The organism is Planotetraspora silvatica (genome assembly GCF_016863315.1).
GTDB classification, from domain to species: Bacteria; Actinomycetota; Actinomycetes; order Streptosporangiales; family Streptosporangiaceae; genus Planotetraspora; species Planotetraspora silvatica.
The window spans coordinates 1-101897 of sequence record NZ_BOOQ01000051.1 but is presented as its reverse complement, the minus strand read 5'-3'; the positions used below and the strand labels follow the sequence as shown (position 1 = coordinate 101897).

Below are 101897 nucleotides of genomic sequence, written 5' to 3'. Positions count from 1 at the left end.
GGGCGAACGGACCACCGCCATGGTGCGGACATCCTGACGCGTCAGGCGCTCAGGATGATCTGCGGCACCGCATCGCCCGGCGCACGCGAATGTGCCGGGCACGGGGCGGGTGCACCCGTTTCGACGAGGAGATGAACACTGCCCGCAAGCGTTGATCAGCCAGGTTTCTCTGCGCGATTCTTCCTGTCGTCAGGGCCGTATACGAAGGGATGGCCCATGAAGGTCTTCAGGAAGTTCACGCACGCCGCGATTCTCGGCTGTGCGCTGGTCTTGGCCACGGCTTGCGGAGGCGGCGGCGACGCGGGTGGTTCCAACCAGGTCGGTCTTCCCAGTGCGGTGGGTCTTCCCGGTGCGGACCCCGCTGGGGAGGGCTCGGGCAGTAGCGACAGCTGCAAGTTCCTCACCGAGGAGGAGGTCGCCGAGGCGATCGGCCCGAATGACGGCGGCCAGCAGGACTTCACGTTCGGCGGATGCGTCTGGACGGCGCCGACCCCCAAGGACGGCATCAATGAGGCGATTTTCGCGGCGGTGCTGCCCAAGGCCCAGTATGAGTCCGTGGCCGAGATCGGGGAGCCGCTGAGCGGATTCGTCGACGGCGCCACCTACGCCGAACTGCACGGCGAGCTGTGGTTCCCCTGCCGCGCCGGGGACTACTGCGGGATCAAGGTGCGAACCGCCAGCTCGGACGGCCGCCAGGAGACCGCGCTGCGGCTGGCCAAGGTCCTTCAGGGCCGCGTCTAGGGGGTCGGCCCGTCACCTCGACGGGCCGGCCGCCGGCTGTCGCGTTCGATCCGCACCGATCGCGGGCGGGCCTCACGTGATCCCGAACGTCACCCGATAGTCGCAGCGGCCCTTGCACGGCATCGTCGCCGAGTCGTCGAAGGCGTACGAATACGCGTACGGCGCGGCCTTCTTGAACACCTGGGTGTAGTCCGTAGGCCATTTCGACGGGATGCAGTTCTCCCGCCCGGCCCACTTGCCGCGGCAGCAGTAGGTGTCGCCGCCGAACGCGGTGCACGGGTTCTTGCAGGCCACCATCTGGCCGCCGACCTTGAGCTGCATCTTGCCCGGGCAGCTGACCGCCTTGGTGCAGGCGCCCTTGTAACAGCCGGAGGGACTGACGGGATCCTTGGTGCCGCCGCCCGAGATGTTGATGTACATCGGCAGGTTGTAGCCGTCGACCATGCTGACGTCGTAGAAGTCCATCCCGCCCCAGGCCGCGAGGGAGAACTCGCCGAGCGTGGTCGCGGAGCCCGTGCTGCCGACGCACTGGAAGACGCCCCCGCAGTCGCCGGTCTGGCAGTGCCCACGCCCGGCCGAGTTGAAGGAGCAGCCGGTGCGGCCCCAGAACCTGCCGCCCCACTTGTTCGGGACCTGCACCGAGACGGTCTGACCGGGGCGGAGCACCCACCCGGTCGCGGAGAGCGGATACTTGTCGCTCTTGTTGGAGGCGAGCCAGACCGTCTGGCTCAGGTTGTTGACGAACGTGAACAGGCGCTTGCCGCCCGCGGCCTTCGCGGTGACGGGCGACTTGGTCCCGCTCTTGTTCGCCGTCGCGGAGCGCGAGACCGACGGCCGCGGCGAGCTGCTCGGCTTGTGACTGGGGCGGACGGTGCGCGACGGAGAGGCCGAGGGGTTCGCGGCCTCGTCCGCGGGGGCGGTCACCGGGGCGGACGACAGGCCGGCCGCCGACGCGGTCGTGTCGCTCTCACGCGGGGAGGAGGGCCAGACCAGGGCCACCACCGTCGCCACCACCACCGCCAGGACGAGGGCGTACGGCTGCCACGACCGGGCCATCCCCCTCCTCTTCCTCGTCGCCATGGTCCCGCGCCCTTCCCTGTTCTCCGTGCCCTCCGATGAGGCCGGCAGCACCGGGCCTCTGAACCGGAGACCGAGGGGTGCGGACCCTGACAACGGAAACCGGCGAAGAAGTGCGGCGAATTTTCGTTATCCGCCGTCCGTCCGCCCGTCTCCTGTATAGAGAGAATGTCCTGGCTGTAGAGGATTGTCCCGGCCCGACGCACACGGGCGGCGCGGGGACGATGGACTGAGAGCGGAGTGCGATGCCCGGAACCGGCAGGGGCGGACCCGACACGGCGATGGTGGAGGCCGCGCGAGGCGGAGACCAGCGGGCGCTCGACGCTCTGGTCGCGGACTCCCTTCCGCTCGTCTACAACATCGTCGGCCGCGCGCTCAACGGGCACAACGACGTCGACGACGTCGTGCAGGAGACACTGTTGCGGGTCGTCCGCGGACTGCCCACCCTGCGCGACCCGGAGGCGTTCCGGTCCTGGCTGGTGGCCATCGCCGTCCGGCAGGTGCGCGACCGCGAGCAGGACCGGTCGGCCACCCAGAAGCGCCGGGCGGACCTCGACACCGCGGACGAGATGCCCGATCCGGCCTCGGACTTCGCGGCCCTCACCATCCTCAGGCTCGGTCTCACCGACCAGCGCCGCGAGGTCGCCGAGGCGACGCGCTGGCTGGACGCCGACGACCGGGGCCTGCTCGCCCTGTGGTGGCTCGAGGAGACGGGAGAGCTCCGGCGCACCGACCTCGCGGGCGCCCTCGGCCTGTCCGGCCGGCACGCGGCCGTCCGCGTCCAGCGCATGAAGGAGCAGATGCAGCTCGCCCGCACCATCGTGCGGGCGCTGGGTTCCGGCTCCGGGTGCGCCGAACTGCGCGCGATGACGTGGAACTGGGACGGCGTGCCCAGCCCGCTCTGGCGCAAGCGTTTCGCCCGGCACGTGCGCGACTGCGCGGACTGCGGGCGGAGCGGTCAGGGCATGCTGCCCATCGACCGGCTGCTCGCCGGTATGCCGCTGCTGCCCGTGCCCGCGGGCTTCGTCCTGCAGCACTTCCAAGCCATCCCCCCAGCCGCCTCCGAGGCGGCCGCGCACGCCGCTTCGCACCTTCCCCCCGGGCGGAGCGGCGTGCACCGGGCCTCCCAGGCCTTACGGCAGGAGCGGCCCCGCGGCGTGTTCTCCGCCCTGTCGCACGGCCCCGTCGCCGGTACGGCCGCCGTCGGAGCGGCCGCGATCGTCGCGGTGGGCGTACTGGTGGCCGCCAACCTCTCCCCGCAGAAGCCGGCGGCCCAGGGTGTGGCGCCCCAGGCGGCCGCGACGGCGCTCCCGCCGAAGTCGCCGTCGCCTTCGGCGTCCGTCAAGGCTTCGCGCAAGCCGTCTCCCAAGCCCAGCAAGAAGGCCTCGCCCAAGGCGACCAAGCCGGCTCCGCCTCCTCCGGTCGTCGTGGCGAAGTCCGCGAAGAAGGGCGTGGGCGTGTGGGGCATGCCCGGCGTCAGCGCGGCTCTCAAGAAATCGGGCGCGAGCTGGTACTACACCTGGTCCACGACCCATGACGGGATCGCGACCCCCGCGTCGGCCACGTTCGTGCCGATGATCTGGGGGACCGACAGCGTCACCAGCCAGAACCTCGCCAAGGCCAAGGCGGCCGGGCCGTACCTGCTGGGGTTCAACGAGCCCGACATGGGTGCGCAGTCGAACATGACGCCGGAGAAGGCGCTGTCCCTCTGGCCGAAGCTCATGTCGGCGGGCAAGGTGCTCGGCAGCCCCGCCGTGGCGTACGGCGGGGACCGCGCGGGCGGCTGGCTCGACAAGTTCATGTCGGGGGCGAAGGCGAAGGGCTACCGCGTCGACTTCATCACGCTGCACTGGTACGGCGGCGACTTCAACACCGCGAACGCCACCAACCAGCTCAAGTCGTACATCCAGGCGGTGTACAAGCGCTACCACAAGCCGATCTGGCTGACGGAGTTCGCGCTGATCGACTTCTCGAACGGCACCCGGTTCCCGACGGACTCACAGCAGGCGGCCTTCGTCACCTCGTCCACGAAGATGCTGGCCGGCCTGCCGTACGTGCAGCGCTACGCGTGGTTCGGCCTGCCGGCGGACAAGAAGCCCGGCACCGGGCTGTTCACGACCGCGGGTGCGGCCACGCCGGCCGGCCGCGCGTTCCAGGCGGCCCGCTGACGTCGTCGCCCCCCGAGCAGGCGTGACCCGGATTCCGATCGAGGTTTCCGGGTCACGCCGATGGATCCGCGTGGATCCGCGTGGATTCCCGAGGGATCTCCGCCGGGGCCGTCCGGCCCGGGCCCGCTCCCGTGCGGTCAGGCGAAGGCCTCGGGAGTGAACGTCTTGGGCTCCACGAGGACCAGCCAGTTGCCTGTGTTGTCACGCATGACGGCCTCCACCCCGTACGGCCGGTCGGAGGGCTCCTGGAGGAAGGTGACTCCCTTGGCGCTGAGCTCCTCGTAGGTCTTGCGGCAGTCGTCGACGGTCAGGCCGACGGCGTGCATCTGGCCCTTTCCGAGCTCCTCCCGGACGAAGGCGGCGGCCTCCGGGTCGAGGGGAGGGCCGGGGATCATCAGCGTGATCTCGAGTTCGGGCTGGTTCGGGTGCCCGATGGTGACCCAGCGGAAGCCCTCGCCCATGGTGATGTCGGTGCGGGCCTCGAAGCCGAGGTTGTCGACGTAGAAGTCGCGCGTCTTGTCCTGGTCGAGGCAGTAGATGGTGATGAGTGAGATGTTCGTTACCATGCGGCCAACGTAAGAGCCGCAGGTCGCCGAGGGCTTCTCTCAAATTGCGCGATCCGGTCCGCCGCCGGGCGGTCCCGCCGTGCCGCGGGGGTCCATCGGCCCGCGCATGAACAGGAAGCACCCGGGGATGTGCGGCCCGCCCCGGGCCGCCCATCGGTCGCGGTAGGCCGTGGGACTCTCGCCGACGAGTTGGCTGAAGCGGGAGGAGAAGGACCCGAGGCTGGCGAATCCCACCATCATGCACACCTCGGTCACCGTCAGGTTGGCCGAGCGCAGCAGGTCCTGGGCCCGCTCGATGCGGCGGCGGGTGAGGTAGCGGATCGGGGTCTCCCCGTAGGCGGCCTCGAAGCAGCGGACCAGGTGGAACTTCGACACCCCGGCGACCCGGGCGAGTTCGCTGAGATCGAGCGGCGCCTGGTAGTGCCGGTCCATGTGATCGCGTGCCCGGCGAAGATGCGGCAGCAGGTCCATTCCCGGCTTCCCGGCCTTGGGCCTGCTCGCGCCTGTCACGTGGACGAGCGTATGCGACCGCCGGCGACGGCGTCCCGCCTGTCTCGCAGGTCCCTTACCGAGGTCGCTCGAAGCGGCCGGATCGCCGGGGCGTCGGCTCCACCGCAGGTCAGCCGTCGTATCGTTGGAGTTCCAAGTGTCTCGGGAAGGGAATGGCGGTCGTGGGAGAGCTCTCCGTCTGGCACTGGCTGATCGTCGCCCTCGTGTTCGTGATGTTGTTCGGCGCCAAGAGGCTCCCCGACACCGCCCGGTCGCTGGGCCAGGCCCTCCGCCTGTTCAAGCGGGAGACCAGCCGGCTGGGGGACGACGACGACCCGGAGGTCCCGGCCGATCGGCCCCAGGACGTGCTTCCTCAGCAGGCGCAGCCCCAGGTCGCGTCTGCTCAGGACGCGTCGTCTCATGATCCGCGTACCGGATACGGCGCTTCGGGGCCGTCCTCCTCTGGAGAGCCGGAGGATCGGCGGCGGCCGGACGGCACCGGGTGACGCCGAGCCTCCACGACGAGCTCCTGTAACGAGATCCTCACCTGCGGGCCCCGGCCTGTTCGCCGGGGCCCGGACGCGGCTGTCCGGCGTCGGCGCAGGCCCGCGGTGACCGCTCCCGGGTCGTCGGCGATCCCCACTGAATCAGGCTGATTGACATAAGCAAACCCTGATATTTCAGGATCTGTCAGATTTCGCGACCTTCCTTCTGTCGAGCGGCTTCGTCCGAGACCAGGACCCCCCCTCCTGGCCGGGGCCGCAGGCAGAAAGGCCAGGCTCGTAAAACGAGTCTTCGCCGGCATCGCCGCCGTCCTGTCCCTCATCGTCCTCAGCGTCACCCTCACCGCCGGGCCCGCGAGCGCCACCCCGCCCAACATCCCGTCCGCGAGCACGGCCGCCTCCCGGCTGGCCTCGCTCACCGTCGCCGCCGAATCCCACCAGTCGACCTACAACCGGGATCTGTTCCCGCACTGGATCACCGTTTCCGGGGCCTGCAACACCCGCGAGCAGGTGCTCAAGCGCGACGGCTCCGGCGTCGTGACCAACTCGAGTTGCGCCGCGACCTCCGGCACGTGGTACAGCCCGTACGACGGGGCGACCTGGCACGCGGCGGCGGACGTGGACATCGACCACATGGTCCCGCTGGCGGAGGCGTGGCGGTCGGGCGCCTGGGCGTGGACCACCGCGCAGCGCCAGGCGTACGCCAACGACCTGGGCGGCCCCGAGCTCTGGGCCGTCACCGACAACGTCAACCAGTCCAAGGGCGACCAGGACCCCACGACGTGGAAGCCGTCGCTGACCTCGTTCTGGTGCACCTACTCGCGCGCCTGGATCCAGGTGAAGTACTACTACGGCCTGAGCGTGCAGAGCAGTGAGAAGACCGCTCTGACCACCATGCTCGGCTACTGCTGATCTCTGGTCACGGCTCGTACGGCTCCCGCGACGCGGGGCCGTACGAGCTCCGTAAGGCCGCCGGCGCAGGAGGTTCGGGGCTCGCGCGCCGGAGTGAGGCAGCGGCCAGGTCGCCTGGCGACCGGTCTGACCGTGTTTGGACCGGTCCTTACCCACCTGCCGGTAGCGTAGCTGCTGTTGTGAGAAAGGGGGCCTCGCGATGTCGGAGGCCTGTGACGTCGTACGCCGCCTGGTCGCCGCGATAAATGATCACGATCTCGACGCGGTGTTGCGCTGTTACAGCCCCACGGCCGCCGCCGTGGGGCCGCAGGGTGTGGCGGACGGCGTCGAGGAGATCGGGTTCTACCATTCACACGTCTGGGAGGGGTTTCCGGATCTCCGCCTCACCGTGTGGGAGGTGGTCCAGTCCGGGGATCTCGTAGTGCTGGAATCGACGGTAACGGGCACGAACCTGGGGTTCTTCCTCCTGCCGGGTGGCGGGGTGGCGGACTCCACCGGCAAGGGGATCAGCGTCCGATATTGCTGGGTCTTCACCGTCGAATCCGCCGCGATCGTCGCCCAGCGGGTCTACTACGACCAACTGGAGATGTACGCCCAACTCGGCGCGCGTCTCGTCCTCGACGATCCGCCCCCGTACGACGCCGTGTGACGACCCCGTGCATGATCCCCGACCGACTTCCCCGCCCCCGGCGAACCCCATGATCCACAGACCTCGTCCTTTGCGTGACTTATGTTCCGACTGTGGTGTTACCGGATGAAAGTGACGATGGGGCCGGGGGTGCCGCAGTAACATCGGCCGATGCGATTCAGGCAGGGCGCGGTCATCCTCGTCACACTTCTCCTGGTGATCGGCGTGTGGGGCTGGGTGGCACTGAAGCCGGGCTCGTCCGCCGCCACGCAGGCGGTCGCGGCCGGCGCCCCGAGCTCAGGCCCGAGCGCGACCCCGACCCGCAGGGCCTACCTGGATCCACGGCCGACCCTCACGCGGGTCAAGCCCCGTCAGCCGCCGCTGAAGGCGGGGAATCCCGGTGGACGGGCCGCCGTGCCGGCCGAGGCGAGGGCGGTCGACAGTTCCCATCCGACGCGGGTCATCGGGAACGGCACCCCGGCGAGCTGTACGTCGAAGGCCGTCGTCGCGGCGGTCGCCGCGGGTGGTGTGATCACCTTCTCCTGTGGACCCGATCCCGTGACCATCACGATGAGCGCCACGGCGAAGGTCCGCAACTCCAGCGCCCGGGTGGTTCTCGACGGGGGCGGCCTGGTGACGCTCAGTGGCGGAGGCGCGAGGCGGATCCTCTACATGAACACCTGCGACCAGGCGCAGCAGTGGACGACGTCGCACTGCGACGACCAGGAACAGCCGCAGCTCACCGTCCAGAACCTGACGCTGGCCGACGGCAACGCCACGGGGCAGACGGCCGACGGGGGAGGAGGCGGGGCCCTGTTCGTGCGCGGCGGCCGGGTCAAGGTGGTGAACTCCCGGTTCGTCCGCAACCGGTGCGACGCCACGGGACCCGACCTCGGCGGTGCCGCCATCCGGGTGCTGGACCAGTCGCACGATCTGCCGGTCTACATCGTGGGCAGCACCTTCGGCGGGGCCTCGGGCCAGGGCGGGGTCTGCTCCAACGGAGGCGCGCTGAGCAGCATCGGGGTGTCGTGGGTCGTGCTCAACAGCGTCATGACGTACAACAGGGCGATCGGCACCGGCGCCAATCCCGCGCGCGGTGGCACTCCCGGCGGCGGCAGCGGCGGAGCCGTCTACACCGACGGCAACCGTTTCACAGTGCGGATCGCGGGCTCGGTCGTGGAGAACAACCAGGCGAGGGAGGGAGGCGGAGCCGTCTTCTTCGTCAGCAACGACCGCACCGGAACGATGAGCATCGAGAGCTCGATCCTGCGTGACAATCCCAGTGCGGGGTTCGAGACCGCGGGCTTCCCCGGCATCTTCTTCCTGGGCGCCCGCAACCCGGCGGTGTCGTCCTCCACCCTCAAATGATTGGGCGGCTTCATCCCCATATAGGCGTGTATCGGAAAAGCGGCATTTGTCGTTCTGGAGGTACCGATCCCCATGTTTGACGGGACATTGATCTCCGGAACGTGATGACCGCGGCTGGTCACATCTAGCGTCGTCCTCGAACCGTCCATGACCTCGGGGGAGACAAATGCCGATCTGTACCGCCGTCCTCACCGCCGCGCTCCTGGCCGGACCCGCGGCCTCGCCCGCTGACCCGGTGCCTGCGGCGCACAAGAGCATCGCGAACAAGACCGTCAAACAGTTGCAGACGCCCGAAAGGAACTCCGGCAAGAAGGTGGCCCGCCATCCGGGGCACGAGCTTGCGGCCCCGCCTGCGCAGGTGGACGACGACCCGGTCCAGGAGTCGAGCGAGTCGTCCGACTCGGGCGACTCGGACTCCGGGAGTGACGAGGGGTCCTTCCAGAAGTCGGAGTCCTGGTCCAGCGATCCCCACGCCGGTGGGGACTCGCAGGTCAGGGAGACGAGGAAGGTGCGGAAGTCCGGGCACGGCCACCACAGGAAGAACGGCAAGAGGTCGTCGAGGGCCGCCGAGGGCCCCGAACCGAAGAACGCGGTGGACGCTCCGGTGGCGCCGGCCGCCGGACCCGCAAAGGCTCCGGTGATCAAGCCTGCCCTCGCTCCGGCCGCCAAGCCCGCGGTGGTCCCCGCGGTCAAGCATGCTCCGGAGGTGAAGCAGGCTCCGGTGGCGAAGAATGCCTCGGCGGTCAAGCATGCTCCGGAGCCGAGGCCGGCGAGCGCACCGGCCGTCGAGACGCCGAAGGCGGCCGAGGTGCCGCTCATGAAGAAGGAGACCACCGGGGCGTCGAAGGACACGAAGGAAACCGAGCCCGAGGCCGACTTCAAGGAGGCCAAGGAGGCCAAGGAGGCCAAGGAGGCCAAGGAGGCCAAGGAGGCCAAGGAGGTCCCTGCGGCCGACGCCGCCACGCTCGACATGCCGACGGCAGGCTCCAACCCGCGGGACGTCGTGATCAATCCCGCCGGGGCGCCCCTGCCCGTGAACCCGTACGTCCTGCCGGCCATGCCCGGCCTGCAGCGTGCGGTCGCCAGGTCGTTCGGGTACCACGGGCACCACGGGCACCAGGGCCGCAATGTCGGCCTGCGTCACCCGGGCCACAAGCGGGGCCACGGCGACGCGTGATCCTCGCCGCTGAGGGGGTGGGCCGGTACCCGGCTCACCCCCTTCGTGTGTCCCCGGACGCCGGCCAGCGGTCCAGGCGCGTGGTGGAGACGACCTGGGTGCGGTCGCCGGGGAGGGCGACCTCCGCGACCTCGACCACGCGCCCCGTGGTGTCGATCGAGGTCTTGTGCACCACCAGCAGCGGCGTTCCCGGCGTGAGGTCGAACAGGCGGGTCTCCGCGCGGCTGGGCCGCCGCACCGTGACCTCGTCGACGACGCGATCGATCTCCACGCCGATCGTGGACAACTGGTGGTGCGTCCCTCCCGGCCAGGGCTCGTTCTCTGCGGACAGGAGGGCCGGGTTGGCGGCGACGAGGTCGTACGGCAGCCAGGAGCGGATCAGGCTGAGCGGCGCCGCGTCCCCCCGGCGCCACGTCTTGTAGGTCCGGCGGAGCAGTCGCGTGCCCTCCGCGACGCCGAGGCGCGTCGCCAGGCCGGCCGTGGCGCGGGCGGTGTCGAACTCGATCTGGAACTCCAGATCCTCTCTGGTCAGGCCGGTGTCACGCTCGGTCGCGCCGCTGTCGCGCCGCTCGTGCTCGGGCAGGAGGGCACGATCCTTCTCCCACTGGTATCGGTCCGATACCCGCCGAAGTTGTTGATGAGATTCCCCCATAAATCACCTTTTCCCCACATATCTCCGCGCATGTACGGCCAGGCTGGATCGTGCGCTGTCGGCGAAGCCGGCCGGTCGGCCCTGCTGAACACCGCGATGGCGGGTAAAACCGACAAAGAGGCCAAAATCGGCTCGTCGGGGGGCGGAGTCATGGATGGATGGTCGTTCCATGGGCAGCCGACGGCGATCGGCTCCGGAGACATGACGCTGGTCGCCGGCGGCTCGTTCTCCGTGTCCACCCGGAACGGAGACATCGTCCCGGGCGGCGCGCAGGGCGTCTACTACGCCGACACCCGGCTGCTGTCCCGGTGGGAGCTGCGCATCGACGACGCCCCGGTCGAGGAGCTGCGAGTCCTGCCGTCCGAGCCGCACCACGCGACGTTCGTCGGCCGGGCCAGGCCGCGCCCGGGACAGACCGAGAGCACCCTCCTGGTCATCAGGGACCGCTATGTCGGCGGCGGCCTGTGCGAGGACATCGTCGTGCGGAACCTGTCCGAGGAGCCCGCGGGGTGCGTCGTCTCCCTCAACCTGCACTCCGACGTCTGCGACCTGTTCGAGGTCAAGACCGGCCGCGTCCGCTTTCCCGCCGACGTCGAGACCACGCTCGGAGGACGGGGCCTGCGCATCCTCTCGGTGAGCAAGGGGAGAGGCGTCCACGTTCAGGCCGTCGACGGTGACATCCCGGTCATCGCCGCCCCCGGAATGCTGATCTTCCGCGTGGTCGTGCCCGCCAGGGGCGAGACCCGCCTCACCGTGCAGGTGAGCCCGATCATCGACGGAGTGGAGTCCGAGCCCTGGTTCTCGGCCACGTGCATTCCGGAGCAGGGGGAGGCGGCGCGGCTCCTGTCGGAGTACGAGGTGCACATCCCCGTCGTGCGTGCCTCGAACGCGGCCCTCGCCGACATCCTCGACCGATCGAGGATCGACCTGGGCTCGCTCCGGTTGTTCGAGGTGGAACGCCCGGACGAGCCGCCGAGCATCGCCGCGGGCGCGCCCTGGTTCATGACCCTGTTCGGGCGCGACTCGCTGCTCACGTCGTGGCTCGCCCTGCCGCTCGACCCCAACCTCGCGCTCGGCACGCTGTACCGCCTGGCCCGGCTCCAGGGCGTGAAGACCGACCCGCTCACCGAGGAGGAGCCCGGGAAGATCATGCACGAGTTGCGGTACGGCGTGCGCACCGCGGCGGAATCGGGGGCACAGGCCTACTACGGCTCCGTGGACGCCACCCCGCTGTTCGTCGTCCTGCTCGGGGAACTGCGCCGCTGGGGCCTGCATCACGAGGCCGTGGAGGGGTTGATCCCGCACGCCGACGCGGCGCTCGGCTGGATCGAGCGGCACGGCATGCGCGACGGCTTCCTGTGGTACCAGCGCAAGACCGACCAGGGCCTGGTCAACCAGGGCTGGAAGGACTCCTTCGACGGGATCAACTTCGCCGACGGGTCGCTCGCCCGGGCGCCCATCGCCCTGGCCGAGGTGCAGGGATACGCCTACGCCGCCTACGTCGCCCGCCATCACTTCGCCAGGGAGTCCGGCGACGACGAGACCGCGAACCGGTGCATGGCCAGGGCCGTCGAGTTGCGTGAGGCCTTCAACCAGAGGTTCTGGCTGCCCGGCAAGGGCTACTTCGCCACGGGACTCGACCGGGACGGCCGGCTCATCGACGGCCTCGGCTCCAACATGGGGCACTGCCTCTGGTCCGGCATCGTGGAGGAGGACAAGGCCGTCTCCGTGGCCGCCCACCTGCTGTCGCCCCGCATGTTCACCGGGTTCGGCATCAGGACGCTCGCCTCCGACATGGGCGCCTACAACCCGATGAGCTACCACAACGGCTCGGTGTGGCCCCACGACAACGCCCTCATGGTGGCCGGTCTCATGCGGTACGGCTTCGTCGAGGAGGCCCAGCGGGTGGCCACCGGCCTGCTCGACGCGGCCGGATCGTTCGGCGGACGGCTGCCGGAGCTGTTCTGCGGGTTCGACCGGGCGGAGTTCCCCGTGCCCGTGCCGTACCCGACCTCGTGTTCGCCGCAGGCGTGGGCCTCGGCCACGCCGGTCCAGCTCGTGCGGGCCCTGCTGCGCCTGGATCCACGCGCGCCGCACGGCAGACTCTGGCTCTCCCCCGTCCTGCCCGAGGGCTTCGGGTGGTTGCGGATCTCCGGCATCTGGTTCGCGGGCGGCCGGATCACCGTGGAGGCGGCCGAGGGTAACACCACGCCCATCGTGACCGGACTGCCGGAGGGGACGGAGCTGGTCGTGGGACCCCGTCCGCCCCTCGCGGCGTTCGTCGCCCCGGCGCGCCCGGGCGCCTGACCGGCGTCGCGGCCTCCCCGGCCGCGCTGCCCGCGCCGGGTCACGGACGCCTCCAGCGGGATCGACGGCTTGTTCAACCGTGTCCCAAGGATCCGGTGCGGGCCTTTCCGTAGGAAAGTGCGGGGATAGATGCTGATTGTGTCGTTTTGCGAACTTCGCGGAGCGGGTATGGCATTTTGCCTGATCGTGGAAGCGATATGGAGCCGTCCGGTCACCGTCTGATGCGAGGAGGGGTGGATGACCGACGTCGAGGTGAGCATCACGATTCCGGCCGGGGGTGTCGTCCTGGAGGCGGACGTCGTCGTTCCCCGCTCCGCTCATGCCGTGGTGCTGTTCGCCCACGGTAGCGGCAGCAGCAGGCGCAGCCCCCGCAACCGCCATGTGGCACGGGAACTGCAACGGGCGGGGCTCGCCACGGTCCTCGCCGACCTGCTCACCCCCGAAGAGGACCGGATCGACGCCGCGACCGGCCGCATGAGGTTCGACATCGGCCTGCTCTCCGAACGCGTCTCGGCGCTGGTCGAGCGGCTTCCGGAGGACGAACTGATCGGTGGCCTCGGTCTCGGCCTCTTCGGAGCGAGCACCGGCGCGGCGGCCGCCCTCGTGGCCGCCGCCGCGCACCCGGACACCGTCAAGGCGGTGGTCTCCCGGGGCGGGCGGCCCGACCTCGCCGGCGACGCCCTCCGCCTGGTCCGCCAACCGGTCCTGCTGATCGTGGGGGAGCGGGACCCGATCGTCATCGAGCTCAACCGCGAGGCGATGGACGAGATCGTGGGCGAGACCCGCCTGGAGATCGTGCCGCGCGCCTCTCATCTGTTCGAGGAGCAGGGAGCGCTGGAGGCCGTGGCCGAGACGGCCCGCGACTGGTTCCTGCGGCACCTGGCGGGCGCGACGGCGGGCTGAGCCGCCGAGGGCCGCTGGACCCGTTCCTCCCGGGCACGACTACGATCGGGCGCCATGGAACAGCGGTTAATGAGCAGGTTCGGCCGGCAGGTGGGCGTCGTCGGCTTGGGGGCATGGCAGCTCGGAGCCGACTGGGGCGACGTCAGCGAGGCTGACGCCCTCGAGACGCTGAACGCCGCGGTCGACGCGGGGGTGAACTTCGTCGACACGGCCGACGTCTACGGCGACGGGCGCAGCGAGACCATCGTCAGCCGCCTGATCAAGGAACGGCCCGGCCTCACCGTGGCCACGAAGATGGGCCGCCGGGTGCCCCAGACGCCCGAGGCGTACACGCTGGAGAACTTCCGCGCCTGGAACGACCGGTCGCGCGCCAACCTGGGCGTGGACCGGATCGACCTGGTCCAGCTGCACTGCCCGCCCACCCCCGTCTACTCCGACGACCGGGTGTTCGACGCGCTCGACACCCTGGTGGCGGAGGGCCGGATCGGGGCGTACGGCGTCAGCGTCGAGACCGTCGGCGAGGCGCTCACCGCAATCGAGCGGCCCGGCGTGGCCAGCGTCCAGATCATCCTCAACGCCTTCCGGTTCAAGCCGGTGGACGAGGTCCTGCCCGCGGCCGAGAAGGCGGGTGTCGGGATCATCGCCCGCGTTCCGCTGGCCAGCGGCCTGCTGTCCGGCAAGTACGGCCCGGGCACCGTCTTCGCCGAGGACGACCACCGGAACTACAACCGGCAGGGCGAGGCGTTCGACGTCGGGGAGACCTTCTCCGGCGTCGAGTACGGCGTCGGCCTCCAGGCCGTGGACAGGCTCAGGGAACTGGTGCCGGACGGCGCCACCCTCGCCCAGTTCGCGCTGCGGTGGATCCTCGACCAGCCCGGTGTGAGCGTCGTCATCCCCGGCGCCCGCAACCCCGCCCAGGCCAGGGCGAACGCGGCGGCCGCGAGCCTGCCGCCCCTCTCCGCGGACGTGCACGCGGCCGTCAGGGAGGTCTACGACACCTTGATCCGGCCCCAGGTGCACCACCGCTGGTAGAAGCCTCCCGCTGGTAGAGACCGCCCGACGGGCGCCGCTCCGCGCGATTCGAACGCGCGGGCAGGCGCCCGTCCGCGTCACCGGGGCCTCTCCGACGGTCGCGGATGCATCTGATCGCGGGGGCCCGTCCGAATGACCTTGTGTGGCGGGCGCACAGCGGAAGACGACGGGGCGAGTGCGCCCCGAAGGACGAGGGCGTCGCGATGGATGAGGGCACGCCGGGGGCCGGCCGTACGCCGATCTCCGGTGACGAACCGGGATACGGGATCGGAGCCGTCGCCCGGAGGCTGGGCGTGCCCGCGCCCACGCTCCGCACCTGGAACCTGCGGTACGGCATCGGCCCCAGTCGCAGGAGCCCCGGCGGTCACCGGCGTTACGACGCGGGAGACCTGCGGTGCCTCGAGGAGATGAACCGGCTCATCCACGCGGGAGTCGCGCCGGCCGACGCCGCCAGGCAGGCGCTGAAGGTGCGGCGTCCCGGCGGCGGGTCACCGGAGGCGGACTGCGACGAGCAGGTGCCCGGACCTCCCGCGCGGGAGGGAGAGATCCTCTCTCCGGCCATGCTCGCCCGAGCGGCGATCGCCCTGGACGCGAGGACGGTCGGCGACGCGGTGGAAGCGGCTCTGGACCGGCACGGCGTCGTGCCGACGTGGGAGCGGCTGGTGTTGCCCACCTTCGAGGTGATCACCCGGAGGCAGGACGAGACGGGCCTCGGCATCGAGATCGAGCACATGTTCTCCGACCGCCTGCTGTACGCGCTCAACTCGGTCGCCGGACGGCTGTCGCAGCCGATTCATCCACGGCCGGTCCTGGTGGCCTGCGCCGAGGAGGAGCAGCACAGCCTGCCGGCCCACGCGCTGGCGGCCGCTCTCGCCGAGCGCCGGGTGGAGACGCGGGTGCTCGGGGCGCGAACGCCCTACTCCGCGCTCGCCGAAGCGATGCGCAGGATCGGCCCGGCCGTGGTGTTCGTCTGGTCGCAGCAGGCGGAGACGGGTGATCCCGCCCCGCTGGGCAGGCTGCCGAGGCTCCGCCCCGCCAGCAGGATCCTCGTGGGCGGCCCGGGCTGGCGGGAGGGCCTCCCGCCGGCAGTGGCCCGGGTCACCTCGATGCCCGCCGCGATTTCGGCGGTCATGTCCGCCCTGAGATGAGCCTTTGTGAAACCTCGTCGCTGACGAGGTTGCGTCCCTTACGCACGAGCGGCTATGAATAGGTTTTGAAGAAGTTTCTCGGGCAGGGGACAACTCATGGACGACAGTCTCGAGTCCCGCCTCGCCGCCGGGGACGCCGGAGCGGTGGGGGAGTGCTACCGCGCGCACGCCCCGGCGGTCCGCTCGTTCCTGCGGCGGCTGGTCCCGCACGAGGACGTCGACGATGTGCTCCAGGTCGTGTTCACCGAGGTGTGGCGGTCACGGCACCGCTTCGACCCCACGAGGAGCCTGCCCGCCTGGCTCTTCGGGATCGCCCGCAAACGGGCGGTGGACCATTTGCGGGCCCGCAGGCCGCAGACGTTGCCGCTGGACGCCGTGGCGGACCCGGCGGGAGCGGACGGGCGCGTGGCGGGGGAGGAACTGGCCGACCGCGACCGGATCCGCAGGGCGCTGGACGAGCTCCCGGCGGTCCAGCGCCAGGCCATCGAGCTCGCCTATTACGGCGATCTGACCCAGCGGGAGATCGCCGACAGGCTGCGGGTGCCGCTCGGCACGGTCAAGGCCCGCACGGCACGCGGGCTCCACCGGCTCGCCGCGCTGCTCCCGCGCGTGGCCGCGTGACCGGACCCGCCCGCGGCGGTCCGGTCCGGAGACAGGGGGTGTGATCATGGGCGACGTCAGGCCGCGGCTCGCGGTCTCCAGTTGCCTGCTGGGCGAGCCGGTCCGGTTCAACGGGGGCCACAGCCGCGACAGGTTCGTCACCGGCCCCCTGTCCGAACACGTGGATCGGGTGCCCGTCTGCCCGGAGATGGAGATCGGCCTCGGCGCCCCGCGCGAGACGCTCCGCCTCGAACGCTCCGCACGCGGACCACGCTTGATGACCCGCTCGTCCCGGACCGACCTCACCGACCGCATGACGGCCCACGCGGAGTCCCGCGCGGCGGGTCTCGACGTGGACGGCTACGTCTTCAAGGCCAAGAGCCCCAGTTGCGGGCTCCACGGCATCCCGATCCACGCGGGCGGAGCCGGCACTCCGGGCGCGGGGGGCGCGAGAGTGGACGCCGACCGGCGCGACCGCGGCCTGTTCGCGGGCATCGTGGTCGGCGTCCACCCGTTGCTCGCGGTCGAGGACGAGGGCCGGCTGCACGACGCCGTGCTCCGCGAGGCGTTCGTCGAGCGGATCTTCGCGGTCGCGCGGCTCCGTGAGTTCCTGGCCGGCGACTGGCGGGCGCGCGACCTGGTGGCCTTCCACGCCGCCCACAAGATGCAACTCCTCGCGCACGCCCCCGCCGTCTACCGCGAGCTCGGCCGGCTGGTCGCCGAGGCGGGCTCACGCCCGCGCGACGACCTGGCGGCCGCATATGGCCACGCGTTCCGCACGGCCATGGCCGTACGCGCGTCCGTCGGCCGTAACGCCAACGTCCTGGAGCACTGTCTCGGGATGGTCGGCGACCGTCTCGGGCGGGTCCGCCGGGCCGACGTGCTCGACGTGATCGGCGCCTACCGGGCCCGGCAGGTCGCTCTGAACGTGCCCGTGACCCTGCTCCGCCACCACGCGAGGGGCGAAGGGGTCACGTACGTCTCCGGCCAGACCTACTTCCGGCCCTACCCGGACGATCTCGGGCTGCGCAACCACATCGCCGCCTGACCCCGGGCCGCCGAGGTCAGGCGGACTGCGCGGCGTCTCCGGAACGGCCCGCGCCGGACGGCGCGCGGCCGGCCTGTCCACCGTGGCCCGGTTCCGCCGCGGACTCCGCGGGCCTGCCGGATTCCCCGCTCTCCTCGGGTTTCCCGCTGTGCCCGCTCTCCTCGGGTTCCCCGCCCTCCTCGACCGACTCGAGGCCGGCGAGGATCGTGGCCAGGATGTCGTGGAACTGCCGTATCTGGTCCCGTGAGAGCGGGTCGAACACGCGGCGCCGCACCTCGTCGACGTGGCCGGGGGCGGCCTTCTCGAGTGCGGCGAAGCCCTCGGCGGTCAGCCTCGCCACGGTGGTGCGCCGATCCTCGTCGTGCTTGATCCGCCGCACCCAGCCCTTCTCCTCCAGGCGTGCCATGGCATGCGAGAGCCTGCTGGCGGAGAACTGGGTCACCGAGGCGAGCTGCGTCATGGTCATCGTGCGGTCGGGCGACTCCGAGAGGCAGACGAGCATGATGTAGTACGCGTGAGGGATGCCCGAGTCCTGCTGCAGTTGCCGTTCGAGGGCTTCCCAGAGCAGGTGGTTGGTCCAGATGTAGGCGCGCCACGCCCCCTGTTCGTCCTCGTCGAGCCAACGCGTCTCCGGCATGCGCTCAAGCGTACCGACGAGGTTGAGATTTCAACCGTCTTCCGGTGATCCGATCCCTCCGCTTCCGCCGGCCGGTCCGGTCGCCTCCGCCGCTCGATCCCTCCGCCTCCCGCGGCCCGTTGCTGCGCCGTCCGGTCCGGCCGCGTAAGACGGGATGGCGGCCGCGCGGTTTGAAACCGTCACGCGAGGAACTGTCGAAGCATGGACGCACTCGCGAAAGTCGACGCCTACTGGCGAGCCGCCAACTACCTGTCCGTCGGTCAGATCTACCTCATGGACAACCCGCTGCTCGCCGAGCCGCTCCGGCCCGAGCACGTCAAGCCCAGGCTCCTCGGCCACTGGGGGACCACCCCAGGCCTGAACTTCTGCTTCGCGCACCTCAACCGGGTCATCCGGGAGCGCGACCAGAACATGATCTACATCTGCGGGCCGGGCCACGGCGGCCCTGCCGCGGTCGCGCACGCCTGGCTGGAGGGCTCCTACAGCGAGCGGTACCCCGACGTCTCCCGGGACGCGCAGGGCATGCGACGGCTGTTCCGGCAGTTCTCCTTCCCCGGCGGCATCCCCAGTCACGTCGCCCCCGAGACGCCCGGGTCGATCCACGAGGGCGGCGAGCTGGGCTACTCGCTCGCCCACGCGTACGGCGCCGCCTTCGACAACCCCGATCTCGTCGTCGCGTGCGTCATCGGCGACGGGGAGGCCGAGACCGGCCCCTTGGCCGCCAGCTGGCACTCCAACAAGTTCCTCGACCGGGGCAGGGACGGCGTCGTCCTGCCGATCCTGCACCTCAACGGATACAAGATCGCCAACCCGGCCGTGCTCGCCAGGATCCCCGAGGACGACCTGGTCAAGCTCATGGAGGGCTACGGCTACCGCCCCCACATCGTGTCGGGGGACGACCCGGGGGCCGTTCACGAGGAGATGGCGGAGACGCTGGAGTCGGTCTTCGACGAACTCGCCGACGGCGGACGGCTCCCCATGATCGTCCTCCGTACGCCGAAGGGCTGGACCGGCCCTCGCGAGGTCGACGGGCTGCCCGTCGAGGGCACCTGGCGGGCCCACCAGGTGCCGCTGCAGGGGGTCAGGGAGCGGCCGGAGCACCTCGCGATGCTGGAGGAGTGGATGCGCTCCTACCGGCCGCAGGAGCTTTTCGACGCCGCCGGCGGCCCGGTCGAGGAGATCCTCCGTACGGTGCCGGACGGCCCGCGCAGGATGAGCGCCAACCCGCACGCCAACGGCGGGGAACTGCTGCGCCCGCTGGTGCTGCCCGATTTCCGCGACTACGCGGTCGAGGTGAAGTCGCACGCGTCCTCGCCCACCGAGCCGACCCGGGTGCTCGGCGGCTTCCTGCGGGACGTGTTCGCCGCGAACCCCGGGAACTTCCGGCTGATGGGCCCGGACGAGACGGCGTCCAACCGGCTGTCGGCGGTGTTCGAGGCCACTCCCAAGGCGTGGGACGCCGAGATCCTCCCCACCGACGAGCACCTGGCTCCCGACGGCCGGGTGATGGAGGTGCTGAGCGAGCACCTGTGCCAGGGGTGGCTGGAGGGATACCTGCTGACCGGCCGGCACGGCCTGTTCAACTGCTACGAGGCGTTCATCCACATCGTCGACGCGATGTTCAACCAGCACGCCAAATGGCTGGAGTCGACCCGGAGGATCGGGTGGCGGCGCCCGGTGGCCTCGCTGAACTACCTGCTGTCCTCGCACGTCTGGCGGCAGGACCACAACGGCTTCAGCCACCAGGACCCCGGATTCCTCGACGTCGTGATGAACAAGAAGTCGTCCGTCGTCCGGGTCTACCTGCCGCCGGACGCCAACACCCTGCTGTCGGTCGCCGACCACTGCCTGCGCTCACGGGACTACGTCAACGTGGTCGTGGCCGGGAAGCACCCCGTGCTCGATCTCATGAGCATGGACGAGGCCGTCGGCCACTGCACCCGCGGCGTGGGCGTCCTCGACTGGGCGAGCAACGACGACGGGGTCGAGCCCGACGTCGTGCTGGCCTGCGCCGGCGACGTGCCGACCCTGGAGACTCTCGCCGCCGCGGCGCTGCTCCGCGCCCACCTGCCCGAGCTCAGGATCCGGGTCGTCAACGTGGTCGACCTCATGCGCCTGCAGCCGCCGTCCGAGCATCCGCACGGCATGAGCGACGCCGAGTTCGACACGGTCTTCACCGCGGACAAGCCCGTCATCTTCAACTTCCACGGCTATCCGTGGCTGATCCACCGGCTCACCTACCGGCGCAACGGCCACGACAACCTCCACGTCCGGGGGTACCGGGAGGAGGGCACCACCACGACGCCGTTCGACATGGCGATGATGAACGACATCGACCGCTACCACCTGGTGATGGACGTCATCGACCGGGTGCCCGCGCTCGGCGGCAGGCAGGCGCACCTGCGCCAGCACATGGCGGACACCCGCCTCCACTGCAAGCTCCACACGCGGGAGCACGGTGAGGACCCCGTCGAGATCCGCGAATGGGTGTGGCCCTACTGACCGCGCGTTCCCGGGCGTCGTTCCCGGGCGTCGTTTCCGGGAAAGGACTCGCAGCCCGATCATCGCGTCATTAGGGTCATACGGTGATCGAGGGCATCGATGTGTCCGATTGGCTGCCGTCCGTGGAGTGGGACGGCGCCCTGTTCGGCTTCGCCAGGGCCACCGAGGGCGATCGGGGCACCGACGCGGCGTACGCGGGCCATCGAGCCGCCATGAACGCGGCGGGCGTGCTGGCGGGGGCGTACCACGTGGCCAGGCCGGGGGGCGATCCGCTCGCCCAGGCCACGCACTTCCTCAGCCACTCGGACGCCGGCCTGCTCGCCGTCGATCTCCGCGTCTCCGACGGGCTCGCGCCCGCCGAGGTGGCCGCCTTCGCCCGGCGGTGGTGCGACGAGGTGCGTCGCCTCGCGGGAGTGCGGCCCATCGTCCGGACGATGCGCCACTTCGCCGCCGAAGGGAACTGTGCGGGCCTGGAAGACCTCCCGCTGTGGATCACCGCCCCCGACCGGCCCAGGGGGCAGCCGGCCGTCCCCCCGCCCTGGACGTCCTGGACGCTGCACCAATACGCCAACAGCCCGGTGAACCGCGACACCTTCGCCGGATCACTGGAGGAACTCTCGACCCTCGCCACGCGGGAGTAACCAAGCGAAATAGGGGTGGTGGCACCGGTAGCATCGGATGCGGAAGGCATCCGCCCGGGCCGTCGAGGCATGGTCCGGCTCGCGGGGCCTCCGTCACATCAGTCCCGCAGCATCCGTACGCAAGGAGCCACCGTGTCTGCCGTCCTCGAAATACGCATCACCCTCGCCGGAGCCGAGCGTGTGGTCGCGGCGGGGACGACGGCGGGGGAGGCCCTGGGCGCCGACGGCAGAACGGTCATCGCGGCGAGGATCAACGGCGACCTGCGCGACCTGGCCGCCGAGGTGTCCGAAGGCGACGTCGTCGAGCCGGTCGCGATCGACAGTGCCGACGGCCGGGCGATCCTGCGCCACTCGACCGCGCACGTCATGGCCCAGGCCGTCCAGGAGATCTTCCCGGAGGCCCGGCTCGGCATCGGCCCGCCCGTGGAGAACGGCTTCTACTACGACTTCGACGTCAAGGACCCGTTCACCCCCGACGACCTCAAGCGCATCGAGAAGCGCATGCGCGAGATCGTCAAGCAGGGGCAGACCTTCAGCCGGCGGCCGGTCTCCGACGACGACGCACGCCAGGAACTCGCGGCCGAGCCGTACAAGCTGGAGCTCATCGGGCTCAAGGGCGGCGCGGCCGGCTCCGACGACGGCGCGGACGTCGAGGTGGGCGGCGCGGAGCTGACCATCTACGACAACCTCGACCCCAAGGCGGGCGAGTTGTGCTGGAAGGACCTGTGCCGCGGGCCGCACCTGCCGACCACCCGGGTCATCCCGGCGTTCAAGCTGATGCGGTCCGGCGGCGCCTACTGGCGGGGCAGCGAGAAGAACCCGCAGCTTCAGCGCATCTACGGCACCGCGTGGGAGTCCCGGGACAAGCAGGACGAATACCTCCGCCTGCTGGAGGAGGCCGAGAAGCGCGACCATCGCAAGCTGGGCGCCGAGCTGGACCTGTTCTCCTTCCCCGACGAGCTCGGTTCGGGGCTGCCGGTGTTCCACCCCAAGGGGGGTGTGATCCGCCGCGTCATGGAGGATTACTCGCGCCGCAGGCACGAGGAGGCGGGCTACTCCTTCGTGAACACGCCGCACATCACCAAGGAGCACCTCTACAAGGTCTCCGGCCACCTCGACTGGTACGCCGACGGCATGTTCCCGCCCATGGAGCTCGAGGGCGCGCGGTACTACCTGAAGCCGATGAACTGCCCCATGCACAACCTGATCTTCAGGGCGCGCGGGCGGTCCTACCGCGAGCTGCCGCTGCGGTTGTTCGAGTTCGGCACCGTGTACCGGTACGAGAAGTCAGGCGTGATCCACGGGCTGACCCGGGTCCGCGGCCTCACCCAGGACGACGCGCACATCTACTGCACCCGTGAGCAGATGCGCGACGAGCTGAAGTCGCTGCTGCGGTTCGTGCTCGACCTGCTCCGCGACTACGGCCTCGAAGACTTCTACCTGGAGCTGTCCACCAAGGACCCGGTGAAGTACGTCGGCTCCGACGACGCGTGGGAGGAGGCCACCGAGACCCTGCGCGAGGTGGCCGAGTCGGAGAACCTCGATCTGGTGCTCGACCCGGGTGGCGCGGCCTTCTACGGCCCCAAGATCTCCGTGCAGGTGCGGGACGCCATCGGCCGGTCATGGCAGATGTCGACCATCCAGCTCGACTTCAACCTGCCGGAGCTCTTCGAGCTGGAATACCAGTCGGGTGACGGATCGCGGCAGCAGCCGGTGATGATCCACCGGGCGCTGTTCGGGTCGATCGAGCGGTTCTTCGGCGTGCTGGTCGAGCACTACGCGGGCGCCTTCCCGCCCTGGCTCGCCCCGGTGCAGGTCGTCGGCATCCCGATCGCCGACGCCCACGCCCCTTACCTGCTGGACGTCGCCAAGCGGCTGCGGGAGCACGGCATCAGGGTCGAGGTCGACGTGGCCGACGACCGGATGCAGAAGAAGATCCGCAACGCGCAGAAGGCCAAGGTGCCGTTCATGTTGCTCGCGGGCGACGAGGACGTCGCGGCCGGCGCGGTGTCGTTCCGGTACCGGAACGGTGAGCAGAAGAACGGGGTGCCGATCGACGAGGCGATCGCCGAGATCGTCGACGCCGTCGAGCGGCGCGTCCAGGTCTGACGAAAACGGCTACGGCCTGTGCCCCACTTGGTGGGACGCAGGCCGTAGCCGTTTCAAGACCCGCGGAGGGCCGTCCTAGAAGCTTCCGTCCTCGGGCTCGGCGGGCTTGTCGCTACCCTCGCCGGGCAGACGCACGTCGTCCACGGTGACGTTGACCTCGGTGACCCGCATGCCGAGCATGTGGCTGACCGACCGAGCCACGTTGGCCCGCACGTCGGTGGCCACCTCCATCACGATGTAGCCGTACTCGATCACGATGGTGATGTCGACGGTCACCTGCTGGTTGATGATCTGGGCTCGGACGCCCTGGTTGGCGCGCTTGGCGCCGAGCCCGATGCGGTCACGGACGCTCTCGAACGCGCGCTCGAGGTCGCCGCCGAGGTCCGCCACACCGGCGATCTCCAAAGCGGCGAGGGCCGCGACCTTCTCGACGACCTCGTCCGCCACCTTGATCCTGCCCTGGACGGCCACAGAGAAGCCGTCGGAGACCACGGAGACGCTCCCCGGCTCCGGCAGGGTGAACCCACCCTGGCTGGGGGCCTCGGCGGGCGTGGCCTCCGCCGCCTCCCCGCCCTCGTGGTCGAACTCGTCATGCTGATCGTCAGCGTGATCCTGGCCCTGCTCGACTGCGACGTCGGTCATTGTCCAACTCCTCGGCGATTACGGCCCCGCGTGCTCCGCGCAGCAGGAGAAGTCTGCCCGAAGATCGAATGGTTTGTCCCGAACAATGCCCAGCACGCGTAGGAGAGATCCGCGAGTCATATGCTGCTTCACATGCGGCAGGCACGGCGGAACGAGGGGAGAGGGCGGCTGTGAGTTCAGAGCCCATCGAGCAGGCCGGCGCGGGGACGCCGGACAACTTCCAACGCCTCTGGACCCCGCATCGCATGGCGTACATCAAGGGCGAGAACAAGCCGAGCGGGACGGGGGAGGACGACGGGTGCCCGTTCTGTGAGATCCCCAAGATGCCTGACGAGGACGGCCTGATCGTCGCCCGGGGCTCCACCGTCTACGCCGTCCTGAACCTGTACCCGTACAACTCCGGCCACCTGATGGTCGTGCCGTACCGGCACGTGGCCGACTACGCGGACCTGGACGAGGCGGAGACCGCCGAACTGGCCGAGTTCACCAAGCGCTCCACGCTCGCCCTCAGGAAGGCCAGCGGCGCCCAGGGGTTCAACATCGGCATGAACCTCGGCGGCGTCGCGGGCGCCGGCATCGCCGCCCACCTGCACCAGCACGTGGTTCCCCGGTGGGGCGGCGACACCAACTTCATGCCCGTCGTCGGGCACACCAAGGTCCTGCCGCAGCTTCTGCGGGACACCCGCACGCTGCTCGCGGACGCCTGGCCCGCATCCTAGGCGGGCTGCTCCGCGGGGCTGCTGTTGCTCCGCAGGGCTAGGCGGGTTGCTCCGCGGGGCTGGGCTCGAGCGACGGGACGGTGCCCGGCACCTGCTCGCCGAGTTCCAGTGCGCGGATGCCCGCGCTGAGCACGAGCGGGACGGCGAGGGCGAGGGCCATCGACAGGACGGCGGCCCCCGAGTCGTTGACCAGCATGCCCACCACGCCGCTGACGAGCGCACCGAGCAGGCCCGCCTTGAGCGTCGGCGCCCGTTCGAACGCGAGCGGCAACACGCCCGCGCTCGCCTTGCCGGGGCGGAGCAGCGCGAAGACGAGGAACGCGAACGCGGCGATCACCACGGGCATCAGGTTCGGGCTGATCAGCGTGTGCAACATCGCGCCGAGCTTGCGTGAGATCACGGGAAGGAAGGTGCCGTCGAAGACCTGCCCGACGAACCGCCCCAGGTGTGTCTGGTCGGCGGCCGGGCGGAGGTAGTCGAGGTAGGCGATGCCCATGACGAGCACCCCGCCCGCCACGCAGAAGGCGCCGAGCTTGATGATCGACACCCGCTTGCCCGCCACGATCAGCGCCGCCACGGCGATGCCCGGAACGAAGGCGATGACGCCGCCGAAGTCGCTGCCGACGCCCGGCCAGCCGTCCAGCAACATCGCGAAGCCGCCCAGACCGGCCACCAGGCTCACGGCGACCGTCTTGCGGCCGGAGCGGACCAGCCTGTCGGCGATCGCCGTCGTGACGAGCAGAACGGCCGTCGCGAGAAGGGCGAACGGGATGTTGCCGAGGCCGTAGTAGCGGGCGCCGACCACTCCCGTGTAGCCCATCATGCTGTTGAGCTGGAGCGGCGTCCCCGTCAGCAGGTCGCCGAGCAGCACGACCGCCGTCACGCCCGCGACCACGGTCGGCGGTCCGAGCAGGCTGCGGCGCCATGGTCCGAGGAGGGCGACCGCGCTCAGCAGCACGGCCGTCACCAGGATCGCGCTGAAGAGAGTGACCGTCGGCAGCGGCGAACGGGCCCAGGGGAGGAGGTTGACGAGGTAGGTCGAGGCGGGGATCGAGGCGAGGGTGATGGCCGCGAGCCGGACGCCGCGCAGGCCGCTGCGGCGGCGCATCAGCAGGAACGCCGTGATGTAGAAGGCCACCTGCAGCACGGCCACAGTGGTGAAGAACACCCCGGTCCAGTCGCGGACCGTCTGCCCGGCCACGTCGGCCACCTTCAGGGAGTCGACCTGCTCGCCGACGTTCCGTCCGGTCGCGTGGCTCTCCATCGTCGTCCCCACCACGGTCGCCGGAGGCGTGACGGCCAGGCCGGCGAGGATCGTGGACGTGAAGTCGGGAAGGATCACCATGTCGTCCCGATGGGTCGACCGGCTGCCGAGCGTGAGTCGCTCCGCGGGGCCGGCCGTACCGGGCGTGTACTGCATGGCCGCCCGCAGGTGGGGGACCGTCCCGTGGTCGGAGAGCCCGGCGACGAGGATCGTGCTGGTCCCGAGATTGAGAAGCACCGGTCCCAGCGTCGCGTCCGCCGCCTTGACCGCCGCGCGGCGGGCCTCGGGGGTGAGCTTCTCGACGGTCGTGGTGACCTTGTCGTTCTCGATGTACGGCGTGATCAGGTCGCCGGCGTCGACCGCGACGACCTTGCAGCGGGTCCAGTCGGTCACCTGCGCCGGGGTGTCGGCGTACACGTCGACCTTGCCCTGCCGGTCGGCCAGGGCGAGCGCGGCCCCGGGGCCGACCGCCATCGTGCACTGCCGCGCGTCGTGGACGGCCTGGCCGAGCGTGCCCGCGTACTGCTGGTCGCGGACGTCCCAGAGCCAGTTGAACTCCGGCACGACGGCGCTCTCGCCCTGCTTCTCCGGGGTGGGCGGCAGGCCGCATTTGGCCCCCACCGCCGACCTGACTCCGGCCGAGACCGTGAGCCAGCCGTCATAGGGGCAGGTGATGTTGCCGACGGTCCGTACGGACAGGGAGCCGAGGGCGCTCGACCCGGCCAGCTTCCACAGGTTCGGGGTGTCGGTCTGGTTGATGTCGCTCCACATCAGACCGGGCACCCCGATGAGGACCACCTGTCGGCCTTGAGCGGCGTCGGTGGTCGCCTGTGGGGCCTGGACTTGGGCCATGGCCGCGCCTGCGGGGGCGAGCACGCAGAACAGCGCCCCCACCACTAGCGCGATCAGCCGACGCCTCACGGTTGACCTCCTGGATCATGCACTGGATCATGCGCAAGTTCGCGCCCACGCTATCGGACCAGCCCACCCCTTGTGCGTGATCATGCTCAAGTTCGGCGGAAGGCCTTCCGACCTGCGCCGACACCGTTCGTGATCATGCACAGGTTCGGGTGGAGGCGCCGCGACCTGCGCGAACTCCAAGCGTGATCATGCACAGATTCGTGAAGTTCCCCTGCGATCTGCGAAGACTTCGACCGTGATCATGCACGGGTTCGTGAATTGCCGATGCACCAGCGGGAAGCCCGGTCGTGATCATGCACGAGTTCGCCTGGAGGATCGATGAGCAGGAGGAAGGTTGTTCGTGATCATGCGCGGCCGGACTCGGCTGTCTCAGGCCATCCGGTCGGGCGCCCGTTCGCGATCCGGCGATTGCTTGATCACGGAGCGCATCGGGCCAGGTCCAGGACCATTTCGTCGAAGGCGTGCATGATCGCAACCGGGGTTCCCGCTGGTCGCGGCGCCTCCACCCGAACCTGTGCACGATCACGAACGGTGTTGGGGCAGGTCGGGCGGCTACTTTACGAACTTGTGCATGATCACGCTTTGGGTTCGAGCAGGTCGGAAGGCCTCCGCCCGAACCCGTGCATGATCACGCCTGAGGGTGGGTCGAGCGGTGTCCCGAGGGGTGGGTCAGCGGATGGTCAGGCGGGTGGGGAGGCTTTCGTTGCCGAGACGGTCGAGGGCGGTCACGTAGTACGTGCCGGCGGCCTTGCCCGCGTAGGTGGGAGCGGACGTGGCCGGGACGACGGCGATGAGATTCCGGCCGTCGGCCGTGGCGCACGTGCCGGCACTGTCGACCAGGTAGATCCCGAAGGCGCGGGCGCCGGGCTGGGCGGTCCACGCGAGCGTCCGGCCGCCGTGCTTCAGCCCGCTCGGGGCGGCGGGAGCCTTGGTGCTCATCCCCTTGATCAGGGGGATGAGCGCGGGCCTGGTGTAGTACTCCTTCGCGAGCCGGTCCATGACCGAGAGCGGGTTCGTGCGGAGCTGGGAAGCGTTGAAGAACACGTCGCCCTTGACCTCGGGATACTTCTGGTTGACCGCCAGGTGCGAGGGCAGTTCGTCAGGCTTGGCCCAGGCCGGGATCGTCTTGGTGCCCACCTGATAGAGCGCCTGGCCGATGTAGAGGTCGACGCCGGTGCCCTTGACCGCGTTCGCCCACCAGGGGACCAGGACGTTGTAGTCGGCGATCGCGTATCCCCGCGGCCAGTAGATCTGGGGGATCAGGTAATCCACCGAACGCGCCTTGATCCACGCCTTCGCGTCCGCATAAATCGAGCTATAAGCGGACATGCCCTTTGTATTTGAGCCCGATGAAACTTCGGATTTGTTTCGCCAGATGCCGAAGGGGCTGACGCCGAACTTCACGTACGGCTTCTCCGTGTGAACGGCCTTCGACACCTGGGCGATCAGCTTGTTGACGTTGTCGCGCCGCCAGTCGGCCAGCTTCATGCCCTTGCCGTACGTTTTGAAGGCGGCCGAGTCGGCGAACTGCGTCCCCTGCCCCGGATAGGGATAGAAGTAGTCGTCGAAGTGGATGCCGTCCACGTCGTAGCGCCGGGTCACGTCCTTAACGACCTTGGTGACCCAGTCGCGGACCTGGGGGAGCCCGGGGTTGTAGTAGAGCTTGCCCTCGTGCTTCACGACCCAATTGGGGTGAAGGCGGGCGGGGTGGTTCGCGGGCAGTTTCGACAGGTCCGTGGTGTCACCGGCGCGGTAGGGGTTGAACCATGCGTGGAACTCCATGCCGCGCTTGTGCGCCTCCTGGATGAGGAAGGGCAGCGGATCCCAGCCGGGGCTCTTGCCCGCCGTGCCGGTCAGGTACTGGGACCAGGGCTCGAGCGAGGAGCTGTATAGAGCGTCCGAGGCCGGCCGTACCTGCAGGAACACCGCGTTGAACCGGCGCTTGGCCGCGAGGTCGAGGAGCTTGACGTACTCGGCCCGCTGCTGGGCGGGAGTCAGGCCGGCGCGGGAGGGCCAGTCCAGGTTGTGCACCGTGGCGATCCAGATGCCGCGCAGTTGCCGCTTGGCGTAGCGGGCGCTGGTCGTGCACGACGCCGTGTTCGCGGGTTCGGCCATCGTCGCTCCAGATCCCGCCGCGGGGGAGCGGGGGGTCGCGGGGCGTGCCACGGCACGCGCCTCACCCGCTCGCGCCGACAGTTGCGTCCGCGCGGCGGCGGCCTGCTCGACCTGGTCGGCCCGGGCACCCGGTCCGTAGGCGTACGCGACGCCCATGGCGGCAGCCGCGGCCAGGATGCCGGCGAGCAGCGGCCGGCTCACCCGTCTCCGCTCAGTCACGTGATGACCTCCCCGATTCCCGATGCATACCGCCATCAGTCTGGCATCGGCAAATCGATGGTTTCCCCGAAGAAAAGAAAGTCATCTCATGTTGCTGATGTGATAAAGCGAGACGCACGTCATGGAGTTCCCCGGGCGCCGGCCGTACGAAACTCCGGCGCCCGGGAACACCTGATGACCGCTAGGCGGAGTCCGAGGCGAGCTTGTCCGCGAGGTGCGAGGGGAGCGGCTCGTACCGCAGGAAGGTGCGGTGGAACGTCCCCGTGCCGTGGGACATCGACCGCAGATCGATGGCGTACCGGGTGATCTCCAGTTCCGGCACCTCCGCCTTGACCAGCGTGCGCCCGGTGCCCACGGGCTCGGTGCCGAGGACCCTGCCGCGCCGCGAGGACAGGTCCGACATGACGGCCCCGACGAACTCGTCGGCCACCAGGATGGACACCTGGTCGACCGGCTCGAGCAGCAACGTCGGCACCTTCGCCGCGGCCTCCTTCAGCGCCAGCTGGCCCGCGATCTGGAAGGCCATGTCCGAGGAGTCGACCGAGTGCGCCTTGCCGTCGTAGAGGGTGACGCGGATGTCGACCATCGGATATCCGGCGACGACCCCGCGCTCCATCTGCGCCCGCACTCCCTTCTCCACCGACGGGATGAACTGGCGTGGCACCACGCCGCCGACGATCTTGTCGACGAACTCCAGCCCGCCACCCGACGGCAGCGGCTCGATCTCGAGATGGCAGACGGCGTACTGCCCGTGGCCTCCGGTCTGCTTGACGTTGCGCCCGGTGCCCTGGACCTTCCCGCCGAACGTCTCCCGCAGCGGCACCCGCAGCTCGACCTTCTCCACCTCCACGCCGTGCCGCTTGGACAGCCGGTCGAGCAGGACGTCGGCATGGGCCTCGCCCATGCACCAGAGCACGAGCTGGCGGGTCTCGGCGTTGTTCTCCAGCCGCAACGTCGGATCTTCGGCGACGAGACGGGCGAGCGCCTGACTCAGCTTGTCCTCGTCGGCCTTCGACTTGGCCTGGATCGCGACGGGCAGCAGCGGGTCGGGCATGTCCCACGCCCTCATGAGCAGCGGGTTGTCCTTGTCCGACAGGGTGTCGCCGGTCTCCGCGCGCGTCAGCTTCGCGATCGCGCAGATGTCGCCGGCCACGCACTTGCCGAACGGCCGCTGGGTCTTGCCCAGGGGCGAGGACAGGCTGCCGACGCGTTCGTCCACGTCATGGTCCTCGTGCCCCCGATCGGCCATTCCGTGCCCGGAGACGTGGACGACCATGTCGGGGTGGAGGGTCCCGGAGAAGACCCGCACCAGACTGATCCGCCCGACGTACGGATCGCTCGTCGTCTTGACTACTTCGGCCACCAAAGGCCCGGCCGGATCGGCGGTGATGTTGGTCACCGGCTTGCCGTCGGTCGTCGTGATCTCGGGAAGCGGGTGCTCGATCGGCGAGGGGAAACCCTGGGTGACGATCTCCAGGATCTCCAGCATGCCGACGCCCGGCGCCGCGGCCAGGACCGGGTGGAAGGTGCCCCGCGCGACGGCCTTCTCCAGGTCGTCGATGAGGACCTTGGTGTCGATCTCCTCACCGGAGAGGTAACGGTCCATGAGGGACTCGTCCTCGCTCTCCTGGATGATCCCCTCGATCAGGTCGCCCCGGTACTGCTCGATCAAATCGAGCTGGCCGGAGTCCGGTTCCCGCTCCGTACGGCCGCCGGCGCCGTACTCGAAGAACCTCTGGGACAGCAGGCCGAGCAGCCCGATGCCGTCCACGGGAAGATAGAGGGGAGCGACGCCGTCTCCGAAGGACTCCTGGCAACTCGCGAGGACCTCGTCGAAGTTGGCACGCGGATGGTCGATCTTCGTGATGATCACCGCACGGGGCATGCCGACCAGCCCGCACTCTTCCCAGAGCATCCGGGTCAGGCCGTCGACGCCCTCGGCGGCCGAGACGACGAACAGCGCCGCGTCCGCCGCGCGCAGTCCCGCGCGCAGGTCGCCGACGAAGTCCGCGTAACCGGGGGTGTCGAGAAAATTGATCTTGATTCCGTTGTGCACGACGGGGGCGACGCAGAGGTTGACCGAGCGTTGCTGGCGAACCTCCACCTCGTCGAAGTCGCACACCGTGGTGCCGTCCTCGACCCTGCCTGTGCGCGGTACGGTGCCCGTCGCCACGAGCAACGCCTCGATCAGGGTGGTCTTGCCGGCTCCGGAATGGCCGACCAGCACGACATTGCGCACCATGTCCGGCCGATCGGCCGCGGGTGCTCTGCCCGCGGCTCCTGTTGTAGCGCCGGTAGATCTTTCGGCCACGTCGCCTCCCGCGTCTCAGAGCGGTCGGGATGGGCACGTCGCACGCTCCCCGCGCCGGCCGCTCGTGCCGTCGCTGTCCGCGCCCATGGCCCCGCCCTCGCGGAGCGCGCGTGGGAGTCAACGTGGCGTTTCACTGCACGTCATCTCCACGCGGCCTGTCAGGCGCGTGTTCTTCACCCTTTACCCATGTGGCGAGGATCACAAGACTTTTCGACGGAATGTCCTCGCGAGCTCGCCGTGCTGTTCATGGCCTACGATCGGACGGCCATGTTGAGCATCCTGCGCCCTGCCGTCACCCGAGTCATGACGCCGCTGGGCAGAACCCTCGCCCGGCTGGGCATCTCGCCCGACGCCATCACCCTGGTCGGAACGCTGGGCGTGGTGGCCTCGGCGCTCTTCTTCTTTCCCCGCGGACAACTGTTCCTCGGAACCGTCGTGATCACCGTCTTCGTGTTCGCGGACGCGCTGGACGGCGTGCTCGCCAGAATGACGGGGAAGGGCAGCGTGTGGGGGGCCTTCCTGGACTCCACCCTGGACCGGCTGGCGGACGCCTCGGTCTTCTCAGGTCTCATCCTTTACTTCGTCCTCAAGGACGACCCGGAGATCATCCTCGCGGGTGTCGCCTTGTTCTGCCTCGTCGCGGGAGCATTGGTGTCCTACGCCAAGGCCAGGGCAGAGGGCCTGGGGATGACCGCGAACGTGGGCATCGCCGAGCGGACGGAGCGACTCGTGGTCGCGCTGGTCGCGGCCGGGTTGTCCGGGCTTGGCGTGCCGTACATCCTGGCGATCGGGCTCTGGCTGCTCGCGGCGGCGAGCGCCTTCACGGTCGTCCAGCGCATGGTCCACGTGTACCGACAGGCGGTGGTCAGATGAAGCGCGCGGCCGGCACCCCACCCGTGAGGGTGCCGCTGGGGGACCGTCTCGTGGCGGCGGCCTACTCGCTGGGCTGGGTCGTGGTCCGCCGGGTGCCCGAGAGGTTCGCCGCGTGGTTCTTCCGCTTCCTGGCCGACTATCTGTGGCGCAGGCAGGGCACGTCGGTACGCCGCCTGGAGTCCAACCTGGCGCGGGTCGTGGGCGGCGACCCCGCCGGCCCGGCCATCCGGGAGCTGAGCCGGGCCGGGATGCGGTCGTACTTCCGGTACTGGATGGAGGCGTTCCGCCTCCCCTCGATGGACCGGGACCGAATCCTCTCCGAGACCCGCGCCGTCGACGGGGAGTTCATCTTCGACAACATCGACAAGGGCCGCGGGGCGGTGATGGCCCTGCCCCACATGGGGAACTGGGACCTCGCCGGGGCGTGGCTGGCCCACAAGGGGTATCCCTTCACCACGGTCATGGAGCGATTGCGGCCCGAGTCGCTGTACGAACGGTTCCTGGCCTACCGGCAGAGCCTCGGCATGGAGGTCCTGCCTCTCACCAGCAAGGGCGGCGGCAGCGCGATGGCCTTCGGCACGCTGGCCAAGCGGCTGCGCGAGGGCCGTCCGGTGTGCCTGCCCGCCGAACGGGACCTGACCGCCTCGGGCGTGGAGGTCGACTTCTTCGGCGCCAAGACCCGCATGGTCGCCGGGCCCGCGCTGCTCGCGATCCAGACGGGGGCCGCGCTGCTGCCCGCCGTGTTGTGGTTCGAGGGCGACGGCTGGGGCATCCGCATCTATGAGGAGATCCCGGTGCCGGTGGAGGGGACCAGGCAGGAGAAGGTCGCCGCGATGACGCAGACCCTCGCCTCCGTCTTCGAGAAGGGCATCGCCGAGCACCCGGAGGACTGGCACATGCTCCAGCGCCTGTGGCTCGACGACCTGGAGCCCCGGCCTGTGGGAGCGCCGTGAAGATCGGCATCGTCTGCCCGTACACCTGGGACGTTCCGGGGGGTGTCCAGGCGCACATCCGGGATCTCGCCGAGGCGCTCATCGCCGACGGGCACGACGTGTCCGTGATCACTCCGGCGGCCGAGGACGCCCCGCTGCCGTCCTACGTCACCTCCGCCGGCCGCGCCGTGCCCGTGCCGTACAACGGGTCGGTGGCGCGTCTGGCCTTCGGCTTCCTGTCGGCCAACCGGGTGCGCAAGTGGATCAGGGAGGGCCGGTTCGACGTGCTGCACGTCCACGAGCCCGCCGTGCCGTCCCTCGGGGTGCTGGCCTGCTGGGTGGCGCGCGGCCCGATCGTGGCCACGTTCCACGCCTCCTACGAACGTTCGCGGGCCATGTCGGTGGCCGCGCCGATGTTGCAGAGCGCGCTGGAGAAGATCAACGCGAGGATCGCCGTCTCCGACGCGGCCCGCAGGACCCTCGTCGAGCACCTGGGCGGCGACGCCGTGCTGATCCCCAACGGGGTCACCGTCAGCAGATACGCCGAGGCCACGCCCCTTCCCGGGTGGGGGCCCGACGGCGGCGTGATCGGATTCCTCGGCCGGATGGACGAGCCGCGCAAGGGACTGCCCGTCCTGCTGGAGGCGTTCTCGCTGCTCGCCCCCGAGAGGCCGGGCCTGCGTCTGCTGATCGCCGGGCCCGGTGATCACGACGACGTGCTCGACCGGGTGCCCAAGCAGTACCGGGACCGCGTCGGGCTGCTGGGCATGGTGAGCGAGGCCGACAAGGTCCGCGCCTATCACTCCGTCGACGTGTTCTGCGCTCCCAACCTGGGCGGCGAGAGCTTCGGCATCGTCTTGACCGAGGCCATGTCCGCCGGGGCGCCGATCCTGGCCAGCGACATCCCCGCGTTCCGCCGGGTGCTCGGCGGAGGGCAGGCGGGGGCGCTGTTCGCGACCGGCGACGCCGCGGCGCTCGCCGAGGAGGCCGCACGTCTCCTCGACGACCCGGGCCGCCGGGCCAAGCTCTCCGACGAGGCCCGCCACGCCGTGCGCAAGTACGACTGGTCGACCGTCGCCCGTGACGTCCTACGCGTCTATGAGACCGCTGCCGCCGCGGACGCGGGGGTCGTGGAGGACGTCGCGTGACGACCACTCTGATCCTCGCCATCGGCGTGCTCGTGGTGCTCGCCAGCGTCTACGTCTCCTGGCGGGCGGGCCGGCTCGACCGCCTGCACATCAGGCTGGAGGCGGCGCAGGCCGCCCTCGACGCCGCCCTGCTGCGCCGCGCCGCCGTCAGCCTGGAACTCGCCGGATCGCGCATCCTCGACCCGGCGACGTCGCTCGTCCTCGCCGCCGCCGCCCACGAGGCCCGTACGTCGGGCCCCGAGGAGCGGGAACACGCCGAGAGCGACCTGTCCAAGACGCTGCGGGCGGTCGTCGACCAGGAACGGTTCGACGAGAAGCTCACCGAGCATCTCGCGGGCCCGGCGCTGATGAAGGAACTCGACACGGCGGTGGCCAAGGTCGTCTACTCCCGCCGCTTCTTCAACAACGCCGTCGCGGTCACCCGGAGGGCGCAGCGGCGCTGGTTGGCGCGCACGCTCAGGCTCGCGGGGCACACGGACTACCCTCAGTTCTTCGAGATCGACGACGCCCCGCCGGAGTCTCTTGCCGCGGAGTAGTCCGATTTGACCGAATGTATGCGGACATCGTGCCGCCCGCCGGTAAGCTCATGCCGTTTCATGGCATGAGGACCACGTCTGATGGGCATGTTGTGCCTGCTCAGGGGGTCCCCACGGGAGGTGCTGAACAATGCGGGCAGTGACGGGCTTCACCCTTGCCCTAGGGGTCGTGCTGGCGGGAGCGGGGTGCTCGTCGGACGAGGAGCCCGCCAAACAGCCACTGGCGGCCACAGCGTCGCCTTCGGCCTCCCCATCGCCGACGGCGCCGCCCGAGCATCCGTTCACGGGGCGTGAGACCGCCGACCGCAAGCCCGTGCTGCTGGTGAAGATCGAGAACACCCATGCGGGCAAGCCCCAGATGGGCCTGCGCAGCGCCGACATCGTCTACGTCGAGCAGGTGGAGGGCGGCCTGACCCGGCTGATGGCCGTGTTCTCGTCGAAGCTGCCCGCCCAGGTGGGGCCGGTCCGCAGCGCCCGCATCTCCGATCTGCACATCCTGCCGATCTTCGGCAAGCCGGCCCTCGGTTACTCCGGGGTCCAGCCGAAGATGATCCCCTTTGTTCAGAAGGCGCCGCTCTTCGACGTGTCCGACAGCGCCGCGCCCTCGGCGTACAGCCGCGTGCCCGGGCGGGTCGCGCCGTACAACCTGTTCGCGAGCCCGAAGAAGCTGCTGGCGAAGGCTCCGGACGCGAGCAAGGCGCAGGACATCGGCTTCGTCTTCTCCGACGAGGCGCCGGCGGGGGGCACCGCCAAGAAGTCGTACAGCGTGAAATATCCCGCGGCCAGGTTCTCCTTCGCCTGGTCGGCGCCGCAGAAGCGATGGCTGGTGACGCAGGACGGGGCCAAGGACATGGCGGCGGAGGGCGGCCAGCAGGGCGCGCCCACCGTCGTGATCCAGTGGGTCAAGACCGACCGTTCGCAGTTCCACGACGTCAACGGCAGCTACACGCCCCTCATCCACAGCGTGGGCGAGGGCAAGGGCATCGTGCTGCGGGACGGCAAGGCGTACAACGTGTCGTGGTCGCGGCCCTCGGAGAAGGAGGGCACCACCTACACGACGGCCGACGGGAAGCCGATGCCGTTCTCCCGGGGCCAGGTGTGGGTCGTGCTGGCTTCGAAGAAGCCGGTCTCTCCGTGACCGTGCAAACGGTACAAAGTTAGCGATCAATCCTGACAGAGTGGAACGTAAGGGGATGGACTGGCCAGGACCTACGATGGAGGGGACAATCGTAGGCCCGCCGACGTGAGGTAACACCGTGTCCAGCAGCACCCCCGAAATCAACGAGTCCGCCGTCGGCACCGCCCGCGTGAAGCGTGGAATGGCGGAGATGCTCAAGGGCGGGGTCATCATGGATGTCGTCACCCCTGAGCAGGCCAAGATCGCCGAGGATGCCGGTGCGGTGGCGGTCATGGCTCTGGAGCGCGTGCCCGCCGACATCCGCGCCCAGGGCGGCGTGTCGCGGATGAGCGACCCCGACATGATCGAGGGCATCATCGGCGCGGTGTCCATCCCGGTGATGGCCAAGGCGAGGATCGGCCACTTCGTCGAGGCTCAGGTGCTGCAGGCGCTCGGAGTCGACTACGTCGACGAGTCCGAGGTGCTGACGCCCGCCGACTACGCCAACCACATCGACAAGTGGCAGTTCACGGTGCCCTTCGTCTGTGGCGCGACCAACCTGGGGGAGGCGCTGCGCCGTATCACCGAGGGCGCCGCGATGATCCGCTCCAAGGGTGAGGCGGGCACCGGCGACGTCTCCAACGCGACCACCCACATGCGGCAGATCCGCGGCGAGCTGAAGCGGCTCACCTCCCTGCCCGAGGACGAGCTCTACGTCGCGGCCAAGGAACTGCAGGCGCCGTACGAGCTGGTCGCCGAGGTGGCCAAGGCCGGCAAGCTGCCGGTGGTGCTGTTCACGGCCGGTGGCATCGCGACACCCGCGGACGCGGCGATGATGATGCAGCTCGGCGCGGAGGGCGTTTTCGTCGGCTCGGGCATCTTCAAGTCGGGTGACCCGGCCAAGCGTGCGGCGGCGATCGTGAAGGCCACCACGTTCTTCGACGACCCCGATGTGATCGCCAAGGTCTCGCGCGGCCTGGGCGAGGCCATGGTCGGCATCAACGTGGACGACGTCCCCGTCTCGCACCGCCTGGCCGAACGCGGCTGGTAACCCCCCCACCCCGGGCGTGATCATGCACAGGTTCGGAGAAGGGTGTGCCGAGCTGCGCCTTCTCGCGCCGTGATCATGCACGCATTCGGGAATGTGCCGTCCGAGCTGGCCCTTTGCCGTTCGTGATCATGCGCAGGTTCCGGAATCGGCGACCTGAGCTGCTCGTTTGTTGTTCGTGATCATGCACGTCTTCTCGGGGTTCCGTGGACGTGCATGATCACGAACGGTGTTCGGGCACGTCGGGGGCGTGATCACCGAATCCGTGCATGATCACGGGGAGGGTTCGCGCAGGCGGGACGGCCTGAGCGCGAACCTGTGCATGATCACGCTCGGAGATGGGGCTGGTCGGACCCCACATCTCCGAACCTGTGCATGATCACGCCGGAGCGTGGGGGGTGGGGGTTAGGGTCTGGGGTGTGACGACGGACGACACGGGACGGTTGGCGGGGAGCCTGTCGCGGGAGCTGCGCCACCTCGTCATGCTGCTTCGCCGTACGACCGCGGGACAGCCGGTGACCGCCCAGCAGTACTCCGTTCTCGGTTCCCTCGAAGGCGCCCCGCGCCGCATGTCCGAGCTGGCCGAAGAGCACGGCGTGCAGTTGCCCACCATGACGGTCCAGATCAACCGGCTCGAGGACGCGGGCCTGGTCGCCCGCGGCACCGACGCCTCCGACGCCCGTGTCCGCACGGTCGAGCTGACCAGCGAGGGCCGGTCCCGGCTCCATGCCGTACGGCAGGCGAGGATCACCTATCTCAGCCGGCAGCTGGACAGGCTCACCGCTGAGGAACGGCGTGCCATCAGTGCGGCCCTGCCCGCGCTGGCCAAGCTCGGCCGCGGCTGACCATCCGCGCCCGCCGCCGGTTTGGGCCGTCGCCCCGCATGGTCATACGCTGAATCGGCCACCAGATGAAGGGAATGCCGTGACCTCTGCGCCGAAGATCGGTGTGCTCGCCCTCCAGGGCGACGTGCGCGAGCACGTTCGCGCCCTGGAATCGTCGGGCGCCGGCGCGATGCCCGTTCGCCGCCAGGAAGAGCTCGACGCGGTGGACGCGCTGGTCATCCCAGGTGGAGAGTCCACCACGATGTGGAAGCTCGCGACCGCGTTCGAGCTGCTCGAGCCGCTCCGGATGCGGATCAAGGAGGGCATGCCCGCCTACGGCTCCTGCGCCGGCATGATCATGCTGGCCGACCGCATCGAGGGCGGGATCGAGGGACAGCAGACGCTCGGCGGCATCGACATGGTCGTCCGCCGCAACGCGTTCGGCCGTCAGATCGACTCCTTCGAGGCCGATCTCGACTTCGCCTCGCGGGGGCTGATGAGGGCCGTGTTCATCCGCGCGCCCTGGGTCGAGTCCGTCGGCCCGGAGGTCGACGTGCTGGGTCGCGCTCGACGAGAGGATACGGTGAGCGATCCTGGGGATAGGATCGTCGCGGTCCGACAGGGGCCTCTGCTCGCGACATCCTTCCATCCGGAGCTGACCGGAGATGCGCGGGTTCATTCGTATTTTGTCGAAATGGTGAGGGAGTTCTAGGCGATGTCCGGCCACTCCAAATGGGCGACGACGAAGCACAAGAAGGCGGCGCTCGACTCCAAGCGCGGCAAGCTTTTCGCCAAGCTCATCAAGAACATCGAGGTCGCGGCCAGGACCGGCGGTCCCGATCCGGACGGCAACCCGACGCTGTACGACGCGATCACCAAGGCGCGGAAGAACTCCGTCCCCATCGACAACATCGAACGCGCGCGTAAGCGCGGCGGCGGTCTCGAGGCGGGCGGCGCCGACTGGCAGACCATCATGTACGAGGGCTACGCCCCCGGCGGCGTCGCCATCCTGATCGAGTGCCTGACCGACAACCGCAACCGCGCGGCGTCAGAGGTCAGGGTCGCTCTGACCCGCAACGGCGGCTCTCTCGCCGACCCCGGCTCGGTCTCGTACATGTTCAACCGCAAGGGCGTCGTGATCGTCCCGCGAGCCTCGCTCACCGAGGACGACGTGCTCATGGCCGTCCTGGACGCGGGGGCGGAGGAGGTCAACGACCTCGGCGAGAACTTCGAGGTCGTCTCCGAGGCGACCGACCTCATCCCGGTCCGCAAGGCCCTGCAGGAGGCCGGGATCGACTACGAGTCGGCCGAGGCGAGCTTCATGGCCACGATGAACGTCCCGCTCGACGAGGAGGGCGCCCGCAAGGTCTTCCGCCTCATCGACGCGCTCGAGGACAGCGACGACGTCCAGAACGTCTGGGGCAACTTCGACGTCAGCGACGAGGTCATGGAGAAGCTCGAAGAGGACTAGCGCCGGGCGAAAAAGGGTCGCGTCTGCGACTGCGGGCGGCTTAGCTTTGTCGTTTGTGGACATTCGCGACCTGACGGCCGATGATCTCGACGCCGTGCTCGACAACCGCAAGCGTGCTTTCGGCCCGCTCTCCCCGGGAGACGTGGAGACGTGGCGCAAACGCTTCGAGATCCTGCCCGAAGGGTCCTACCTGGGCTCCTTCGAAGGCTCCCGGCTGACCGGCACGGCACGGATCAACCGCTTCACCCAGTGGTGGCACGGGCGGGCGCTGTCCATGGGGGGCATCGCCGGGGTGACCGTCGCGCCGGAGGACCGCGGACGCGGCGTGGGCCACATGCTCATGTCGGCTGTGATCGACCGGTGCGGCGAACTCGGGCACGTCACGTCCGCGCTCTATCCGGCCACCACGCCGCTCTACCGGAGCCTGGGCTGGGAGCACGCGGGGGCGCAGTTGACGGCCGTCCTGCCCACTGAGGCGCTGCGGGGCATGGGCGACGGCGCTTCCAGAGCCGTGAAGCTGCGCCGTATGGGCCCGGACGACGCGCCGGAGCTGATGGCGGTGCTGGAGCGCGTCTACGCCTCCACCCGCGCCAGCGGCCCGCTCGGCTGGGATGAGCCCACATGGCGCCTGTGGCTCGACGACGATGACGACTTCTGCTACCTGGCCGACGACGGCTACGTGATCTACCGCTGGGACTCCGGGGACATCGAGGTCGACAACCTCGTCGCCGGCTCCGAGGCCACGGCACGCGCGCTGTGGTCGCTCGTCGGCACCGCCTCGTCGATCGCCACGTCGGTCAAGGCCAGCGTCGAGCCCCACGACCCGGTTCTGTGGATGCTCCGCGAGCGGCAGTCGGACGAGGTCAGGCAGACGCGCTGGATGTACCGCCTGATCGATCTGCCCGCCGCCGTCGGACAGCGCGGCTTCCCCGCCGGGGTGTCCCTCGACATGGTGATCGAGGTCGACGACCCGCAGCGGGCCGCCAACTCGGGCACCTGGCGCCTGGAGGTCGCCTCCGGATCCGGTACGGCTTCCGCCGGGGCCGCCACCGAGCCGGGGCGGTCGCCCCGATTCGCGATCGGCGGCCTGTCGGCACTGTTCGCCGGAGTCCCCACGTCCACTCTCCGGCGTACGGGACGGCTCGCCGGCGGATCTCCCGAGGCCGACGACCTGCTGGACGCCGCCTTCAACTGCGCCGCGTACATGATCGATTACTTCTGACGCGAGCGAAGAAGAGCCGATCACGGTAGAGTTCGGGGCCGAACAGATGTTCGGCGGTTCCCGGATGCCGCTGGGCGAGCGGACCAGGGAGGCCTGCCGGTGCGGATGCCCGAGTTGCGAGTGCTGGGGGTCGACCCCGGGCTGACGCGATGCGGCATCGGCGCCGTCGAGGGCCGCCCCGGAGCGCCTCTCAATCTCGTCGCGGTGGGAGTCGTGCGCACTCCGCCCGAGGACGACATCGGCTCCCGCCTCGTGGTGATCGAGGCCGAGATCGAGCGATGGCTCGACGAGGTCAAGCCCGACGCGGTGGCCGTCGAGAGGGTGTTCGCCCAGCACAACGTCCGCACCGTCATGGGAACCGCTCAGGCCTCCGCCGTCGCCATCGTGTGCGCCGCCCGCAGGGGACTGCCGGTCGCCCTGCACACCCCCAGCGAGGTCAAGGCCTCCATCACGGGGAACGGCAACGCCGACAAGAAGCAGGTGGGCACGATGGTGACCCGGCTTCTGCGGCTCGACGCGATGCCGAAGCCCGCCGACGCCGCCGACGCCCTCGCGCTGGCCATCTGCCACGTGTGGCGGGGAGGCGTCCAGAACCGGCTGGCCGAGGCTCTCGCCCGGTCGCGTGGCGGCGCCTCGGCCGCGATGGCCGCGGGGTATCGGCATTCGCCCGCGGCCGGCCGTACGGACGACCGGACGGGCCGGTGACCGTCCGATCCGCGATGGGGGCGGCACTCTGTCTGCGGGCTCTGATAGGACTGGGCTCGGCACGCGGGCGCGGGCGGCCGAAAGTCCCGCGACGGGGATCGTGGCAGGGTCTCAGGACCGGCCATGACGCTCACGCCGGCGGGCCCGCGGGACGGCGTCACGGCCGTTCCGCCCGGGGTGGGAAAGGGACGGGCCAATGATCGCATCCGTGGCGGGTGAGGTGACCGCCATCGCGCCGGACGCCGCCGTGATCGAGGTCGGCGGGGTGGGCATCCTGGTGCACTGCACGCCCGGCACGCTCGCCTCGTTGCGCGTGGGCGAGCCCGCCCGGCTCGCGACCGCGCTCGTCGTGCGGGAGGAGTCGCTCACGCTGTACGGCTTCGCCGCGGAGGACGAGCGGGTCGTGTTCGAGCTGCTGCAGACGGCCAGCGGCGTGGGGCCGCGCATCGCCCTCGCGATGCTGGCGGTCCACACGCCGAACGCGCTGCGCGTCGCCGTGGCCGGCGCCGACCTCAAGGCGCTCACGATGGTCCCCGGCATCGGGCAGAAGGGCGCCCAGCGCATCGTGCTCGAGTTGAAGGACAAGCTCGGCACCCCCGAGGAGGCCGTCAACGCAGCTCTGAACGGCAAGGCCAAGCCCCCTGCCTGGCGCGAGCAGGTCCACTCCGGCCTGGTCGGGCTCGGCTACTCCGCGAAGGACGCCGACGAGGCGGTCGCCGTCGTCGGCGCGGAAGCGGACGCGGAGGTCGCGGCGGGCCGCTCGCCCCAGGTCGCGGCCCTGCTCAAGGCGGCACTCCGCGCGCTGAGCGTTCGATGAGGCCCACCATGCGGACACGGACCGGGAGCGTGCATGAGCCTCGAACGTGATCTCGTGTCGCCCGAGCCGGAGAACGACGAGCAGACGATAGAGGCCGCGCTACGGCCGAAACGTCTCGACGAGTTCATCGGCCAGGCACGGGTCCGCGAGCAGCTGTCGCTCGTGCTGGAAAGCGCCCTTCGCCGGAACCGGCCGCCCGACCACGTGCTGATGAGCGGCGGCCCCGGCCTCGGGAAGACCACGCTCGCGATGATCATCGCGGCGGAACTCGGCGCGCCGCTCCGGGTGACCTCCGGTCCCGCGCTCGAGCGGGCGGGCGATCTCGCCGCGATCCTCTCGACCCTGTCGGAGGGCGAGGTGCTGTTCATCGACGAGATCCACCGGATGGCCCGACCGGCGGAGGAGATGCTCTACCTCGCCATGGAGGACTTCCGGGTCGACATCATCGTCGGCAAGGGTCCGGGGGCGACGTCGATCCCGCTGGACATCGCGCCGTTCACGCTCGTGGGGGCGACGACCCGCGCGGGCCTGTTGCCCGCCCCGCTGCGCGACAGGTTCGGGTTCACCGCGCACATGGACTTCTACCACGCGAGCGAGCTGGAGCAGGTCCTGAACCGCTCCGCACGCCTGCTCTCCGTGGACCTCCCGGACGAGGGCGCCCATGAGATCGCCCGGCGTTCTCGCGGCACGCCGCGAATCGCGAACCGGCTGCTCAGGAGGGTCAGAGACTTCTCGGAGGTCCGTGCCGAGGGCGTGATCACCAGAGAGATCGCCTCGGCCGCGCTGAATCTTTACGAGGTCGATGCCGAAGGGCTGGACCGGCTCGACCGGGCGGTTCTCGGCGTCCTGCTCAGAAAGTTCGGGGGCGGCCCGGTGGGCCTGTCCACCCTCGCCGTGGCGGTGGGGGAGGAGCCGGAGACCGTGGAGGTCGTGGCCGAGCCGTTCCTCGTACGGCAGGGCCTCATCGCCCGCACTCCGCGCGGCCGGGTCGCGACGGCGTCAGCCTGGGCTCATCTCGGTCTGACTCCTCCTCCTGACGCATTCGGCGCCTCCGTTCTGCCAGGTCTGTTCGACGAGGCGTAGACGATCATGCGGGCGGGGTGACGCGTGCCGTACAGGGAAGGAAATGAAAGGGAAAAGTCCCAGGAAAAGTCGCACATCTGTGATGCATGAGCCTTGTGGGATCACAAATCGGTTTCGAAGGCTATGAAACAGGAACTTTCCCGCGTGCCAGAACGTGTGCTCGTTGCCGGGTCAAGAACGGCTCGCATACACTGCGTGGCTTGACTGGCCGCTTACGCCGACCCGTGTAGCGTCGCGGCGGCCACGTGGCAATGCGCATCAAACCTCCGGCGTCAGCCGGTTAATCACGTAAGGAAGGGTGGCCCCGTGGGTAGCAACCCGCTTGGGACGTTCCTGCCGCTGATCTTGCTGGTAGTGGTCTTCTACTTCCTCTTGATCCGTCCGCAGCGAAAGCGGCAGCAGGAGCAGGTACAGATGCAGAACAACCTGGCTCCCGGCGCCCGAGTCATGACGACGACCGGGCTGTTCGGCACCGTGTCGGCGATTGATGACGACGACGTCATCCTGGAGGTCGCACCCGGAATCGAGACCCGGTGGGTCAAGGCGGCGATCGGCCGTGTGGTCACGCCCGCGGAGGGAACCTCTGATGAGGAGGCCGACTCGACCGTCGTCGACACCCCCGACACGACGACGGACGGCGATGACTCGAGTAGCAAGCAGTCCTGAGTAGGCTGATCGCACACCCTTTGACGAAAGAACTGACCACCAGTGGCCCCACCGACCAGTAGCCAGATCAAGCCGGGACGCACGCTCCTGGTACTTCTGGCGATCATTCTCGCCATGGGCGCGACGATCGCCCTACAGAAGGCGTTCGTCCCCAAATTCGGCCTCGACCTGGCCGGTGGGACCACGGTGACGCTTTCACCGGTGACCCTCGACGGGAAGCCGCCACCATCGGAGAGCATCGACCAGGCCGTCAACATCATCCGGGCGCGCGTGAACGGCAACGGCATCGCCGATGCCCAGGTCGCGAGGGCGAACGACAACATCGTGATCCAGATCCCGGGAGTCGGCCAGCGAGAGGCGCTCGGGCTCGTGTCCACGACCGCCGAGCTGCGGATGCGCCAGGTGCTCGCGTACGGGCCGTCGACGAACCAGCCGGTTCAGATGCCGACGGCGGCTGCGACGCCCAGCGGCTCGGGCGCTCCGAGCGCCACGCCGAGCGGCGGATCGACGCCCACTCCCAACGCGAGCGGGACGCCGGCGGGCCGGGCACTGTCCTCGGCGCTCGCCGCGCCCTCGCCATCCGCCCCCGCGGACGCCAAGGGCGGAGCGAAGGGCGACGGCAAGGCGAAGGGCGACGCGGGCGCGAAGGCCGAAGCCACGCCGACGCCGCCCGTGCCGACTCCGGGAGCCACGGAGGACCCGCTCGCCGGGCAGGACACCAGCGGCATCGATCCGGCGCTGTTGACGCAGTTCCGCGACATCGACTGCACCGCCAAGAACAAGGGCCAGGGCGTTCAGGACGACCCGAACAAGCAGATCGTCGCCTGCAGCGACGACGGCTCGGCGCGCTACATCCTGGACAAGGCGGCCGTGCAGGGCACCGAGGTCAGCGGCGCGCAGGCCGGCACCGACCCCACGACCGGCGAGTGGATCGTCAACATCACGTTCAAGTCCAAGGGTGCGTCGCAGTTCGCCGACATCACCCGGCGGATCACCACTCTCACGCCGCCGCGCAACCAGCTGGCGAACGTGCTCGACGGTGTCGTGATCGTGGCCCCGACGATCGAAGAGGCGATCCCCGGTGGAAGCGCCCGGATCTCCGGCAACTTCACCCAGGTGAGCTCCACCGCTCTCGCTGACCAGCTCAAGTACGGCGCGCTGCCGCTGAAGTTCAAGCAGAGCCAGGTCGTGTCGGTCTCCTCGACGCTGGGACAGGACCAGCTGCGTGGCGGCCTGATCTCGGGCGGCATCGGACTGCTCGTGGTCGTGCTCTACCTGCTGCTCTACTACCGCGGCCTCGGCCTGATCGGTGTGGCCAGCCTCGGGGTGGCCACGGCGGTCACCTACTCCACGGTGGTGCTGCTGAGTCACAATGCGGGATTCCGCCTGTCGCTGCCGCACATCATCGGCTTGGTGGTCTCGATCGGTATCACGGCGGACTCGTTCATCGTCTACTTCGAACGAATACGTGACGAGATCAAGGAGGGTCACCGCACTCTGCGCTCAGCCGTCGAGGTCGCCTGGCGGCGCGCCCGGCGCACCATCCTGGTGGCGGACGCGGTCATGTTCATCGCCGCGATCGTGCTCTTCGCCCTCGCGGTCGGCGACGTCGCCGGATTCGCGTTCGCGATGGGGCTGACCACGTTGATCGACATCGTGGTCGTCTTCCTCTTCACGAAACCGCTGATGTCGCTGGTAGCCCGGATGCGGTTCTTCGCCAAGGGCCACAAACTGTCCGGACTCGACGCGGAGCGTATGGGCCGTACGAGCCCTGCCGAGCAGACCCTGCAGGAGGCGTGATGCCGGGTGTTATCAGTCGCCTCTACCGAGGCGACATCAACATCGACTTCGTCGGCAAGCGCAGGATCTGGTACGGGCTGTCGGCCTTCCTTCTGATCTTCTCGATCGTCGGGCTCATCATCCACGGCCTCAATCTCGGCGTCGAGTTCAAGGGCGGGTCGGTCTTCGACTTCGCCCGGACGCCGGGGTCGAGCGTGGAGCAGGTCCGGGACAGCGTCGAGGGCGCCGGTCCGCACCAGGTGATCGTGCAGCAGGCCGGCGACAAGAACTGGCGGGTCACCACGGAGAGCCTTGACGGCGCCGAGGTGACGAAGGTCCAGCAGGCGGTGGCCAAGCAGTTCGGCGTGCCGGAGGACCAGGTCAGTTCGCAGGTCATCGGAGCGACCTGGGGTGGTGAGGTCTCCCAGAAGGCGTGGATCGGCCTCGTGGTCTTCATGGGCCTGATCATGCTGTATCTCTCGATCGCCTTCGAGTGGCGGATGGCGCTGGCCGCCGTCGTGGCCCTCGTGCACGACCTCGTGATCACGGCGGGCATCTACGCGTGGTCCGGCTTCGAGGTCACTCCGGCGACGATGCTGGGCTTCCTGACGATCCTCGGCTATTCGCTGTACGACGCGGTCGTGGTCTTCGACATGATCAAGGAGGTGACGGGCAAGATCGGGACGTCGGCCAAGATGACCTACACCCAGGCGGCGAACAACGCCCTCAGTCACACCCTGATCCGGTCGCTGAACACCTCGCTCGTCGCGATCCTGCCCGTCGCGGCGATCCTGTTCATCGGGACCACGCTGCTCGGCGCCGGCACGCTGAAGGACCTGTCGCTGGCCCTGTTCGTCGGAATGCTCGTCGGCACCTACTCCTCGCTGTGCGTCGCCACGCCGATCCTGGTGACGCTCAAGGAGCGGGAGCCGCAGTGGCAGGCGCTGGCCAGGCGGGTCGCGGCCCGGCAGGTCTCCGCCGCCAAGGCCGCCGCGGCGACCGCGGGCGGGAGCCGTACCGGCAAGGAGCCCGTCGCGGCGGGATCCCAGAACGGCGCCGCGGGTTCCCAGAACGGCACCGTGCCCGGTGGGAAGCAGCGCAAGAAGCGCTAGCCGTCCGGACACTCGGATACTCGAGCGCCCCCGCCGCCCGCAACGGGCAGCGGGGGCGCCGCTGTTTCGGGTGGTGTCCGCAGCGGTCCGTGTCGAGGGGGCGGGCGTCCAAGGGGCCGGTATTCGAGGGGCCGGTGTTCGAGGGGCCGGCGGGCCCGCGACGTCGTACGGGACAGCGGGCCCGTGGCGTCGCGGCGGCCGGCCTGCCGTACGCGGAGGGTCCGCCGGATGTGCTCTAGGGTGGGCGTCGTGACTGACTGGAGCGCCCTGATTAGGGACATTCCTGACTACCCGAAGCCGGGGATCTTGTTCAAGGACATCACCCCGCTCCTGGCCGACCATGCGGCGTTCACGCAGGTCGTGGATGAGCTGGCGGACGGCCTCGTCTTCGACAAGGTGGTCGGCATCGAGGCGAGGGGGTTCATCCTGGCTGCGCCGGTGGCCTACCGGAGCGGCGCCGGGTTCGTCCCCGTCCGGAAGGCGGGGAAACTCCCGGCTGCGACGCTCGAGGCCTCCTACGACCTCGAGTACGGCTCGGCGACCATCGAGGTGCACGCGGACGCCTTCGCGCCCGGCGAGCGGGTTCTGATCGTCGACGACGTGCTGGCCACGGGCGGGACGGCCGAGGCGACCGTGGAACTGGTCAGGAGGGCGGGCGCCGAGGTGACCGCCGTGTCGTTCCTGATGGAGCTGTCGTTCCTGTCCGGACGGGACCGGCTCCCCGGTCTGGAGGTCCGCGCGCTGCTGAGCGTGTGAGCCCGGGCGTGGTGGACGCCCGATCATGGGCGCGAACAGTCGGCGGAGAGTGCTGTGGCGGCACGGATACACTGAGGGATCTGGACTCGACGTGAGGAGTCTGTGTGCCCCGTGATGTGGTCGTGCCTGACAGCACGCGGGCTGGACGCGGGACCGACCCGCGCGAGGCCCCCGAGCCGGCCGATGTGCCCGCTGACGCGGTGCCCGACGCATCGGGGGGCGCGGAAGAGAGACCGGCGCCGGCCGCGCGACGACGGCTGACCCGGTTCGGGGGGCAATGGGGTGCTATGAATCCGGTGCTGGAGCCGCTGTTCAAGACGGTCCGGGCGACCCATCCCAAGTCCGACATGCGCCTGATCGAGCGCGCCTACGACATGGCCGCCTACCATCACCGCGACCAGAAGCGGAAGAGCGGCGACCCGTACATCACCCACCCGCTGGCCGTGGCGAGCATCCTGGCCGAGCTGGGGACCGACGATGAGACCCTGTGCGCCGCCCTGCTGCACGACACCGTCGAGGACACCGCCTACAGCCTCGACGAGTTACGGGGTGACTTCGGCGACAACATCGCCCTGCTCGTCGACGGCGTGACCAAGCTGGACAAGGTCAAGTTCGGCGACGCCGCGCAGGCCGAGACCGTCAGGAAGATGGTCGTCGCGATGTCCCGCGACATCCGGGTCCTGGTCATCAAGCTCGCCGACCGGCTCCACAACATGCGCACGATGCGCTACATGCCCGAGCACAAGCGGCAGCAGAAGTCCCGGGAGACGCTCGAGATCTTCGCGCCCCTGGCCCATCGGCTCGGCATGAACACCATCAAGTGGGAGCTGGAGGACCTCGCGTTCGCCATGCTCTATCCGAAGCGGTACGACGAGATCGCCCGGATGGTGTCGGAGCGCGCACCCAGACGTGACCTGTTCCTGCAGGAGGTCATCGAGAAGGTCTCCGCCGAGCTGCGTGAGGCCAAGATCAAGGCGACCGTGCGCGGGCGGCCGAAGCATTACTACTCGATCTACCAGAAGATGATCGCCAAGGACGTGGCCTTCGACGACATCTACGACCTGGTGGGCATCAGGGTGCTCGTCGACACGGTCCGCGACTGTTACGCGGCGCTCGGGACGATCCACGCACAGTGGAGGCCGGTGCCCGGGCGGTTCAAGGACTACATCGCCATGCCCAAGTTCAACATGTACCAGTCGTTGCACACGACGGTCATGGGGCCCGAGGGCAAGACGATCGAACTGCAGATCCGCACGCGGGCGATGCACAACCGCGCGGAGTACGGCGTGGCCGCGCACTGGAAGTACAAGGAGGAGACGAACGGCTCGGGGCCCGCCAAGGCCAAGCAGGTCAACGACATGGCCTGGTTGCGGCAGTTGCTCGACTGGCAGAAGGAGACCTCCGACCCGGGCGAGTTCCTGGAGTCGCTGCGGTTCGACCTGTCGGTGTCCGAGGTGTTCGTCTTCACGCCGCGTGGGCAGGTGATCGCCCTTCCTGAGGGCGCCACGCCCGTGGACTTCGCGTACGCCGTGCACACGGAGGTGGGACACCGCTGCATCGGCGCCCGCGTGAACGGGCGGCTGGTTCCGCTGGAGTCCCGGCTCGGCAACGGGGACACGGTTGAGATCTTCACCTCGAAGTCGCCGGACGCCGGGCCGTCGCGTGACTGGCTGAAGTTCGTCAAGAGCGGCCGAGCCCGGAACAAGATCCGTCAGTGGTTCTCCAAGGAGCGCAGGGAGACCGCGATCGAGGCCGGCAAGGAGGCCATCGGGCGGGCGATGCGAAAGCAGGGCCTCCCGCTCCAGCGCCTCATGTCCGGTGAAGCTCTTCTGGCACTGGCTCGCGACCTGCGCTATCCGGACGTGTCCGCGCTGTACGCGGCGGTGGGGGAGGGCCACGTCGCGGCCCAGTCCGTCGTTCAGAAGCTCGTACAGGCGCTGGGAGGGGTCGAGGGGGCCGAGGAGGACCTGGCGGAGGCCGCGGTCCCTACGAGGCTCAAGGGGCGCTCCAGGGCCAATTCGAACGCCGGCGTCATGGTGGCGGGCGACCCGGACGTGTGGGTGCGGCTGTCCCGATGTTGCATGCCGGTACCTGGCGACGACATCGTCGGATTTGTCACGCGAGGTCACGGAGTTTCCGTACATAGGACGAGTTGTCCGAACGTGGAGCAGTTGAGTGCGCAGGCGGACCGCCTGGTCCAGGTGTCGTGGTCGCCGCAGGACGATTCGCTCTTCCTGGTCGCGATCCAGGTGGAGGCCCTCGACAGGCCTCGTCTGTTGTCCGACGTGACGCGGACGTTGTCGGACCACCACGTGAACATCCTGTCGGCGTCGGTGGCGACCTCACGGGATCGGGTGGCCGTCAGCAAGTTCACCTTCGAGATGGGCGACCCCAAGCATCTCGGCCACGTCCTCAAGGCCGTCCGGACCATCCAAGGCGTCTACGACGTCTACCGCGTCACCAACTGACCCACCCCGCCTCCTTCCCTTGTGCGTGATCATGCATGGGTTCGTGGAGAGGGCTGCTGACGTGCCCAGACTCGGCTCGTGATCATGCACACCTTCGGTGAAACCGATGGTGACCAGCGGTTACGTCTCTCGTGATCATGCACACGTTCGGGGAATGCGCCTCCGAGCAGGCTCGACGTCGTTCGTGATCATGCACAACGCAGTGATCGGCCGTGCGGCGTCCTGGGCGGGAGGTTGCCGAAGGATGATACGGACGCCGGCAGACGCGGTTGTGTATGGCCCGCGAGCTGGAGCGGTCATGGTCTACCGCGGTGCCTGGCGGGCATCCTCCGCGCTATGTGCTTCGAGGTGCTGGAATCGCCGGTCGGTGGTCTCCCGTAGGAGCGCTCCCGCGCTGGTTTCGCGACGTGCATGATCACGAACCGCGCCGGACCTGCTCAGAGACACATTCCCCGAACGCGTGCATGATCACGAAAGGCGTAATCGCTGGTCACCGTCGGTGTCGCCGAAAGTGTGCATGATCACGACCCGAGTCTGGGCACGTCAACAGCCCCCTCCACGAACCCGTGCATGATCACGCCCAAGGTCGAGGCAGGTCAACGGCACATTCCTCGAACTTGTGCATGATCACGCGCGGCTCAGGAGAACTCGGCCAGGGTCCGCTCGGCTTCTTCGAGCCAGGAACGACGGGCGACCAGACCTTCCTCGGCCTCCTTGACGTCCTTGTCCCTTCCGCCGGCCCGCGCCTTGGCCAGGCGCGTCTCGAGCTGCTCGATCGAGCGGCGGAGCTGGTTGACCGTGTCCTGGGCGCGAGCGCGGGCCTCGGGGTTCGAGCGCTTCCACTCGTTCTCCTCGGCCTTGCGGACGGCGTCCTCGACGCGGCGCAGGCCGCCCTCGAGCTTGTCCCGCACCTCCCTGGGCACCGGTCCGGCGGCCTCCCAGCGCTCTAGAAGATTCCGGAAGGCGCTGCGGGCCGTACGGGCGTCGGTGACGGGCAGGAGCCGCTCCGCCTCGACGAGCAGGGCCTCCTTGGCCTCCGCGTTGGCCGCGAACGAGGCGTCGCGCTCGGCGAAGACCGCGGACCTCGCCTGGAAGAACTGGTCCTGGGCGCCCTTGAACCGGCCCCACAGCTCGTCTTCGGCCTCGCGGGAGGCGCGCCCGGCGTTCTTCCACTGCCGCATCAGCTCGCGGTAGGCCGCCGCCGTGGCGTTCCAGTCGGTCGAGGACGACAGCGCCTCGGCCTCCGTGACGATCCGCTCCTTGGAGCTCCTTATGGCGTCGCGCTGCTCGTCGAGGGACGAGAAGTAGGCCTTGCGCCGCTTCGCGAAAGCCGTACGAGCGGCGGACAGGCGCTTCCACAGGGTGGCCTCGGTCGCCCGGTCGATGCGCTCGGCGGCCTTCCACTCGTCGATGAGCTGCCGCAGGCGCTCGCCGCCCGACTTCCAGTGAGTGGCGTCCTCGGCGATGCGCTCGGCCTCGGCGACGATCCGCTCCTTGGTCTCCCGGGCCTGGACGCGAGCCTGGTCGCGGGCGGCCTTGACCTCCTCCCGGCGCTTGCCGACGAGATCGGTGAGCGCCGCGAGGCGGTCCTGGAGGGACGCGAGGTCGCCGATGGCGTGCGCCTCCGCGACCGCCTCCCGCAGCTTCGCGATGTTCGACTCGGCCTGAGCGGGCGCCAGATCGGTGCCCTTCACCCGCTGTTCCAGGAGCTGGACCTGCCCGGCCAGCTCGTCGAACTTGCGGCGGTAGTAGGCCAGGGCCTCTTCAGGCTCGCCGGCCTGCCAGGACCCGACGGCCCGTTCTCCCTCAGCCGTACGCACGTAGACGGTGCCGTCAGCGTCTACCCGGCCCCACGGGTCGGTGGTCACCGCGTCCTCCCGCACTTGAATCAGCCCTCCAGGGCCCGAAATGCCCTTGGTTGTATTACGTCAGCTCTTGCCCGTGATTGTCACGTCTTTGATTTCCACGGTCTGCTTGGGAGCGCCCGTGCCGTCACCCGTACCGCCGGGAAGTATGCCCTGCTTGGCGACCTTATCGAGGATTTCAAGTCCTTTTGTTACGGTACCGAAGGGTGTGTAGGCGGCGTTGAGCCCCGTGTCGCCGAACACGATGAAGAACTGGCTTCCGTTCGTGTTGGGGCCGCTGTTGGCCATGGCCAGCACACCACGCGTGTACTTCGCACCCTCGAGGTTCTCGTCGACGAACCGGTAGCCGGGGCCGCCCTGGCCGTCCGTGGGGTTCTTGCCGTCGGCCTTGGCGAGCGGGTCGCCGCACTGCAGGATCGGGAAGTCCGTCCCCAGCCGGTGGCACTTGGTGTCCTTGAAGTAGTTCTTGGAGGCCAGGTACCGGAACGAGCCCACGGTGCACGGCGCCTTGGCCGCGTCCAGCTTGGCGACGATGTCGCCGAGGTTGGTCTTGATGGTCATCGTGCCCGCGTCGGTGCTGACCTTGGCGGGCGGCAGGCCGACATCCTTGATCTGGCCGCTGCCGGGGTCGGCGACGTAGCCGCAGGTTCCGGTCGCGGGGTCGTACGCCTTTGGCTCCGCGGCGGCGGGGGCGTCGGTGGCGGGAGCGCTCGCCGACGGCGCCGCGGACGCGGTCGCCACGTTGCCGTCGGTCCCACCCAGGAGTGCGATCGCGGCCACGATGCCACCGATCACGACCACCACGGCCGTGGAGGTCCCCAAGATCGCGACACGCCGTGCCCGTAGTTGACGGTCGGTCCGCGCCTGCATCTGCCGCTGATAGTGCTCGCGCGCCAGCTGCTTCTGACGATCCTTGCCGGTGACCACTGCGTCCTCCAGACTGCCTGGTTTCATTGGTCGTGCCGCCGGAGGCCGGTCGGCCACGGTGCGCCGCCGCAGGAGAGGACGGAAGATCCTCCCGTGAACGGCACGCCGCTGTATGGCATCCGGCTCGACTGCTCCAAGAATGACTATTGAGGTGGGCGAATCGTATCGGCACACGGGTATTGGTTCGCAGCCCGCCGACCCGCACCGGTACCCTTCGGTTACATTCGCTCGCGTAATCCTTGATACATCGTCACGAGACGTAGAGGCGCTTCCGTGCTCGTCGCCGGGTTTCCCGCAGGGTCCTTCCAGGCCAACTGCTATGTCGTCGCTCCCGCCCCAGGCGAGGAGTGCGTCGTCGTGGATCCTGGTCAGGACGCGGTGGACGACCTCGACGAGTTGCTGCGGGAGCACCGGCTGAAGCCCGTGGCCGTGCTCCTGACCCACGGTCACCTCGACCATGTGTGGTCGGTGGCGCCGGTCTGCGGCGCGCGTGACATTCCCGCGTGGATCCATCCGGAGGACCGCGAGCTGCTGTCGGACCCGGGCAAGGGATTCTCGGCTCAGGCGGGTCAGCTGTTCGGCGGGCTGGAGTTGAGCGAGCCCGACGACGTCAAGGAGCTGTCCGACGGGGCCACCCTGCGGCTCGCCGGTCTGGACATCACGGTCGACCATGCCCCCGGCCATACCAGGGGGTCGGTGACGTTCAGGACGCCCTTGGGGGACACGGATCCCGCGCAGGACGCGGAGGTCCTGTTCTCGGGCGACCTGCTGTTCGCCGGCTCCATCGGCCGCACCGATCTCCCGGGCGGCGACTACGCGACGATCCTGGGCAGCCTCGCGAGAACGCTGACGCTGCCGGACGAGACGCTGGTCCTGCCCGGTCACGGACCACAGACGACGATCGGCCGCGAGCGGGCCACCAACCCCTTTCTCAGGGAAGTGGTGCCGCACAGCGGCCCTAGCAGGGGACTGTAATGAGCTTTCAGGCGCCCAAGGGCACCTTCGACTGGATGCCGCCGCGCTCGGAGTGGGCACTCATCGTGCGCGACGCGCTGTCCGCACCCGCCCGCCGCGCGGGCTACGGGTACATCGAGACCCCGGCCTTCGAGGACACCGGCCTGTTCGCGCGGGGGGTCGGCGAGTCGACCGACATCGTGACCAAGGAGATGTACACCTTCCAGAGCAAGGGCGGCCAGTCCCTGACGCTGCGCCCCGAGGGAACGGCCAGCGTCGTGCGCGCCGTCCTCGAGCACGGCCTGTACGGCGGAGCCCTCCCGATCAAGCTCTGGTACTCCGGCAGCTACTTCCGCTATGAGAAGGCGCAGGCCGGCAGGTACCGGCACTTCTCGCAGGTGGGCGCCGAGGCGCTCGGCGCGGAGGACCCGGCGCTCGACGCGGAGCTGATCGTGCTGGCCTCCGACGGCTACGCCTCGCTCGGCCTGAAGAACGTGCGGCTGCTGATCAACTCGCTCGGCTGCAAGGAGTGCCGTCCCGCCTACCGGGCCGCGCTCCAGGACTTCCTGCGCGGGCTCGACCTCGACGAGGCCACGCGGCAGCGCATCGAGATCAACCCGTTGCGGATCCTCGACGACAAGCGCCCCGAGGTCCAGGCGCAGCTGGTGGACGCGCCGCTCGTGACCGACCACCTCTGCGGGGCCTGCAAGGCCTACCACGAGGAGGTCCGCAGCCTGCTCACGGGAGCCGGCCTCACCTACTCGGACGATCCGCGACTGGTCCGCGGGCTCGACTACTACACGCGGACGACCTTCGAGTTCATCCACGACGGTCTGGGCGCGCAGTCCGCGGTCGGCGGCGGCGGGCGCTACGACGGCCTGAGTGAGATGATCGGCGGCCCCGCGCTGCCCAGCGTCGGCTGGGCCCTCGGCGTCGATCGCACGGTCCTCGCGATGGAGGCGGAAGGGCTGCTCACCGAGCGTCCCGGGCAGGTCGAGGTGTTCGCCGTCCCGCTGGGCGAGGAGGCCAGGCGCCGGATCTTCTCGCTCGTCGCCGAGCTGCGCCGGGACGGCATAGCGGTGGACATGGCCTTCGGCGGCCGGGGCGTCAAGGGCGCCATGAAGGCCGCCGACCGCAGTGGTGCTCGTTTCGCCCTGATCCTGGGTGAGCGGGACATCGAGGCGGGAGCCGTACAAGTGAAAGACCTGACAACAGGTGAGCAGACCGCGGTGCCGTTGGCCGGGGTCGTCGACGTTTTGAAGGGGAAACTCTCGTGATCCGCACTCACGAAGCAGGAACGCTTCGTAAGGAGCATGCAGGCCAGCAGGTGACGCTGGCGGGCTGGGTGGCGCGCCGGCGCGACCACGGCGGGGTGGTGTTCATCGACGTGCGTGACGCGTCGGGCTCCGCCCAGGTGGTCTTCCGCGAGGAGGATCACGCCCACGACCTGCGCTCCGAGTACTGCGTCAAGGTCACGGGCGAGGTCCGCGTGCGGCCGGAGGGGAACGAGAACCCCGACCTTCCGACAGGCGGGATCGAGGTCGTCGCCTCCGAGGTCGAGGTGCTCAGCGAGTCAGCGCCTCTGCCGTTCCCCATCGAGGGCAACACCGGCGTCTCCGAGGAGGCGCGGCTGAAGTACCGCTACCTCGACATCAGGCGGCAGCAGGTCGCCCAGGCGCTGCGGATCCGGTCCAAGGCGACCTACCTGGCCAACGACGTCATGAACGAGCGCGGCTTCGTCTACGTGGAGACTCCGGACCTCACCCGCTCCACGCCTGAGGGCGCTCGCGACTTCCTCGTGCCCGTACGGCTACAGCCGGGCAACTGGTACGCCCTGCCGCAGTCGCCGCAGCTGTTCAAGCAGCTACTCATGGTCTCCGGCCTGGAGCGCTACTACCAGCTCGCCCGTTGTTTCCGCGACGAGGACCTGCGCGCCGACCGGCAGCCCGAGTTCACCCAGATCGACATCGAGATGTCCTTCGTGGACCAGGACGACATCATCGAGCTCGGCGAGGCTCTGATCGGGCGGATCTGGAAGGACACCATCGGCTACGAGCTGCCGTCCCCGCTCCTGCGGATGACGTACGCCGACGCCATGGCCCGGTACGGCTCGGACAAACCGGACCTCCGTTTCGGCGTCGAGCTCGTCGACCTCACGGAGTACTTCTCCGGCACCCCGTTCCGGGTGTTCCAGGCGCCGTACGTCGGGGCGGTCGTCATGCCGGGCGGCGCGTCGCAGACCCGCAAGGAGCTCGACGGCTGGCAGGACTGGGCCAAGGCGCGCGGCGCCCGCGGCCTGGCGTACGTGCTGGTCCAGGAGGACGGTCTGGGCGGCCCCGTCGCCAAGAACCTCTCGGAGACGGAGATCGCCGGCCTCGCCGCGGCGACCGGCGCGAAGCCGGGCGACGCGGTCTTCTTCGCCGCCGGCGCCGCCTCCGCCTCGCGCGACCTGCTCGGCGCGGCGCGACTGGAGATCGGCCGCCGGTGCCGCCTGATCGACGAGTCCCAGTGGTCGTTCCTGTGGATCGTCGACGCCCCCATGTTCGAAGAGGACGGTGAGGGCGGCTGGACCGCGGTCCACCACCCCTTCACCGGGCCGAAGCCCGAATGGGCCGACAACTTCCAGGACCACCCCGGCGAGGCGCTCGCCTACGCGTACGACATGGTCTGCAACGGCATGGAGATCGGCGGCGGCTCGATCCGTATCCACCGGGCCGAGATGCAGCAGCGGGTCTTCGACGTGCTGGGCATCTCCAAGGAGGAGGCGGAGAACAAGTTCGGCTTCCTGCTGGAGGCGTTCAAGTACGGCCCGCCTCCGCACGGAGGCATCGCCTACGGCTGGGACCGGATCTGCATGCTGCTGGCGGGCGGCGAGTCGATCCGGGACGTGATCGCCTTCCCGAAGACCGCGTCCGGCTACGACCCGCTGACGGGAGCTCCCACGCCCATCACGGGCGCGCAGCGCAAGGAGGCCGGCGTGGACGCCAAGCAGAAGGACCCCAAGCCGACCGCCTGACCCGCCCACCTTGCTCGTGATCATGCACAGGTTCGGGGATCTCGCGTCGGCCTGCGGAAACGCCGAGCGTGATCATGCACGGATTCGTGGATGTGCGCGCCGACCTCCGGCGATGCCTGGCGTGATCATGCACAGGTTCGGGAGTACGCCGGTCTGCCTGGGATGATGCCGTTCGTGATCTGGCAATGACGCTCTGGTTGCCAGATCACGTACGGCATGGCCGCAGTTGAGAGGCCATTTCTCCGAACCTGCGCATGATCACGAACGGTGAACGGGCAGGTCGCGGCTCATCTCCGCGAATGTGTGCATGATCACGGCCGAGGAGTTGGCTGGTCGGCGGCCATATTCACGAACCCGTGCATGATCACGATCCGTGTTTGGGCAGCTAGAGGCCGCATTCTCCGAACCCGTGCATGATCACGCCCAGGGGTGGGGGGAAATTTCTGGATGACTTGGGGTTTGGGAGAACCTCTTGCCGCTGGAATCCGTATGAGAGTGCAGCGAGAGTGAAACCACGCCTGGATCCAGCTCAGGAGCGATGCACATGTTCGACCAGATCCTCGATCTCCCCGCCCACCCTCTGATCATCCACGCGGCGGTGGTCTTCACCCCCCTGCTCGTGCTGCTGAGCATCGCCTACGTAGTCCTCCCCGCGTTCCGCCGCCGGCTCGACTGGGCACTCGTCGTGGCCGCGATCGCCGCTCCCGCCGCCGTCTTCGCCGCCAAGGAGAGCGGTGAGGCGCTCGAGGCGCGCCTGTTCAAGGGGCAGATCCCCCCGCCCGTCGTGGAGCATTCGAGCTTCGCCAACCCCCTGCTCTACACCACCCTCGGGCTGGGCGTCGTGGCGCTGGTGCTCGTCTACCTGACGCGTCCCCACCGCGAGCCGGGGACGGCGCCCGCCGGCTCGGCCCGGGCCGTCAGCCTCGTGCTGTCCGTCGTGACGGTCGTCCTGGCGCTCGTCGTGGCCTACTACGTATTCCGGGCCGGCGACAGCGGCGCGAGGGCCGTCTGGGCCTACTGACGGTACCCTCTGGGTTGTGGACAGTCTGTTCGATTCGGCGGCCGAGGAGGCCCACAAGAGCCAGGAGCCGCTGGCCGTCCGCATGCGGCCACGAGGTCTCGACGAGGTGATCGGCCAGCGGCATCTCCTCGGATCGGGCACGCCGCTGCGGCGCCTGGTCGAGAGCGAGGCCCCGATGTCGCTGTTCCTGTGGGGGCCGCCGGGAACGGGCAAGACCACGCTCGCCTACGTCGTCTCCAACGCCACCAAGCGGCGGTTCGTCGAGGTGTCCGCCGTGTCGGCCGGCGTCAAGGACGTCCGCGCGGCCATCGACCAGGCCCGCCGGGATCTGGGCATGACGGGCCGCCAGACCGTGCTGTTCGTCGACGAGGTGCACCGGTTCAACAAGGCGCAGCAGGACGCGTTGCTCCCGGCCGTGGAGAACCGCTGGGTCACGTTCATCGGGGCGACCACGGAGAATCCCTTCTTCTCGGTCATCTCCCCGCTGCTGTCCCGGTCGTTGCTGCTGACCCTCGAGCCGTTGTCGGAGGACGACATCCGGGCCGTCCTGGAGCGTGCCGTCACCGACCCGCGCGGCCTCGGCGGCCGTGTCACCCTGCGGGCCGACGCCCTCGACCAGCTCGTACGGCTGGCAGGGGGCGACGCCCGCCGGTCGCTGACCTACCTGGAGGCCGCCGCGCTGCTCGCGGACGACGTCACGGTCGAGGTGGTGGAGAAGGCGGCCGACAAGGCCGCCGTCCGCTACGACCGCCAGGGCGACCAGCACTACGACGTGATCAGCGCCTTCATCAAGAGCATGCGCGGCTCGGACGCCGACGCGGCCGTGCACTATCTGGCCCGGATGGTCGAGGCGGGGGAGGACCCCCGCTTCATCGCCCGCCGGATCGTGATCTTCGCGTCGGAGGACGTGGGCATGGCCGACCCCAGTTGCCTCCAGGTCGCGGTGGCGGCCGCCCAGGCGGTGGAGTTCATCGGTCTGCCCGAAGGGCGCATCAACCTGACCCAGGCGGTGATCCACTGCGCTCTGGCGCCCAAGTCCAACGCCGTCGTCAAGGCCATCGGCGCCGCCTCCGACGACGTACGGCGCGGCCTGATCGGACAGGTCCCCGGCCACCTGCGCGACGCCCACTATCCGGGCGCCGCGAAGCTCGGCCACGGCAAGGGATACCAGTATCCGCACGACTTCGAGCACGGCCTGGTCAGGCAGGACTACGTGCCGCAGGAGCTCAGGGACCGCCGCTACTACGAGCCGACGAGCCACGGGGCCGAGGCCCGTTTCGGCGAGAGATGGTCGAAGATCCGCGGTTTCCTCCGGGGCGAGGGCGACCCGACGGGCGCGTGAGCCCGGCCGGGCAGGCGTGTGGTGCGCGCCGACGGGCAGGGCGTTCGCGATAGGGTCTTGCCATTCCAGCTCCGGTGATCTAGGGAGATCGGCAATGCTTACCGCGGGAGAGCTCGCGGGCCTGATCGTCGCCACCTTCTGGGCGATTCTGGTCTGCTTCATGGCCGTAGTGCTGGTCAAGCTGGCCCGGCTGCTGGTCGAGACGACCAAGATGGTGTCGGAGCTGAGCGACCGCGTGGTGCCGCTCCTCGAGGACGTGAGCCGCACGGTCGCCGAGACCAACCGCCAGCTCATCGCGGTCGAGGCCATCACCGACAACGTCAAGGACGTCAGCGGCAACATGGTGAAGATCACCGGGGTCGCGTCCACGCTGCTCGCCGGACCTGTGATCAAGATCTCGGCCCTGGGCCACGGAATCCGGGCCGCGCTGGCCAGACGCGGCGGCCGGGTGACGGGCGAGCACGTCCCGGGCCCGCGCCGCGCCCTCGACGGTCAGGCGGCACGGGGTGAATCCGGTGCGCGCGGCCTGTCCGGGAGGCGGGGCGGATGATCCGGCGGCTCTTCTACATGGCCCTGGGCGCGTATCTCGCGGTCTGGACTATGCGTAAGCTTCAGGCACTGCGGCCCGACCATGTGGCCAGGCGCACGGCCGGCCGGATGGCGGGCTACGCCGGACGGCTCGGTGAGTTCGCCGGCGACGTGCGCCACCTGGCGGCGAGCAGGGAAACCGAGTTGCGGGCCGCCTTCCGGCTCGACAGTGTTGAAACAAGACCCACCAGATACGACGACGTAAAGGATGGCCGCTGAAATGGAGTCGGCAGAGATCGTACGCCGCTTCCTGCGCTTCTTCGAGGAGCGCGGACACACCGTCGTTCCCTCGGCCAGCCTGGTCGCCGAAGATCCGACGCTGCTTCTCGTGAACGCGGGCATGGTCCCGTTCAAGCCCTACTTCCTCGGCCAGCGCAAGCCGCCGTATCCGCGTGCGACCAGCGCCCAGAAGGTCATCCGTACGAACGACATCGACGAGGTCGGCAAGACCACCCGGCACGCGAGCTTCTTCCAGATGCTGGGCAACTTCTCGTTCGGGGACTACTTCAAGGAAGACGCGATCCCGTTCGCGTGGGAGCTGCTGACCAAGCCCGAGTCCGAGGGCGGCTTCGGCTTCCCGGAAGACCGGCTGTGGGCGACCGTCTACCTCGATGACGACGAGGCGCTGGACATCTGGCACAAGAAGGCCGGTCTCCCGCTGGAGCGCATCCAGCGCCGCGGTCTCGCGGACAACTACTGGCACATGGGCGTGCCCGGCCCCGGCGGTCCGTGCTCCGAGATCTACTTCGACCGCGGTCCCGACTACGGCAGGGAGGGCGGCCCGGTCGCCGACGAGACCCGGTATCTCGAGGTCTGGAACAACGTCTTCATGCAGTTCCAGCTCGGCGCGGTCCGCGGCAAGGAAGACTTCGACATCGTCGGCGAGCTGCCCGCCAAGAGCGTCGACACCGGCATGGGCCTGGAGCGCATGGCGGCGATCCTGCAGGGCGTCGACAACATCTACGAGATCGACACCACCTTCAAGATCCTCAGCACGGCGGCCGAGCTGACCAAGACGCGCTATGGCCGCAACCACCGCGCCGACGTCTCGCTCCGGGTGGTCGCCGACCACATGCGCGCGGGCGTGATGCTGGTCGGCGACGGCGTGCTGCCGTCCAACGAGGGCCGCGGCTACGTGCTGCGCCGCATGCTCCGCCGCGCGATCCGCAACCTCCGCCTGCTCGGCGCGGGCGAGGAGCGGTACATGCACGAGCTGACCGACGTGACCATCGCCGTGATGGGCCAGCAGTACCCGGACCTGGTGGCGGACGCGCCGAACATCCACGCGGTGATCGACGCGGAGGAGACGTCGTTCCTCGGCACCCTCCGCACCGGTACGGCGATCTTCGACGTCGCGGTCGAGGAGAGCAAGCGCAAGGGCACCTCCGCGCTCAGCGGCGCGCAGGCGTTCCAGCTGCACGACACCTACGGCTTCCCGATCGACCTCACGCTGGAGATGGCGTCCGAGCAGGGTCTCCAGGTCGACGAGGACGGCTTCCGCCGGCTCATGAAGGAGCAGCGGGACCGCGCCAAGGCGGACGCGGCGGCCAAGAAGACCGGCAACGCGGATATCTCGGTGTTCGGTGACATCCTGGAGAAGTCCGGCAAGGTCGACTTCCTGGCGTACGACCACACGACGGCGGAGGCGAAGATCGTCGGCCTGCTCGTCGAGGGCGCCAACGTCCCGGCGGTCGGGGCGGGATCCACGGTCGAGGTCGTCCTCGACCGCACCCCGTTCTACGCCGAGGGCGGCGGCCAGCTCTCCGACCAGGGCATCATCCGCACGGACGGCGCGGAGGTCGAGATCGTCGACGTCCAGACGCCGGTCGCCGGGCTCATCGTCCACCGCGGCAAGGTCAGGCACGGCGAGATCCGCGTCGGGGACCAGGCGCACGCCGAGATCGACATCGAGCGGCGCCGCGCGATCTCCCGCAGCCACACCGCGACGCACCTGGTGCACCGCGGCTTCCGCAACGCTCTCGGCGAGTCCGCGGCGCAGGCGGGCTCGGAGAACTCCCCGGGACGCTTCCGGTTCGACTTCACCGCGGCCGGAGCGGTCTCGCCGACCGCGCTGCGCGACGTCGAGGACGAGGTCAACGCCGTTCTGATCAACGACCTCAAGGTCAACGCGTACTACACCTCGCAGGCGGAGGCGCGTGCCATGGGGGCGCTCGCGCTGTTCGGCGAGAAGTACGGCAACGAGGTCCGCGTCGTCGAGGTCGGCGACTACTCCCGTGAGCTGTGCGGCGGCACGCACGTCGCGAGCTCGGGCCAGCTCGGTCTGATCAAGGTGCTGGGGGAGGCGTCGATCGGCGCGGGCGTGCGCCGGGTCGAGGCGCTCGTCGGCATCGACGCGTTCCGGTTCCTCGCCAGGGAGAGCGTGCTGGTCAGCCAGCTGAGCGAGCAGCTCAAGGCCCGGCGGGAAGAGCTGCCCGAGCGCATCGAGGGCATCGTCACCCGGCTGCGCACCGCGGAGAAGGAGTTGGAGCGCGTCAGGTCCGCCCAGGTCCTCGCCATCGCGGGCGATCTGGCGGCACAGGCCCGCGACTTCGGCGGAGTGTCCGTCGTGACCCACCGCGCGCCTGATGGCACCTCCGCCGATGATCTGCGTAAGCTCGCCCTTGATGTGCGCGGCCGGTTCCCGAGCGACCGCGCTGCGGTCGTCGTCGTTGCCGGGGTGCCCTCAGACCGCCCGGTCGTCGTCGCCGTGGTGAACGAGGCGGGACGCGAGCGAGGACTGAAGGCCGGTCGTCTCGTCGGCGTCGCCGCCAAGACGCTTGGGGGTGGCGGTGGCGGCAAGGACGATGTGGCGCAGGGCGGAGGATCGCGTCCTGAGGCGATCGACGACGCTTTGCGGGCGGTCGAGGAGACCATCTCCTCTTCTGTCTCCTGACGGGTTCCGTTCTCGTGGAGACCTGCTCATGAGGCGCGGCGTCAGGCTCGGCGTCGACGTCGGCTCGGTCAGGATCGGCGTGGCCCGCAGTGACCCATCGGGTCTGCTGGCCACGCCCGTCGAGACCGTACGGCGAGGCCGGGGCGACCTCGGCAGGATCGCCTCGATCGCCGCCGAGCACGAGGTGGTCGAGATCGTCGTCGGGCTTCCGACATCGTTGTCGGGGCGGGAGAGCCACGCCGCCTCGGCCGCGCGGGAGTTCGCGGCGGAACTCGCCGTGAGGCTCGCGCCGACGCCGATCCGGCTCTACGACGAGCGGCTGACGACCGTGACGGCGCAGCAGGGCCTGCGGTCGAGCGGCGTGAAGGCGAAGAACCAGCGCGACGTCATCGACCAGGCCGCGGCCGTCGTGCTCCTGCAGGCGGCACTCGACTTCGAACGCGCGACAGGCAGGCCACCGGGACGACCCCTCGAGCCGCCAGGCGAACAGCCCGGCGAGGAAGCGAGTGGCGGGACCGCCAGGTGAGGCGGGCGACGGGCGTCGTGATCGGTGGCGCCGCCCTGGTCGCGGCCGCCATCGCGTTCGGTGTCCATTCCATCGTGCGGACGGCGCCGGGCGCCGAGGACTTCGAGGGCGCCGGGACCGGGACGGTCATGGTGGAGATCACTCCAGGCGCGAGCGCCGGCGAGATCGCGGAGACGCTCAAGCACGCGGGGGTCGTCGCCAGCGCCCAGTCGTTCGTCGACGAGGTGGTGCAGCGCTCGAAGGAGTCGAGCCTGCATCCCGGCCAGTACCGGCTGAAGCGGCGCATGGCGGCCTCCTCGGCCCTCGATCTGCTGCTCACGCCCGCGTCCCGCGTGATCAAGAGGGTCACCGTGCCGGAGGGCATGCGCCTGGCCGACGTGCTCGTCACCCTCGCCAACGGGTCCGGCATCCCGCTGGCCGACTTCAAGAAGGCGGTCGCGGAACCCGACGGGCTGCGCCTGCCGGCGTACGCCAAGGGACAGGTCGAGGGGTTCCTGTTCCCGGCCACCTACGAGATCGAGCCGACGGCCACTGCAGGGGACGTGCTCCGGAACATGGTCGTCCGGTTCCGCGCGGCGTCACAGCACGTCGACCTGGAAAGGCTGGCGGCCGAGCAGCGTCTGACACCGTTGGAGGCCGTCACGATGGCGAGCATCGTCCAGGCCGAAGGCGGCCAGGACGCGGATTATCCGAAGATCGCTAGAGTGATGTTCAACCGACTCCTCCGCGGCGGGAAGCTCGAGATGGACAGCACGGTCAACTACGCCCTGCGCAGGCACACTCTCAAGGTGTCGGAGCAGGACACCAAGACCGCGTCCCCGTACAACACCTACGCGCACGGGGGACTCCCGCCGGGACCGATCGGCAACCCCGGAGAGAAGGCGCTCCGAGCGGTGCTTCATCCCACTTCAGGTGATTGGTACTGGTTTGTGACCACCGATCCAGGCCGTAGAATCACCAAATTCACTGACAAAGAGGCGGAGTTCGTGAAATATCGGGAGGAGCTGAACAAGAACCTGGGGACGAACTAGCCGATCGAGGTGAGCCGTCCTCCTGAGGTTTCACATATCGGGTGTCCTTGCCCCGTGTAACGTCGAGCACGACACGGGACGAGCGACGACCCACCCCACCTGCCGGAACCCCCCTCGGTTTGGCACACTCGCTTGACGCGGAGCCGGTCGTACCGAGAGATTGGCCGACGCAACTATGAACGATCTGGGCATGGACTTCCTGCTAGGCGACGAGGACGAGGAGCGTCCCGGGCGCCGGTCCCGTGGCAGCCGCAGTCAGCAGCGCCGCAGTCGCAAGCGGAGGAAGAGGCAGCGCCGCAAGGGCGCGGCCGCCAGTGTGTTCGCCGTCCTGGTGATCCTTCTGATCCTTGCCGGCGTGGGGTATTTCGGCTACACCTGGGTCCGAGACGTGGTCACCGTGAAGGATTTCTCCGGACCCGGCACCGGTGAGGTCGTCGTTCAGATCGATGAGGGAGCCAACGCCTCCGACGTCGCCGTGAACCTGGAGAAGCAGGGCGTCGTGGCCAGCGCGCGCGCGTTCGTCAACGCGATCACCGCGGCGGGCAAGGGCAATTCGCTGCAGCCCGGCCAGTACAAGTTGCGCAAGGGGATGTCCGCGGCCTCTGCCGTCGAACTGCTCGATCCGAAGAACCGCATCCGCGACGACCTGACCTTCCAGGAGGGCCTGCGGCTCAGCAAGATCTACGAGCAGCTCGCCAAGGCGACGGGCAAGTCCGTCAACGACTTCAAGAAGGCGGCCAAGGGCGACATCGGCCTGCCCAAGTACGCCAACAAGCAACTCGAGGGCTTCGCGTTCCCGGCCACCTACGAGTTCAACGACAAGATGAGCGCGGCGGACATCCTCACCGCGATGGTCGACAGGTTCACCCAGACGGCCAACAAGGTCGACCTGGAGAAGCAGTCCGAGGCGATCGGTTACAGCCCGCGCGACGTCATGATCGTCGCGAGCATCGTGCAGGCCGAGTCGGGCAGCGTGGACGACATGCCGAAGGTGGCCCGGGTCATCTACAACCGGCTCCAGCGCAACCCGCCCATGCTGCTCCAGATGGACAGCACGACCATGTACGGCCTCAACAAGTACGGCATCGCCGCGACGCAGGCCGAGACCCAGAGCAAGTCCCGGTACAACACCTACCGGTATCAGGGACTGCCGCCGGGGCCGATCTCCAACCCCGGTGACCACGCGATCGAGGCCGCGCTCCACCCGGCGGACGGCGCCTGGCTCTGGTTCGTGACCACCGATCCCAAGAAGGGGATCACCAAGTTCACCGACAAGGAGTCGGAGTTCTGGAAACTCCGCGACGAGTTCAACCGGAACTACGGATGACCGTCGGACACCGGGCCGCGGTTCTCGGCTCTCCGATCGGGCACTCGTTGTCCCCGATCCTGCACCGTACGGCGTACGCCGCGCTGGGCCTGCGGGACTGGAGGTACGACTCGTTCGAGTGCACGGAGGAGGGGCTGCCCGCGCTGGTGGAGACGATGGGCTCGGAATGGGCCGGCCTGTCGCTGACGATGCCGCTCAAGCGCGCCGTGCTCCCGCTCCTGGAGACGGTCTCCGAGCTGGCGGTCCAGGTGGGGTCCGCGAACACCGTGGTCTTCCGGGACGGTGTGCGCCACGGGGAGAACACCGACGTCTACGGGATCGTCCAGGCGCTGGCGGAGACGGGGGTGTCGGCCCCCTCGGCCGTCACGATCCTCGGGGGCGGCGCCACGGCCGCCTCCGCCGTCGCGGCCGTCCGGGAGATGGGCCTGTCCGAGACGACCCTCGTCGTCAGGGAGGCCGCCCGCGCGGCGGAGACCCTGGAGGTCGCGGAGCGCCTCGGCGTCGCGGTGGCCGTGCGGACCTTCGACACGTTCGGCAGATCCTCCGTGGACGCGGATCTGATCGTCTCCACGCTGCCCTCCGGCGCCGCGGACGGTGTCGCCGACGAGATCGCGAGGGGCCTGCCCGAGAAGGGCGCCCTGCTCGACGTGGTCTACTCGCCCTGGCCCACCGTGCTGGCGAGAGCCGTACAGGAACGTGGGGGCACCGTCGTGAGCGGCTTTTCGATGTTGCTCCATCAGGCGGCCAGGCAGGTCGAGCTCATGACCGGCCACGGTGAGGTGCCCGTCGAGGCCATGCGCGCCGCCGGCGAGGCGGAGATCGCCCGGCGCTCGGCCTGATTCCGGAGGATCCGTCCAACGCGGTCAGGCCGGTCTCGCCGGGGAATGGTTCGGTGATCCGGCGTGGTTGTGGTAGCGTTAGCCATCGATCGGTCCGGCATGCCAGCTGGACGCGCAAGCGGAGGTCCTCCTCCCACCTGATCCGCCGAAAGGCAGACGGGTCAAGGATCACACCGGAGTTTTCGGCAGGAGAGCTCAGTGACCCCGCATGCGTGACGTGCGGGGTTTTTGGTTTTTCCTGCACGGTCGAGCACCAAGCGGAAGCCTTTTGGAGGTCCCATCAGCACCGAGCCCCGCATCAACGATCGTATTCGTGTGCCGGAGGTCCGCCTCGTCGGCCCGAACGGCGAGCAGGTCGGCATCGTTTCCATCGGAGATGCGCTGAAGCTGGCCCAGGAAAGCGATCTTGACCTCGTCGAGGTCGCCGCGACGGCCCGCCCGCCTGTCTGCAAACTCATGGACTACGGCAAGTTCAAGTACGAGTCGGCCATGAAGGCGCGCGAGGCCCGCCGCAACCAGGCACACACGATCATCAAGGAGATCAAGCTCCGGCCGAAGATCGATCCGCACGACTACGAGACCAAGAAGGGTCACGTCGTGCGCTTCCTCAAGGCGGGGGACAAGGTCAAGGTCACGATCATGTTCCGTGGTCGCGAGCAGTCCCGGCCCGAGCTGGGTTTCCGGCTGTTGCAGCGGCTCGCTGAGGACGTCACGGAGCTCGGGTTCGTCGAATCGCAGCCCAAGCAGGACGGCCGCAACATGATCATGGTGATCGGACCCCACAAGAAGAAGGCCGAGGCCAAGGCCGAGCGCGCCGCGGCGCGGGCACAGCGCGGAGACTCGCCGGTGGACCTGGCCGACGAGGCGACCGAGCAGGCTGAGGCATCCGCGTCTGTGGAGTGACCCCGCGCGAGCGGAGCGATCTCATGCGGGCGGGACGCGCCTCACGCGGGTGGAGCGATCTCACGCAAGCGGAGTGACGCGCCCCTTCTGAACCATCAGACGGAGCGCGGAGAAGCCGAGACCGAGACGGTCTCGAGGAGTGAGCATGCCGTCGGCCGGGGCACCAGCCCTGGGCCGGCGGTACGGACAACGAGGGAGAGACGGCTGACATGCCGAAGATGAAGACGCACAGCGGTGCGAAGAAGCGGTTCCGGCTCACCGGTACCGGCAAGGTCGTTCGCCGCCGTGCCAACCGGCAGCACCTGTTCGAGTACAAGCCGTCCACTCGTACGCGCCGTCTCGAGGGTGTCGTCGTCATGTCCGACGCCGACACGAAGAAGATCAAGAAGCTGCTCGCTAAGTAACGACCCCGGGGAGATAGTCAAATGGCACGCGTGAAGCGGGCGCTCAACGCCAAGAAGAAGCGCAGGGTCGTCCTCGAGCGGGCGAGCGGTTACCGGGGTCAGCGGTCGCGGCTGTACCGCAAGGCCAAGGAGCAGATGCTCCACTCCATGACCTATGCGTACCGGGACCGCAAGGACAGGAAGGGCAACTTCCGCCGCCTGTGGATCCAGCGCATCAACGCCGCGGTCCGGGCGAACGGCATGACCTACAACCGGTTCATCCAGGGCCTGCGGCTCGCGGGCATCGAGGTGGACCGCAAGATCCTCGCCGATCTCGCGGTGAACGACGCCCCGACCTTCGCCACGCTGGTCGAGTCCGCCAAGAAGGCGCTCCCGGCCGATGTGAACGCGCCGGTCGCGTAGTACTGCTCAAGTGAGGGCCCGCCGTGATCCGGCGGGCCCTCACTCACGTCGAGGGGGATCGAGTCAGGCATGGCGGAGCTCACCAACATCAGGTCGCCGCGGGTCAAGGCCGCGCGGCGGCTGACCAAGCGGGCCTTCCGCGACCGGGACAGGGCATTCCTGGCAGAAGGGCCTCAAGCGGTCCGCGAAGCCCTCACGATCGAGGACGTCACCGTCGAGTTGTTCGCCACGGCCGACGCCGAGGCGCGCCACCCCGACATCATCGCCGCGGCCACGGCCGCGGGCGTGCCGGTCCACCGCGCCAGTGGTGAGGTGATGGCCGATCTGACCCAGACCATCACGCCGCAGGGCATCCTGGCCGTCTGCCGGTTCGTCCACGTCCCTCTCGGCGAAGCCGTACCGGCCGGAGCCCGGCTGGTGGCCCTGCTGGCCCATGTGCGCGACCCGGGAAACGCCGGCACGGTCCTCCGTACCGCCGACGCGGCGGGCGCCGACGCGGTCGTGTTCACCGACGCGTCGGTCGACCCCTACAACGGCAAGTGCGTCCGGGCGAGCGCGGGCAGCCTCTTCCACCTTCCGGTGGCGACCGGGGCGCCCGTCGCGGAAGCCGTACGGCAGGCGAAGGACGCGGGGCTGCGGGTCCTCGCCGCGGACGGGGCCGGCACGCGGACCCTCGACGAGGTCGACCTGGCCCGCCCCACCGCCTGGCTGTTCGGCAACGAGGCGTGGGGACTGCCGCCCGAGCTTCTCGCACTGGCCGACGAGGTCGTCCGGGTGCCGATCTACGGACGGGCGGAAAGCCTCAACCTCGCCACCGCCGCAGCCGTGTGCTTGTACTCTTCCGCACGCGTGCAACGGCAGAATTTACATTCTGTGGAAGATCCCACCACCTCGCCCCGCTGAGGCTGCTGTCGGCCCCCGGAAACCCGCTATTGTCGGCGGTGGAGTCGCGCTGAGTCAGGCGGCGTGGTTCCGTTCCGCGGGGCTCCCGAGGGCTGAGGAGGCGGTCTCGTGCGACGTGGCGACACCCCCAGCGGTTCCCTTCACGGGGTCTCCGATGGGAGTGCGTACATCTGCGTCGACGAGCTTCCCGACGGGCTCGTCGCGGCCGACCACGAGGGCCGGATCCTCGTCGTCAACCGGGCCGCCGAGCGGCTGACCGGCGTCGGCCGGCAGACCGCGGTCGGCAGGCACATCACCGACGTCCTGCCCTTCCGCGATCTCGAAGGCCGTGACTGGTGGAAGTGGCTCGACCCGCGCGGCGGCCTGCGGACCCGCAGTCGCGCGCCGGAACGCCCGCTCAGCCTCCCCGGCCGCCAGGAGTTACTCGTGGCCGCCCGGTTCGTCCGTACGCCCGAGCGGGGCGGCCCCGTCGTCCGAGTAGTGATCACGATCAGGGACGCATCGGCCCGCGCCCGGGTCGAGCGGAGCAGGGCCGACCTCGTCTCCACCGTCGCCCATGAGCTCAGGTCCCCCCTGACCAGCGTGAAGGGATTCACCGCGACGCTCCTCGCCAAGTGGGAGCGATTCACCGACGCCCAGAAACTGGTCATGCTGGAGACGGTCAACGCCGACGCCGACCGTGTCACCCGGCTGATCACCGAGCTTCTCGACGTGTCCCGGATCGAGTCGGGCCGGCTGCAGGTGCGCCGGCAGGTCGTCGACGTTCCCGCCCGGGCCCGGAGGATCATCGCGGGCCGGGTGGCCGCCGGAGAGCCGGAGGACCGGTTCCGCCTTGAGGTCGGCGGCGAACTGCCTGAGACGTGGCTCGACCAGGACAAGATCGACCAGATCCTGGCGAACCTGGTGGAGAACGGCGTACGACACGGACGCGGTACGGTGTCCGTAGTGGTCGAGCCAGTCGAGTGGGGAGTAGCCGTGTCCGTCCGTGACCAGGGTGAGGGCGTCGCGCCCGAGCTGGTCGGGCGTGTCTTCCGCCAGTTCTGGCGGGGCAACGGGCGCCGCAGGGGCGGCACAGGGCTCGGCCTGTTCATCGTCAAGGGCCTGGTCGAGGCGCACGGCGGCACGATCAGCGTGCAGCGCGCCCCCGGTGGCGGTGCGGAGTTCCGATTTATCTTGCCCACCGGGGCTCCTGACTTCGCCTGAGCTGCGCCGTTCCGCGCGGCTCGCGCAGCGCGGATGACGGCCCGGTGGGCTGATCCCACTAAACTCGACCATGCTGGGCGCCCGGCGCTCGCACGCCCTGGATACGGAGCTCTCTCTTGTCGAACACCTATGACCCGGTCGAGGTGACGCCGTTGCACGCCGACGAAGTCGGGCGGGCGCAGGCCGACGCCCTCGCCGCGATCGCCGCGGCGCGTGACCTCGATGATCTGAAGACGGCGCGCCTCGCGCACGCCGGCGACCGTTCGCCGATCGCCCTGGCCAACCGGGAGATCGGTGCCCTGCCGCCGGCGGCCCGCTCCGAGGCGGGCAAGCGGATCGGCGCGGCCCGCAAGGCCATCGGCGAGGCGCTCGCCGCCCGCCAGGCCGAGCTCGAAGCCGAGCGTGACGCGCGCGTCCTCGTCGAGGAGACCGTCGACGTCTCACTGCCCTGGGACCGCGCTCCTCGCGGCGCCCGCCACCCGCTCACCACGCTGCAGGAGCGCATCGCCGACGCGTTCATCGCGATGGGCTACGAGATGGCGGAGGGACCCGAGCTCGAGGCCGAGTGGTTCAACTTCGACGCGCTGAACATCGCGCCCGATCATCCCGCCCGCTCCGACCACGACACGTTCTTCGTGGAGAGCACCGAGTCGGGGAAGGTGCTGCGCACCCAGACCTCGCCGGTCCAGATCCGCGCGCTGCTGTCGCGGCGGCTGCCCGTCTACGTGGTCTCGCCGGGCAAGACCTTCAGGACCGACGAGCTCGACGCCACCCACACCCCGGTCTTCCACCAGGTCGAGGGCCTGGCGATCGACAAGGGTCTGACGATGGCGCATCTGAAGGGAACCCTCGACCGGTTCGCCGAGGTGATGTTCGGTGAGGGCATCCGCACCCGTTTCCGGCCGAACTACTTCCCCTTCACCGAGCCGTCGGCCGAGATGGACCTGCTGTGCTTCGTCTGCCGCGGCTCGTCGGCCGTGCCGGGCAACCCGCCGTGCCGTACGTGCAAGTCGGAGGGCTGGATCGAGTGGGGCGGCTGCGGGATGGTCAACCCGCGCGTCCTCATCGCCTGCGGCGTCGACCCCGCCGTCTACTCCGGGTTCGCGTTCGGCATGGGCATCGAGCGCACGCTGATGTTCCGCCACAGCGCCGAGGACATGCGCGACATGGTCGAAGGCGACGTCCGGTTCACCCTGCCGTTCGGGATGGAGGTCTGATGAAGGTCCCGCTTTCATGGCTGCGGGAGTATGTCGATCTCCCCGCCGTCACGGCCCACGAGGTGGCCGACAAGCTCACCGCCGCCGGTCTGAAGCTCGAGTCGATCACCGCGCACGGCCACGAGATCAAGAACGTGGTCGTCGGACGCGTCCTCGCGATCGAGGAACTGGACGGCTTCAAGAAGCCGATCCGGCACTGCCGGGTGGAGGTGGGGGAGGCCGCGCCGCGTGAGATCGTCTGCGGCGCCGTCAACTTCGCCGAGGGCGCCGTGGTCCCGGTCGCGTTGCCGGGCGCCGTCCTCCCGGGCGGTTTCGAGATCGCTTCCCGCAAGACGTACGGCAGGCTGTCCGACGGGATGATCTGCTCGGAGGCCGAACTCGGCATCGCCGAGTCGTCCCCGGGCATCCTCCTGCTGCCGCCGGACACGCCCATCGGCGCGGACGTCGTCGAACTGCTGGGCCTGCGCGACGACGTGCTCGAGCTGGAGATCACCCCCGACCGGGGATACGCGCTGTCGATCCGCGGCGTCGCCCGTGAGGCGGCCACCGCGTTCGGCGTGCCGTTCCACGACCCGGGCGTCGTCGAGCCGCCCGCCGTGCCGGGCGAGTCGTGGCCGGCGTCGATCGCCGACCCCACGGCCTGCGACCGCTTCGTGCTGCGCTCGGTCTCCGGGTTCGATCCGGCGGCCGAGAGCCCGCTCTGGATGCGGCTGCGGCTGATGCGCGCGGGGATGCGGCCGGTCTCACTGGCCGTCGACGTGACGAACTACATCATGCTCGAGCTCGGGCAGCCGCTCCACGCCTTCGACCGCTCCCGGCTGTCCGGAGGCATCGTGGTGCGGCGGGCGCTGGCGGGCGAGACGCTGGAGACGCTCGACCACGTCGTCCGCAAGCTCCACGAGGACGACATCCTGATCACCGACGACTCGGGCCCGATCTCGATGGCGGGCACGATGGGCGGCCTGCACACCGAGATCTCCGGCACGTCGAGCGACATCGTGATCGAGGCCGCGCACTTCTCGGCCACCGGGATCGCGCGGGAGTCCCGCAGGCACAACCTGGTCAGTGAGGCGTCCAAGCGGTTCGAGCGCGGCGTCGACAGGGAGCTTCCACTGATCGCGTCGTGGCGTGCCGTGCAGCTCCTCGTCGAGCTGGGCGGTGCCACGGCTGAGCCGGGCGTCACCCACGCCCAGGTCGAGGCGGCGCCCCTCACGATCACCATCCCGGCGGGTCACCCCGGTCGTGTCGCCGGCCTGCCGTACACACGGGAGACCGTGATCCGGCGGCTCGAGCAGGTCGGCTGCACGGTGGCCGACGGCGCCGTCGCGGGCGTGCGCGGCGGGCAGGGCGTCGCCGCCACCGGTGTGGTGTCCAGCGGCGACCTGGCCGACAAGCTCGCCGTACAGGGAGACGACCTGATCACGGTGACGCCGCCGACGTGGCGTCCGGACATGACCGACCCCAACGACCTGGCGGAAGAGGTCATCAGGCTCGAGGGATACGAGCACCTGCCGTCGGTTCTGCCCGCCGCTCCCGCGGGGGCCGGGCTGACGGAGGCGCAGCGGCTGCGCCGGCGGGCCGGGCGGGCACTGGCCGCGTCGGGATATGTCGAGGTGTTGTCGTATCCGTTCATCGGCGAGCGTGACCTCGACGGCCTGCAGTTGCCCGAGGGTGACGCGCGCAGGAGGGTGAGCCGGCTGGTCAACCCGCTGAGCGAGGACGAGCCGTTCATGCGGACCACGTTGCTGCCCGGCCTGCTGAAGACGCTCGTCCGGAACGCGGGACGCGGGTTCGGCGACGTCGCGCTGTTCGAGATCGGGCTGGTCTACCGGCCGGAAGCGGACGCTCCGGCGTCGGCGCCGGTGCTCGCGGTCGATCGCAGGCCGGCTCCCGAGGAGCTCGCGGAGATCGAGAAGGCGCTGCCGCGGCAGCCGCTCCGGGCCGCCGTCGTGCTCGCCGGGGAGTTCGAGCGGTCGGGCTGGTGGGGTGCGGGGCGCCAGGCGTCCTGGGCGGACGCCGTTGAGGCCGCGCGCACGCTGGCCCGTGCGGCCGGAGTCGAGCTCGGCATCTCGGCGGACCAGCACGAACCGTGGCATCCCGGGCGTTGCGCGCTCCTGACCGTGGCAGACCCCGTCACCGGCGAGCCGGTGACGGTCGGTCACGCGGGTGAGCTGCACCCGCGCGTCGCCGAGGCGTATGGCCTGCCTCCGCGTACGGCGGCGATGGAGCTGGAGTTGTCCGCGCTCCCGTTGTCCGGCCCGGTGCAGACGCCCGTCGTGTCCGCCTACCCGGTGGCCACGCAGGACGTCGCGCTGATCGTGCCGGCGGACACGCCGGTCGCGAAGGTGGAGGCCGCGCTGCGTGAGGGGGCCGGGGATCTGCTCGAGGCGATCAGGCTGTTCGACGTCTACACGGGGGAGCAGGTGGGCGAGGGCAACAAGTCGCTGGCCTACAGCCTGCGGTTCCGGGCCGGCGACCGTACGCTCACGGTCGAGGAGACGACGGCGGCTCGTGACGCCGCCGTGGCCCTCGCCGCCGAGCGGACCGGAGCCCAACTCCGCGGAGCCTGACCGCTTCTGTGGGGCGTGACCCCTTGGGGTGTGACTCCTTGGGCTGCGACCCTTGGGGCGTGATCATGCACAAGTTCGGTGGCAGGCATGCTGACCGGCCCCGACCTTGTGCGTGATCATGCACGGGTTCGGGGGAAGGGGCGCCTGCCAGGGGCGATGCCGCGCGTGATCATGCACAGATTCGCTCGTGTGCGTACTGGTCAGGCCCGATGGGTTTCGTGATCATGCACGGATTCGGCGATTGGTGCGATGTCCAGGCCTTATGCGTGTGGTGATCATGCGAATCCGTTCGATTGCATGATCACCACACGTGTAGTGCCAGGTCGCGGCGGGTTTCTCCGAAAGTGTGCATGATCACGGTTGAGAAACTGGCTGCTCAGGGCGGCTGTTTCCGAACCTGTGCATGATCACGCTCAATGGGTGGGCTGGTCGGGCGGGCGATTTCCGAACCTGCGCATGATCACGCGGAGGTTCGGGGGGCGGGGTTACTTGCTGTAGAGCTCTAGTTCGTAGAGGGAGTAGCCGTAGGTAGTGCCTCGTTTGACGCCTTGCATTCGGACGTATCGGGCGTTGACCGGGGTGAAGGACACGTTGTCGATCCCGCCGTTCCCGCTGCTCGTCGAGTACGCCGGGGTCCAGGTGACGCCGTCGGTCGACGTGTCGATTCGGTACGACGACCCGTAGGCCGTCTCCCAGCGGAGGATCGCCCGTCCCACGCTCTTGGCCGAGCCGAGATCCACCTGGATGTACTGGTTGTCGGTCCAGTCGCTCGCCCAGCGGCTGGCGGGGTCGCCGTCGATGGCCTTCGCCGGGGTGTTCGGGCTCTGGGTGCCGTTCGCGCTCGCCGTCGCGCCCGCCGCCAGGTTGCCGATCGAGTCCCCACGGTGGGCGGGGAACGAGACCACCTGCTGGTAGGTCGGCCGGTTCTGCCACGAGATCAGCGGGTGCTTGACCCCGCCCAGCGGCGACTGCTGGATGGCGTCGGCACACCACTGGTTGCCCGCGGCGCACGACGCGTCGCCCGGGTAGGTGGTGGCCGCCGGCTCGGCCAGTGCCGAAGACAGGCTGTTCAGCAGGACCGTACGGCAGGCCGCCACGGTGTCACCGCAGAACTTGGCCGGCAGGGGAGAGGCCACCTGGTCACCGAGCACATTGCGGACGTCCTTGTCGACGTAGCCCCACCAGCCGTACTGGAACGAGGAGCCCTTGTGGGTCTGCGCCTCGTTCGCGGAGGTCGGGAAGGAGGACAGGTCGCCCTGCTGCTGCCCGGAGGGCGACTCGTTGATCTGCAGCGCGTTGACCAGGGACTGGTACAGCCCGTCGCCCAGGCCCGGCTTGAACTGGGCCCGAACGAGCTTCGGCCACCACGCGTCGAAGATGCGGATGGCGTCGGCGTTCGCGTACGTCTTGCTGCCGGGGGAGGTCTCGACCCGCTTGGCCCCGGACGACGCCCACGACGACAGCTTCGACACCGCCGACGCGAGGGCCGGGTCGGTCACGGCCGAGCTTTTGAGCACCCGGAGCAGGTTGGGCAGAACCTTCGTGCCGCGCAGGTCGGTCGTCGCGGCGGACGCCATGATCTTCACGGTGCCGCTGCGGTCGAGGGTTCCCGAGGCGAGGGCGGCCTTGACCGGAGCGTCGAGCAGGTCCGCGCGGTGGACGGGCCCGAAGCTGAAGTTGCCGTCCGCCGAGCCGTAGTCCTTGGCCTGCTTGTTGTTCCAGCTGACGAAGTAGTCCTGGTTGACCGCCTGAGGATGAGTGCTCGGAGCCGCGTAGTCGGCGGTGTTCGTCGAAGGATCGTATCCGGCCCACTCATGCGCGGCGTCGGCCGTCATCGGCAGGTTGGGGTCGGACACGGCCGACCTCACCGGGTCGCTTCCGGACATGAAGTACGCGGTGTCGGCCGAATTCACGTAGAACCAGTTGAACGCGAAGCCGATCGTGGAGGCGGAGTTCTGGAATGCGGCCGCCGAGCCCATCTCGGCGGGGTCGTTGAACATCTGGAAGCCGATCGCCGAGTCGGCCTCGTGCTGGTAGGTCGAGCGCAGCGTAGTGAAGGCCGTGGGGACACCGCCCACTGTGCCGCGCCAGCTCACCAGGCCGTACTTGGTCCGTTTGATCACAAGGTCGTAGGACCCGGCCGCGGTGGAGTCGGCCGTGGTCGGCTTCCAGGAGTTGGTCTTCTTCAACGTCTCCATGGCCGTGCAGGTGCCCTGGTAGAGGTAGTAGTTCGACGACGTCGTGGGCGCCCCGCCGTTCGGGTCGCAGAGCGTGATCGAATACGTGTCGGTGATGTCCTGCAGGCTCGAGGTGGCACTCCAGGCGTAGTCGGTTCCGCGGCCGAGCAGGACGTACAGGCTCAGCCCCGAGAAGGCGGCGCCGCGTGCCCGGATGCCCGGGCCGGACAGTTCCTCCAGCATGAGCAGTTGCGGTGCGAAGTAGCCGGTCTGCGGGCCGAACACGGCGATCGGGTGGCCGGTCGCGGACTTGTCCGCCGAGACGACGATGGCGTTCGACATGCTCGGCTTGCTGTTGTCGACGGTCAGGCCGGTGAGGGCGCTGGTCGCCGCGGTGGTGGAGGAGGTGGCCGTGCCCTGCTCGTTCTCGGTGATGTCCACGGGGGTCGTCGTGGCGTCGGGCAGCACGACTCCGGTCGCTCCGGCCGGGGCGTTCCCCGAGGGGAAGCTCTGCCCGTCATGCAGGGTCAGAACGGTCTCCGGGTCGTTCTGCTCGCGGAAGGCCTGCCACACCTGGTCGCCGACGGCCGTGCCGTACTTGGCCCGGGCCGCGACCCTGACCAGGGCCGACTGCATCTCGGCTCCGCCGCCACCGCCGAAGAGGCCGCCGATCACACCCGCGATCGCGACCAGGTCGGTCATCTGGAAGTCGACGGGCCCGCCAGCGTTGGTGATCGCGTCCATGTGGCCGGTGACGACGTACTCACCCGGGCAGTTCCGGTTGGCCATGCAGTAGTCGATGTAGGAGTTGATCCCGGCGATGTAGCTCTGGACGTCGGAGTAGAGCTGCGCGCCGCGCGGCCCGGAGTTCCTGAGCCGGTCGATCTGCGCCTGGAGGTCGGCCTCGGTGTAGGGGGAGTTGCGCCAGACGCTCTGCTCCAGCTCCCTGTTGCCCATCGCACCTCCGGCGAAGGGGGTCAGTTCGCCCCGGCCGACGTGGCGCATCAGGTCCATCAGCCAGAGGCGGTCCTGCGCTCCGGCGTATCCGGCGCCGAACATCGTGCCCGAACGGGTCGTGCCGGTGATGTGCGGGACGCCCGTCGCCTTGTCACGGACGATCGTCACGTCGGACCGGGGGCTGATCGTGCTCTCCACCTGGCCGGCGGGCACGCCGAACCCGCTGTCGTTGAAGAAGTTCGTGATCTGGTCGTCGGTCAGCCCGGTGTAGCCGGAGATCAGACCGGCGTACTTGCTCAGCTGGTCGGTGCTGTGGGTGGGGAAGGTGCCGAAGCCCTGGTTGCCGAGGATCTCGATGAGGGTGGCGTTGCCGTTCTGGCCGGGCGGCAGCACGTCGGCACACTGGCCGAGGCAGTAGTCGTCCGGAGGGAAGGCGGGTGCCGCCGAGGCGGGCACGGCCGGGAGGCCGAGAGCGAGCAGGGCGAACGCGGCGGCGGCCGTGATCGCCCGTCGAAGGCGCGCGTGCATGCGGGAACTACCCTTCGCGAGGTCGGGGGGTGAAGGGACAGCAGACGATGCTGTTCACGCGCGCGAACATGAGTGGGGCTCACTTCGGGACGATACTCGTTGGTAACCGTTGGGGCAATGGGGAAGTGAAGGGCATCTGTGACTGATCCCGATCACTGCGGTGAGATCGTTCTGTCACGGAGACCTTTCCGTTCGGACACAGGTCCGGTACGGCTGAACCCCGCGGGGGAGGCCCGTCGTGTTAGTCGCATGAGGCTTTTCGTGCTCCTCGGCGTCGCGTTTGTCCTGACTTCGTGCGGGACGGTGGAACCGCCCTCGCGTGCGGTCCCGCCTTCCGCGGTGGAATCACCCGGCGCCTCCGCCGCAGCGGCGCCGTCCGCTGAGCCGTGTCCGAAACAATGGGGCGGCGAAGGGATCGGGGGCTGGGTACCCGCGGCCTCGGACGTCGCCGGTGCCGCGGATTCGCTCGTTCCCGGCCGCCCTCTCGCGGCGTTGATCTGCGCGTATCCCGGCGTCAACACGGACCTGGGCGGCGAGCGCCTGGCCGGGACGCGCACGCTCACGGACGCGGGCCAACTGGCCCACGACCTCGGTTACCTCCCGGTCGGCTGGGACAACCTCGCGTGCACCAACATGGGCGGGCCGATGACGAACTACCTCGTCCGGTTCACCTACGCCGACGGGCGGTCGCTGTGGGTGGGCAGCGCCGAGGAGGTCAACCACTGCGCATTGACGACGAACGGCACCGCGACCAGCAGTACGTATGTGGGCGACCGCATCACCGACGCCTACCGGAAGGGGCCGGCGACGTCCGCTCGCGAGAAGGATCCGTGCCGCACGTGGATGGCACGCCGGGGACAGAACGCACGGATGGTCCCCGACGAGCCCACATCACTGGTGGTCTGCCGGCTCGACCCGCAGGGCGGGCAGGCGTCGCGGGCGGAGTACGGAACCGACGTGGCCAGGCCGTTGGCCACCATGTTGAACGCCTTGGACGCCCGGAAGAGCGACAACGACTGCCGGCAGACCGAGGACGCGGATCCCGGCGTCATCCTCCGTCTCGTGTTCGGCTACGCCGACGGGCCCCCGACGGCCGTCATGGTCCAGGCGTTCTGCAGGCCCTCAGTGAACAACGGGCTGCTCCAGGCGGACGGCGACGATCGGCTTCACCAGGAGGTCACGCGTCTCGCCCCCCGCTGAGCCCGGCACGCGGCCCGATGCCGTACGGCACCGGCGCGAGCTCCCCATCTCCTAACCTGGCCTGAACCCGCTCCACGTGCTGCGGGAAGATCCGAGCGCGACCCGTCAGCGAAACCGGCGGGCGTTGAGCCGGGCGGCCTGGCGCGTCAGGTGGTCGCGCTCGGCGAGGTTGGGTGCCTGGTGGGCTGCCTCGGCGTACAGCCGTGCCGCCGTCGCCAGGTCGCCGTCGCGTTCGTGGAGGTACGCCGCCACCGCGGTATGGCGGGGCAGCGAGTCGTCCAGCGCCGCGAGCGCCGCAAGGCCGGCGCGCGGTCCGTCGGCCTCGCCGACGGCCACCGCGCGGTTGAGCCGGACCACCGGGCTGTCGGTCAGGCGCGCGAGCTCGTCGTACCACTCGACGATCTGCACCCAGTCGGTCTCCCCGGCGGTGGGTGCGTCAGCGTGGAGGGCGGCGATGGCGGCCTGGGCCTGGAACTCGCCCAGCCGGTCGTGGGCGAGTGCCGCCTGCAGGATCTCGATGCCCTCGGCGATCGACTCGGTGTCCCACCGGCCGCGGTCCTGCTCGGCGAGCGTCACCAGGCCGCCGTCGGGCGCGGTCCGGGCGGCGCGCCGGGCGTGGTGGAGCAGCATGAGGGCGAGCAGCCCCGCCACCTCGGGGTGGTCGATCGCGGCCGCGAGCTTCCGGGTGAGCCGGATGGCCTCGGCGGCGAGGTCGACGTCGCCGGAGTAGCCCTCGTTGAAGACCAGGTAGAGGACGCGCAGCACGGTGGCGACGTCGCCGGGCTGGTCGAACCGCACGCCGGAGACGGTGCGCTTGGCCCGGCTGATGCGCTGCGCCATGGTCGCCTCGGGCACCAGGTAGGCCTGGGCGATCTGGCGGGTGGTCAGCCCGCCGACGGCGCGTAGCGTGAGCGCGACCGCGGACGACGGCGTCAGCGACGGGTGGGCGCACAGGAAGTAGAGCTGGAGCGTGTCGTCCACCGCGGGCGCGGGCCCGGGCATCGGTTCCTCGTCGACGAGGTCCTCACGCCGGCGGCGGGCGGTGTCCGCCCGGGTCGCGTCGAGGAACTGGTGCCAGGCCACGGTGACCAGCCAGCCCTTCGGGTCCCGAGGCGGGTCGGCCGGCCAGACGTGGACCGCCTTGACCAGCGCGTCCTGTACGGCGTCCTCGGCCGCCGCGAAGTCGGCTCCGCGGCGGACGAGGATCCCGAGCACACTCGGCGTGAGGCTCCGGAGCAGGGCCTCGTTCACTTCAGAGTGCACTCCGTGGTGGTGGGTGAATGGGCCAGGAACGGGCGCAGCTCAAGCCACTCGTGGATCGGCTTCCCGCCCGCCCCAGGGGCGGCCGACAGTTCCCCGGCCAGCTCGACGGCGCGCTCGTAGCTGTCGACGTCGATCACCATCCAGCCGGCGATGAGGTCCTTGGTCTCGGCGAACGGGCCGTCGGTGACCGGTGGGTGACCTTCGCCGTCGTACCGGACGAACATTCCCCCGGGGGCGAGCGCCTGACTGTCGACGAACTCGCCGGTCTCCTCGAGCCGGGCCGCGAAGTCGTTCATGTACTGCACGTGGGCCGAGATCTCCTCCGGCGTCCACTGGTCCATGGGCACGTCGTTGACCGCGGCCGGGGCGCCGCGGTAGTGCTTGAGCAGCAAATACTTGGCCATCGTGTTTCTCCTCGGTGCTGACGCGACCCATTCTGGTCGCGTTCACAGCCGGGGACGGAGCCGGTCACGGATTCTCGACATCGCCGCCCGAATCTTTTCGCACGGGTCCGCCCAGTTGTATGGGATCTCAACGATCAAGCCGACGCCCTGAGGCGGGACCGCCTAACCGCAGTGGGACCAACTGCTCTTCCAGCTGGCCGTGCCGTACCCACCGCCCCAGCTCACGCAGGTGCTCGCGGCCGACAGCCGAAGCGGGCCCGCGTAGGCGGTGTAGTCGCCGGAGTCGCTGTCGGTGGAGCCGCCCTGTACCTGCAGGACGGCACTCATCTTGATCTTCTGTGTGACGACGTACTTCGACATCGTGACCACACAGTTCTTGCCCGACCCGCTGCTGTAAAGCAGGTAGATGGTGGCACCGTTCAGGGAGTGCGAGTCGATGACCTTGTACCCGGACCCGCATACCTGGGTTGCCGTGTACGGGTTCGGTTTGGCGGGTGTCGCGGGAGGGGCGGAACTCGGCGGGGGTGCCGACGGGGTGGGTGACGAAGGCGGCTGCGCGGGGCTGGTCGATCGCGGTGAGGTATTCGCGGAAGGGGACCGGGAAGTCGCCGTCGCGGGTGTGGGAGCAGTGGCGTCGGCCACGTTCGGGCCCTTGGTCACAGAGGTCTTGTCCGGCGACTTCCCATTAGTGGCCTGTGCGGCTGAAGGCCGGTCATCTGCGGCCTGACCGTCGTCCTGGGTCTGGACGCCGCCGGGCGCGTCCGCGGCCTGCGCCTGCTGCGTGATGACGGTGGTGGATCCGCCGGATCCGCCGGATCCGCCGGACGGCCTCGTGAGCGCCAGGGTGCCGACGATCAGGGCGGTACAGGCGACCACCACCGAGACCGTCAGCGTGACGGCGCGGCGCGGCTTGCCTTTGCCCACGTGCGTCTGGTCGACCACGTGTCCGTCGTTCCCGGCATGGACACCAGCCCCGGTCCTGTTATTTGAGCTGTCGAGTGGTTGACCGGTACGTGGCGCACGGGCGTTTCGGTGACTTTCGCTGCTCCACTGGTCGCCCGTGCTCGCTCCGGCCGGTTGCTGACCCATCAGGTAGGCCGCCACCTCCTCGGCTGAGGGGCGGCGGGCGGGATCCTTGGACAGGCATGCGGCGACCACGTCACGCAGCGGTGCGTCCAGGGCGGTGACGTCGGGCTGCTCGTTGAGGATGCGCTGAATCACCGCCGGGATGGTGTCCGAACCGAAAGCGGGAGTGCCGGTGGCGGCGAACACCATGGTGATGCCCCAGGCGAACATGTCCGCCGCGGGCGTCACGTTCGCACCGTGGACTTGCTCGGGGGCCAGGTAGGAGGGCGTGCCGAGGGTGTCTCCGGTGGCCGTCGTGCCGGGTGTGTCCAGCGCCTTGGCGATGCCGAAGTCGATGACGACGGGACCTTCCGGGCCCATCAGCACATTGGCCGGCTTGAAGTCGCGGTGCAGGATACCCGCCCGGTGGATCGCGGCCAGAGCGGTTACGGTGCTGATCGCCAGACGGTCGAGTGAGGCGCCTCGCCGCGGTCCTTCGCGCTGCACGAGTTCGCGCAGCGATGGCCCCGGGACGTACTCGCTGACGATGTAGGGCTGGTTGCCTTCGAGGTCGGCGTGCAGGACGGGGGCGGTGCAGAATCGGGCGACCCGCAGGGCGACCGAGACCTCGCGCAGGAACCTGGCGCGGGCGTCGGGATCGCTGGAGAGCCGGGCGTGCAGCAGCTTGACCGCGACCTGATCGCCTGATGGTGATCGGCCGAGGTAGACCGCGCCCTGTGCGCCTTCTCCGATGCGCGCCACGATTTCGAAGTCGCCGAGGCGGCGCGGGTCGTCGACCGTGAGTTCCTGCGCCACACCGACTCCCCGATAGCGGATTTAGCACGACTTGTGCGGCAGAACAGTATCAGTGAGGCGGTGGATGCGGAGATCGCCGGAGCGGAGGCCGGAGTCGCCTCGTACGGTCGAGTCGTCGCACCTTTCCTGGACGCGAGTCCTGTGCGATGAGGAGAATCCCTCCGGCGGAAACAATTCCGCCATATCGGTGTGATGCCTTCAGCTTCTATTTCTTGTCATTCATCTAACGTCTCATTCGTGGATTGAGAAGGCGTTCGTCGAGCGCAATTCAGGGGGCGCTGCCGCGTCATTCAAGGATGATCTCTCTGTTCGTACGGCCCTCGGCCGCGTCGGCTGGCGATGGAAGCCGAACGTGGTGATCGTGGTGCATTCCTGGTCCGCGACGATCGCACGGAACCGACACCCGAATGCCGCCGCCCGGCCGGTTTACGGCTGGTGCCCTGCCCCGCGGCGGCGAATCCCTGTCGAGATCCGCCCGTTCGTCGTCAGCGCCCAGGTGACCGCAGCAGCGCCTGGCGGGCCGAGTTCGCCATCCACTCCTGAGCGCGATCGAAGCTCCAGCCTCGCTCCCCGACGAGCAGGAACCAGGCGCGCTGGCCCAGAAAGAACCAGAGGAGGTCGACGGCCAGCGCATGGTCCAGGTCCGAGCGAAGCGCGTCCAAGTCGACCAGGCGATCTGCCACTGTGGACAGGGCCTTGAGGTACGCGGTGATCCCCTCGCTGTAGACCTCCGTGGCGCCGGGGTCCCCGAGACCGTCGTGGAGCAGGCCGTACAGAACGTCCCAGTGCCGCTCATGGGTACGGCGAGTGCCCTCGGCGGTGATGTCGATGATCGCCCCCGGATCGGTGCACGCCGCCACCGCTTCGAGGACCTCCGCCACGATGGGGTCGTTCACGGCGGAAGCCAGGAGCGCGGCCAAGATCGCCGTCTTGCCTCCCGTGCTGCTGTAGACCGTCTGCACCGCCACCCGGGCCGCCGCCGCGATCTGGGCGACCGTCACCTCCGGGTAGCCGCGGGCGAGGAACAACTCCCGCGCGCTCTGCATGATCGCCGTCCGGGTCTCCGCGGCCGCGTCCATGCGACGGGGGGAGTGGTACCTGCTCATGCCCGTATCATCCCATTCTTCTGTGGTTATGCCCACATTGACTAGAGATGTCTCTATTGACTAGCGTCCTCAATCATGCTGAACACACCTGCTGAACCCATGGCCGTTCTGGAGACCCGTCTCGTGCACAACGTGCACCGGCAGGCGACCGCCTTGCTGGTCGAAGCCGCCGGACGGCCCTCGGTGCCCGCCGCCGCGCTGGCCGAACTGCGCGACTTCCTGGTCGCGCACCTGCACCACCATCACGAGAGCGAAGACGACGACCTGTGGCCGATGATCACCGCCGTCGCTCCCCAAACTGCCGAGGGGCTCGCCGCGCTCAGCGTCGAACACCACCGGCTCGATGCCGCCCTTGACGCCCTGGGCGGGGCAACGGTGGCGGACGGCGCGGACCGGGCTGTTCTCCGGGAGGCCGCGACCGCGGTGCGTGACCTGGTTCTCCACCACTTGGCAGACGAGGAACCGCTGCTCTTCCCCGCTTTGCGTGATCAAGTGTCCCCGGAAGCCTGGGCGGATTTCTCCAAGAAGGTGATCGAGACGTCACCGACCCTGGCAGCGCACCTGCTGGTCGGATTCTTCGACCGGGTGGGCACTGCGGAGGAGGTCGCGCTCGCGCTGCCCCCGATTCCCGAGCCCGTCCTGGCGGCCATGCGGCGGCAGGCTCAGGCGACCTTCGAGGCGCTGGAGGAGACCGGCTGAGAGTCGCTGGTCGGCTGCCCTGACGTGGATCCTCACCGTCGCCCGTGCGGGGGCCGGGCGTTCTCAAGTGCTCACTAAGGGTGGCGCCGGCTCTGCCGTATGGAGCCTTCTCGTCGGCGGCCGGCATTTCTCCGCGCCAGAGCAAAGGCGGATTCGCCGCCTGCCGGCCGATTTCAAATGGAGTACGGATTGAGGAGCCGCGCAGAAGGCACTTCTTTTGGCGCGCGGCCCAAGGAAGCAAACGAAATCCTCGAAGTGAGCCGCAGAACGCGACGTCGCTTGATTCGTGGAGAAATCGGGACCGGGCGGAGCTGTAATACAGCAGCCGCAACCTCCCGGCACCAGGTGTATGGAGGAGGATTCCGATGCATAGTGATTCACCCGTGGTCCTCGAAGCCGCGGCCCAGGTCATCCACGGGCTCTGTCCGCATGCCACCTCCTGGCAGCCGTGGATCGAGATCCTCGCCGCGAACGGTCACCCGGAGAGATGACCGAGCAACCCGGCCCCGCCGAAACAGGGGCCCTTACGCGAAAGAGATGGAAGAACACATTGTCCCGACGTACAACCCGCTGGACCGTCAACCGTGCCAAGGCGGTTCTCCTGCTCGCCGTACCAGGGGTGGTGATCTCGGGCTGCGGCACCTCATCGCCGGTTACCCCGACGACGGCGAGCCCTCCGTCGGACACGTCACCGGTCACGTCGACCCCGACCGGCGTCGCGCCGGGCGCCGGTGAAACCCCGAGCGCCCCCGAGCCCGCCGCGAGTGCCACGTCGCCCGCACCGAGCGCCGAGGAACCCGCCCCGGCTGCCGGGACCCCGGTGACCGTACCGGCCTGCATGGCGGCCGACCTCAAGGTGACTCTCACCGAGCAGCCGCAACGACGCGAGGGCACCAGCCGGATGGCGTTCGTCCAGCTGACGAACGCGTCCAGCCGCACCTGCGACGTGGACGGCTGGCCGGTGATCACACTCGCGAACGCGGCCGACGAAGCGGTGACCGTGCCGTCGAAGAATGTCGCCGAGCCGGGTAAGCCGGTGCCGGTCGACCTGGCCCCGGGTAGGGGTGTGTTCGCCGGCATCAAGTGGACGATCTGCGACAAGGCGGCCGCTGATTGCCCGACCGGCAACACCATCAAGGTCGGGCTCGCGAAGGGTGGGCCCCTGGTGGTTGCGACCCTGGAGGGCTTCCCGAACTCGGAGCAGTCCGGCATCACCGTGAAATCGCTCCAGGTCGGCACACTTCAGCCCAGCAACCAAGGCGTCGTCGCCTGGTGAACAGACCGGCCTGAGTGGGTCATGCGCCTGATCAGGCGGTGGCGGGTTCCTCGGCGCGCCGGGCCCGCTCGGCGAGCGCGTACTCGTCGGTGCGCGCGTCGTAGGCGCGGAACTTCGGAAGCGCGGTCGCCATCAGCGCGACCGCGCCGACGCAGAGGGCTCCGCCCGCTCCCAGGGAGAAGCGCGTCCCGCCCAGTTGGGCCATGAAGCCCGCCCGGGCGTCACCCAGCATCGGGCCCGTCGAGTAGGAGAGCAACTCGATGCCGGCCAGCCGGCCTCGGTACTCGTCGGGGATGGTCTGGTTCCAGATCGTGTGCCGGAACAATCCGCTGACCATGTCCGCGCCGCCCGCGATGGCGAGGAACAGGAAGACCAGCCAGACGTTCGGCATGAAGGCCGCGACCACCACCGCGGCGCCCCAGCCCGACGCGGCCACGATCACCGCGCGGCCGTGGCGGTGGACGTGGTTCGTCCAGCCCGAGGTGAGGGACGCGAGCACCGAGCCCACGCCACCCGCGGCGTAGAGCAGCCCGAGGGCCTTGGGCGCGCGGAGGTCGTCGGCCAGGAAGGGGTACAGCGCGTTCGAACTGGCGAAGGCCATGGCGGCGATGTCGACGAGGTAGGTGCCCATCAGGTCGGCCCGCTTCAGCGCGTACCGCACTCCCTCGACCATCGACCGGAACGAGGCCGGGGTGGCGTCGTCCAGGCGGCTGACCGTGCGCACCCTGACGAGCAGGACCAGGGATATCAGGAACGTCGCCACGTCGACGCCGTACGACGTGGCGGGCCCGAACGAGGCGACGATCAGGCCGCCGGCGGCGGGACCCGCGATCATCGCCGTGTTGCCGATCACTCCCTGGATCGCGAATCCGGCGGTCATCTGGTCGAGCCGGAGCACCCGGTTGATGAGCGCCTGCTCGCTCGGCCCGCGCACGCTGCCGAATCCGGCCGCGAGCGCGCCGACCACGTAGAGCACCCATGCCTGCGGCGCGGGGACGAGCGCGTTGACCAGCAAAAGAACGGAGGTCAGGCAGAGCCCGACCTCCGAGACGATCACGATCTTGCGCCGATCGAGTGCGTCGGCGATGGCCCCGCCCCACAGGCCGCAGACCACCATGGGGATGAACTCGGCCAGGCTCACCAGCCCGACCGCGAGATAGGAGCCGGTGAGCTCCTTCATCTGGTACGGCACGGCCACCATCGTGATGAGCGTGCCGATCTGGGTGACCAGGTTGGACCCGAGAAGAAGGCGGAAGTCCCTGGACTCCCGGAGCGGGCTCAGATCCAGGCGCATCCGGCGGGCGAGGGATCTGAGCGACCGAGCAGGTGTTTCCGACACGATCGTCCATTTTGGCGAACACGCGGGGCGAGGAGCAAACCGCCCGCCGAGTCGAGGAGCAGATCGCCGGCTGAGTCGAGGAGCAGATCGCCGGCTGAGGCGGAGGGATCGAACGCGTGGGGGCGGGGAGCGATCCCCGCGCCCACGCGCGGCCGAGCCGTCAGGCGGGGACCTTGTCGAGGAAGCCGTGCACGCTCTTGATCCGGCCGTCCTCGGCGAGCGCGATGACGTCGAAGCCGATCACGACCGGCTCGGCGGCGCCCGCCGGGCCGAGGTGCCAGGTGAACCTGGCGATGTCGTGGTGGCCGTCCACGCGACCGCCGAGCGTGAACACGAAGCCGGGGAACATCTGCTGGGCGCCGGCGATGACGGCGCCGATGCCCTCGTGCCCGGTGACGGACGTCAGCGGGTCGGTGAGCTCGGCGTCCTCGGTCCACAGGTCGGCGACCGCCTTGGCCCGGGCGTCGGCGTCCGTCTCGTTCCAGGCCGCGATGTACCGCTCGGCCACGCCATTGAAGTCGGTCATGTCTGACTCCTTCATTTCGTTGTCTTAGTGCGACACCCGAAATGTGGCATGAGCCCCGGAAGGCGGTCGATTACGTCGCAGGTAAGGGGTCCTGCCTGCTCCGCCCGCACGGTGGATCGAAATCCCGTCGACCCGGGCCCCTGATCGGGCGGACCATGGTCGCCGTGGAGTACAAGCACGTTCGCGGGCTGGAGTTGTCGCGGCTGTTCTACCGCGATGCGGTGGAGCCGCTGCTGCGACGTCACTTCGGCCGCGTGACGCACACGGCGGCCCTGATCGGAACAGGATCGGAGGTCCTCGGCTTCGACACCGAACGATCCGCCGACCACGACTGGGGGCCACGCCTGCAGCTGTTCCTGGGGCCGGACGACGCCGATCGCCACGGTGAGGCGATCATCGCGATGCTGGCGGAGCGCCTGCCCGGGACGTTCCTCGGGTACCCCACGAACTTCGCCACTGTCGGCCCCAAGGGCACCCGCCACATGCGGGCCACCGAAGGACCCGTCGACCATGGGGTGGTCGTCACCGATCTGCGCGGCTGGCTCACCGGTCACCTCGGCTTCGACCCGCTCGCCGGCGTCACGTTGTTCGACTGGCTGGCCACCTCGTCCCAGGCATTCGCGGAGATCGTCGCCGGCGAGGTGTTCCACGACGGACTCCGCCGGCTGGGGCCGGTCCGGGACCGGCTCGCCTGGTATCCCGACGACGTCTGGCGCCATCTGCTCGCCTGCCAGTGGACGCGCCTGGCAGAGGAGGAGGCATTCGTCGGCCGATGCGGCGAGGTCGGCGACGAACTCGGCTCGGCCGTCGTCTGCGCTCGCCTGGTACGCGACCTGATGCGGCTGTCCCTGCTCATGGGCCGCCGATACCCGCCGTACGGGAAGTGGATCGGCAGCGCGTTCGCCCGGCTGGAGTGCGCCCCTGAGCTCACCCCCGTCCTCGCGGCCGCCCTCGCGGCGACCGGCTGGCGGGACCGCGAACGCCATCTGTCCGCGGCCTACGAGAAGGTCGCGTTCCTGCACAACCGCCTGCGGCTCACCGAGCCCGTCGACCCACGCACCCGGCCGTACCACGACAGGCCGTTTCGGGTCCTGCGCGCCGACCGTTTCGCCGAAGCCCTTCTCTGCACCATCGCCGACCCGGCCGTGCGGGACCTGCCGCTCACGGGCGCCGTTGATCAGTACGCCGACAACACCGGTGTCCTGTGCCACAGGACACGCAGCCGGCGCGTGACCGAGGCCGTCCGCCGCCCGTGACCGGGAGCGACCCCGGCCGGCGGGTGCCGTACCGGGGCCGCCATGAGCAGGGCGTCAGAGCCCGAGCGTCTCCCTGCGGAGGTGGGTCTTGAGGATCTTGCCTCCCGGGTTGCGCGGCAGTTCGGTCTCCCGGAACCAGATCCGGACGGGCACCTTGAACTTCGCGATCCGCTCGGACAGGAACGACTGCAGTTCCTCCACCGTGGCGGTGGCGCCCGGCTTGAGCCGTACCACCGCGCCGACCTGCTCGCCCATCTCGTCGTCGGGAATGCCGATCACGGCGGCGTCGTCGATGGCGGCATGCTCGAACAGGGCGGCCTCGACCTCGGCGCAGTACACGTTCTCGCCACCCCGGATGACCATGTCCTTGGCCCGGTCGACGATGTAGACGAAGCCCTCCTCGTCGACCCGGGCGAGGTCACCTGTGTGGAGCCAGCCGTTCACGAACGTCTCGGCGGTGGCGTCCGGCCGGTTCCAGTAGCCCATGATCACGATGGGCCCGCGGACGCACAGCTCGCCGACCTGGCCGACCGGCACCTCGACGCCCTGCGGGTCGCAGACCTTGATGTCGATGACCGCGGCGGGCAGGCCGATGCTCTCGGGCTTCGCGATGTAATTGCGGCCGCTGTTGTAGACCGCGAGAGCGGTGGTCTCGGTCATGCCGTACCCGTTGCCCGGGGTCCGGTTGGGGAGCAACTCGGTGATGCGCTCGAGCAGCTTGGGCGGTGCGGGCGCTCCGCCGTACGAGATCGCGGTGAGCGACGAGATGTCGTGCTCGCCGAAGTCGGGGTGGGAGAGCAGTTGCCAGGCGTTCGTCGGCACGCCGCTCATCGTGGTGATCTTCTCGCGCTCGATCAGCTCGAGGGCGCGCTTCGGGTCCCACTTGTACATGAGCACCAACTGGCCGCCGGTGAGGAAGGTCGGCATGAGGACGGCGAAGCAGCCGGTCGTGTGGAACAGGGGGACGGTCAGGAGCGTGACGCGGCGCACCGCGGCGGCCTCGGCCGGGTCCTTGCCCCCGAGCGCCACGCTGCTCATGAGCGCGTAGGCGACGGTCATCGGCGCCTGACCGAGGTTGCGGTGACTGCCGAGGGCGCCCTTGGACCGGCCCGTGGTCCCCGAGGTGTAGAAGATGGTGGCCGGGTCGTCCGGCCCGACCTCGACGTCGGGCAGCGTGACGTCCGGGACGACCTCGCCGATCACCTCCGCCCAGTTCGCGTCGTCGGCGCGGGTGACGATCGTGGGCACTCCGCCGCCGGCGAGGCGCTCGGCGCGCTCACCATCGGCTATCAGCAGCTTCGCCCCGGAGTCGGTGAGGCCGTACTCCAGCTCCTGCCGGGTCCACCAGGCGTTCAGCGGGACGGCGACGGCGCCCGCCGCGAGCGTGGCGGAGAAGGCGACGATCCACTCGGGGTAGTTGCGCATGGCGATGGCGACGCGGTCGCCCTTGCGGATGCCGTAGTCGTCCACGAGCCGGTTCGCCAGCGTCGCGGCCAGCAGGAAATGCTCCTCGAAGGTCAGCCGCTGGTCCTCGTAGACGACGAAGGTCTGCTCCCCGTGGAACCGGCTCGTCTCCAGCAGCGCGCGGAAGGTGGCCGGTGCGTGTTTCCACGCGCGGATCGTGGTTCCGGCGACCTGGATCTCTTCCATCTCAAAGAGCTGGCCCGGCGCCGTGAGCTGTGCCTGGACCTGTTCAATCGCTGTCATGCTGGCGTGCTCCCGGGGGTGTAGTTAACCGGAATGTCACAATACCGACCGGCCGGTACGGGGGCCAGAGCCGAAACCGTCCACACTCTGAAACTCAACTTGCATGCTCATGCCCTTCGTTGCATACTCGCTAACAGGCAAGAACATGAGGTTGGTCGCATAGTCATGCAGGGGGCGCGGATGAGAGCGGCGATCGCCGGAGCGAGCGGATACGCGGGGGGCGAGCTGCTCCGCCTGCTCCTCGGGCATCCTCTGGAGATCGGGGCGCTGACCGCGGCATCGAGCGCGGGGAGCCGTCTCGGGCTCCATCAGCCGCACCTGCCCGCCCTCGCGGACCGTGTCATCGAGCCCACCACGATCGACGTGCTGAGCGGCCACGACGTCGTCTTCCTGGCCCTTCCGCACGGGCAGTCGGCCGCCGTCGCCGCCGAACTCGGCGACACCACGCTGGTGGTCGACTGCGGCGCGGACTTCCGGCTCGCCCGTGCGGCCGACTGGGCGGAGTTCTACGGCGGAGCGCACGCAGGCACCTGGCCCTACGGCCTGCCGGAGCTCCCGGGACAACGCGAGTTGTTGCGCGGCACCCGCAGGATCGCCGTTCCCGGCTGTTATCCCACCGCGGTGTCGCTCGCCCTGTTCCCCGCGTTCGGTGCGGGGCTGGTCGAGCCCGACGTCGTGGTGGTCGCCGCGAGTGGAACGTCGGGTGCGGGCCGCTCGCCCAAGGTCCACCTGCTGGCCAGTGAGGTGGCGGGCTCGGTCGGCGCGTACGGCGTCGGCGGCGTCCACCGGCACACGCCCGAGATGGAGCAGAACCTGTCCGCGGTCGCGGGCCGGCCGGTGCGGGTCTCCTTCACACCCACGCTCGCGCCGATGAGCCGCGGCATCCTGGCCACCTGTACGGCTCCCGCCACGCCGGGCCTCACCGCCGCCGCGCTCCGGGAGGCGTACGAGACGGCGGTGAAGGACGAGCCGTTCCTGCGCCTGCTTCCCGAGGGCACCTGGCCCGCCACCGCGATGACCGTGGGCGCCAACACGGCCGTCCTGCAGGTCACCCTCGACGAGCGGGCCGGGCGGGTGATCGCCGTCATCGCCATCGACAACCTCACCAAGGGCACGGCGGGGGGCGCGATCCAGAGCGCCAACCTCGCCCTCGGCCTGGCGGAAGAAGTCGGTCTACCCCTTAACGGAGTCGCCCCATGAGCGCCATGCACCCCACAAGCCCCACAAGCCACACAAGCCACAAAAGCCACCTGAGCCCGATCCACGAAGGGGGAGAGCACGCGTGAGCGTCACCGCGCCTCTCGGCTTCCGCGCCGCGGGAGTGGACGCAGGCATCAAGCGCGGCGACGACCGTGACCTGGCCCTGGTGGTCAACGACGGGCCGTCGCGGGCGGCGGCGGGCGTCTTCACCCGCAACCGCGTCAAGGCGGCGCCGGTGCTCTGGTCGGCACAGGTCGTGAGCGGCGGCCAGGTCAGGGCCGTGGTCCTGAACTCCGGCGGCGCCAACGCGTGCACCGGGCCGCTCGGCTTCCAGGACACCCACGCGACCGCGGAGAAGGTCGCCGCGGTCCTCGGCGACTCGGCGGCCGAGGTGGCCGTGTGCTCCACCGGCCTGATCGGCGAGCGGCTGCCGATGGACGCGCTGATCACTGGAGTCGACGTGGTCGCCGCCCAGCTCTCCCGTGACGGAGGACTGGCCGCGGCCGACGCCATCCGGACGACCGACACCGTCAGCAAGATCTCCTTCCGCCGCGGCGCGGGCGGGTACATGGTCGGCGGCATGGCCAAGGGCGCGGGCATGCTCGCCCCCGCCCTGGCGACCATGCTCTGCGTGCTGACCACCGACGCCGAGATCGGTTCCGAGGACCTCGACAGGGTGTTGCGGGCCGCCACCGCGGTGACCTTCGACCGCCTGGACTCCGACGGATGCATGTCGACCAACGACACCGTGCTGCTGCTCGCCAGCGGCGCCTCCGGCGTCCGGCCCGACCTGGCCGACTTCGAGAAGGTCGTCACCGCGGTCTGCGCCGACCTCGCCCGCCAGCTCCTGGTCGACGCCGAGGGCGCGAGCAAGGCCATCGCGATCGAGGTGGTCGGGGCGGAGTCCGAGACGGACGCGGTGACGGTCGGCCGTGCGGTCTCCCGGTCGAATCTGCTCAAGTGCGCGATCCACGGAGAGGACCCCAACTGGGGCCGGGTCGTCAGTGCGGTCGGGACGACGGACGCGGCGTTCGACCCCGACCGGCTCAACGTGGCGATCAACGGCATCTGGATCTGCCGCGGCGGCGCGGCCGGCGACGATCGGTCCAAGGTCGACCTGCGGCCACGCGACGTGACGATCACCATCGACCTGTCCGCCGGGCCGCACTCCGCGACCGTCCACACCACGGACCTCACGGCGGCGTACGTCCACGAGAACTCGGCGTACTCGTCATGAACGTCAGGACCAACGGAGCCCTGGACAAGGCGCACACGCTGATCGAGGCGCTGCCCTGGCTGGCGCGCTTCCACGGTGCCACCGTCGTCATCAAGTACGGCGGGAACGCGATGACCGAGGAGCACCTGCGCGCGAAGTTCGCCGACGACGTGGTGTTCCTCCGTTATGCCGGGCTGAGGCCCGTCATCGTGCACGGCGGCGGCCCCCAGATCCAGGCGCAGCTCGATCTGCAGGGGATCGACAGCCACTTCGTCTCAGGCCTGCGGGTCACCACCCCCGAGGCCATGCAGGTCGTCAGGATGGTCCTCGTCGGGCAGGTCAACCGGGACGTGGTCGGCCTGATCAACAGGCACGGGCCCTTCGCCGTCGGCATGTCGGGGGAGGACGCCCATCTGTTCACGGCCGAGCGCAAGCACGCCGTCGTCGACGGAGTGAAGATCGACATCGGCCAGGTGGGCGAGATCGTCAGCGTCGACGCGGGAGCCGTCCAGGCGCTGCTCGACGACGGGCGCATCCCGGTCGTGTCGTCGATCGCGCGTGGCGACGACGGCCCTGACGGCCCTGGCGTCTACAACGTGAACGCCGACACGGCCGCCGCGGCGCTCGCCGTCGCCCTGAAGGCGTGCAAGCTGATCGTGCTGACGGACGTCGAGGGACTGTACGCGGACTGGCGGCCCGACTCTCCCGCGCAGGAGGTGATCAGCCGGATCAGGGCATCCGAGCTGGCGGAACTCCTCCCGGCGTTGTCGAGCGGCATGGTGCCCAAGATGGAGGCGTGCCTGACGGCCGTCGAGGGCGGGGTCCCGCAGGCCCACGTGCTCGACGGCCGCATACCGCACGCCCTTCTGCTGGAGGTCTTCACGGACGAGGGCATCGGCACCATGGTCGTCCCCGACTCCGACGGTGGTTCGGGAGCGTCCGGCGCTCTCGAAGGGAGGGACTCGCGGTGAGCCATACCGACGCGCTGCGCAAGCGGTTCGAATCGGCCTTCATGCCCAACTACGGCGTGCCCCCGGTCGCCATCGCGCGCGGCGAAGGCAGCGTGGTGTGGGACGCGGACGGCAGGCCCTACCTCGACCTGATCGGCGGGATCGCGGTCAGCTCGCTCGGCCACGGGCATCCCGCGCTCGTCGAGGCCGTGTCACGGCAGGTGGCGACGCTGGCGCACACGTCGAACCTGTTCCTGCACGAGCCCGAGGTACTGCTCGCGGAGCGGCTCGTCGGCCTGCTGCGCGCGCCCGCCCGCGTGTTCCTGGCCAACTCCGGGACGGAGGCCAACGAGGCGGCGCTGAAACTCGCCATCAAGTACGGCAAGAGCCGCGGGAGGAGCTACTTCGTCGCCGCCGAGATGGGCTTCCACGGCCGGACCCTCGGCGCGTTGTCGCTGACCGGAAAGCCCGCCATCCGCGACCAGTTCGGCCCCTTCCCCATCGACGTCAGGTTCGTGCCGTACGGCGACGCCGACGCGCTCAAGAACGCGGTCACCGACGACTGCGCGGCGGTCTTCCTCGAGCCCACGCAGGGCGAGGCCGGGGTGGTGCCGCCGCCGGACGGCTACTTCCGCGCGGCACGCGAGATCTGCTCGGCGGCGGGCGCGCTGCTGATCGCCGACGAGATCCAGTCGGCCATCGGGCGGACCGGGCACTGGTTCGCCCACCAGGCGGACGGCGTCCTGCCCGACGTCGTGACCCTGGCCAAGGGCCTCGGAGGCGGCATGCCGATCGGGGCGTGCATCGGGATCGGCGAGGCGGGCACGATCTTCGACAAGGGCGACCACGGGTCGACGTTCGGCGGCAACCCGGTGTCGTGCGCCGCGGCCCTCGCCGTGCTCGGCACGATCGAGCGGGACGGCCTGCTGGAGCACGTCACGACCGTCGGCCGCAGGCTCGCCGAGGGGATCGCCGCGGTCGACCACCCGCTCCTCGCCGGGGTGCGGGGCCGCGGGTTGTGGCTGGCGGCCGTGCTCACCGCCGGCCGCTCGGCGCAGGTCCAGGCGGCGGCGCAGGAGGCCGGTTTCCTGGTCAACGCCCTGCAGCCCGACGCCGTACGGCTCGCGCCACCACTCGTGATCACCACATCGGAGGTCGAGTCCTTCCTGGACGCGCTCCCAGGAATTCTGGAGGCCGCCAATGAGTAGCCAGGGCTCGGCGCCGGTCAGGCACTTCCTGCGGGACGACGACCTGTCGCCGGCGGAGCAGGCCCAGGTGCTCGACCTCGCCGAGGCGATGAAGAAGGACAGGTACGGCTACCGCCCTTTCGAGGGGCCGGCGACCGTTGCGGTGTTGTTCGACAAGCCGTCCACGCGGACCCGTGTCTCGTTCGCGGTCGGCGTCGGCGAGCTCGGCGGGCTGCCGCTGATCATCGACGGCGGCGCGTCGCAGATGGGCAGGGGCGAGCCGATCGAGGACACCGCCCGGGTGTTGTCGCGCCAGGCGGCGGCCATCGTCTGGCGGACCTCGGGCCAGGAGCGCATCGAGGCGATGGCCTCGGCCTCGGCCGTGCCGGTGGTGAACGCGCTGACCGACGAGTTCCACCCGTGCCAGATCCTCGCCGACCTGCAGACGATCCGCGAGCATCGGGGTGCGCTGCGCGGGCTCACCATGGCCTACCTGGGTGACGGGGCCAACAACATGGCCCACTCCTACCTGCTCGGCGGCGCGACGGCCGGGATGCACGTGCGGATCGGGGCGCCGCCCGGATACCTTCCCGACGCGCTGATCCTCGACCGGGCGGCCGAGCTCGCCGCGTCGACCGGCGGTTCCGTGACCGCGGTGAGCGATCCGGCGGCGGCGGTCGACGGCGTCCATGTGGTGGCGACGGACACCTGGGTGTCGATGGGCCAGGACGGCAAGGAGGAGCGGATCGCGGCTTTCGGGCCGTTCCAGGTCAACTCCGCGCTGCTGGCCGGGGCGGCTCACGACGCGATCGTGCTGCACTGCCTGCCGGCCTACCGGGGACTGGAGATCACCGCCGACGTCATCGACGGCCCGCGGAGCGTGGTGTGGGACCAGGCGGAGAACCGGCTGCACGCGCAGAAGGCGCTCCTGCAGTGGCTGGTGTCGCGGAGCGGGGAGTCGTCGTGACCATCCCGCTGACCAAGGCCGCGCGCCATGCCCGCATCATCGACCTGCTCACCCGGCACAAGGTCCGCTCGCAGCCGGAGCTGGCCAAGCTCCTGTCGGAGAGCGGCGTGGAGGTGACGCAGGCGACGTTGTCGCGCGACCTCGACGAGTTGGGGGCGCTCAAGCTGCGCGCCGACGACGGGACGCTGGTCTACGCCCTGCCGGGCGAGGGCGGCAGCCGGATTCCGCGCTATCGGGCGGGCAACGTGAACGGCTCCCCGGAGAACCCGGACGCCAGGCTGAGAAGGATCGCGGAGGAGCTCCTGGTGTCGGCGGAGGCGTCCGCCAACCTGGTGATCCTCCGTACACCGCCGGGGGCGGCGCAGTTCCTGGCGTCGGCCGTCGACCACGCGGGCTGGGACTCGATCCTCGGCACGGTGGCGGGGGACGACACGATCCTGGTGATCAGCAGGGATCCGTTAGGCGGAACCGCTCTGGCCGCCGCGCTGCTCAACCTGACCACCCGCCGCCTGAACGGATAACCTCCACGCCCTCTCCTTCCGGCCCCTCCGCCTCCACCGGCCGTGATCATGCACACATTCGTAAAAAGGGCCGCCGACCTGGAACTTCTTGCTTGGTGATCATGCACAGATTCGGGCCTGCCCGTGATGACCAGCACAAACACCAATCGTGATCATGCAAGAGGAGGAGGACGAGAACCATGAAAGTCGTGCTTGCATATTCCGGCGGCCTGGACACCTCCGTCGCCATCCCGTTCCTCGCGGACAGGACCGGCGCCGAGGTCATCGCCGTGGCCGTCGACGTCGGCCAGGGCGGCGAGGACATGAAAGCCGTCCAGCAGCGGGCGCTCGACTGCGGCGCCGTCGAATCCGTCGTCGTGGACGCCCGTGAGGAGTTCGCCCGGGACTTCTGCGTTCCGGCGCTCCAGGCAAACGCGCTCTACATGGACCGCTACCCGCTCGTCAGCGCCCTGTCGCGGCCGCTGATCGTCAAGCACCTGGTGGCGGCCGCCAAGGAGTTCGGCGGAACACACGTCTCGCACGGCTGCACCGGCAAGGGGAACGACCAGGTGCGGTTCGAGGCCGGCCTCGCGGCGCTCGACCCGGAGCTGGAGGTCATCGCCCCGGCCCGCGACTTCGCCTGGACCCGTGACAAGGCGATCGCCTTCGCGGAGGAGAAGGGCCTGCCGATCGACGTCACCAAGAAGTCGCCGTACTCCATCGACCAGAACCTCTGGGGGCGGGCGGTCGAGACCGGCTTCCTCGAGGACATCTGGAACGGCCCCATCGAGGACGTCTACTCCTACACCTCCGATCCGTCGGTCCCGCGTGAGCCCGACAAGGTCGTCATCACCTTCGTGCAGGGCGTGCCGGTGGCGCTCGACGGGCGGGCGCTGTCGCCGTTGGAGATCGTCGCCGAGCTCAACCGGCGCGCGGGCGCGCAGGGCGTCGGCCGGATCGACATGGTCGAGGACCGTCTCGTCGGCATCAAGTCGCGCGAGGTCTACGAGGCCCCCGGCGCGATCGCGCTGATCGCGGCGCACATGGAGCTGGAGAACGTCACCGTGGAGCGCGACCTGGCCCGCTTCAAGCGGTCGGTCGACCAGCGGTGGGGCGAGCTCGTCTACGACGGCCTGTGGTTCTCGCCGCTGAAGAAGTCGCTCGACGCGTTCATCGCCGACGCGCAGCGGCACGTGTCCGGTGAGATCCGGCTGGTCCTGCACGGCGGCAAGGCGGTCGTCACCGGGCGGCGGTCCGACGCCTCTCTCTACGACTTCTCGTTGGCCACCTATGACACCGGTGACGCCTTCGACCAGTCTCTCGCCAAGGGTTTCGTCCAGCTCTGGTCGCTGCCCAGCAAGATCGCCGCCGCGCGGGAGGCCCGGCGGGGCTGAGACTTTCGGGCACGCTCCGGTTCTCATGGGGTACCGGGGCATACGTCGGCTAAGGTCGCGGATGGGCCGACGTGACCTGACGCGCCACGATGCCGCACGACGCGTCACGATCAGCAGGTAAGGCACACGAGGCACGCCCGTGCATGCCGCGGCGAACAGCCCGCGGCGAGGCCGGGGCCGGGACCGCATTGCCGTACGGCAGGCGGATCCCCTCACAGCAGGATGGAATCGGAGGAGGAAGACGGTGGCGGACAACAAGCCGATGCGGCTCTGGGGCGGCAGGTTCGAGGGGGGACCCGCGGACGCGCTCACACGCCTGTCGGTGAGTGTGCAGTTCGACTGGCGGCTCGCGCCGTACGATCTGCTGGCCTCGCGTGCGCACGCCCGCGTCCTGCACCGTGCCGGGCTGCTGACGGGGGAGGAACTCGACCGCATGCTGGGCGCGCTCGACGAGCTGGAAAGCGCCTGCAAGCGGGGCGAATTCCGCCCGACCGTCGCCGACGAGGACGTGCACACGGCCCTGGAACGCGGCCTGCTCGAGCGCCTCGGCTCGCTGGGCGGCAAGCTGCGCGCCGGCCGCAGCCGCAACGACCAGGTCGCCACCGACCTGCGGCTCTATCTGCGCGACCACGTCCGCACGATCGTCTCGCGCCTGGTCGAGCTGGAGACCGCGCTGATGAGCCAGGCCGAGGAGCACGCCGCGACCGCGGCGCCCGGCATGACTCACCTTCAGCACGCGCAGCCCGTGTCCTTCGGCCACCAGTTGCTCGCCCACGTGCACGCCCTGACGCGGGACGTCGACCGGCTGAAGGACTGGGACAAGCGCGCGGCCGTCTCACCCCTCGGCTCCGGCGCGCTGGCGGGTTCGTCCCTGCCGCTCGACCCCGCGGCGGTCGCGGCCGAACTCGGCTTCGACTCCCCGGCGCCGAACTCGATGGACGCCGTCGCGGACCGTGACTTCGCCGCCGAGTTCCTCTTCTGCGCCGCGATGATCGGCGTGCACCTCTCCCGCCTCGGCGAGGAGATCGTGCTCTGGGCCTCCCAGGAGTTCCGCTGGATCGAGGTGGACGACGCCTACTCCACCGGTTCGTCGATCATGCCGCAGAAGAAGAACCCGGACGTCGCGGAGCTGGCCAGGGGCAAGAGCGGCCGGCTGATCGGATCGCTGATGTCCCTGCTCACGACCTTGAAGGGCCTGCCGCTCACCTACAACCGGGACCTGCAGGAGGACAAGGAGCCGGTGTTCGACTCGGTCGACACCCTGCTCCTGGTGCTGCCCGCCGTGTCGGGCATGGTTTCCACGATGCGGGTGAACTCGGCCAAGCTCGAGGCCAGTGCCCCCGAGGGCTTCGCCCTGGCGACCGACCTCGCCGAGTTGCTGGTCCGCCGAGGGGTCGCCTTCCGCGACGCCCACGAGGCCGTCGGTCACCTGGTGGTGTGGTGCCAGGTCAACGACAAGGACCTCGGCGACCTGACCGACGAGGAGCTGGCCAAGGTGTCCCCGCACTTCGCGGCCGGGCCGGCGGAGGCAGCCGACGGCACGCCGGGCGTCCGTGAGGTCCTCAGCGTGCAGGGCGCCCTCGCGGCGCGCAGCGCGTTTGGCGGCACGGCACCCGACCGGGTACGCGACCAGCTCGTCAGCCTGCGCGAGATCGTCGACGGCCAGGCGGCATGGGCGAGCGGCAGCTGACCGGGCCGCCGCCCTCCCTCGCCGGGACGGCGCTGGACCGCGACTTCTTCGACCGGCCGTCCGATCAGGTGGCTCCGGACCTGCTCGGCCGCGTGGTCGTCCATGGGCCCGTGGCCGTGCGGCTGACCGAGGTGGAGGCATACGGCGAGCCCGGCCAGGACCCTCCCGCACACACGTACCGCGGGCGCACGCCCCGCAACGCCGTCATGTTCGGCGAGCCCGGGCATGTCTACGTCTACTTCACCTACGGCATGCATTTCTGCGCCAACCTCGTCTGCCGGCCCGAGGGGGTCGGCTCCGCCGTCCTGATGCGGGCCGGTGAGGTGATCGCCGGAGCCGAGGTCGCCAGAGCGAGGCGCTTCCCCGCGGGTACGGCCGGCGGCGCGGCGAAGAAGATCTCCGATCGGGACCTCGCCAGAGGACCGGCGAGGCTCGCCGTGGCACTCGGGCTGGAACGACAGCACAACGGCCTCGACTGCTGCGACGGCGGGCCGATGCGGGTGCTGGCCGGCGAACCCGCGGATCCCGCGCTCATCGTGGCGGGCCCCCGTACGGGGGTGTCCACCGGAGCCGAGACCCCGTGGCGGTTCTGGATCGACGGCGACCCGACGGTGTCGCCCTACCGGCCACACGCGCCACGCAGGCGGACGTAGTCGCCGGGCGGCATTTGGAGTGGCGATAAGGTTTCGCCTCGTGCAGGCTTGTACGAGGCGAAGCCGTACATCAAAGGCAGCCAGTGCGGCGCCACGCCGTACTCCATCGATGAGCGAGAGCCAGGACCGTGACCGCATCTTCGGGCAATCTCATCCCGACATCTGAGATCGCCGACATCCTCGACGAGCTGGAATGGCGCGACATCATCGCGCAGACCACCGATGCCGACGCGCTGCGTGCGTCGCTGGCCGAGGGTCCGATCACCGTCTATGCGGGCTTCGACCCGACGGCGCCGTCGCTGCATGTGGGCAATCTCGCCACGCTGCTGATCCTGACCCGGTTCCAGCGGGCGGGCCATCGGCCGATCGGCCTGGTCGGCGGGGCGACGGGTCTCATCGGCGACCCGAGCGGCCGCAGCACCGAGCGGGCGCTCAACTCGACGGAGATCGTCGAGGAGTGGTTGTCCCGGATCCGGGTCCAGGTCGAGAAGTTCCTCTCGTTCGAGGAGGGGCCCGCGGCGGCGACGCTGGTGAGCAACCTCGACTGGACCGGCGAGCTGTCGGCGATCGAGTTCCTCCGCGACGTCGGCAAGCACTTCCCGGTCAATCGCATGCTGGCCAGGGAATCCGTGGCCGCGCGGCTGGGCGGCGAAGGGCTGAGCTACACCGAGTTCAGCTACCAGATACTCCAGGCCAACGACTACCTCGAGCTGTACCGCCGGCACGGATGCTCGCTGCAACTGGGCGGCAGCGACCAGTGGGGCAACATCACGGCGGGGGTCGACCTGATCCGCCGCGTCGAGGGAGCTCATGTTCACGCGCTCACCGGCAAGCTGATCACGAAGGCCGACGGCACGAAGTTCGGCAAGACGGCGGGCGGGGCCGTGTGGCTCGATCCGGCCCTCACCTCGCCGTACGCGTTCTACCAGTACTGGCTCAACTCCGACGACCGCGATGTGGTGCGCTTCCTCAAGGTGTTCACCTTCCGGTCTCGGGAGGAGATCGCGGAGCTCGAGCAGTCGGCGAAGGAGCGGCCGGCGGCACGTGAGGCCCAGCGTGCGCTGGCGGAGGACCTGACGACGCTCGTCCACGGCGGCGACGAGCTCGCGCGCGTCATCGCGGCCTCGCGGGCCCTGTTCGGCCAGGGATCGTTGTCCGAGCTCGACGCCAGGACGCTCGAATCGGCGCTGGAGGAGGTGCCGAAGGCGACCGTCGCCTCGCTGGGGGCGCCGTTCGTCGAGTTGCTGGGGGAGAGCGGCCTGGTCGAGTCCAAGTCGGCGGCCCGGCGGGCGGTAAAGGAGGGCGGTGCGTACCTCAACAACGTGAAGATCACGGATGAGGAGTACGTGCCGTCGGCCGACGACCTGCTGCATGGTCGGTTCCTCGTGCTGCGCCGCGGCAAGAGGACCATCGGCGGCGTCGAAGTCGCCTGACAGGCTCTGCACGAGGGTCGCCCCGGGTGTCGATCGACGCCCGGGGCGACCCTTTTGTGGTCAAGAATTCTCGTGGCGCGGGTAACAGTCTTATAGCCGTGCGGGTGACATATGCCGCAATCATGGCCTTGACCTGCGGTTATGTGTCACGAGCCGTGATTTGACGGAAGTCTGGGAGTTGCCTAATGTTTCCTTCGCCCGGGGGACGCGGGACGCCGACAAGGCGGCCAGACGCCCAGGGCAAGCCACTCAGACAAGCAACCGGGTGTGGCCGTCAGGCCGAGTCCGGGTTGATCGTGATGCGTTCGAACCCCCGGGTTTTGACAAGTTGCGGGTAACAATGTAAGTTGGAGTGGTTGCCCCGGAAGCGGGGTGGTCCTCCTCGGGAGGGTGCTGAGGTACAGCGAGGCCGGCAGGCCGTAGCTGCACTAGGCTCCTCGGGGATGGGACAAGCGGAAGTTCAACGCCCTTGATCTCGGGACTCTACTGAGTTTCGGGTGA

The 101897-nt window shown here is 69.5% G+C and carries 89 protein-coding genes; 70 read left to right on the top strand and 19 right to left on the bottom strand.

Annotated features, from left to right (window positions below):
* Positions 1 to 216 precede the first annotated feature (216 nt).
* Positions 217 to 741: a hypothetical protein gene (locus Psi02_RS33735; protein ID WP_203979910.1), complete on the top strand. Its 525-nt coding sequence runs from the start codon at positions 217 to 219 to the stop codon at positions 739 to 741.
* Positions 742 to 813: 72 nt separating this feature from the next.
* On the opposite strand, the gene Psi02_RS33730 is transcribed toward Psi02_RS33735, so the two are convergent.
* Positions 814 to 1797 carry a thaumatin family protein gene (locus Psi02_RS33730; RefSeq protein WP_203979909.1) on the bottom strand — a complete coding sequence of 328 codons (984 nt, stop codon included), beginning with the start codon at positions 1795 to 1797 and terminating at the stop codon, positions 814 to 816.
* 266 nt (positions 1798 to 2063) lie between these two features.
* Here Psi02_RS33730 and Psi02_RS33725 point away from each other — a divergent pair, with 266 nt between their 5' ends.
* Positions 2064 to 3986, top strand: coding sequence for a sigma-70 family RNA polymerase sigma factor (locus tag Psi02_RS33725; protein ID WP_203979908.1), 1923 nt, complete (start codon positions 2064 to 2066; stop codon positions 3984 to 3986).
* 137 nt (positions 3987 to 4123) lie between these two features.
* Here the strand turns inward: Psi02_RS33725 and Psi02_RS33720 are convergent, their stop codons facing one another.
* Both Psi02_RS33720 and Psi02_RS33715 read right to left on the bottom strand, forming a co-directional pair.
* Positions 4124 to 4552, bottom strand: a complete 429-nt coding sequence (locus Psi02_RS33720) for a VOC family protein (RefSeq protein WP_203979907.1) — start codon at positions 4550 to 4552, stop codon at positions 4124 to 4126.
* A 39-nt stretch (positions 4553 to 4591) separates the two neighbouring features.
* Positions 4592 to 5062, bottom strand: coding sequence for a helix-turn-helix domain-containing protein (locus Psi02_RS33715; protein ID WP_239095387.1), 471 nt, complete (start codon positions 5060 to 5062; stop codon positions 4592 to 4594).
* Between the two features lie 152 nt (positions 5063 to 5214).
* On the opposite strand from Psi02_RS33715, the gene tatA reads away from it, so the two are divergent.
* The 5 genes from tatA (at position 5215) to Psi02_RS33690 (ending at position 9629) form a co-directional block, all read left to right on the top strand.
* The gene (gene tatA, locus Psi02_RS33710) at positions 5215 to 5547 is read left to right on the top strand and encodes a Sec-independent protein translocase subunit TatA (protein ID WP_203979906.1); all 333 of its coding nucleotides are present in this window, start codon (positions 5215 to 5217) and stop codon (positions 5545 to 5547) included.
* 507 nt (positions 5548 to 6054) lie between these two features.
* Positions 6055 to 6456: an HNH endonuclease family protein gene (locus Psi02_RS33705; protein ID WP_239095386.1), complete on the top strand. Its 402-nt coding sequence runs from the start codon at positions 6055 to 6057 to the stop codon at positions 6454 to 6456.
* Positions 6457 to 6655: 199 nt separating this feature from the next.
* Positions 6656 to 7105, top strand: a complete 450-nt coding sequence (locus tag Psi02_RS33700; RefSeq protein WP_203979905.1) for an ester cyclase — start codon at positions 6656 to 6658, stop codon at positions 7103 to 7105.
* A gap of 150 nt (positions 7106 to 7255) precedes the next feature.
* The gene (locus tag Psi02_RS33695) at positions 7256 to 8452 is read left to right on the top strand and encodes a hypothetical protein (protein WP_203979904.1); all 1197 of its coding nucleotides are present in this window, start codon (positions 7256 to 7258) and stop codon (positions 8450 to 8452) included.
* A gap of 166 nt (positions 8453 to 8618) precedes the next feature.
* Positions 8619 to 9629: a hypothetical protein gene (locus Psi02_RS33690; RefSeq protein ID WP_203979903.1), complete on the top strand. Its 1011-nt coding sequence runs from the start codon at positions 8619 to 8621 to the stop codon at positions 9627 to 9629.
* Positions 9630 to 9663: 34 nt separating this feature from the next.
* On the opposite strand, the gene Psi02_RS33685 is transcribed toward Psi02_RS33690, so the two are convergent.
* Complete coding sequence (locus Psi02_RS33685; protein ID WP_203979902.1) at positions 9664 to 10281, bottom strand: UTRA domain-containing protein; 618 nt, start codon at positions 10279 to 10281, stop codon at positions 9664 to 9666.
* 150 nt (positions 10282 to 10431) lie between these two features.
* Here Psi02_RS33685 and Psi02_RS33680 point away from each other — a divergent pair, with 150 nt between their 5' ends.
* From Psi02_RS33680 to Psi02_RS33655, 6 genes are all read left to right on the top strand, one after another.
* Positions 10432 to 12588, top strand: a complete 2157-nt coding sequence (locus Psi02_RS33680; RefSeq protein ID WP_203979901.1) for an amylo-alpha-1,6-glucosidase — start codon at positions 10432 to 10434, stop codon at positions 12586 to 12588.
* Between the two features lie 237 nt (positions 12589 to 12825).
* Entirely contained in the window at positions 12826 to 13491 is a 666-nt protein-coding gene (locus Psi02_RS33675; RefSeq protein ID WP_203979900.1) for a dienelactone hydrolase family protein, read from the top strand.
* 54 nt (positions 13492 to 13545) lie between these two features.
* On the top strand, positions 13546 to 14523 hold the full coding sequence (locus Psi02_RS33670) for an aldo/keto reductase (protein ID WP_203979899.1): 978 nt from the start codon (positions 13546 to 13548) through the stop codon (positions 14521 to 14523).
* 203 nt (positions 14524 to 14726) lie between these two features.
* Positions 14727 to 15671 (top strand): MerR family transcriptional regulator, encoded by a 945-nt coding sequence (locus Psi02_RS33665; protein ID WP_203979898.1) that lies wholly within the window; start codon positions 14727 to 14729, stop codon positions 15669 to 15671.
* Positions 15672 to 15767: 96 nt separating this feature from the next.
* Entirely contained in the window at positions 15768 to 16292 is a 525-nt protein-coding gene (locus Psi02_RS33660; protein WP_203979897.1) for an RNA polymerase sigma factor, read from the top strand.
* A 46-nt stretch (positions 16293 to 16338) separates the two neighbouring features.
* A complete protein-coding gene (locus Psi02_RS33655; protein WP_203979896.1) occupies positions 16339 to 17319 on the top strand; it encodes a YbgA family protein in 981 nt (326 codons plus the stop codon).
* 16 nt (positions 17320 to 17335) lie between these two features.
* Here Psi02_RS33655 and Psi02_RS33650 read toward each other — a convergent pair whose 3' ends face one another.
* The gene (locus Psi02_RS33650) at positions 17336 to 17956 is read right to left on the bottom strand and encodes a MarR family winged helix-turn-helix transcriptional regulator (protein WP_203979895.1); all 621 of its coding nucleotides are present in this window, start codon (positions 17954 to 17956) and stop codon (positions 17336 to 17338) included.
* Positions 17957 to 18157: 201 nt separating this feature from the next.
* Here Psi02_RS33650 and Psi02_RS33645 point away from each other — a divergent pair, with 201 nt between their 5' ends.
* The 3 genes from Psi02_RS33645 to thrS all read left to right on the top strand — a co-directional run bounded on the left by Psi02_RS33645 (position 18158) and on the right by thrS (position 23208).
* Positions 18158 to 20458 (top strand): phosphoketolase family protein, encoded by a 2301-nt coding sequence (locus Psi02_RS33645; protein WP_203979894.1) that lies wholly within the window; start codon positions 18158 to 18160, stop codon positions 20456 to 20458.
* 83 nt (positions 20459 to 20541) lie between these two features.
* Complete coding sequence (locus Psi02_RS33640) at positions 20542 to 21099, top strand: glycoside hydrolase family 25 protein (RefSeq protein WP_203979893.1); 558 nt, start codon at positions 20542 to 20544, stop codon at positions 21097 to 21099.
* A gap of 132 nt (positions 21100 to 21231) precedes the next feature.
* Positions 21232 to 23208 (top strand): threonine--tRNA ligase, encoded by a 1977-nt coding sequence (gene thrS / locus Psi02_RS33635; RefSeq protein ID WP_203979892.1) that lies wholly within the window; start codon positions 21232 to 21234, stop codon positions 23206 to 23208.
* A gap of 75 nt (positions 23209 to 23283) precedes the next feature.
* Here the strand turns inward: thrS and Psi02_RS33630 are convergent, their stop codons facing one another.
* Positions 23284 to 23850: an Asp23/Gls24 family envelope stress response protein gene (locus tag Psi02_RS33630; protein ID WP_203979891.1), complete on the bottom strand. Its 567-nt coding sequence runs from the start codon at positions 23848 to 23850 to the stop codon at positions 23284 to 23286.
* A 170-nt stretch (positions 23851 to 24020) separates the two neighbouring features.
* Here Psi02_RS33630 and Psi02_RS33625 point away from each other — a divergent pair, with 170 nt between their 5' ends.
* On the top strand, positions 24021 to 24569 hold the full coding sequence (locus tag Psi02_RS33625) for an HIT family protein (protein WP_239095385.1): 549 nt from the start codon (positions 24021 to 24023) through the stop codon (positions 24567 to 24569).
* Between the two features lie 37 nt (positions 24570 to 24606).
* On the opposite strand, the gene Psi02_RS33620 is transcribed toward Psi02_RS33625, so the two are convergent.
* The 3 genes from Psi02_RS33620 to Psi02_RS33610 form a co-directional block, all read right to left on the bottom strand.
* On the bottom strand, positions 24607 to 26754 hold the full coding sequence (locus Psi02_RS33620) for a hypothetical protein (protein ID WP_203979890.1): 2148 nt from the start codon (positions 26752 to 26754) through the stop codon (positions 24607 to 24609).
* Positions 26755 to 27423: 669 nt separating this feature from the next.
* On the bottom strand, positions 27424 to 29088 hold the full coding sequence (locus tag Psi02_RS33615; protein ID WP_239095384.1) for a glycoside hydrolase family 10-like protein: 1665 nt from the start codon (positions 29086 to 29088) through the stop codon (positions 27424 to 27426).
* A gap of 181 nt (positions 29089 to 29269) precedes the next feature.
* Positions 29270 to 31399, bottom strand: a complete 2130-nt coding sequence (locus Psi02_RS33610) for an elongation factor G-like protein EF-G2 (protein ID WP_203979889.1) — start codon at positions 31397 to 31399, stop codon at positions 29270 to 29272.
* A 267-nt stretch (positions 31400 to 31666) separates the two neighbouring features.
* On the opposite strand from Psi02_RS33610, the gene pgsA reads away from it, so the two are divergent.
* The 18 genes from pgsA to Psi02_RS33520 all read left to right on the top strand — a co-directional run bounded on the left by pgsA (position 31667) and on the right by Psi02_RS33520 (position 49956).
* Positions 31667 to 32272 (top strand): phosphatidylinositol phosphate synthase, encoded by a 606-nt coding sequence (pgsA, locus tag Psi02_RS33605; protein WP_203979888.1) that lies wholly within the window; start codon positions 31667 to 31669, stop codon positions 32270 to 32272.
* Positions 32269 to 33225 (top strand): phosphatidylinositol mannoside acyltransferase, encoded by a 957-nt coding sequence (locus tag Psi02_RS33600; protein ID WP_203979887.1) that lies wholly within the window; start codon positions 32269 to 32271, stop codon positions 33223 to 33225. The genes pgsA and Psi02_RS33600 overlap by 4 nt, the downstream gene beginning before the upstream one ends.
* A complete protein-coding gene (locus Psi02_RS33595) occupies positions 33222 to 34352 on the top strand; it encodes a glycosyltransferase family 4 protein (RefSeq protein ID WP_203979886.1) in 1131 nt (376 codons plus the stop codon). Before Psi02_RS33600 ends, Psi02_RS33595 begins: the two co-directional genes overlap by 4 nt.
* Complete coding sequence (locus Psi02_RS33590; RefSeq protein ID WP_203979885.1) at positions 34349 to 34888, top strand: hypothetical protein; 540 nt, start codon at positions 34349 to 34351, stop codon at positions 34886 to 34888. The genes Psi02_RS33595 and Psi02_RS33590 overlap by 4 nt, the downstream gene beginning before the upstream one ends.
* A 130-nt stretch (positions 34889 to 35018) precedes the next feature.
* A complete protein-coding gene (locus Psi02_RS33585) occupies positions 35019 to 36026 on the top strand; it encodes a DUF3048 domain-containing protein (protein ID WP_203979884.1) in 1008 nt (335 codons plus the stop codon).
* Positions 36027 to 36144: 118 nt separating this feature from the next.
* Positions 36145 to 37056, top strand: a complete 912-nt coding sequence (pdxS, locus tag Psi02_RS33580) for a pyridoxal 5'-phosphate synthase lyase subunit PdxS (RefSeq protein WP_203957859.1) — start codon at positions 36145 to 36147, stop codon at positions 37054 to 37056.
* Between the two features lie 416 nt (positions 37057 to 37472).
* Positions 37473 to 37898, top strand: a complete 426-nt coding sequence (locus tag Psi02_RS33575) for a MarR family winged helix-turn-helix transcriptional regulator (RefSeq protein WP_239095383.1) — start codon at positions 37473 to 37475, stop codon at positions 37896 to 37898.
* Between the two features lie 79 nt (positions 37899 to 37977).
* Positions 37978 to 38589 carry a pyridoxal 5'-phosphate synthase glutaminase subunit PdxT gene (gene pdxT, locus Psi02_RS33570; RefSeq protein ID WP_203979882.1) on the top strand — a complete coding sequence of 204 codons (612 nt, stop codon included), beginning with the start codon at positions 37978 to 37980 and terminating at the stop codon, positions 38587 to 38589.
* 3 nt (positions 38590 to 38592) lie between these two features.
* Positions 38593 to 39348 (top strand): YebC/PmpR family DNA-binding transcriptional regulator, encoded by a 756-nt coding sequence (locus Psi02_RS33565; protein ID WP_203979881.1) that lies wholly within the window; start codon positions 38593 to 38595, stop codon positions 39346 to 39348.
* Positions 39349 to 39403: 55 nt separating this feature from the next.
* The gene (locus Psi02_RS33560; protein WP_203979880.1) at positions 39404 to 40570 is read left to right on the top strand and encodes a GNAT family N-acetyltransferase; all 1167 of its coding nucleotides are present in this window, start codon (positions 39404 to 39406) and stop codon (positions 40568 to 40570) included.
* A 114-nt stretch (positions 40571 to 40684) separates the two neighbouring features.
* Positions 40685 to 41275: a crossover junction endodeoxyribonuclease RuvC gene (gene ruvC, locus Psi02_RS33555; RefSeq protein ID WP_203957874.1), complete on the top strand. Its 591-nt coding sequence runs from the start codon at positions 40685 to 40687 to the stop codon at positions 41273 to 41275.
* Between the two features lie 196 nt (positions 41276 to 41471).
* On the top strand, positions 41472 to 42092 hold the full coding sequence (gene ruvA / locus Psi02_RS33550) for a Holliday junction branch migration protein RuvA (RefSeq protein ID WP_203979879.1): 621 nt from the start codon (positions 41472 to 41474) through the stop codon (positions 42090 to 42092).
* Between the two features lie 33 nt (positions 42093 to 42125).
* Positions 42126 to 43175: a Holliday junction branch migration DNA helicase RuvB gene (gene ruvB / locus Psi02_RS33545; protein WP_203957864.1), complete on the top strand. Its 1050-nt coding sequence runs from the start codon at positions 42126 to 42128 to the stop codon at positions 43173 to 43175.
* Between the two features lie 306 nt (positions 43176 to 43481).
* A complete protein-coding gene (gene yajC, locus Psi02_RS33540; protein WP_203957865.1) occupies positions 43482 to 43841 on the top strand; it encodes a preprotein translocase subunit YajC in 360 nt (119 codons plus the stop codon).
* Positions 43842 to 43955: 114 nt separating this feature from the next.
* On the top strand, positions 43956 to 45641 hold the full coding sequence (gene secD / locus Psi02_RS33535) for a protein translocase subunit SecD (protein WP_203979878.1): 1686 nt from the start codon (positions 43956 to 43958) through the stop codon (positions 45639 to 45641).
* The gene (gene secF / locus Psi02_RS33530; protein WP_203979877.1) at positions 45641 to 46732 is read left to right on the top strand and encodes a protein translocase subunit SecF; all 1092 of its coding nucleotides are present in this window, start codon (positions 45641 to 45643) and stop codon (positions 46730 to 46732) included. The genes secD and secF overlap by 1 nt, the downstream gene beginning before the upstream one ends.
* Positions 46733 to 46981: 249 nt before the next feature.
* Complete coding sequence (locus Psi02_RS33525) at positions 46982 to 47488, top strand: adenine phosphoribosyltransferase (protein ID WP_239095382.1); 507 nt, start codon at positions 46982 to 46984, stop codon at positions 47486 to 47488.
* Positions 47489 to 47775: 287 nt separating this feature from the next.
* On the top strand, positions 47776 to 49956 hold the full coding sequence (locus Psi02_RS33520; protein ID WP_203979876.1) for a RelA/SpoT family protein: 2181 nt from the start codon (positions 47776 to 47778) through the stop codon (positions 49954 to 49956).
* Positions 49957 to 50594: 638 nt separating this feature from the next.
* Here the strand turns inward: Psi02_RS33520 and Psi02_RS33515 are convergent.
* Entirely contained in the window at positions 50595 to 51824 is a 1230-nt protein-coding gene (locus Psi02_RS33515) for a DUF349 domain-containing protein (protein WP_203979875.1), read from the bottom strand.
* Between the two features lie 60 nt (positions 51825 to 51884).
* Positions 51885 to 52775, bottom strand: coding sequence for a peptidylprolyl isomerase (locus tag Psi02_RS33510; RefSeq protein WP_203979874.1), 891 nt, complete (start codon positions 52773 to 52775; stop codon positions 51885 to 51887).
* Between the two features lie 246 nt (positions 52776 to 53021).
* On the opposite strand from Psi02_RS33510, the gene Psi02_RS33505 reads away from it, so the two are divergent.
* The 19 genes from Psi02_RS33505 to Psi02_RS33415 all read left to right on the top strand — a co-directional run bounded on the left by Psi02_RS33505 (position 53022) and on the right by Psi02_RS33415 (position 73887).
* Positions 53022 to 53723 carry an MBL fold metallo-hydrolase gene (locus Psi02_RS33505; protein ID WP_203979873.1) on the top strand — a complete coding sequence of 234 codons (702 nt, stop codon included), beginning with the start codon at positions 53022 to 53024 and terminating at the stop codon, positions 53721 to 53723.
* On the top strand, positions 53723 to 54979 hold the full coding sequence (hisS, locus tag Psi02_RS33500) for a histidine--tRNA ligase (RefSeq protein WP_203979872.1): 1257 nt from the start codon (positions 53723 to 53725) through the stop codon (positions 54977 to 54979). Before Psi02_RS33505 ends, hisS begins: the two co-directional genes overlap by 1 nt.
* Positions 54976 to 56718 carry an aspartate--tRNA ligase gene (aspS, locus tag Psi02_RS33495; protein WP_203979871.1) on the top strand — a complete coding sequence of 581 codons (1743 nt, stop codon included), beginning with the start codon at positions 54976 to 54978 and terminating at the stop codon, positions 56716 to 56718. The genes hisS and aspS overlap by 4 nt, the downstream gene beginning before the upstream one ends.
* A 544-nt stretch (positions 56719 to 57262) precedes the next feature.
* Positions 57263 to 57739, top strand: coding sequence for a DUF2231 domain-containing protein (locus Psi02_RS33490; protein ID WP_203979870.1), 477 nt, complete (start codon positions 57263 to 57265; stop codon positions 57737 to 57739).
* Positions 57740 to 57755: 16 nt separating this feature from the next.
* The gene (locus tag Psi02_RS33485; RefSeq protein ID WP_239095381.1) at positions 57756 to 59081 is read left to right on the top strand and encodes a replication-associated recombination protein A; all 1326 of its coding nucleotides are present in this window, start codon (positions 57756 to 57758) and stop codon (positions 59079 to 59081) included.
* A 94-nt stretch (positions 59082 to 59175) separates the two neighbouring features.
* Positions 59176 to 59631: a DUF948 domain-containing protein gene (locus Psi02_RS33480; RefSeq protein WP_203979869.1), complete on the top strand. Its 456-nt coding sequence runs from the start codon at positions 59176 to 59178 to the stop codon at positions 59629 to 59631.
* Positions 59628 to 59888, top strand: coding sequence for a hypothetical protein (locus Psi02_RS33475; protein ID WP_203979868.1), 261 nt, complete (start codon positions 59628 to 59630; stop codon positions 59886 to 59888). The genes Psi02_RS33480 and Psi02_RS33475 overlap by 4 nt, the downstream gene beginning before the upstream one ends.
* A 1-nt stretch (position 59889) precedes the next feature.
* Positions 59890 to 62562: an alanine--tRNA ligase gene (gene alaS / locus Psi02_RS33470; RefSeq protein WP_203979867.1), complete on the top strand. Its 2673-nt coding sequence runs from the start codon at positions 59890 to 59892 to the stop codon at positions 62560 to 62562.
* Between the two features lie 28 nt (positions 62563 to 62590).
* Complete coding sequence (gene ruvX, locus Psi02_RS33465; RefSeq protein ID WP_203979866.1) at positions 62591 to 63088, top strand: Holliday junction resolvase RuvX; 498 nt, start codon at positions 62591 to 62593, stop codon at positions 63086 to 63088.
* Entirely contained in the window at positions 63085 to 64119 is a 1035-nt protein-coding gene (gene mltG / locus Psi02_RS33460; protein WP_239095380.1) for an endolytic transglycosylase MltG, read from the top strand. Before ruvX ends, mltG (Psi02_RS33460) begins: the two co-directional genes overlap by 4 nt.
* Positions 64120 to 64309: 190 nt before the next feature.
* Positions 64310 to 65446: an endolytic transglycosylase MltG gene (gene mltG, locus Psi02_RS33455; protein ID WP_239095379.1), complete on the top strand. Its 1137-nt coding sequence runs from the start codon at positions 64310 to 64312 to the stop codon at positions 65444 to 65446.
* Positions 65443 to 66285 carry a shikimate dehydrogenase gene (locus tag Psi02_RS33450; RefSeq protein WP_203979864.1) on the top strand — a complete coding sequence of 281 codons (843 nt, stop codon included), beginning with the start codon at positions 65443 to 65445 and terminating at the stop codon, positions 66283 to 66285. Before mltG (Psi02_RS33455) ends, Psi02_RS33450 begins: the two co-directional genes overlap by 4 nt.
* Before the next feature lie 228 nt (positions 66286 to 66513).
* Positions 66514 to 67188 carry a translation initiation factor IF-3 gene (gene infC / locus Psi02_RS33445; protein ID WP_203979863.1) on the top strand — a complete coding sequence of 225 codons (675 nt, stop codon included), beginning with the start codon at positions 66514 to 66516 and terminating at the stop codon, positions 67186 to 67188.
* A 209-nt stretch (positions 67189 to 67397) separates the two neighbouring features.
* On the top strand, positions 67398 to 67592 hold the full coding sequence (gene rpmI / locus Psi02_RS33440; RefSeq protein WP_203979862.1) for a 50S ribosomal protein L35: 195 nt from the start codon (positions 67398 to 67400) through the stop codon (positions 67590 to 67592).
* Between the two features lie 21 nt (positions 67593 to 67613).
* Positions 67614 to 67994, top strand: a complete 381-nt coding sequence (gene rplT / locus Psi02_RS33435) for a 50S ribosomal protein L20 (RefSeq protein ID WP_203957890.1) — start codon at positions 67614 to 67616, stop codon at positions 67992 to 67994.
* Positions 67995 to 68063: 69 nt separating this feature from the next.
* Positions 68064 to 68897, top strand: a complete 834-nt coding sequence (locus Psi02_RS33430) for a TrmH family RNA methyltransferase (RefSeq protein WP_203979861.1) — start codon at positions 68064 to 68066, stop codon at positions 68895 to 68897.
* A 168-nt stretch (positions 68898 to 69065) separates the two neighbouring features.
* On the top strand, positions 69066 to 70100 hold the full coding sequence (locus Psi02_RS33425; protein WP_239095389.1) for a sensor histidine kinase: 1035 nt from the start codon (positions 69066 to 69068) through the stop codon (positions 70098 to 70100).
* A 116-nt stretch (positions 70101 to 70216) separates the two neighbouring features.
* Entirely contained in the window at positions 70217 to 71317 is a 1101-nt protein-coding gene (gene pheS, locus Psi02_RS33420) for a phenylalanine--tRNA ligase subunit alpha (RefSeq protein ID WP_203979859.1), read from the top strand.
* Positions 71317 to 73887, top strand: coding sequence for a phenylalanine--tRNA ligase subunit beta (locus tag Psi02_RS33415; protein ID WP_203979858.1), 2571 nt, complete (start codon positions 71317 to 71319; stop codon positions 73885 to 73887). The genes pheS and Psi02_RS33415 overlap by 1 nt, the downstream gene beginning before the upstream one ends.
* A gap of 485 nt (positions 73888 to 74372) precedes the next feature.
* On the opposite strand, the gene Psi02_RS33410 is transcribed toward Psi02_RS33415, so the two are convergent.
* Positions 74373 to 77549 carry a penicillin acylase family protein gene (locus Psi02_RS33410; RefSeq protein WP_203979857.1) on the bottom strand — a complete coding sequence of 1059 codons (3177 nt, stop codon included), beginning with the start codon at positions 77547 to 77549 and terminating at the stop codon, positions 74373 to 74375.
* A gap of 492 nt (positions 77550 to 78041) precedes the next feature.
* On the opposite strand from Psi02_RS33410, the gene Psi02_RS33405 reads away from it, so the two are divergent.
* Entirely contained in the window at positions 78042 to 78749 is a 708-nt protein-coding gene (locus tag Psi02_RS33405) for a hypothetical protein (protein WP_203979856.1), read from the top strand.
* A 105-nt stretch (positions 78750 to 78854) separates the two neighbouring features.
* On the opposite strand, the gene Psi02_RS33400 is transcribed toward Psi02_RS33405, so the two are convergent.
* The 4 genes from Psi02_RS33400 to Psi02_RS33385 all read right to left on the bottom strand — a co-directional run bounded on the left by Psi02_RS33400 (position 78855) and on the right by Psi02_RS33385 (position 83403).
* On the bottom strand, positions 78855 to 80000 hold the full coding sequence (locus Psi02_RS33400; protein WP_203979914.1) for an RNA polymerase sigma factor: 1146 nt from the start codon (positions 79998 to 80000) through the stop codon (positions 78855 to 78857).
* Positions 79997 to 80416, bottom strand: coding sequence for a YciI family protein (locus Psi02_RS33395; protein WP_203979855.1), 420 nt, complete (start codon positions 80414 to 80416; stop codon positions 79997 to 79999). Before Psi02_RS33395 ends, Psi02_RS33400 begins: the two co-directional genes overlap by 4 nt.
* 162 nt (positions 80417 to 80578) lie before the next feature.
* Positions 80579 to 82297: a serine/threonine-protein kinase gene (locus tag Psi02_RS33390; protein ID WP_203979854.1), complete on the bottom strand. Its 1719-nt coding sequence runs from the start codon at positions 82295 to 82297 to the stop codon at positions 80579 to 80581.
* Positions 82298 to 82782: 485 nt separating this feature from the next.
* Positions 82783 to 83403, bottom strand: a complete 621-nt coding sequence (locus Psi02_RS33385; RefSeq protein ID WP_203979853.1) for a TetR family transcriptional regulator — start codon at positions 83401 to 83403, stop codon at positions 82783 to 82785.
* Between the two features lie 75 nt (positions 83404 to 83478).
* Between Psi02_RS33385 and Psi02_RS33380 the strand changes: the two genes are divergently transcribed.
* The 4 genes from Psi02_RS33380 to Psi02_RS33370 all read left to right on the top strand — a co-directional run bounded on the left by Psi02_RS33380 (position 83479) and on the right by Psi02_RS33370 (position 85378).
* Positions 83479 to 84102: a hemerythrin domain-containing protein gene (locus tag Psi02_RS33380; protein WP_203979852.1), complete on the top strand. Its 624-nt coding sequence runs from the start codon at positions 83479 to 83481 to the stop codon at positions 84100 to 84102.
* A 365-nt stretch (positions 84103 to 84467) separates the two neighbouring features.
* Positions 84468 to 84593, top strand: a complete 126-nt coding sequence (locus tag Psi02_RS40890) for a hypothetical protein (protein WP_275415321.1) — start codon at positions 84468 to 84470, stop codon at positions 84591 to 84593.
* Between the two features lie 46 nt (positions 84594 to 84639).
* Positions 84640 to 84837 carry a hypothetical protein gene (locus Psi02_RS33375; protein WP_203979851.1) on the top strand — a complete coding sequence of 66 codons (198 nt, stop codon included), beginning with the start codon at positions 84640 to 84642 and terminating at the stop codon, positions 84835 to 84837.
* Positions 84838 to 84940: 103 nt separating this feature from the next.
* Complete coding sequence (locus tag Psi02_RS33370) at positions 84941 to 85378, top strand: DUF4232 domain-containing protein (RefSeq protein ID WP_203979850.1); 438 nt, start codon at positions 84941 to 84943, stop codon at positions 85376 to 85378.
* Positions 85379 to 85409: 31 nt separating this feature from the next.
* Here Psi02_RS33370 and Psi02_RS33365 read toward each other — a convergent pair whose 3' ends face one another.
* Positions 85410 to 86717 (bottom strand): MFS transporter, encoded by a 1308-nt coding sequence (locus Psi02_RS33365; RefSeq protein WP_239095377.1) that lies wholly within the window; start codon positions 86715 to 86717, stop codon positions 85410 to 85412.
* A 160-nt stretch (positions 86718 to 86877) separates the two neighbouring features.
* Entirely contained in the window at positions 86878 to 87243 is a 366-nt protein-coding gene (locus Psi02_RS33360; RefSeq protein ID WP_203979849.1) for a nuclear transport factor 2 family protein, read from the bottom strand.
* A gap of 164 nt (positions 87244 to 87407) precedes the next feature.
* Between Psi02_RS33360 and Psi02_RS33355 the strand changes: the two genes are divergently transcribed.
* On the top strand, positions 87408 to 88499 hold the full coding sequence (locus Psi02_RS33355; RefSeq protein ID WP_239095376.1) for a DUF4037 domain-containing protein: 1092 nt from the start codon (positions 87408 to 87410) through the stop codon (positions 88497 to 88499).
* 54 nt (positions 88500 to 88553) lie between these two features.
* On the opposite strand, the gene Psi02_RS33350 is transcribed toward Psi02_RS33355, so the two are convergent.
* Positions 88554 to 90206, bottom strand: coding sequence for a class I adenylate-forming enzyme family protein (locus Psi02_RS33350; RefSeq protein ID WP_203979847.1), 1653 nt, complete (start codon positions 90204 to 90206; stop codon positions 88554 to 88556).
* A gap of 180 nt (positions 90207 to 90386) precedes the next feature.
* Here Psi02_RS33350 and argC point away from each other — a divergent pair, with 180 nt between their 5' ends.
* From argC to tyrS, 10 genes are all read left to right on the top strand, one after another.
* Positions 90387 to 91406, top strand: coding sequence for an N-acetyl-gamma-glutamyl-phosphate reductase (gene argC, locus Psi02_RS33345; RefSeq protein ID WP_203979846.1), 1020 nt, complete (start codon positions 90387 to 90389; stop codon positions 91404 to 91406).
* Positions 91407 to 91488: 82 nt separating this feature from the next.
* The gene (argJ, locus tag Psi02_RS33340) at positions 91489 to 92643 is read left to right on the top strand and encodes a bifunctional glutamate N-acetyltransferase/amino-acid acetyltransferase ArgJ (RefSeq protein ID WP_203979845.1); all 1155 of its coding nucleotides are present in this window, start codon (positions 91489 to 91491) and stop codon (positions 92641 to 92643) included.
* Positions 92640 to 93593, top strand: a complete 954-nt coding sequence (gene argB / locus Psi02_RS33335) for an acetylglutamate kinase (protein ID WP_203979844.1) — start codon at positions 92640 to 92642, stop codon at positions 93591 to 93593. The genes argJ and argB overlap by 4 nt, the downstream gene beginning before the upstream one ends.
* Positions 93590 to 94780 (top strand): acetylornithine transaminase, encoded by a 1191-nt coding sequence (locus tag Psi02_RS33330; protein ID WP_203979843.1) that lies wholly within the window; start codon positions 93590 to 93592, stop codon positions 94778 to 94780. Before argB ends, Psi02_RS33330 begins: the two co-directional genes overlap by 4 nt.
* Positions 94773 to 95726 (top strand): ornithine carbamoyltransferase, encoded by a 954-nt coding sequence (argF, locus tag Psi02_RS33325; RefSeq protein ID WP_203979842.1) that lies wholly within the window; start codon positions 94773 to 94775, stop codon positions 95724 to 95726. Before Psi02_RS33330 ends, argF begins: the two co-directional genes overlap by 8 nt.
* The gene (locus Psi02_RS33320) at positions 95723 to 96247 is read left to right on the top strand and encodes an arginine repressor (protein WP_203979841.1); all 525 of its coding nucleotides are present in this window, start codon (positions 95723 to 95725) and stop codon (positions 96245 to 96247) included. The genes argF and Psi02_RS33320 overlap by 4 nt, the downstream gene beginning before the upstream one ends.
* 179 nt (positions 96248 to 96426) lie before the next feature.
* Entirely contained in the window at positions 96427 to 97620 is a 1194-nt protein-coding gene (locus tag Psi02_RS33315) for an argininosuccinate synthase (RefSeq protein ID WP_203979840.1), read from the top strand.
* A 244-nt stretch (positions 97621 to 97864) separates the two neighbouring features.
* Positions 97865 to 99310, top strand: a complete 1446-nt coding sequence (gene argH, locus Psi02_RS33310; protein WP_239095375.1) for an argininosuccinate lyase — start codon at positions 97865 to 97867, stop codon at positions 99308 to 99310.
* A complete protein-coding gene (locus Psi02_RS33305; protein WP_203979839.1) occupies positions 99292 to 99963 on the top strand; it encodes a DNA-3-methyladenine glycosylase in 672 nt (223 codons plus the stop codon). Before argH ends, Psi02_RS33305 begins: the two co-directional genes overlap by 19 nt.
* 167 nt (positions 99964 to 100130) lie before the next feature.
* Entirely contained in the window at positions 100131 to 101396 is a 1266-nt protein-coding gene (gene tyrS, locus Psi02_RS33300; RefSeq protein ID WP_203979911.1) for a tyrosine--tRNA ligase, read from the top strand.
* Positions 101397 to 101897 lie beyond the last annotated feature (501 nt).

What these genes read in the sequence shown, in the direction of transcription:
- Psi02_RS33735 (WP_203979910.1), top strand. Translation starts at nt 217, where the DNA reads ATGAAGGTCTTCAGGAAGTTCACGCACGCCGCGATTCTCGGCTGTGCG.
- Psi02_RS33730 (WP_203979909.1), bottom strand. Translation starts at nt 1,797, where the DNA reads ATGGCCCGGTCGTGGCAGCCGTACGCCCTCGTCCTGGCGGTGGTGGTG.
- Psi02_RS33725 (WP_203979908.1), top strand. Translation starts at nt 2,064, where the DNA reads ATGCCCGGAACCGGCAGGGGCGGACCCGACACGGCGATGGTGGAGGCC.
- Psi02_RS33720 (WP_203979907.1), bottom strand. Translation starts at nt 4,552, where the DNA reads ATGGTAACGAACATCTCACTCATCACCATCTACTGCCTCGACCAGGAC.
- tatA (WP_203979906.1), top strand. Translation starts at nt 5,215, where the DNA reads ATGGCGGTCGTGGGAGAGCTCTCCGTCTGGCACTGGCTGATCGTCGCC.
- Psi02_RS33700 (WP_203979905.1), top strand. Translation starts at nt 6,656, where the DNA reads ATGTCGGAGGCCTGTGACGTCGTACGCCGCCTGGTCGCCGCGATAAAT.
- Psi02_RS33695 (WP_203979904.1), top strand. Translation starts at nt 7,256, where the DNA reads ATGCGATTCAGGCAGGGCGCGGTCATCCTCGTCACACTTCTCCTGGTG.
- Psi02_RS33690 (WP_203979903.1), top strand. Translation starts at nt 8,619, where the DNA reads ATGCCGATCTGTACCGCCGTCCTCACCGCCGCGCTCCTGGCCGGACCC.
- Psi02_RS33685 (WP_203979902.1), bottom strand. Translation starts at nt 10,281, where the DNA reads ATGGGGGAATCTCATCAACAACTTCGGCGGGTATCGGACCGATACCAG.
- Psi02_RS33680 (WP_203979901.1), top strand. Translation starts at nt 10,432, where the DNA reads ATGGATGGATGGTCGTTCCATGGGCAGCCGACGGCGATCGGCTCCGGA.
- Psi02_RS33675 (WP_203979900.1), top strand. Translation starts at nt 12,826, where the DNA reads ATGACCGACGTCGAGGTGAGCATCACGATTCCGGCCGGGGGTGTCGTC.
- Psi02_RS33670 (WP_203979899.1), top strand. Translation starts at nt 13,546, where the DNA reads ATGGAACAGCGGTTAATGAGCAGGTTCGGCCGGCAGGTGGGCGTCGTC.
- Psi02_RS33665 (WP_203979898.1), top strand. Translation starts at nt 14,727, where the DNA reads ATGGATGAGGGCACGCCGGGGGCCGGCCGTACGCCGATCTCCGGTGAC.
- Psi02_RS33660 (WP_203979897.1), top strand. Translation starts at nt 15,768, where the DNA reads ATGGACGACAGTCTCGAGTCCCGCCTCGCCGCCGGGGACGCCGGAGCG.
- Psi02_RS33655 (WP_203979896.1), top strand. Translation starts at nt 16,339, where the DNA reads ATGGGCGACGTCAGGCCGCGGCTCGCGGTCTCCAGTTGCCTGCTGGGC.
- Psi02_RS33650 (WP_203979895.1), bottom strand. Translation starts at nt 17,956, where the DNA reads ATGCCGGAGACGCGTTGGCTCGACGAGGACGAACAGGGGGCGTGGCGC.
- Psi02_RS33645 (WP_203979894.1), top strand. Translation starts at nt 18,158, where the DNA reads ATGGACGCACTCGCGAAAGTCGACGCCTACTGGCGAGCCGCCAACTAC.
- Psi02_RS33630 (WP_203979891.1), bottom strand. Translation starts at nt 23,850, where the DNA reads ATGACCGACGTCGCAGTCGAGCAGGGCCAGGATCACGCTGACGATCAG.
- pgsA (WP_203979888.1), top strand. Translation starts at nt 31,667, where the DNA reads ATGTTGAGCATCCTGCGCCCTGCCGTCACCCGAGTCATGACGCCGCTG.
- Psi02_RS33600 (WP_203979887.1), top strand. Translation starts at nt 32,269, where the DNA reads ATGAAGCGCGCGGCCGGCACCCCACCCGTGAGGGTGCCGCTGGGGGAC.
- Psi02_RS33585 (WP_203979884.1), top strand. Translation starts at nt 35,019, where the DNA reads ATGCGGGCAGTGACGGGCTTCACCCTTGCCCTAGGGGTCGTGCTGGCG.
- Psi02_RS33565 (WP_203979881.1), top strand. Translation starts at nt 38,593, where the DNA reads ATGTCCGGCCACTCCAAATGGGCGACGACGAAGCACAAGAAGGCGGCG.
- ruvA (WP_203979879.1), top strand. Translation starts at nt 41,472, where the DNA reads ATGATCGCATCCGTGGCGGGTGAGGTGACCGCCATCGCGCCGGACGCC.
- ruvB (WP_203957864.1), top strand. Translation starts at nt 42,126, where the DNA reads ATGAGCCTCGAACGTGATCTCGTGTCGCCCGAGCCGGAGAACGACGAG.
- secD (WP_203979878.1), top strand. Translation starts at nt 43,956, where the DNA reads ATGGGCGCGACGATCGCCCTACAGAAGGCGTTCGTCCCCAAATTCGGC.
- secF (WP_203979877.1), top strand. Translation starts at nt 45,641, where the DNA reads ATGCCGGGTGTTATCAGTCGCCTCTACCGAGGCGACATCAACATCGAC.
- Psi02_RS33520 (WP_203979876.1), top strand. Translation starts at nt 47,776, where the DNA reads ATGAATCCGGTGCTGGAGCCGCTGTTCAAGACGGTCCGGGCGACCCAT.
- Psi02_RS33510 (WP_203979874.1), bottom strand. Translation starts at nt 52,775, where the DNA reads ATGAAACCAGGCAGTCTGGAGGACGCAGTGGTCACCGGCAAGGATCGT.
- hisS (WP_203979872.1), top strand. Translation starts at nt 53,723, where the DNA reads ATGAGCTTTCAGGCGCCCAAGGGCACCTTCGACTGGATGCCGCCGCGC.
- Psi02_RS33490 (WP_203979870.1), top strand. Translation starts at nt 57,263, where the DNA reads ATGTTCGACCAGATCCTCGATCTCCCCGCCCACCCTCTGATCATCCAC.
- Psi02_RS33480 (WP_203979869.1), top strand. Translation starts at nt 59,176, where the DNA reads ATGCTTACCGCGGGAGAGCTCGCGGGCCTGATCGTCGCCACCTTCTGG.
- Psi02_RS33475 (WP_203979868.1), top strand. Translation starts at nt 59,628, where the DNA reads ATGATCCGGCGGCTCTTCTACATGGCCCTGGGCGCGTATCTCGCGGTC.
- alaS (WP_203979867.1), top strand. Translation starts at nt 59,890, where the DNA reads ATGGAGTCGGCAGAGATCGTACGCCGCTTCCTGCGCTTCTTCGAGGAG.
- ruvX (WP_203979866.1), top strand. Translation starts at nt 62,591, where the DNA reads ATGAGGCGCGGCGTCAGGCTCGGCGTCGACGTCGGCTCGGTCAGGATC.
- mltG (WP_239095379.1), top strand. Translation starts at nt 64,310, where the DNA reads ATGGACTTCCTGCTAGGCGACGAGGACGAGGAGCGTCCCGGGCGCCGG.
- Psi02_RS33450 (WP_203979864.1), top strand. Translation starts at nt 65,443, where the DNA reads ATGACCGTCGGACACCGGGCCGCGGTTCTCGGCTCTCCGATCGGGCAC.
- rpmI (WP_203979862.1), top strand. Translation starts at nt 67,398, where the DNA reads ATGCCGAAGATGAAGACGCACAGCGGTGCGAAGAAGCGGTTCCGGCTC.
- rplT (WP_203957890.1), top strand. Translation starts at nt 67,614, where the DNA reads ATGGCACGCGTGAAGCGGGCGCTCAACGCCAAGAAGAAGCGCAGGGTC.
- Psi02_RS33430 (WP_203979861.1), top strand. Translation starts at nt 68,064, where the DNA reads ATGGCGGAGCTCACCAACATCAGGTCGCCGCGGGTCAAGGCCGCGCGG.
- Psi02_RS33415 (WP_203979858.1), top strand. Translation starts at nt 71,317, where the DNA reads ATGAAGGTCCCGCTTTCATGGCTGCGGGAGTATGTCGATCTCCCCGCC.
- Psi02_RS33410 (WP_203979857.1), bottom strand. Translation starts at nt 77,549, where the DNA reads ATGCACGCGCGCCTTCGACGGGCGATCACGGCCGCCGCCGCGTTCGCC.
- Psi02_RS33395 (WP_203979855.1), bottom strand. Translation starts at nt 80,416, where the DNA reads ATGGCCAAGTATTTGCTGCTCAAGCACTACCGCGGCGCCCCGGCCGCG.
- Psi02_RS33385 (WP_203979853.1), bottom strand. Translation starts at nt 83,403, where the DNA reads ATGAGCAGGTACCACTCCCCCCGTCGCATGGACGCGGCCGCGGAGACC.
- Psi02_RS33380 (WP_203979852.1), top strand. Translation starts at nt 83,479, where the DNA reads ATGCTGAACACACCTGCTGAACCCATGGCCGTTCTGGAGACCCGTCTC.
- Psi02_RS40890 (WP_275415321.1), top strand. Translation starts at nt 84,468, where the DNA reads ATGCATAGTGATTCACCCGTGGTCCTCGAAGCCGCGGCCCAGGTCATC.
- Psi02_RS33375 (WP_203979851.1), top strand. Translation starts at nt 84,640, where the DNA reads ATGGAAGAACACATTGTCCCGACGTACAACCCGCTGGACCGTCAACCG.
- Psi02_RS33370 (WP_203979850.1), top strand. Translation starts at nt 84,941, where the DNA reads ATGGCGGCCGACCTCAAGGTGACTCTCACCGAGCAGCCGCAACGACGC.
- Psi02_RS33360 (WP_203979849.1), bottom strand. Translation starts at nt 87,243, where the DNA reads ATGACCGACTTCAATGGCGTGGCCGAGCGGTACATCGCGGCCTGGAAC.
- Psi02_RS33350 (WP_203979847.1), bottom strand. Translation starts at nt 90,206, where the DNA reads ATGACAGCGATTGAACAGGTCCAGGCACAGCTCACGGCGCCGGGCCAG.
- argC (WP_203979846.1), top strand. Translation starts at nt 90,387, where the DNA reads ATGAGAGCGGCGATCGCCGGAGCGAGCGGATACGCGGGGGGCGAGCTG.
- argB (WP_203979844.1), top strand. Translation starts at nt 92,640, where the DNA reads ATGAACGTCAGGACCAACGGAGCCCTGGACAAGGCGCACACGCTGATC.
- argF (WP_203979842.1), top strand. Translation starts at nt 94,773, where the DNA reads ATGAGTAGCCAGGGCTCGGCGCCGGTCAGGCACTTCCTGCGGGACGAC.
- Psi02_RS33315 (WP_203979840.1), top strand. Translation starts at nt 96,427, where the DNA reads ATGAAAGTCGTGCTTGCATATTCCGGCGGCCTGGACACCTCCGTCGCC.
- Psi02_RS33305 (WP_203979839.1), top strand. Translation starts at nt 99,292, where the DNA reads ATGGGCGAGCGGCAGCTGACCGGGCCGCCGCCCTCCCTCGCCGGGACG.